113 protein-coding genes and 1 pseudogene (1 of these 114 cut by a window edge) are annotated in these 113206 nt (G+C 60.1%); 67 read left to right on the forward strand and 47 right to left on the reverse strand.

The window, feature by feature from the left end:
- Positions 1–358: 358 nt before the first annotated feature.
- Positions 359–1579, reverse strand: a complete 1221-nt coding sequence (locus BK665_RS20350; protein WP_123408681.1) for a CaiB/BaiF CoA transferase family protein — start codon at positions 1577–1579, stop codon at positions 359–361.
- A 13-nt stretch (positions 1580–1592) separates the two neighbouring features.
- Complete coding sequence (locus tag BK665_RS20355) at positions 1593–2774, reverse strand: acyl-CoA dehydrogenase (protein WP_123408444.1); 1182 nt, start codon at positions 2772–2774, stop codon at positions 1593–1595.
- 157 nt (positions 2775–2931) lie between these two features.
- Between BK665_RS20355 and BK665_RS20360 the strand changes: the two genes are divergently transcribed.
- From BK665_RS20360 to BK665_RS20405, 10 genes are all read left to right on the forward strand, one after another.
- Positions 2932–3831, forward strand: coding sequence for a LysR family transcriptional regulator (locus tag BK665_RS20360; RefSeq protein ID WP_123408445.1), 900 nt, complete (start codon positions 2932–2934; stop codon positions 3829–3831).
- A gap of 435 nt (positions 3832–4266) precedes the next feature.
- Positions 4267–5388, forward strand: a complete 1122-nt coding sequence (locus BK665_RS20365) for a Re/Si-specific NAD(P)(+) transhydrogenase subunit alpha (RefSeq protein ID WP_123408446.1) — start codon at positions 4267–4269, stop codon at positions 5386–5388.
- Positions 5389–5403: 15 nt separating this feature from the next.
- The gene (locus BK665_RS20370) at positions 5404–5727 is read left to right on the forward strand and encodes an NAD(P) transhydrogenase subunit alpha part 2 (RefSeq protein WP_007947884.1); all 324 of its coding nucleotides are present in this window, start codon (positions 5404–5406) and stop codon (positions 5725–5727) included.
- The gene (locus BK665_RS20375; RefSeq protein ID WP_123408447.1) at positions 5727–7163 is read left to right on the forward strand and encodes an NAD(P)(+) transhydrogenase (Re/Si-specific) subunit beta; all 1437 of its coding nucleotides are present in this window, start codon (positions 5727–5729) and stop codon (positions 7161–7163) included. Before BK665_RS20370 ends, BK665_RS20375 begins: the two co-directional genes overlap by 1 nt.
- A gap of 180 nt (positions 7164–7343) precedes the next feature.
- A complete protein-coding gene (gene scpC / locus BK665_RS20380) occupies positions 7344–8837 on the forward strand; it encodes a succinyl-CoA:acetate CoA-transferase ScpC (RefSeq protein ID WP_123408448.1) in 1494 nt (497 codons plus the stop codon).
- A gap of 319 nt (positions 8838–9156) precedes the next feature.
- Positions 9157–9372 carry a DUF1127 domain-containing protein gene (locus BK665_RS20385; protein WP_008018491.1) on the forward strand — a complete coding sequence of 72 codons (216 nt, stop codon included), beginning with the start codon at positions 9157–9159 and terminating at the stop codon, positions 9370–9372.
- 299 nt (positions 9373–9671) lie between these two features.
- A complete protein-coding gene (locus tag BK665_RS20390; protein ID WP_123408449.1) occupies positions 9672–9989 on the forward strand; it encodes a DUF2388 domain-containing protein in 318 nt (105 codons plus the stop codon).
- 107 nt (positions 9990–10096) lie between these two features.
- The gene (locus BK665_RS20395) at positions 10097–10414 is read left to right on the forward strand and encodes a DUF2388 domain-containing protein (RefSeq protein ID WP_123408450.1); all 318 of its coding nucleotides are present in this window, start codon (positions 10097–10099) and stop codon (positions 10412–10414) included.
- Positions 10415–10441: 27 nt separating this feature from the next.
- Positions 10442–10762 carry a DUF2388 domain-containing protein gene (locus BK665_RS20400; protein ID WP_123408451.1) on the forward strand — a complete coding sequence of 107 codons (321 nt, stop codon included), beginning with the start codon at positions 10442–10444 and terminating at the stop codon, positions 10760–10762.
- Complete coding sequence (locus BK665_RS20405; protein WP_123408452.1) at positions 10759–12720, forward strand: DUF7844 domain-containing protein; 1962 nt, start codon at positions 10759–10761, stop codon at positions 12718–12720. Before BK665_RS20400 ends, BK665_RS20405 begins: the two co-directional genes overlap by 4 nt.
- Before the next feature lie 184 nt (positions 12721–12904).
- On the opposite strand, the gene BK665_RS20410 is transcribed toward BK665_RS20405, so the two are convergent.
- The 3 genes from BK665_RS20410 to trpB form a co-directional block, all read right to left on the reverse strand.
- Entirely contained in the window at positions 12905–13375 is a 471-nt protein-coding gene (locus tag BK665_RS20410) for an anti-virulence regulator CigR family protein (RefSeq protein WP_123408453.1), read from the reverse strand.
- Between the two features lie 121 nt (positions 13376–13496).
- On the reverse strand, positions 13497–14309 hold the full coding sequence (trpA, locus tag BK665_RS20415) for a tryptophan synthase subunit alpha (protein ID WP_123408454.1): 813 nt from the start codon (positions 14307–14309) through the stop codon (positions 13497–13499).
- Positions 14309–15529 carry a tryptophan synthase subunit beta gene (gene trpB, locus BK665_RS20420; protein WP_123408455.1) on the reverse strand — a complete coding sequence of 407 codons (1221 nt, stop codon included), beginning with the start codon at positions 15527–15529 and terminating at the stop codon, positions 14309–14311. Before trpB ends, trpA begins: the two co-directional genes overlap by 1 nt.
- A 112-nt stretch (positions 15530–15641) precedes the next feature.
- Here trpB and BK665_RS20425 point away from each other — a divergent pair, with 112 nt between their 5' ends.
- Entirely contained in the window at positions 15642–16535 is an 894-nt protein-coding gene (locus BK665_RS20425; RefSeq protein WP_123408456.1) for a LysR family transcriptional regulator, read from the forward strand.
- Here BK665_RS20425 and BK665_RS20430 read toward each other — a convergent pair.
- Positions 16532–16858 (reverse strand): ElaB/YgaM/YqjD family protein, encoded by a 327-nt coding sequence (locus BK665_RS20430; RefSeq protein WP_123408457.1) that lies wholly within the window; start codon positions 16856–16858, stop codon positions 16532–16534. The genes BK665_RS20425 and BK665_RS20430 overlap by 4 nt on opposite strands.
- Positions 16859–17015: 157 nt before the next feature.
- Here BK665_RS20430 and BK665_RS20435 point away from each other — a divergent pair, with 157 nt between their 5' ends.
- Both BK665_RS20435 and BK665_RS20440 read left to right on the forward strand, forming a co-directional pair.
- Positions 17016–17231 (forward strand): dodecin, encoded by a 216-nt coding sequence (locus BK665_RS20435; protein WP_054047931.1) that lies wholly within the window; start codon positions 17016–17018, stop codon positions 17229–17231.
- Positions 17232–17353: 122 nt separating this feature from the next.
- On the forward strand, positions 17354–17578 hold the full coding sequence (locus tag BK665_RS20440) for a DUF1161 domain-containing protein (protein ID WP_123408458.1): 225 nt from the start codon (positions 17354–17356) through the stop codon (positions 17576–17578).
- A gap of 64 nt (positions 17579–17642) precedes the next feature.
- Here BK665_RS20440 and BK665_RS20445 read toward each other — a convergent pair whose 3' ends face one another.
- The gene (locus BK665_RS20445) at positions 17643–18644 is read right to left on the reverse strand and encodes an LLM class flavin-dependent oxidoreductase (protein WP_123408459.1); all 1002 of its coding nucleotides are present in this window, start codon (positions 18642–18644) and stop codon (positions 17643–17645) included.
- Positions 18645–18884: 240 nt separating this feature from the next.
- Here BK665_RS20445 and BK665_RS20450 point away from each other — a divergent pair, with 240 nt between their 5' ends.
- Both BK665_RS20450 and BK665_RS20455 read left to right on the forward strand, forming a co-directional pair.
- Positions 18885–19316: an OsmC family protein gene (locus BK665_RS20450; RefSeq protein WP_123408460.1), complete on the forward strand. Its 432-nt coding sequence runs from the start codon at positions 18885–18887 to the stop codon at positions 19314–19316.
- 238 nt (positions 19317–19554) lie between these two features.
- Positions 19555–19788, forward strand: coding sequence for a DUF1161 domain-containing protein (locus tag BK665_RS20455; RefSeq protein ID WP_123408461.1), 234 nt, complete (start codon positions 19555–19557; stop codon positions 19786–19788).
- A 6-nt stretch (positions 19789–19794) separates the two neighbouring features.
- Here BK665_RS20455 and BK665_RS20460 read toward each other — a convergent pair whose 3' ends face one another.
- Together BK665_RS20460 and BK665_RS20465 are read right to left on the reverse strand one after the other, a co-directional pair.
- Positions 19795–20217: a PA0061/PA0062 family lipoprotein gene (locus BK665_RS20460; RefSeq protein WP_123408462.1), complete on the reverse strand. Its 423-nt coding sequence runs from the start codon at positions 20215–20217 to the stop codon at positions 19795–19797.
- A 40-nt stretch (positions 20218–20257) separates the two neighbouring features.
- Positions 20258–20680 (reverse strand): PA0061/PA0062 family lipoprotein, encoded by a 423-nt coding sequence (locus BK665_RS20465; RefSeq protein WP_123408463.1) that lies wholly within the window; start codon positions 20678–20680, stop codon positions 20258–20260.
- A 60-nt stretch (positions 20681–20740) separates the two neighbouring features.
- Between BK665_RS20465 and BK665_RS20470 the strand changes: the two genes are divergently transcribed.
- Positions 20741–21832: an aminopeptidase gene (locus BK665_RS20470; protein WP_123408464.1), complete on the forward strand. Its 1092-nt coding sequence runs from the start codon at positions 20741–20743 to the stop codon at positions 21830–21832.
- Between the two features lie 111 nt (positions 21833–21943).
- Here the strand turns inward: BK665_RS20470 and BK665_RS20475 are convergent, their stop codons facing one another.
- From BK665_RS20475 to BK665_RS20485, 3 genes are all read right to left on the reverse strand, one after another.
- On the reverse strand, positions 21944–22402 hold the full coding sequence (locus BK665_RS20475; RefSeq protein ID WP_123408465.1) for an REP-associated tyrosine transposase: 459 nt from the start codon (positions 22400–22402) through the stop codon (positions 21944–21946).
- 185 nt (positions 22403–22587) lie between these two features.
- Complete coding sequence (locus tag BK665_RS20480) at positions 22588–23238, reverse strand: HAD family hydrolase (protein ID WP_123408466.1); 651 nt, start codon at positions 23236–23238, stop codon at positions 22588–22590.
- A 28-nt stretch (positions 23239–23266) separates the two neighbouring features.
- Complete coding sequence (locus BK665_RS20485) at positions 23267–23812, reverse strand: gamma carbonic anhydrase family protein (protein ID WP_123408467.1); 546 nt, start codon at positions 23810–23812, stop codon at positions 23267–23269.
- A gap of 62 nt (positions 23813–23874) precedes the next feature.
- On the opposite strand from BK665_RS20485, the gene prlC reads away from it, so the two are divergent.
- Both prlC and BK665_RS20495 read left to right on the forward strand, forming a co-directional pair.
- Entirely contained in the window at positions 23875–25953 is a 2079-nt protein-coding gene (prlC, locus tag BK665_RS20490) for an oligopeptidase A (protein ID WP_185076594.1), read from the forward strand.
- A complete protein-coding gene (locus tag BK665_RS20495) occupies positions 25950–26237 on the forward strand; it encodes a YheV family putative zinc ribbon protein (RefSeq protein ID WP_123408468.1) in 288 nt (95 codons plus the stop codon). The genes prlC and BK665_RS20495 overlap by 4 nt, the downstream gene beginning before the upstream one ends.
- Positions 26238–26351: 114 nt before the next feature.
- Here the strand turns inward: BK665_RS20495 and BK665_RS20505 are convergent, their stop codons facing one another.
- Positions 26352–26999 carry a phosphatase domain-containing protein gene (locus BK665_RS20505; RefSeq protein WP_123408469.1) on the reverse strand — a complete coding sequence of 216 codons (648 nt, stop codon included), beginning with the start codon at positions 26997–26999 and terminating at the stop codon, positions 26352–26354.
- A 292-nt stretch (positions 27000–27291) separates the two neighbouring features.
- Here BK665_RS20505 and BK665_RS20510 point away from each other — a divergent pair, with 292 nt between their 5' ends.
- From BK665_RS20510 to BK665_RS20535, 6 genes are all read left to right on the forward strand, one after another.
- On the forward strand, positions 27292–28032 hold the full coding sequence (locus BK665_RS20510) for a gluconate 2-dehydrogenase subunit 3 family protein (protein ID WP_123408470.1): 741 nt from the start codon (positions 27292–27294) through the stop codon (positions 28030–28032).
- A 2-nt stretch (positions 28033–28034) separates the two neighbouring features.
- Positions 28035–29819: a GMC family oxidoreductase gene (locus BK665_RS20515; RefSeq protein ID WP_123408471.1), complete on the forward strand. Its 1785-nt coding sequence runs from the start codon at positions 28035–28037 to the stop codon at positions 29817–29819.
- Between the two features lie 12 nt (positions 29820–29831).
- Positions 29832–31136 (forward strand): c-type cytochrome, encoded by a 1305-nt coding sequence (locus tag BK665_RS20520; protein WP_123408472.1) that lies wholly within the window; start codon positions 29832–29834, stop codon positions 31134–31136.
- A gap of 70 nt (positions 31137–31206) precedes the next feature.
- A complete protein-coding gene (locus BK665_RS20525) occupies positions 31207–32265 on the forward strand; it encodes a PA0069 family radical SAM protein (protein WP_123408473.1) in 1059 nt (352 codons plus the stop codon).
- 243 nt (positions 32266–32508) lie between these two features.
- On the forward strand, positions 32509–33240 hold the full coding sequence (locus BK665_RS20530) for a carbonic anhydrase (protein ID WP_123408474.1): 732 nt from the start codon (positions 32509–32511) through the stop codon (positions 33238–33240).
- Between the two features lie 90 nt (positions 33241–33330).
- Positions 33331–34857: a SulP family inorganic anion transporter gene (locus BK665_RS20535; protein WP_123408475.1), complete on the forward strand. Its 1527-nt coding sequence runs from the start codon at positions 33331–33333 to the stop codon at positions 34855–34857.
- Positions 34858–34954: 97 nt separating this feature from the next.
- On the opposite strand, the gene BK665_RS20540 is transcribed toward BK665_RS20535, so the two are convergent.
- On the reverse strand, positions 34955–35605 hold the full coding sequence (locus BK665_RS20540) for a hypothetical protein (protein WP_123408476.1): 651 nt from the start codon (positions 35603–35605) through the stop codon (positions 34955–34957).
- Between the two features lie 372 nt (positions 35606–35977).
- On the opposite strand from BK665_RS20540, the gene coxB reads away from it, so the two are divergent.
- From coxB to BK665_RS20560, 4 genes are all read left to right on the forward strand, one after another.
- A complete protein-coding gene (gene coxB, locus BK665_RS20545; protein ID WP_123408477.1) occupies positions 35978–37105 on the forward strand; it encodes a cytochrome c oxidase subunit II in 1128 nt (375 codons plus the stop codon).
- Between the two features lie 82 nt (positions 37106–37187).
- A complete protein-coding gene (gene ctaD / locus BK665_RS20550; protein WP_123408478.1) occupies positions 37188–38777 on the forward strand; it encodes a cytochrome c oxidase subunit I in 1590 nt (529 codons plus the stop codon).
- Positions 38778–38891: 114 nt separating this feature from the next.
- A complete protein-coding gene (locus tag BK665_RS20555; RefSeq protein WP_123408479.1) occupies positions 38892–39443 on the forward strand; it encodes a cytochrome c oxidase assembly protein in 552 nt (183 codons plus the stop codon).
- Between the two features lie 25 nt (positions 39444–39468).
- On the forward strand, positions 39469–40356 hold the full coding sequence (locus BK665_RS20560; protein WP_123408480.1) for a cytochrome c oxidase subunit 3: 888 nt from the start codon (positions 39469–39471) through the stop codon (positions 40354–40356).
- Positions 40357–40360: 4 nt separating this feature from the next.
- Here BK665_RS20560 and BK665_RS20565 read toward each other — a convergent pair whose 3' ends face one another.
- Positions 40361–40564, reverse strand: coding sequence for a twin transmembrane helix small protein (locus BK665_RS20565; protein WP_027926133.1), 204 nt, complete (start codon positions 40562–40564; stop codon positions 40361–40363).
- Between the two features lie 70 nt (positions 40565–40634).
- Here BK665_RS20565 and BK665_RS20570 point away from each other — a divergent pair, with 70 nt between their 5' ends.
- The 6 genes and pseudogenes from BK665_RS20570 to BK665_RS34925 all read left to right on the forward strand — a co-directional run.
- Complete coding sequence (locus BK665_RS20570; protein ID WP_123408481.1) at positions 40635–41375, forward strand: SURF1 family protein; 741 nt, start codon at positions 40635–40637, stop codon at positions 41373–41375.
- Complete coding sequence (locus BK665_RS20575) at positions 41341–41934, forward strand: PA_0111/PP_0108 family redox-active disulfide protein (protein WP_123408683.1); 594 nt, start codon at positions 41341–41343, stop codon at positions 41932–41934. The genes BK665_RS20570 and BK665_RS20575 overlap by 35 nt, the downstream gene beginning before the upstream one ends.
- A 10-nt stretch (positions 41935–41944) precedes the next feature.
- A complete protein-coding gene (locus BK665_RS20580) occupies positions 41945–43024 on the forward strand; it encodes a COX15/CtaA family protein (RefSeq protein ID WP_123408482.1) in 1080 nt (359 codons plus the stop codon).
- Positions 43012–43911 carry a heme o synthase gene (gene cyoE / locus BK665_RS20585; protein ID WP_123408483.1) on the forward strand — a complete coding sequence of 300 codons (900 nt, stop codon included), beginning with the start codon at positions 43012–43014 and terminating at the stop codon, positions 43909–43911. The genes BK665_RS20580 and cyoE overlap by 13 nt, the downstream gene beginning before the upstream one ends.
- Positions 43908–44543 carry an SCO family protein gene (locus BK665_RS20590; protein WP_123408484.1) on the forward strand — a complete coding sequence of 212 codons (636 nt, stop codon included), beginning with the start codon at positions 43908–43910 and terminating at the stop codon, positions 44541–44543. Before cyoE ends, BK665_RS20590 begins: the two co-directional genes overlap by 4 nt.
- A pseudogene (locus tag BK665_RS34925) lies at positions 44543–44657 on the forward strand (metal ABC transporter ATP-binding protein); the annotation flags it as partial. The gene BK665_RS20590 and the pseudogene BK665_RS34925, both read left to right, overlap by 1 nt.
- A 62-nt stretch (positions 44658–44719) precedes the next feature.
- On the opposite strand, the gene BK665_RS20600 reads toward BK665_RS34925, so the two are convergent.
- The 3 genes from BK665_RS20600 to BK665_RS20610 form a co-directional block, all read right to left on the reverse strand.
- Entirely contained in the window at positions 44720–45490 is a 771-nt protein-coding gene (locus BK665_RS20600) for a MetQ/NlpA family ABC transporter substrate-binding protein (RefSeq protein WP_123408485.1), read from the reverse strand.
- 74 nt (positions 45491–45564) lie between these two features.
- Positions 45565–46260 carry a methionine ABC transporter permease gene (locus BK665_RS20605; RefSeq protein ID WP_123408486.1) on the reverse strand — a complete coding sequence of 232 codons (696 nt, stop codon included), beginning with the start codon at positions 46258–46260 and terminating at the stop codon, positions 45565–45567.
- Positions 46260–47267 carry a methionine ABC transporter ATP-binding protein gene (locus BK665_RS20610; protein ID WP_123408487.1) on the reverse strand — a complete coding sequence of 336 codons (1008 nt, stop codon included), beginning with the start codon at positions 47265–47267 and terminating at the stop codon, positions 46260–46262. The genes BK665_RS20605 and BK665_RS20610 overlap by 1 nt, the downstream gene beginning before the upstream one ends.
- A gap of 264 nt (positions 47268–47531) precedes the next feature.
- On the opposite strand from BK665_RS20610, the gene katE reads away from it, so the two are divergent.
- Positions 47532–49670, forward strand: coding sequence for a catalase HPII (gene katE / locus BK665_RS20615; RefSeq protein ID WP_123408488.1), 2139 nt, complete (start codon positions 47532–47534; stop codon positions 49668–49670).
- A gap of 112 nt (positions 49671–49782) precedes the next feature.
- On the opposite strand, the gene BK665_RS20620 is transcribed toward katE, so the two are convergent.
- Genes BK665_RS20620 through zur form a run of 4 tightly spaced genes read right to left on the reverse strand, consistent with a single transcriptional unit; the run spans position 49783 to position 52585 of the window.
- A complete protein-coding gene (locus BK665_RS20620) occupies positions 49783–50499 on the reverse strand; it encodes a PA5502 family lipoprotein (RefSeq protein ID WP_123408489.1) in 717 nt (238 codons plus the stop codon).
- Positions 50500–50536: 37 nt separating this feature from the next.
- Positions 50537–51325, reverse strand: coding sequence for a zinc ABC transporter permease subunit ZnuB (gene znuB / locus BK665_RS20625; protein ID WP_123408490.1), 789 nt, complete (start codon positions 51323–51325; stop codon positions 50537–50539).
- The gene (gene znuC / locus BK665_RS20630) at positions 51318–52103 is read right to left on the reverse strand and encodes a zinc ABC transporter ATP-binding protein ZnuC (protein WP_123408491.1); all 786 of its coding nucleotides are present in this window, start codon (positions 52101–52103) and stop codon (positions 51318–51320) included. The genes znuB and znuC overlap by 8 nt, the downstream gene beginning before the upstream one ends.
- Positions 52103–52585, reverse strand: coding sequence for a zinc uptake transcriptional repressor Zur (zur, locus tag BK665_RS20635; protein ID WP_123408492.1), 483 nt, complete (start codon positions 52583–52585; stop codon positions 52103–52105). The genes znuC and zur overlap by 1 nt, the downstream gene beginning before the upstream one ends.
- A gap of 66 nt (positions 52586–52651) precedes the next feature.
- On the opposite strand from zur, the gene BK665_RS20640 reads away from it, so the two are divergent.
- Positions 52652–53572, forward strand: coding sequence for a zinc ABC transporter substrate-binding protein (locus BK665_RS20640; RefSeq protein WP_123408684.1), 921 nt, complete (start codon positions 52652–52654; stop codon positions 53570–53572).
- A gap of 124 nt (positions 53573–53696) precedes the next feature.
- Here BK665_RS20640 and BK665_RS20645 read toward each other — a convergent pair whose 3' ends face one another.
- Entirely contained in the window at positions 53697–54647 is a 951-nt protein-coding gene (locus BK665_RS20645; RefSeq protein ID WP_123408493.1) for a homoserine kinase, read from the reverse strand.
- Positions 54648–54707: 60 nt separating this feature from the next.
- Entirely contained in the window at positions 54708–55004 is a 297-nt protein-coding gene (locus BK665_RS20650; RefSeq protein ID WP_123408494.1) for a DUF2782 domain-containing protein, read from the reverse strand.
- Between the two features lie 74 nt (positions 55005–55078).
- On the opposite strand from BK665_RS20650, the gene polA reads away from it, so the two are divergent.
- Positions 55079–57850 (forward strand): DNA polymerase I, encoded by a 2772-nt coding sequence (gene polA / locus BK665_RS20655; protein WP_123408495.1) that lies wholly within the window; start codon positions 55079–55081, stop codon positions 57848–57850.
- 294 nt (positions 57851–58144) lie between these two features.
- Here the strand turns inward: polA and yihA are convergent, their stop codons facing one another.
- A complete protein-coding gene (yihA, locus tag BK665_RS20660) occupies positions 58145–58795 on the reverse strand; it encodes a ribosome biogenesis GTP-binding protein YihA/YsxC (protein WP_123408496.1) in 651 nt (216 codons plus the stop codon).
- A 191-nt stretch (positions 58796–58986) separates the two neighbouring features.
- Here yihA and BK665_RS20665 point away from each other — a divergent pair, with 191 nt between their 5' ends.
- The 7 genes from BK665_RS20665 to BK665_RS20700 all read left to right on the forward strand — a co-directional run bounded on the left by BK665_RS20665 (position 58987) and on the right by BK665_RS20700 (position 66288).
- A complete protein-coding gene (locus BK665_RS20665) occupies positions 58987–59277 on the forward strand; it encodes a c-type cytochrome (RefSeq protein ID WP_123408497.1) in 291 nt (96 codons plus the stop codon).
- A gap of 46 nt (positions 59278–59323) precedes the next feature.
- Positions 59324–59935, forward strand: a complete 612-nt coding sequence (locus BK665_RS20670) for a c-type cytochrome (RefSeq protein WP_123408498.1) — start codon at positions 59324–59326, stop codon at positions 59933–59935.
- Positions 59936–60135: 200 nt separating this feature from the next.
- Entirely contained in the window at positions 60136–60777 is a 642-nt protein-coding gene (locus BK665_RS20680) for a thiol:disulfide interchange protein DsbA/DsbL (protein ID WP_123408500.1), read from the forward strand.
- A 14-nt stretch (positions 60778–60791) separates the two neighbouring features.
- A complete protein-coding gene (locus BK665_RS20685) occupies positions 60792–61670 on the forward strand; it encodes an endonuclease/exonuclease/phosphatase family protein (RefSeq protein WP_123408501.1) in 879 nt (292 codons plus the stop codon).
- Positions 61667–63712: a GGDEF domain-containing protein gene (locus BK665_RS20690; RefSeq protein ID WP_123408502.1), complete on the forward strand. Its 2046-nt coding sequence runs from the start codon at positions 61667–61669 to the stop codon at positions 63710–63712. The genes BK665_RS20685 and BK665_RS20690 overlap by 4 nt, the downstream gene beginning before the upstream one ends.
- 103 nt (positions 63713–63815) lie before the next feature.
- Positions 63816–64598: an N-acetylmuramoyl-L-alanine amidase gene (locus BK665_RS20695; protein ID WP_123408503.1), complete on the forward strand. Its 783-nt coding sequence runs from the start codon at positions 63816–63818 to the stop codon at positions 64596–64598.
- 76 nt (positions 64599–64674) lie between these two features.
- Complete coding sequence (locus tag BK665_RS20700; protein WP_123408504.1) at positions 64675–66288, forward strand: EAL domain-containing protein; 1614 nt, start codon at positions 64675–64677, stop codon at positions 66286–66288.
- A gap of 7 nt (positions 66289–66295) precedes the next feature.
- Here the strand turns inward: BK665_RS20700 and BK665_RS20705 are convergent, their stop codons facing one another.
- Positions 66296–68080: a KinB sensor domain-containing domain gene (locus BK665_RS20705; RefSeq protein ID WP_123408505.1), complete on the reverse strand. Its 1785-nt coding sequence runs from the start codon at positions 68078–68080 to the stop codon at positions 66296–66298.
- 10 nt (positions 68081–68090) lie between these two features.
- Positions 68091–69437 (reverse strand): sigma-54-dependent response regulator transcription factor AlgB, encoded by a 1347-nt coding sequence (gene algB / locus BK665_RS20710; protein ID WP_123408506.1) that lies wholly within the window; start codon positions 69435–69437, stop codon positions 68091–68093.
- A gap of 439 nt (positions 69438–69876) precedes the next feature.
- Here algB and BK665_RS20715 point away from each other — a divergent pair, with 439 nt between their 5' ends.
- From BK665_RS20715 to BK665_RS20740, 5 genes are all read left to right on the forward strand, one after another.
- Positions 69877–70164, forward strand: a complete 288-nt coding sequence (locus tag BK665_RS20715) for a hypothetical protein (RefSeq protein WP_123408507.1) — start codon at positions 69877–69879, stop codon at positions 70162–70164.
- A gap of 81 nt (positions 70165–70245) precedes the next feature.
- Complete coding sequence (locus tag BK665_RS20720; RefSeq protein ID WP_003177151.1) at positions 70246–70410, forward strand: DUF1328 domain-containing protein; 165 nt, start codon at positions 70246–70248, stop codon at positions 70408–70410.
- Positions 70411–70412: 2 nt separating this feature from the next.
- A complete protein-coding gene (locus tag BK665_RS20725; RefSeq protein WP_123408508.1) occupies positions 70413–70877 on the forward strand; it encodes an inhibitor of vertebrate lysozyme family protein in 465 nt (154 codons plus the stop codon).
- A 702-nt stretch (positions 70878–71579) separates the two neighbouring features.
- The gene (gene gltP / locus BK665_RS20735; protein WP_123408509.1) at positions 71580–72911 is read left to right on the forward strand and encodes a glutamate/aspartate:proton symporter GltP; all 1332 of its coding nucleotides are present in this window, start codon (positions 71580–71582) and stop codon (positions 72909–72911) included.
- A gap of 228 nt (positions 72912–73139) precedes the next feature.
- Positions 73140–74369 carry a spore maturation protein gene (locus BK665_RS20740; protein WP_123408510.1) on the forward strand — a complete coding sequence of 410 codons (1230 nt, stop codon included), beginning with the start codon at positions 73140–73142 and terminating at the stop codon, positions 74367–74369.
- A gap of 85 nt (positions 74370–74454) precedes the next feature.
- Here BK665_RS20740 and BK665_RS20745 read toward each other — a convergent pair whose 3' ends face one another.
- The 9 genes from BK665_RS20745 to BK665_RS20790 all read right to left on the reverse strand — a co-directional run bounded on the left by BK665_RS20745 (position 74455) and on the right by BK665_RS20790 (position 84957).
- On the reverse strand, positions 74455–75078 hold the full coding sequence (locus tag BK665_RS20745; RefSeq protein WP_123408511.1) for an ABC-type transport auxiliary lipoprotein family protein: 624 nt from the start codon (positions 75076–75078) through the stop codon (positions 74455–74457).
- Positions 75075–76013: an MlaD family protein gene (locus tag BK665_RS20750; protein WP_123408512.1), complete on the reverse strand. Its 939-nt coding sequence runs from the start codon at positions 76011–76013 to the stop codon at positions 75075–75077. The genes BK665_RS20745 and BK665_RS20750 overlap by 4 nt, the downstream gene beginning before the upstream one ends.
- A 1-nt stretch (position 76014) precedes the next feature.
- Complete coding sequence (locus BK665_RS20755; RefSeq protein ID WP_123408513.1) at positions 76015–76818, reverse strand: ABC transporter ATP-binding protein; 804 nt, start codon at positions 76816–76818, stop codon at positions 76015–76017.
- Complete coding sequence (locus tag BK665_RS20760; RefSeq protein WP_123408514.1) at positions 76815–77963, reverse strand: ABC transporter permease; 1149 nt, start codon at positions 77961–77963, stop codon at positions 76815–76817. The genes BK665_RS20755 and BK665_RS20760 overlap by 4 nt, the downstream gene beginning before the upstream one ends.
- A gap of 54 nt (positions 77964–78017) precedes the next feature.
- The gene (locus tag BK665_RS20765) at positions 78018–79046 is read right to left on the reverse strand and encodes a DUF5924 family protein (protein ID WP_123408515.1); all 1029 of its coding nucleotides are present in this window, start codon (positions 79044–79046) and stop codon (positions 78018–78020) included.
- 245 nt (positions 79047–79291) lie between these two features.
- Positions 79292–80668, reverse strand: a complete 1377-nt coding sequence (locus BK665_RS20770) for a M16 family metallopeptidase (protein ID WP_123408516.1) — start codon at positions 80666–80668, stop codon at positions 79292–79294.
- Between the two features lie 176 nt (positions 80669–80844).
- Positions 80845–82503 (reverse strand): Na/Pi cotransporter family protein, encoded by a 1659-nt coding sequence (locus tag BK665_RS20775; RefSeq protein ID WP_123408517.1) that lies wholly within the window; start codon positions 82501–82503, stop codon positions 80845–80847.
- Between the two features lie 294 nt (positions 82504–82797).
- Positions 82798–83565, reverse strand: a complete 768-nt coding sequence (locus tag BK665_RS20785) for a TerC family protein (protein WP_123408519.1) — start codon at positions 83563–83565, stop codon at positions 82798–82800.
- Positions 83566–83649: 84 nt separating this feature from the next.
- Positions 83650–84957, reverse strand: coding sequence for a CitMHS family transporter (locus BK665_RS20790; protein WP_123408520.1), 1308 nt, complete (start codon positions 84955–84957; stop codon positions 83650–83652).
- Positions 84958–85371: 414 nt separating this feature from the next.
- Between BK665_RS20790 and BK665_RS20795 the strand changes: the two genes are divergently transcribed.
- Genes BK665_RS20795 through BK665_RS20805 form a run of 3 tightly spaced genes read left to right on the forward strand, consistent with a single transcriptional unit; the run spans position 85372 to position 87305 of the window.
- Positions 85372–86385: an AAA family ATPase gene (locus tag BK665_RS20795; RefSeq protein ID WP_123408521.1), complete on the forward strand. Its 1014-nt coding sequence runs from the start codon at positions 85372–85374 to the stop codon at positions 86383–86385.
- On the forward strand, positions 86382–86888 hold the full coding sequence (locus tag BK665_RS20800) for a hypothetical protein (protein ID WP_123408522.1): 507 nt from the start codon (positions 86382–86384) through the stop codon (positions 86886–86888). The genes BK665_RS20795 and BK665_RS20800 overlap by 4 nt, the downstream gene beginning before the upstream one ends.
- Positions 86889–86903: 15 nt before the next feature.
- Entirely contained in the window at positions 86904–87305 is a 402-nt protein-coding gene (locus tag BK665_RS20805) for a GFA family protein (protein WP_123408523.1), read from the forward strand.
- On the opposite strand, the gene BK665_RS20810 is transcribed toward BK665_RS20805, so the two are convergent.
- Complete coding sequence (locus BK665_RS20810; RefSeq protein ID WP_123408524.1) at positions 87306–87632, reverse strand: DOPA 4,5-dioxygenase family protein; 327 nt, start codon at positions 87630–87632, stop codon at positions 87306–87308.
- Positions 87633–87716: 84 nt separating this feature from the next.
- On the opposite strand from BK665_RS20810, the gene BK665_RS20815 reads away from it, so the two are divergent.
- On the forward strand, positions 87717–88382 hold the full coding sequence (locus BK665_RS20815; RefSeq protein ID WP_123408525.1) for an NAD(P)-dependent oxidoreductase: 666 nt from the start codon (positions 87717–87719) through the stop codon (positions 88380–88382).
- 13 nt (positions 88383–88395) lie between these two features.
- On the opposite strand, the gene BK665_RS20820 is transcribed toward BK665_RS20815, so the two are convergent.
- Positions 88396–89346, reverse strand: a complete 951-nt coding sequence (locus BK665_RS20820; protein WP_123408526.1) for a choline sulfate utilization transcriptional regulator — start codon at positions 89344–89346, stop codon at positions 88396–88398.
- A 114-nt stretch (positions 89347–89460) separates the two neighbouring features.
- Between BK665_RS20820 and betC the strand changes: the two genes are divergently transcribed.
- The 3 genes from betC (at position 89461) to BK665_RS20835 (ending at position 93640) form a co-directional block, all read left to right on the forward strand.
- Entirely contained in the window at positions 89461–90969 is a 1509-nt protein-coding gene (gene betC, locus BK665_RS20825; protein ID WP_123408527.1) for a choline-sulfatase, read from the forward strand.
- Between the two features lie 16 nt (positions 90970–90985).
- A complete protein-coding gene (choX, locus tag BK665_RS20830; RefSeq protein WP_123408528.1) occupies positions 90986–91903 on the forward strand; it encodes a choline ABC transporter substrate-binding protein in 918 nt (305 codons plus the stop codon).
- A gap of 168 nt (positions 91904–92071) precedes the next feature.
- On the forward strand, positions 92072–93640 hold the full coding sequence (locus BK665_RS20835; protein WP_123408529.1) for a SulP family inorganic anion transporter: 1569 nt from the start codon (positions 92072–92074) through the stop codon (positions 93638–93640).
- 108 nt (positions 93641–93748) lie between these two features.
- On the opposite strand, the gene aroE is transcribed toward BK665_RS20835, so the two are convergent.
- A complete protein-coding gene (gene aroE / locus BK665_RS20840; protein WP_123408530.1) occupies positions 93749–94570 on the reverse strand; it encodes a shikimate dehydrogenase in 822 nt (273 codons plus the stop codon).
- A gap of 13 nt (positions 94571–94583) precedes the next feature.
- Positions 94584–95498, reverse strand: coding sequence for an oxygen-dependent coproporphyrinogen oxidase (gene hemF / locus BK665_RS20845; RefSeq protein ID WP_123408531.1), 915 nt, complete (start codon positions 95496–95498; stop codon positions 94584–94586).
- Between the two features lie 157 nt (positions 95499–95655).
- On the opposite strand from hemF, the gene BK665_RS20850 reads away from it, so the two are divergent.
- Positions 95656–96633, forward strand: a complete 978-nt coding sequence (locus BK665_RS20850; protein ID WP_123408532.1) for an NADPH:quinone reductase — start codon at positions 95656–95658, stop codon at positions 96631–96633.
- A gap of 118 nt (positions 96634–96751) precedes the next feature.
- Here the strand turns inward: BK665_RS20850 and tsaC are convergent, their stop codons facing one another.
- The 3 genes from tsaC to BK665_RS20870 all read right to left on the reverse strand — a co-directional run bounded on the left by tsaC (position 96752) and on the right by BK665_RS20870 (position 99569).
- Positions 96752–97309: an L-threonylcarbamoyladenylate synthase type 1 TsaC gene (gene tsaC / locus BK665_RS20860; protein WP_123408534.1), complete on the reverse strand. Its 558-nt coding sequence runs from the start codon at positions 97307–97309 to the stop codon at positions 96752–96754.
- Positions 97310–97363: 54 nt separating this feature from the next.
- A complete protein-coding gene (dprA, locus tag BK665_RS20865; RefSeq protein ID WP_123408535.1) occupies positions 97364–98464 on the reverse strand; it encodes a DNA-processing protein DprA in 1101 nt (366 codons plus the stop codon).
- Between the two features lie 79 nt (positions 98465–98543).
- Positions 98544–99569 (reverse strand): LysM peptidoglycan-binding domain-containing protein, encoded by a 1026-nt coding sequence (locus tag BK665_RS20870; RefSeq protein ID WP_123408536.1) that lies wholly within the window; start codon positions 99567–99569, stop codon positions 98544–98546.
- 167 nt (positions 99570–99736) lie between these two features.
- Here BK665_RS20870 and def point away from each other — a divergent pair, with 167 nt between their 5' ends.
- The 5 genes from def (at position 99737) to BK665_RS20895 (ending at position 104453) form a co-directional block, all read left to right on the forward strand.
- Entirely contained in the window at positions 99737–100243 is a 507-nt protein-coding gene (gene def, locus BK665_RS20875) for a peptide deformylase (RefSeq protein ID WP_046056612.1), read from the forward strand.
- A 70-nt stretch (positions 100244–100313) separates the two neighbouring features.
- Complete coding sequence (gene fmt / locus BK665_RS20880) at positions 100314–101273, forward strand: methionyl-tRNA formyltransferase (RefSeq protein WP_123408537.1); 960 nt, start codon at positions 100314–100316, stop codon at positions 101271–101273.
- Entirely contained in the window at positions 101270–102580 is a 1311-nt protein-coding gene (gene rsmB / locus BK665_RS20885; protein ID WP_123408538.1) for a 16S rRNA (cytosine(967)-C(5))-methyltransferase RsmB, read from the forward strand. Before fmt ends, rsmB begins: the two co-directional genes overlap by 4 nt.
- A 24-nt stretch (positions 102581–102604) precedes the next feature.
- Complete coding sequence (gene trkA / locus BK665_RS20890; protein WP_123408539.1) at positions 102605–103978, forward strand: Trk system potassium transporter TrkA; 1374 nt, start codon at positions 102605–102607, stop codon at positions 103976–103978.
- A 160-nt stretch (positions 103979–104138) separates the two neighbouring features.
- On the forward strand, positions 104139–104453 hold the full coding sequence (locus BK665_RS20895; protein ID WP_123408540.1) for a tetratricopeptide repeat protein: 315 nt from the start codon (positions 104139–104141) through the stop codon (positions 104451–104453).
- Here BK665_RS20895 and BK665_RS20900 read toward each other — a convergent pair whose 3' ends face one another.
- From BK665_RS20900 to tag, 3 genes are all read right to left on the reverse strand, one after another.
- On the reverse strand, positions 104454–104693 hold the full coding sequence (locus tag BK665_RS20900) for a PilZ domain-containing protein (RefSeq protein WP_123408541.1): 240 nt from the start codon (positions 104691–104693) through the stop codon (positions 104454–104456).
- Positions 104694–104860: 167 nt separating this feature from the next.
- Positions 104861–105748: a lysophospholipid acyltransferase gene (locus BK665_RS20910; RefSeq protein ID WP_123408543.1), complete on the reverse strand. Its 888-nt coding sequence runs from the start codon at positions 105746–105748 to the stop codon at positions 104861–104863.
- A gap of 40 nt (positions 105749–105788) precedes the next feature.
- Complete coding sequence (gene tag, locus BK665_RS20915; protein WP_123408544.1) at positions 105789–106346, reverse strand: DNA-3-methyladenine glycosylase I; 558 nt, start codon at positions 106344–106346, stop codon at positions 105789–105791.
- Between the two features lie 81 nt (positions 106347–106427).
- Between tag and glyQ the strand changes: the two genes are divergently transcribed.
- The 4 genes from glyQ (at position 106428) to BK665_RS20935 (ending at position 110833) form a co-directional block, all read left to right on the forward strand.
- Positions 106428–107381 carry a glycine--tRNA ligase subunit alpha gene (gene glyQ, locus BK665_RS20920; RefSeq protein ID WP_008155694.1) on the forward strand — a complete coding sequence of 318 codons (954 nt, stop codon included), beginning with the start codon at positions 106428–106430 and terminating at the stop codon, positions 107379–107381.
- Positions 107378–109432: a glycine--tRNA ligase subunit beta gene (glyS, locus tag BK665_RS20925; RefSeq protein ID WP_123408545.1), complete on the forward strand. Its 2055-nt coding sequence runs from the start codon at positions 107378–107380 to the stop codon at positions 109430–109432. Before glyQ ends, glyS begins: the two co-directional genes overlap by 4 nt.
- Positions 109433–109438: 6 nt before the next feature.
- Positions 109439–109972, forward strand: a complete 534-nt coding sequence (gmhB, locus tag BK665_RS20930; protein ID WP_123408546.1) for a D-glycero-beta-D-manno-heptose 1,7-bisphosphate 7-phosphatase — start codon at positions 109439–109441, stop codon at positions 109970–109972.
- Positions 109973–110053: 81 nt separating this feature from the next.
- A complete protein-coding gene (locus BK665_RS20935; RefSeq protein ID WP_123408547.1) occupies positions 110054–110833 on the forward strand; it encodes a lysophospholipid acyltransferase family protein in 780 nt (259 codons plus the stop codon).
- 171 nt (positions 110834–111004) lie between these two features.
- Here the strand turns inward: BK665_RS20935 and BK665_RS20940 are convergent, their stop codons facing one another.
- A complete protein-coding gene (locus tag BK665_RS20940) occupies positions 111005–112537 on the reverse strand; it encodes a sensor histidine kinase (protein WP_123408548.1) in 1533 nt (510 codons plus the stop codon).
- Positions 112538–112713: 176 nt separating this feature from the next.
- On the opposite strand from BK665_RS20940, the gene BK665_RS20945 reads away from it, so the two are divergent.
- On the forward strand, positions 112714–113206 hold the 5' portion of the coding sequence (locus tag BK665_RS20945) for a response regulator transcription factor (RefSeq protein ID WP_123408549.1). Its footprint extends 227 nt past the window's final position; the window shows 493 of its 720 coding nt (coding positions 1–493); its start codon is at positions 112714–112716; the stop codon falls past the right edge of the window.

The following is a 113206-nucleotide window of genomic DNA, read 5'->3' on the forward strand; positions in this document are numbered from 1 at the left end:
ATCTCTCGTTAGCGGGAGGCGAATTCTACAGCGTTACTCGCTGCTGTCAACACCTCTTTTTCACCGCTTTCGATCGAGAAGATCGAATCGTCAATTGAGCCAAACAACACCGCCCAATCAACTCCTTCCTGACTTCGATAACCTGAAGCAACTTGCTGTCGAAATCTGCGTAACTCTTTGTTTACCAAGGAGTTTTCCGTTTCGACTGCGCCGGAAGTGGGGCGAATTATAGACTTCCAGAATCTGCCGTCAACCCCTGATTTGGCTTTTCTATCAATAACTTGCAGAAACCCCGAAAACACCCTGATTGCTTCTATATAGAAAGCGCGAAACGACGCCTTCTATATAGAAGAACGTGTCAGAGCACCCCGGACGCCTTGAAAGCCTCAACCGCAGCAGCATCCAACCCCAATACCCGCTGCAAAACCTCCAGCGTGTGCTCCCCTAACAACGGTGGCGCATTCCGGTACTCCACAGGCGTCTCGGACAAACGAATCGGACTCGCCACCTGAGGCACCATCCCGGCCAGCGCATGCGGCAGCTCTATGGCCAACCCCCGCGCCTGGACCTGCGGATCAGCAAAAACCTGCGCCAAGTCATTGATCGGCCCACACGGCACACCCGCCTGCTCGAGCTGTAGCACCCACTCAGCGGTGGTCTTGAACACCGTCGCCTGGCGGATCAGCGGAATCAGCACCGCCCGATTTGCCACCCTCAATTTGTTGGTGGCAAAGCGCGGATCATCTGCCCACTGCGGCTGACCCGCCACTTCGGCAAACTTGCGGAACTGCCCGTCGTTACCCACGGTAAGGATGAAGTCGCCGTCCGCCGTAGGAAAGTCCTGATAAGGCACGATATTCGGATGAGCATTGCCCAAGCGCTTGGGCGCATTGCCTGTAGTCAGGTAGTTCATCGCCTGGTTAGCCAGGCAAGCCACCTGCACATCGAGCAACGCCATATCAATGTGCTGACCGCCGCCGTCGTGATCCCGATGCGCCAGCGCCGCCAGTATTGCTACGGTCGAATACAGCCCGGTCAAAATGTCTGTCAGGGCGACCCCGACTTTCACCGGCCCCGCACCTTCATCACCTTCGGGCCGGCCGGTCAGGCTCATCAAGCCACCCAACCCTTGGATCATGAAGTCATAACCGGCGCGCTTGGCGTAAGGCCCGGTCTGACCAAACCCCGTAATCGAGCAATAGATCAGATCCGGATTGATCGCTTTAAGCGTTTCATAGTCCAGCCCATAAGCCGCCAGACCACCGACCTTGAAGTTCTCGATCAGGATGTCCGACTTCGCCGCCAGATCACGCACCAGCTTCTGCCCTTCAGGGCGGGTGAAGTCGATGGTCACCGATTGCTTATTGCGATTGGCCGACAGGTAATAAGCAGCCTCGCTGGTGTTTTCGCCATAGGCGTCTTTGAGGAACGGAGGCCCCCAGGCGCGCGTGTCGTCACCATTGCCCGGGCGCTCGACCTTGATCACCTCAGCGCCAAGGTCCGCCAGGATCTGCCCGGACCAAGGCCCGGCCAGCACCCGCGATAAATCCAGTACCCGTAGATGCGAAAGCGCGCCCATGGCCATTCCCCTATTAATAGAACGCCTGGATGCCGGTCTGTGCGCGACCCAGGATCAGCGCATGTACGTCGTGCGTACCTTCGTAGGTGTTCACCACTTCGAGGTTGACCAGGTGGCGCGCGACACCGAACTCGTCGGAAATGCCGTTACCGCCCAGCATGTCCCGAGCCATGCGTGCGATGTCCAGGGACTTGCCGCAGGAGTTGCGCTTCATCATCGAAGTAATCTCGACCGCCGCAGTGCCTTCGTCCTTCATGCGACCCAGGCGCAGGCAACCTTGCAGAGCCATGGTGATTTCGGTCTGCATGTCGGCCAGTTTCTTCTGAATCAACTGAGTCGCAGCCAATGGGCGACCGAACTGCTGACGGTCCAGGGTGTACTGGCGAGCGGTGTGCCAGCAGAACTCGGCGGCGCCGAGTGCGCCCCACGAAATGCCGTAACGAGCGGAGTTGAGGCAGGTAAACGGACCTTTCAGGCCACGGACGTCCGGGAAGATGTTCTCTTCAGGGACAAACACGTTGTCCATGACGATTTCGCCGGTGATGGACGCACGCAGGCCAACCTTGCCGTGAATCGCCGGAGCGCTCAGGCCTTTCCAGCCTTTCTCCAGTACGAAGCCACGGATGTCGCCGGCATCGTCCTTGCCCCAAACCACGAACACATCGGCGATCGGGCTGTTGGTGATCCACATTTTGCTGCCAGTCAGGCTGTAGCCGCCTTCCACTTTGCGTGCACGAGTAATCATCGCGCCCGGGTCGGAACCGTGGTTCGGCTCTGTCAGACCGAAGCAACCGATCCATTCGCCCGAAGCGAGTTTCGGCAGGTACTTCTGCTTTTGCGCTTCAGTACCGAATTCGTTGATCGGCACCATGACCAGCGAGGACTGCACGCTCATCATCGAGCGATAACCGGAGTCGACGCGCTCGACTTCACGGGCGATCAGGCCGTAGCTGACGTAGTTCAGACCGCTGCCACCGTATTGCTCGGGAATGGTCGCGCCCAACAGGCCGACATCACCCATCTCACGGAAGATCGCAATGTCGGTCTTTTCATGACGGAAAGCTTCCAGAACACGTGGCGCGAGCTTCTGCTGAGCAAATTGCTCGGCGGTGTCGCGGATCATGCGTTCTTCTTCGGTGAGCTGTTGATCCAGCAGCAGGGGATCGATCCAGTTGAAGCTAGCTTTACCGCCCATGAGTGTGTCCTCTCGAATCGGGTCAAATAACGTGGATTGATCCTAGGCCTGCCACCCCGTCAGGGCAAACGAGGATTTCGCATACTGTTGTGCTAATTTCTCACTCCGAAGCATCGCGAAAGGTCATTAATGCGATGTATTAGTGAGGTTCACGTACATGCGCAGGAAAATCCCCAGCACGACCGCCCTGATCAGCTTCGAAGCGGCGGCGCGCCACGAGAGCTTTACCAAGGCCGCCCAGGAACTGTCCCTCACTCAAGGTGCGATTTGCCGACAGATCGCCAGCCTGGAGGAGTTCCTCAGCGTCGAACTATTCAGACGATCCCGACGCGGGGTGAAGCTGACCGAAGCCGGACTTTCCTACAGCCGTCGGGTGGCCACGCAACTCGATGCGGTGGAACGGGATACTTTGTCGGTGATGGGCCAGCAAGGCGCCAACGTGATCGAACTGGCGGTGGTGCCGACCTTCGGCACCCAATGGCTGTTGCCACGACTCAAGGATTTCCAGCACAAACACCCGGAGGTGACGGTCAATCTCACCAACCGCACCCGACCGTTCCTGTTTGCCGACACCGAGTTCGATGCCGCGATCTACTTCGGCGATGCGGACTGGTCGGGTACAGAATCCCACAGGCTGATGGGAGAAAATCCGATGCCGGTCTGCAGCCCCGCCCTACTGGGCAAGAAGCTCCATCTGACACCCGCTGAAATCGCGGAACTACCTCTTCTGCAACAAACCACCCGCCCCTACGCCTGGCGGCAGTGGTTCAACTCGCAGCACCTGGATATCCCTCGCGACATGACAGGCCCGCGTTACGAGCTATTCTCCATGCTCGCCCAGGCGGCAATGCATGACATGGGGATCGCGCTGATTCCACCGTTTCTGATTCAACGTGAACTGGCGGAGAAGCGCCTGGTGATTGCCAACCCTCAGGCACTGTCGAGCATCAAGGCGTATTACCTGATGATTCCTGAGCGAAAGGTTGAATCGGCGTCTTTAAGGGCTTTTCGCGACTGGCTGGTAAATCAGGCTCACAGCTACAGCCTAGAAGGATGAAGGCTATCGCTCGTTAGCTGACCCCGTAGTCAGCAAAACGAAAACACTACAGATATAAGTATTTGTCGCATATCCATAGACTGTACCGACAAGCAGTACAAACGTCCCACAAGCGCCTGAAGTCGTGGCCTTGAGCCTCTATTTCGACGCAATGACGGCTCATTCACAACGCCGATGTGGAAATTCTTCAATTTCGACCAGAATCCTTACAAGGCACGGCCTGCAAGGGATTGACCCGGTTAGTTGCGACATTCGGTCACGGGGTGACTTGTAGTTAATTTTCCGTCACCCGTCATAATCCCTTGAAGGGCACAAAGTTCGCCTGCAAAATGCCGCGCCCCGCCCTGATTTGGCGGGATCGTGCTGATCGGCCGCCCCAGCCGCACCATCCGAAGTGCCTGGGTTTACTCAATAAGATCACGCAGGAGATTTGACGTGCACATTGGTGTTCCTCTCGAAACCCAGACGGGTGAAACACGGGTTGCTGCAACCCCGGAAACCATCAAAAAGCTGATCGGCCAGGGTCATAAGGTCACTGTACAAAGCGGCGCCGGCGTCAAAGCCAGCGTTGTCGACAGTGCCTATGAAGCGGCAGGCGCGACCATTGGCAGCGCCAGCGATGCGTTTGGTGCCGAGCTGATTCTCAAGGTGGTCGCCCCCAGCGACAGCGAGCTGGCGCTGATTAAAAGCGGCACCGTTGTGGTGGGCATGCTCAATCCGTTCAGCAATGAAACCATCGCCAAGCTGGCCGAGTGCGGCATTACCGCGTTCGCGCTGGAAGCCGCGCCGCGTACCTCCCGCGCCCAGAGCCTGGATGTGCTGTCCTCCCAGGCGAACATCGCCGGCTATAAAGCCGTGTTGCTGGCCGCTCATTACTATCCGCGCTTCATGCCGATGCTGATGACCGCTGCGGGCACCGTGAAAGCGGCGCGGGTGCTGATTCTCGGCGCTGGCGTGGCGGGCTTACAGGCGATCGCCACGGCGAAACGTCTGGGTGCGGTGATCGAAGCGTCTGATGTACGTCCGGCGGTAAAAGAGCAGATCGAATCCCTCGGCGCCAAATTCGTCGACGTGCCTTACGAGACTGACGAAGAGCGTGAATGCGCCGTCGGTGTCGGCGGCTACGCGCGTCCAATGCCCGCTAGCTGGATGCAGCGTCAGGCCCTGGCCGTGCACGAACGCGCCAAACAAGCCGACATCGTCATCACCACTGCGCTGATCCCGGGCCGCAAGGCGCCGACGCTGTTGAGCGCGGAAACCGTGGCGCAGATGAAGCCAGGCTCGGTAGTTATCGACCTCGCCGCCGCCCAGGGTGGCAACTGCCCGCTGACCGTGGCCGATCAGGTGGTGGTCGAGAATGGCGTAACCATTTGCGGCCCGACCAACCTCGCCGGTGAAGTCGCGGCGGACGCTTCGGCGCTGTACGCCCGCAACCTGCTGGACTTCCTGAAGCTGGTCTTCAACAAGGAAGGCCAGTTCGAAGTGAACCTCGAAGACGACATCGTCGCCGCGTGCCTGATGTGCCGCGACGGCCAAGTCATCCGCAAAAACGCCTAAGCAGGGATTCAGACGATGGAAGAGCTTATCTCCCCCGGTATCTACAACCTGATCATCTTCGTGCTGGCGATTTATGTCGGTTATCACGTGGTCTGGAACGTTACACCTGCACTGCACACGCCATTGATGGCAGTGACCAATGCCATTTCCGCGATCGTCATCGTCGGCGCCATGCTGGCAGCGGCTTTGACCGTCACGCCACTGGGCAAGACCATGGGCACCCTCGCCGTGGCCCTGGCGGCGGTGAACGTGTTTGGTGGCTTCCTGGTCACCCGCAGAATGCTTGAGATGTTCAAGAAAAAAGCCCCGAAAGTCGTAAAAGAAGAGGCGCCCAAGTAATGAGCATGAACCTTGTCACGACGCTCTACTTGATCGCGTCGATCTGCTTCATCCAGGCCCTCAAAGGCCTGTCGCACCCGACCACGTCGCGGCGCGGCAACGTCTACGGCATGCTCGGCATGGCGCTGGCGATCCTCACGACTGTCGGCCTCATCTATAAGCTCGGCGCTGAGCTCGCCACTGCCGGCATCGGCTACGTCATCGTTGGTCTGCTGGTCGGCGGCACTGCCGGTTCGATCATGGCCAAGCGCGTTGAAATGACCAAAATGCCAGAACTGGTCGCCTTCATGCACAGCATGATCGGTATGGCGGCGGTGTTCATTGCCATCGCTGCCGTGGTTGAGCCGCAGTCGCTGGGCATCGTCAAGCAACTGGGGGATTCAATTCCTGCCGGTAACCGCCTGGAGCTGTTCCTCGGCGCTGCCATCGGTGCAATCACCTTTTCCGGTTCGGTGATCGCGTTCGGCAAGCTGTCGGGCAAGTACAAGTTCCGCCTGTTCCAGGGTGCGCCGGTACAGTTCGGCGGTCAGCACAAGCTGAATCTGCTGCTGGGCCTGGCGACACTGGCACTGGGCATCACTTTCATGCTGACCGGCAACCTCAGCGCCTTCGCCCTGATGCTGGCCCTGGCCTTCGTGCTCGGCGTGCTGATCATCATCCCGATCGGCGGCGCGGACATGCCCGTGGTCGTGTCGATGCTCAACAGCTACTCCGGCTGGGCGGCGGCGGGGATTGGCTTCTCGCTGAACAACTCGATGCTGATCATTGCCGGTTCGCTGGTAGGTTCGTCCGGTGCGATCCTCTCCTACATCATGTGCAAGGCGATGAACCGCTCCTTCTTTAATGTGCTGCTCGGCGGTTTCGGCAACACGGCGGACGCAGCTGGCCCGGCGGGTTCGAAAGAAGCACGCCCGGTGAAATCCGGTTCGGCTGACGATGCGACCTTCCTGCTGACCAACGCCGACACCGTGATCATCGTTCCAGGCTACGGCCTGGCGGTAGCACGGGCACAGCACGCGCTCAAAGAATTGACCGAGAAGCTGACCCATCGCGGCGTGACCGTGAAGTACGCGATCCACCCGGTGGCCGGGCGGATGCCTGGCCACATGAACGTACTGCTCGCCGAGGCCGAAGTGCCTTACGACCAGGTGTTCGAGATGGAAGATATCAACTCCGAGTTCGGTCAGGCCGACGTGGTGCTGGTGCTGGGCGCCAACGACGTGGTCAACCCCGCCGCGAAGAACGATCCGAAATCGCCGATTGCCGGCATGCCGATTCTCGAAGCGTTCAAGGCCAAGACCATCATCGTCAACAAGCGCTCGATGGCCAGCGGCTACGCCGGTCTGGACAACGAACTGTTCTACCTCGACAAAACCATGATGGTCTTCGGCGATGCGAAGAAAGTCATCGAAGACATGGTCAAAGCTGTCGAGTAAAACCTGCTCCAGCGCAATACCCAAAACCTCAGCCTTTAGTAGGCTGGGGTTTTTTTATTCCCCGTGAAACCCGACAAAAGGCTCTAAATCAGGGCTCGGCATTCGACCATGGTAGCGGGACGGATTTTTTTCAAATCACTAGACTGCACACCTTGCTTCCGTTGCCCGAGATAACACTCCATGTACCGTGATCGTATTCGCTTGCCTTCGTTGTTGGATAAGGTGATGAGCGCCGCTGACGCTGCTGCTCTGATTGAGGACGGCATGACCGTCGGCATGAGCGGTTTCACCCGCGCCGGTGAAGCCAAAGCCGTACCCCACGCACTGGCCGAACGCGCCAAAATCACTCCGCTGAAAATCACCCTGATGACCGGCGCGAGCCTGGGCAACGACCTCGATAAACAACTGACAGAGGCCGGCGTCCTGTCGCGGCGCATGCCGTTCCAGGTCGACAGCACCTTGCGCAAAGCCATCAATGCCGGCGAAGTCATGTTCATCGACCAGCATTTGTCGGAAACCGTGGAGATGCTGCGCAACCAACAACTCACGCGGCCAGACATCGCAGTGATCGAAGCCGTGGCGATTACCGAACAGGGCCATATCGTGCCGACCACGTCGGTGGGCAACTCAGCCAGTTTCGCGATCTTCGCCAAACACGTGATCGTCGAGATCAACATGGCGCACAACCCGAATCTCGAAGGGTTGCACGACATCTATATCCCGACCTATCGCCCGACCCGCACGCCGATTCCTCTGGTGAAAGTCGACGATCGCATTGGCAGCACGGCCATTCCGATTCCGCCCGAGAAGATCGTCGCGATTGTGATCACCAATCAGTCGGACTCGCCGTCCACCGTGCTGCCGCCGGACGTCGAGACCCAGGCCATCGCTGATCACCTGATCGACTTCTTCAAGCAGGAAGTGGCGGCAGGGCGCATGACTAACAAGCTTGGTCCGCTGCAGGCCGGGATCGGCACCATCGCCAACTCGGTGATGTGTGGCTTGATCGACTCGCCGTTTGAAGACCTGACCATGTATTCGGAGGTGTTGCAGGACTCGACCTTCGACCTGATCGACGCCGGCAAGCTGAGCTTTGCCTCAGGCAGCTCGATCACGTTGTCGGCCCGGCGCAATACCGATGTGTTCGGCAACCTGGAGCATTACAAGGACAAACTGGTGCTGCGGCCCCAGGAAATCTCCAACCATCCGGAAGTGGTGCGGCGCCTGGGCATCATCGGCATCAACACGGCGCTGGAGTTCGACCTGTACGGCAACGTCAACTCCACCCACGTCTGCGGCACGCGGATGATGAATGGCATCGGCGGTTCCGGGGATTTCGCGCGAAATGCGCACCTGTCGATCTTTGTCACCAAGTCGATTGCAAAGGGCGGGGCGATCTCCAGTGTGGTGCCGATGGTCAGCCACGTTGACCATACCGAACATGACGTCGACATTCTGGTGACCGAGATTGGTCTGGCCGACCTGCGTGGTTTGGCGCCGCGGGAGCGAGCGCGGGTGGTGATCGACAACTGTGTGCACCCGGACTATCGCGAAGCCTTGAATGACTACTTCACGGCGGCCTGTGCAATCGGTGGCCACACCCCGCACATCCTGCGCGATGCCCTGAGCTGGCACATCAACCTGGAAGAAACCGGGCGGATGCTCAAGGCCTGATTGATCGAAAATACAGCTGACGCACACACAGTTGCGTCAGTTGGTTCTTGCAACACACTCTACTGTTTAAAACTGTACTGCTGTACTGGTCGTTTCCTACGGTTTTTGCCTACATTTCCGAGTCTCGAGGATGAAAACGCACCGTATCGGTGCTGACAGGTACAGTTGCCTCAATATCGACCAGTACACCCCCTATAAACAGTTAACTGGTCTCTCACAATACAAGTGAACTGTATCTAGGGGGACTGGCCAAACAGGAGGATCATTGGCATCAGTTAAACCACTACCTAATCCCGCCACAAGCGGAAGGATGTCAACCATGGAACGTACACTCAGTTCCGAACTGTTCTTCGAAGATACTGCTGCAAAAACCCAGGCTTCCCTGCCTCTTCGCGTTATCGCTAACCTGATGTTGTGGCAGCGCCGCATTACCAGCCGCCATCAATTGGCTCGTCTGGATTCGCGTCTGCTGGCTGATGCCGGGATTAGCGAAGCACAACGCTACGAAGAGCTGAGCAAGCCGTTCTGGCGCTAAGTTAGCGTCGCTGGCTCTGACCTACAGGGTCCACCGCCAGCAACCCGAATTGAACAACCAAAACCCGTCGTGGGAAACCACGGCGGGTTTTGTCGTTTCAGGGCCTTAAAAGGCATACCAGTACAGTTTTATATTTTATGGAATTGACCGGTACACTGACATTTCATCCATCCGGGCTATTCGATTCCATGCGCGCCGGCCTAATATCCAGCCAGAACGTGGCGAACGCGACATGACCGGCGTCTGATCCAACAGACACTGCGCCACCTCTCAACCGGTTTATCCAAAGGAGCTACCCCATGTCCCGTCTTCGTCTGCTGAGCGCTGCAGCCCTGCTCGCCGTGGCTGCCAATGCCCACGCCACCAGTTTTATCGTGACCACCGACGCCGTCGTTGGCGCGCTCAAATCCAGTTCCGACGCCACCTCCGACGCTTCCTCTTCACTGCGTGATAACAAAATCGTGCGCGCCGCTCGTGATGACGCCGCCAGCTTCGTCGCCAGCAACGGCGATATTCGAGGCGTGAAACTGGAAAGTGCAATCGATGAAATTCACCGTCAGTTGCCGCAGCTAAACGCCACTGACGCGCAAATTGCCCAGGCCATCCTGGCGATCTGAACGTGAGCTGAACGACGGGACACGCCCATCGTGTCCCAATGTTTCGGCGCTGGCTCTAGTCCGGGCATTGCGCTAGCCTTGGGGCTCGTTTCCAGCTATCGAGTCTCATGGGTTTTCTTTCAAATCTGCTATTCATTCCCGCATGCCTGGCGGCCTTTTGGTCGGTTTCGGCCCATGCCTTCGACGCCTTTAATTTGTCTACACAAGGCACTGTAGTCAGTGGCTACGCCACAAGCATGGTGACCTCTGCGCCCTTCGACCATAAACTGCTGATCGCCGCTCAGGATGACGCTGCGGCATTCATTGCCAGTGACGGCCAACTACGAGGAGCGCAACTGGAATCCGCCCTGGTTTACCTGCGCCGGACCCAGCCAAAACTTCATGCCAGCGACCTTGAACTGGCGCAGGCAATTCTCGTCCAATAGTTATCATCGTTCCTTCGGAGTCGTTCCATGCGTAGCCCGCTGATTGCTGCCACCCTTGGCCTGCTGTTGTTGGCCGACGTGGCCCAGGCGCACACCCTGGTTGCCACTAGTAACATGATCATCCGTGCCACCCAGCGCACGCTTGATTTCACATCCGATACCACCACCTCCATTCGCGACTCGAAGATCGTGCGCGACGCCCACGACGATGCGGCCAGTTTCATCGCCACTGACGGCGATATTCGCGGCGCGCACCTGGAAGCGGCACTCAATACCTTGCGTACCCGCGTGCCGGAAGCCCGCGACGCCAGTGATCAGGTTCTCGCCGAAGCCATCCTCGCACTGTGAAGTCGCTCAGTGCCTGGCTGCTGGCCGGGTGGGTGTTGCTGCTTGGCAACACCGCCCAGGCCAGCCTGCAATTACGCCTCAAGACCGACGGTCTGAGCCCCGCGCAAGTGCAGGCCAGCCAGGCGCTGCTCGATGAAGCCATGCAGGCGTTGCCGCCGCGCTTCGTCGAACAACTGGATCGGCGCATCGATGTCGGCTGGACCGACGAAATGCCCGACAACGCCTACGGCCAGGCGTCCCTGGTGTCTGAGCTCGATCTGAATCGCAATCTGCTCGCCAGTCTCACCGACGGCAGCGCCGCCACCAAGAAGACCTACCGCCCCCACGGCACCGTTCGCCGGGAAATGCTCGCTACGGTACTACACGAACTCACCCATATTTATGATCGCTCGCGCCTGTGGCCGGACGCCGAGCGCACGCTGATCCAGCGCTGCAACCGGCGCAACAGCAGCTCCGGCCTGATCGGCATCCCCGATCAATGCCGCGGCCAGACCACACGACGTTTCACCCTCAGTGACGATCCACGCCTGCTGGACCTGGCGGGTTGGCCGCAATACGTGGGCCGACGCGGCGAACGCGAACAGCACAACCGGCAAATCGTCCGCAGCCCGGACATCTACGAGACGACCAATCCCAAGGAGTTCGTGGCGGTCAACATGGAGTACTTCCTCCTCGACCCGAGCTATGCCTGCCGCCGTCCCGCGCTGTACCGCTACTACAAGGAACATTTCGGCTGGGCGCCGCCCACCAAAGACGCCTGCGCCAAAACCTTCGCCTTCCTCAATGCCGGCAACGACTTCGCCAAGACGCCGTTGGGCCAGGTCGATCCGGAACGGGTCTACGCCGTCGATTACCTGCTGGCCGAAGCCAATCAGAACTGGGTCAGCCGCTGGGGCCACAGCATGTTGCGTCTGGTGATCTGCGCGCCGGGCCGGCCACGCGGGCCGGATTGCCGACTGGATCTGGACCAGAGCCTGGTGCTGTCTTATCGCGCATTCGTCGGCGACGTACAGTTGTCGAGCTGGGACGGTTTGGTCGGCAAATACCCGTCGCGCCTGTTTGTCTTGCCCCTGGCCCAGGTGATCGACGAATACACCAAGACCGAACTGCGCAGCCTCGCGTCAGTGCCGTTGAATCTGTCTCGCACCGAAATCGAGGAAGTGGTGGAACACGCCGCCGAGATGCACTGGAGCTACGACGGCAACTACTTCTTCCTGTCCAACAACTGCGCGGTGGAAAGCCTGAAACTGTTGCGCAGCGGCAGCAACAACGCGCAACTGACGGGCCTGGACAGCATCATGCCCAACGGCTTGCTGGAAGTGCTCAAGGGTCGCGGACTGGCGGACACCAGCGTGCTGGACGACCCACGCGAAGCCCTGCGCCTGGGTTATCGCTTCGACTCCTTCCGCGATCGCTACCAAGCGATGTTCGAAGTGTTGAAGAAACGCTTGCCGATCAAGCAGGCCACCGTCGAAGACTGGTTGTCGTTGAGCGCCGAAGAACGGCGCAAGTGGATCGACCAAGCTGATTTACGCACCAGCGCGGCGTTACTGCTGCTGGAGCAGGCCAGTTTCCGTCGGCAGCTACAGTTGGCCCAGGATGAAGTGAAGCAACGCTACCTCGGCGCTCGTGAACTGAAGAACGGCGGCATGGACAAGGCCAACGCGACTTTGAAAGAGATCCTCGCCAACAGCGGCTTCCTCAGCCGCCCGGCCGAATTGCTCGGTTCCGGTGGCTATGGTTTGCCACAGCCGAGCGAGTCGGCACGCCTGGAATCGGAAACCAGCCTGCGCCAGAAACAGCTGCAATCGCTGACCGGGGATCTGGATAAAGAAGTGAGGGCGTTGCTGGAGCCGAGCCGGGCGGCGGAGATTGCCGCCAATGAAGCCAACCTGAAGCAGGTTGGCGAGCATTTGCGGGCGTTGCATAAAGCGGCTGGCGGCTTGGAATTGCCCTGATCGAATCACCGCAGGACTCTGTAGCAGCTGGCGAAGCCTGCGTTCGACTGCGAAGCAGTCGTAAAATCAGACGCTGCGGTACGTCAGACAGACCGAGATGAATGGTTTGCGACTGCTGCGCAGTCGAACGCAGGCTTCGCCAGCTGCTACATAAGCTGTGCTCAGCCTGCTGAGATGGGATCGATCAGTTCAGCACGTTATCCAGAATCTCATAAACAATCCCGGTCCCCACGGCGATCAGCACAATGTCGCCACCGGCACGACGCCACTCATAACCCTGATATTGCGGCAACCGGCCCAAGGCTCGGCCATCCAGGCGTTCGCCGTAATAACCGTGAGGCAATGGCCGACCGCGTTCCAGACGAATGCCTGGAGGCGGCGGTGCACCGCGTACGAAATAACCGTGATTGTCATGAATGGTCTGGCGCACCGGGCCAAAGTCCCGTGGCGGTGGGCCGCCGCGATGGTTGTCCTGCGGGCCACGGTGATCATTGCCACGATTGTCACCGTGATCGTTGCCGTGGTTGTCATATTGGCCCTGCTGCGGGCCGCCGTGGTCGTGATCGTCGCGCTGATCGGCGCTGGCGTGCAGCAACGGGGTCGCACTGAGCATCAGCACGCCCAGGCTGGCAATCAGACGTTTCGGCATTTTCATCGGGGGTTTCCTCACTGCACAAACAGCAAAAAGGGATTCAGAACGATGTCCTGAATCCCTCGGTCTTGCTGATTAGTGTGTGTGGCGAGGTGCTAATTCCTCTGTATCAAGAACTTTACCTTCAGCTGACCCGGGCCTTACGCACGCCCTCGGAAAGCGCGGCACAAAGGCTCAGCACGCCGTCGATTGCCTGGTCTGGTGTCGAAGCATTGGCGATGTGATCGATCAACGCCGAACCCACCACCACACCGTCCGCCAGACGCGCGATAGCCGCTGCCTGCTCCGGTGTACGGATACCGAAACCGATGCTGATCGGCAGGTCGGTGTGGCGACGCAGACGCGCCACCGCTTCCTCGACGTGCTCCAGGGTTGCCGCACCCGCTCCGGTCACACCCGCAACAGACACGTAATAGACGAAACCGGAGCTGCCATTCAGAACGGTTGGCAGACGCACATCATCGGTGGTTGGCGTGGTCAAACGGATGAAGTCCAGGCCCGCAGCCTGAGCCGGGTCGCACAGTTCGCCGTTATGCTCCGGTGGCAGATCCACCACGATCAGACCATCAACCCCGGCTTCTTTGGCGTCGGCGATGAAACGCGGCACGCCATACATGTGAATCGGGTTGAAGTAACCCATCAACACCAGCGGCGTCTCGGTGTTGCCTTCACGGAACTCGCGAACCATTTGCAGGGTTTTCGCCAGGTTCTGTTTGGCGCCCAGGGCGCGGATGTTGGCCAACTGGATCGCCGGGCCGTCGGCCATCGGGTCGGTGAAGGGCATGCCCAGCTCGATCACGTCGGCGCCAGCGCCGGGCAAGCCTTTGAGGATGGCCAACGAGGTGTCATAGCTCGGGTCGCCGGCGGTAACGAAGGTCACCAGGGCGGCGCGATTCTGTTCTTTAAGTTCAGCAAAACGCGTTTGCAGGCGGCTCATCAGTGTTTCTCCTGCTGGGACTGTTCCATATGGTGCATCACGGTTTGCATGTCTTTGTCGCCACGGCCGGACAGGTTGACCACCATCAGGTGATCTTTCGGCAGCTTCGGTGCGCGCTTGAACACTTCGGCCAAGGCATGGGCGCTTTCCAGGGCAGGAATAATCCCTTCCAGGCGGCAGCATTTGTGGAATGCATCGAGGGCTTCGTCGTCAGTCACCGAGGTGTACTGGACGCGGCCGATGTCGTGCAACCAGGCGTGTTCAGGGCCGATGCCCGGATAGTCGAGGCCGGCGGAGATCGAGTGGGCGTCGATGATCTGACCGTCGTCGTCCTGCAACAGGAAGGTCCGGTTGCCGTGTAACACGCCCGGTACGCCGCCGTTCAGGCTGGCCGCGTGTTTGCCGGTTTCGATACCGTAGCCGGCGGCTTCAACGCCGATGATCTCGACGCTCTTGTCATCCAGGAACGGGTGGAACAGGCCCATGGCGTTGGAACCACCGCCGATGCACGCCACCAAGGAGTCCGGCAGGCGGCCTTCCTGGTCTTGCAGTTGCGTACGGGTTTCCTTGCCGATCACAGACTGGAAGTCGCGAACCATGGCGGGATAAGGATGCGGGCCGGCGACAGTGCCGATCAGGTAGAAGGTGCTGTCGACGTTGGTCACCCAGTCACGCAGGGCTTCGTTCATCGCATCCTTCAGGGTGCCGGTGCCGGCCACCACCGGAATCACTTCGGCGCCCAGCAGCTTCATGCGGAAAACGTTGGCTTGCTGGCGTTCGATGTCCGTGGTGCCCATGTAGATCACGCAATCCAGGCCAAAACGCGCGGCCACGGTGGCGGTGGCCACGCCGTGCATGCCGGCGCCGGTCTCGGCGATGATGCGTTTCTTGCCCATGCGCCGCGCCAGCAGGATCTGGCCGATGCAGTTGTTGATCTTGTGCGCGCCGGTGTGGTTCAGCTCTTCGCGCTTGAGGTAAATCTTCGCGCCGCCGCAGAATTCGGTCAGGCGTTCAGCGTAATAAAGTGGACTTGGACGACCAACATAGTCGCGCTGGAAGTAGGCCAATTCTTCTTTGAATGCAGGATCTTCCTTGGCCAATTCGTATTCACGGGCCAGGTCGAGGATCAACGGCATCAGGGTTTCGGCGACGTAACGGCCGCCGAACGAGCCATACAGGCCGTTGGCGTCGGGGCCGTTGCGCAGATTAGTCTGGGTCATGGGTCGCTCCAGTGGGATTCGTGTGATGACAATGACGCTCACTCTACCCCTGACGTCCAAGCCTGAAAACCGATAAGATCGCCGCAACCTGTCAGGAAAACTCACAGATCCCATGAGCCACGACCTCCCCCCGCTGAACGCCCTTCGCGCCTTCGAAGCCACTGCCCGCCTCAACAGCGTCAGTCAGGCTGCCGAACAGCTGCACGTCACCCATGGTGCAGTCAGCCGACAACTCAAGGTGCTTGAAGAACACCTGGGCGTCAGCCTGTTCATCAAGGATGGACGTGGCCTTAAACTCACAGATGCCGGCGTTCGTCTGCGCGATGCCAGCACTGAAGCGTTCGAGCGATTGCGCACCGTGTGCGCCGAACTGACCCAAAGCACCGCCGATGCGCCCTTCGTGCTCGGCTGCTCGGGCAGCTTACTGGCGCGCTGGTTCATTCCGCGCCTCGGGCGCCTGAATGCGGACCTGCCGGACTTACGTCTGCATCTGTCCGCCGGAGAAGGCGATCTCGATCCACGACGTCCGGGGCTGGACGCCTTGCTGGTATTTGCCGAGCCGCCCTGGCCGGCGGACATGCAAGTCTATGAACTCGCCAGCGAACGCATCGGTCCGGTCATGAGCCCACGCTTCGCAGGCTACGAGCGACTGCAACAGGCGCCGGCCAGCGCGCTGCTGACCGAGCCGCTGCTGCACACCACATCCCGCCCTCAGGCTTGGCCGAGCTGGGCACAACAAAGCGGCCTCGACGCCAAGGCGTTGAAGTACGGGCAGGGTTTCGAGCATTTGTATTATTTGCTGGAAGCGGCGGTGGCAGGGCTGGGTGTGGCGATTGCCCCTGAGCCGCTGGTGGCCGAAGACTTGAAGGCCGGTCGCCTGGTTGCGCCGTGGGGTTTTTGCGAAACCCCGGCGCAACTGGCGCTTTGGCTACCCAAGCGCGCCGCGGACGGGCGCGCCCGGCAACTGGCGCAGTGGCTCAAGAACGAGCTGCGCCAAGCGGATTAGTCACCGCGTTTGCACAACAGATACGCCGCGAGCAGGCCGAGTGCGCCGACCGCGACCCCGGCTGTAGTCCAAGGGTGTTCCTGCGCGTAGTCCCGAGTAGCGATCCCGGTTTCGCGGGTTTTCACTTTCACTTCTTCATAGGCATCGCTGAGCAAGTGACGCGAATGCTTCAGCGCGCTTTCAGCATTGGCTTTCAACGCCTTGAGGGTTTTACGCGACTCGTCCGAGGCGTCGTCCTTCAGGCTTTCCAGCGACTTGAGAAGACTCTCGATCTCGGCTTCCATGCTTTGCAATGAGGCTTTACGTAAAGAGGTGTTGGCCATGGTGGCTCTCCTTCATTGGTGATGAGTAGCGTGTGTTGGTTGGGACTTCAGGGGTTTGAGAAAGTGCAGTAAATCTGAACTTTGCTGTGGGAATAGCCGACAGAAGTAATACGAAAAATCACTGCTAGGCTGTATTTCATACCCCAAGGAGAACGCCATGACTGACCATCACACGTACAAGAAAGTCGAGCTGGTCGGCTCGTCCCCTACCAGCATCGAAGATGCAATCAACAACGCGCTGGCCGAAGCCAGCAAAAGCCTCAAGCACCTGGAGTGGTTCGAAGTGACCGAAACCCGCGGGCACATCAAGGACGGCAAGGCTGCGCATTTCCAGGTGACGCTCAAAGTCGGGTTCCGGATTGCCAGCAGCTGAGTTTGAGCTAGTCTTCTGAACTTGCGCGCTGGCCGAGTGCCATAGGGAATGGCAAAGCGCTACATGTGTGCACCTGGCTGAATGCCGGGTGCCCCTATTGATCCGACCAGGGAATGCGACCGATGAAGAAGTTTATTTTGGCGGTAGGTTTGTTGAGCCTTGCAGGAACAGCCTTTGCTGACGGCAAGTCGTGTGAAGAGCTCAAGGCCGAAATCGCAGCGAAAATCGATGCCAAAGGCGTTTCCGGTTATTCGTTGGAAATTGTCGATAAAGGCGCCTCTGCCGACGGCAAAGTCGTTGGTAAGTGTGAGAAAGGCGCCAAGGAAATCGTCTACAAGCGTGGCTGATTTCCTTCAAGAATGAAAAAGCCGACGCAATGGCGTCGGCTTTTTTATGCCCGCAGTTTGAGCGTCAGCCCTTCATCACCTGCGCCAGCAACTCGTAGGAATGCACGCGATCGGCATGTTCATAGAGGTCGCTGGTGAAAATCAGCTCGTCAGCCTGGGTCTGCTCGATCAGCACCTCCAGTTTGGCGCGGATTTTCTGTGGGCTGCCGACCATGGCCAGGCCGAGGAAATCGCCGACCGCTTCTTTCTCATGGGGCAGCCACAGGCCATCCATGGTTTTCACCGGCGGACGTTGCACCAGGCTCTGGCCACGCATCAGCGCCAGGATTCGCTGGTACACCGAGGTCGCCAGGTAATCGGCCTGCTCGTCGGTGTCGGCCGCCACGAGTGGCACGCCGAGCATCACGTAGGGCTTGTCCAACACCGCCGACGGCTTGAAGTGATTACGGTAGACGCGAATCGCTTCGTGCATGAATCGCGGTGCGAAATGCGAGGCGAAGGCGTAGGGCAAACCGCGCTCACCAGCCAGTTGCGCGCTGAACAAGCTCGAACCGAGCAGCCAGACCGGGACATTGGTGCCAGTGCCCGGCATCGCGATGATCCGCTGGTCCGGGGTACGTGGGCCGAGGTAGCGCATCAGTTCGGCAACGTCTTGCGGGAAGTCATCGGCGCTGCCGGAGCGTTCACGACGCAGTGCGCGAGCGGTCATTTGATCGGAACCGGGAGCACGGCCCAGGCCCAGGTCGATACGGCCGGGGTACAGGCTTTCCAGGGTGCCGAACTGTTCAGCGATCACCAGAGGCGCGTGGTTGGGCAGCATCACGCCACCGGAACCGACGCGAATGGTCGAGGTGCCGCCGGCCAGGTAACCCAGCAGAACGGAAGTAGCGGAACTGGCGATGCCGTCCATGTTGTGGTGTTCGGCGACCCAGAAACGGGTGTAGCCAAATTTTTCGACGTGCTGTGCCAGGTCCAGGGAATTGCGCAGCGACTGGGCTGGGCTGCCGTTCTCGCGCACAGGCACCAGGTCGAGGGTCGAGAACTTGATATCGGACAGTCGTTTCATAAACCTGCTTCTCCAATGGGGGCGCAGGTTTTTTCACGAACGAAAACCTGCCGAGTCTAAAAGCGTTTCCTATGCAATGAGGGCATATACCCGAGTTTCAATAGCAGACCTGAATTTGCCTACCAGATAAGCGGTTTGTTCCGACAAGGTGAACTTTGCCAAGTCTTCTATCCTCAGAACCCTTAGCAACCGAAAACCACGAAGGCGCGACATTCCGCGCCGGATCTTGAGGAGGCAGACATGGCTATCACGAAGAAAGCATCGGCTCACTGGGAAGGTGATCTGAAAACCGGCATCGGTTCCATTTCCACGGAAACCGGTGTTCTCAGGGAAGCGCCCTACGGCTTCAAGGCTCGTTTCGAAGGCGGCAAGGGCACCAATCCGGAAGAGTTGATCGGCGCAGCCCACGCGGGCTGTTTCTCCATGGCGTTTTCGATGATCCTCGGCGGTGCAAACCTCACGGCTGAAAGCATCGATACCCAAGCCGAGGTCACCCTGGACCAGGTCGGCGAAGGCTTTGAGATTACAGCGGTGAAACTCATCCTCAAGGCGAAAATCCCCGGGGCGACCCAGGCGCAATTTGAAGAGCTGAGCAACAAGGCCAAAGAAGGCTGCCCGGTTTCCAAAGTGCTGAACGCGAAGATCACTCTGGATGCCACGCTGATCTCCTGATATTTAGGCGCTGATTGAACTGACGCCTTCGCGAGCAAGCCCGCTCCCACATTTTGAAATGCATTCCAAATGTGGGAGCGGGCTTGCTCGCGAAGGCGATCTAACAAACGACCCAACCCCAACGGCTAAACCCGCGCTTTGTGAGCGAAGTCAGAACTCGTTCTGCAAAACTATGGTCGAATAAATGACAGCAGCTCAAACGCATCCACTGGCGTGCTGCCTCAAGGGAGCTTCAACCATGAAACGTTTTGCCTTGGCGATTATCTGTTGCGCACTGGCCACTTCGGCCCTCGCGGCACCCAAATCCTGCGAAGAACTCAAGGCCGAGATCGAGGCCAAGATCCAGGCCAATAACGTCTCGTCCTACACCCTGGAAATCGTCAGCAATGACGAAGTCCACGATCAGAACATGGTCGTCGGCTCGTGCGAAAACGGCAGCAAAAAGATCATCTACCAAAAGAACGATCGTTGATCGGCCTCACATGATGCAATTGACCTCCCGATCCTCCGCCACGATCTCGCGCTTGGCGTTATACAGCCGGGCGCTGGGGGTGAAGGCCAGCGAGCGACCTTCCAGCATGTAGCGCTGGCCGGCCTCGAAATGGTCGTAGCGGATGGTCAGGTAGCAAAGACGCTCGGAGGGATCGATCATCAACCCCGAGCCGCCGCTGAACTCCTCGAAGTCGAAGCGCACTATCAACTCATGGCTGCCGGGGGTGACCTGAAAGAACCGCCCATCGGTCAAGCGCTGGTGATCCAGGCGTTCAGCCATGATCAACTTGCCACCGGGGGTCGGCGTCGACATGTCGACCCAGGCCATTTGTGGATCAACGGCCGGCAACGGGCTCAGGCAACCGGATAAAACACTACTGGCGGTGAGCAACAGCAACAACCTGCGCATGATGAATGTCCCGATGATTGGGTATCCAGCATACCGCCGATCACGTGCGTTGGCAGCCAGCCGGCGTGGCCTGGCCGATCACATTTCGCTGCTGGTCATAGAGCTTGGCCCAGGGCCGGAAACCGATATTCCCCGCTTGCAGTTGATAGCGCTCACCGGCGTTGAAATCCTTGAATTTCACACTCAACTGACAATCGCGCCACAGCGGCTCACTGGCGGGGCCAATGTTGGTGGGATCGACGGCGAACTGGTAGCGAACCTTCAATTCATGGCTGCCGGGTTGTACTTCGAAGAAGCGTTTGTCAGTCGCGGTCTTGTCATCGACTTTCAAAGCCTGCAACGCCGAATCTTCCTGCTTGGAAGCCAGATCGATCCACGCTTGGTTCGGGTCAGGATCGGGCATTCCGAATCCGGCACAACCGGCCAGCGTCAGCAGGCCTCCAGTCAGCATCAACATGCGCATAGCGGAGCTCCAGTGTGGCGGGATAGTCTTGTGGGCAGACTTTCCAGGGATGTTCTTATTGTGATCAGGCCGCGTCCAAGCCTTGGGTTACTTGATCGCGTTTTGCGCGTTTTGTTTCCGGGTGTGTTGTTTTTATTGCTCAACGGTTGCGCCAGCGTCAGCTACTACAGCCAGCTGGCGGGCGGCCAACTGCAATTGCTGCGGTCCCGGGAACCGGTGGCCGAGGTGATTGCCGATCCTCAACGCGATCCGAAACTGCGTGCGCACCTGGCCCAGTCGCAAAAGGCCCGGTTGTTCGCCAGCCAGCAACTGCACCTGCCGGACAATCAGAGTTATCGCCTCTACGCCGACATTGGCCGGCCCTATGTCGTGTGGAATGTGTTCGTCACGCCGGAATTTTCCCTGACCCCGCAAAACCATTGCTTCCCCATCGCCGGGTGCGTGGCCTATCGCGGCTATTACAGCCAGAGCGCGGCCCGGGGCGAGGCGGCATTACAACGGCTGCAAGGCATGGACGTGTCGATCGGCGGGGTCGAGGCCTATTCGACCCTGGGCTGGTTCAACGATCCGATCATCAGCTCAATGATGAATTGGGGCGACGAGCGTCTGGCCACGCTGATCTTTCATGAACTGGCCCATCAGCGCTTTTATGTGAAGGACGACACCGAGTTCAACGAGTCCTTCGCCACCTTTGTCGAACAGGAAGGCACCCGCCAGTGGCGCGCCAGCCGTGGCCTCGCCCCGGACAACGGCAAGTCGATGCAACAGCGTGACCAGCTCACGCAACTGGTTCTCGACACCCGCACACGCCTTGAACGCCTGTACGCCCTGCCCCTGCCCGTCGAGCAAATGCGCCAACGCAAGGCTGCAGAATTCGAACGGCTGCGCAGCGACTATCGAGCGCTGCGCGACAGCCAATGGGCCGGCGACAAGCGTTATGACGCATGGGTCAATGCGCCGATGAACAATGCCAAGCTGCTGCCGTTTGGCTTGTATGACCAGTGGGTGCCGGCGTTTGCGGCGCTGTTCAAGCAGGTGGATGGGGATTGGGTGAGGTTTTATGCCGAGGTTGAGAGGCTGGGTGGATTGCCGGTTGATGAGCGTAAGGCGGCGTTGAAAGTGTTGGCAGGGTTGGAGAATAGCGGCGGCTGATCCGGCCTCTTCGCGGGCAAGCCTCGCTCCTACAGGTTTGCGTCGAGTGGTGATGATGCGTACGGCGCTATTCTGTAGGAGCGAGGCTTGCCCGCGAAGGCGTCTTTGAAATCACAACCAGATCGCATCCCACAACGGATAATCCCCAGCCTTCGAGACCAATCCCGCGCGTATAGGGTTACGAACGATATATCGAGCAACCGCCTGCAAATCTTCTTCCTTGCGAATGGCGCGGTCGTGATACCCATGTTGCCAAACCGGACCTTGGCGTCCGACCGCACGATTAAGCGTCACTGCGATGCGTGATTTGGTCCGAGCCATCAACGTGGGCAGTTGAGTGTTTTGTAACTCGATCAGCCAATGGAAATGGTCCGGCATGACGACCCAGGCTAATGACGTCGCGAACCCTTCTCGCTCTGCCGTTCTAAAGGCGTCGACCACCAAACGCCCACACTTGAAGTCGTTGAACAGCGGCTCTCGATTGAGAACTACGGCCGTCAGTAGATAAATCTGCCCAGATTCCGAATAGCGTCCGTTGCGCAATCGATGGGCATGTTTGAGCTCTGGCAATGATGATCCTCCTTGATCGTGGCCTTGGTTTTAGCCTAGGACGATCAGAAGGGATCGGAGTGAGGACATTAGGTCAGGATGTGTCTGCTGGGACGCCTTCGCGGGCAAGCCTCGCTCCTACAGGTTCGCGTCGAGTGGTGATGATGCGTCTGTAGGAGCGAGGCTTGCCCGCGCAGACGATTTTGCTAACGCTGCAAAAACGCCTGATGCATCTCTTCCAGCGTTTCAAAGTGATAAGCCGGCGCCTCTGCGCTTAGCTCTTCGCGGCTGCCAAAACCGTACCCCACCGCTGCCGCGTCCAGCCCGTTGCTACGGGCGCCGATCAAGTCGTGTTTGCGGTCGCCGATCATCAGGGTGTTGGCCGGGTCGAGGCCTTCTTCGGCGATCAAATGGGCGATCAGTTCGACTTTGTTGGTCCGCGTCCCGTCCAGTTCGCTGCCGTAGATCACTTTGAAGTGCTTGGCGAAGTCGAAGTGCCGGGCGATTTCCCGGGCGAATACCCAGGGTTTGGAGGTGGCGATGTAGAGCTGTCGCCCTTGACCGCTCAGGGTTTCCAGCAGCGGGGTAACGCCATCGAACACGCGGTTCTCGTACAGGCCGGTGACTTTGAAACGCTCGCGGTAGAAATTCACCGCCTCCCAGGCCTTGGCCTCGTCGAACTCATAGAACTGCATGAACGCCTGCAACAGCGGCGGGCCGATGAAGTGTTCGAGCTTGGTCAGGTCGGGCTCATCGATGCCCAGTTTGGCCAGGGCGAACTGGATCGAGCGGGTAATGCCCTCGCGGGGGTCGGTCAGGGTGCCATCGAGGTCGAACAGAACAGTTTGGTAATGCATGAAAAATCCTGGGCAAGAGTGAGACGGTTCAGAGCTGGTCGTAGCCTTCGGCCAGATGCAGGTCCTTGAGCTTCACGTAGTTCGCCGCGCTGTAGGTGAAAAACGCTCGTTCCTTGTCCGTCAGCGGGCGAATCTGTTTCACCGGGCTGCCCACGTACAGGAAACCGCTTTCCAGGCGCTTGCCCGGTGGCACCAGGCTGCCGGCGCCGATGATCACGTCGTCCTCGACCACCGCACCGTCCATGACAATGCTGCCCATGCCGATCAACACCCGACTGCCCACCGAACAACCGTGAAGCATGACTTTATGGGCGACGGTCACGTCATCGCCGATCAAGCATGGAAAGCCATCCGGGTTGAACGGTCCGGCGTGGGTGATGTGCAGCACGCAGCCGTCCTGGACGCTGGTGCGCGCACCGATGCGGATGCGGTGCATGTCGCCGCGGATCACCGTCAGCGGCCAGACGGAGCTGTCATCGCCGATTTCGACGTCGCCGATTACCACCGCCGAGCCGTCGACAAAAGCGCCTTTGCCCAGTAGCGGCGTGTGGTTCAGATACTTGCGAAGGGTCACGATAGGTTCTCTCTCTGTCGCTGATAGCTGCGGTGAGCGTCGATTGTAATTAAGATGGCCGCATGTTTCTTCCAGCCAAGGTGCCAACCGTGAGCGTGAACAACCCTCTTTTGCAGTCCTACGACCTGCCGCCGTTCTCGGCGATCCGCGCCGAGCACGTGCAACCGGCCATTGAACAGATCCTGGCTGACAACCGCGCCGCCATTATCGAGATCCTCAAAACCCAGGCCACACAACCGACCTGGGCCGGCCTGGTGCTGGCGATGGACGAACTCAATGATCGCCTGGGCGCCGCTTGGAGCCCGGTCAGCCACCTGAACGCCGTGTGCAACAGCGCCGAATTGCGTGAAGCCTACGAGTCTTGCCTGCCAGCCCTGAGCGCCTACTCCACCGAGATGGGCCAGAACCGCGAGCTGTTCCAGGCCTTCGAAGCCCTGGCCAACAGCCCGGAAGCCGCCGGTTTCGACGTGGCGCAGAAAACTATCCTGGAACACGCCCTGCGTGACTTCCGTTTGTCGGGTATCGACCTGCCGGAAGCCGAACAGAAGCGTTACGCCGAAGTACAAAGCAAGCTGTCCGAGTTGGGCAGCCGCTTCTCCAATCAATTGCTCGACGCCACCCAGGCCTGGACCAAGCACGTCACCGACGAAGCCGCCCTCGCCGGCCTGACCGATTCGGCCAAGGCGCAAATGGCTGCTGCAGCACAAGCCAAAGGTCTGGAAGGTTTCCTGATTACCCTGGAATTCCCGAGCTACTACGCGGTGATGACCTACGCCCACGACCGTGCCTTGCGCGAAGAAGTCTACGCCGCCTACTGCACCCGTGCGTCGGACCAAGGCCCGAATGCCGGTCAGAACGATAACGGCCCCGTGATGGAAGAAATCCTCGACCTGCGTCAGGAACTGGCCAAGCTGCTGGGTTTCGCCAGTTTCTCGGAGCTGAGTCTGGCGACCAAAATGGCCGAATCCAGCGACCAGGTACTCAGTTTCCTACGGGACCTGGCCAAACGCAGCAAACCATTCGCCGCCCAGGACCTGGAACAGCTCAAGGCCTACGCCGCCGAACAGGGCTGCCCGGACCTGCAAAGCTGGGACAGCGGTTTCTACGGCGAAAAACTCCGTGAACAACGTTACAGCGTTGCCCAGGAAGCCCTGCGCGCCTACTTCCCGATCGACAAAGTGCTGGGCGGCCTGTTCGCCATTGTCCAGCGCCTGTACGGCATCGAGATCGCCGAGCAGAAAGGCTTCGACACCTGGCATCCGGACGTTCGTCTGTTCGAGATCAAGGAAAACGGCCAGCACGTCGGCCGCTTCTTCTTCGACCTCTACGCCCGCGCCAACAAGCGTGGCGGTGCCTGGATGGACGGCGCCCGCGACCGTCGTCGCACCGCTGAAGGCGTGCTGCAAAGCCCGGTGGCCAACCTTGTGTGCAACTTCACCCCGGCCGACAGCGGCAAGCCTGCGCTGCTGACCCACGATGAAGTCACCACCCTGTTCCACGAATTCGGCCATGGCCTGCATCACCTGCTGACCCGCGTCGAGCATGCCGGCGTGTCCGGCATCAACGGCGTGGCGTGGGATGCGGTCGAACTGCCAAGCCAGTTCATGGAAAACTGGTGCTGGGAGCCGGAAGGCCTGGCGCTGATTTCCGGTCACTACGAAACCGGCGAACCGCTGCCCCAAGACCTGCTGGGCAAAATGCTCGCCGCGAAAAACTTCCAGTCCGGCCTGATGATGGTCCGCCAACTGGAGTTCTCGTTGTTCGATTTCGAACTGCACGCCACCCACGGCGACGGCCGCAGCGTGGCACAAGTGCTCGAAGGCGTGCGTGACGAGGTCTCGGTGATGCGTCCGCCAGCCTACAACCGCTTCCCGAACAGCTTCGCCCACATCTTCGCCGGCGGTTACGCGGCGGGTTACTACAGCTATAAGTGGGCGGAAGTGCTGTCCGCTGATGCTTTCTCGAAGTTTGAAGAAGACGGCGTGCTGAATGCCGAAACCGGCCGCGCCTTCCGCGAAGCCATCCTGGCCCGCGGTGGCTCTCAGGAGCCGATGGTGCTGTTCGTCGACTTCCGTGGCCGTGCGCCATCGATTGACGCACTCTTGCGCCACAGCGGCCTGAGTGAGGACGCGGCAGCATGAGCGAGGGGCCTGTGATCACCAAGAAACGCTTTATCGCCGGGGCGGTCTGCCCGGCGTGCAGCGAGCCGGACAAATTGATGATGTGGAACGAAGACGAGGTCCCGCACCGTGAGTGCGTGGCCTGCGGTTATTCCGACACGCTCAATGAACAAGGTTTGTCCGTGCCCAAGGAATTGGGCACGCGGGTCAATGTTTCGGCGCTGAAAGTGCCGGACGCCAAGGTTCAGGCGGTGCAATTCTTCCCGAACCCGAAACTGAAGAAAAAGCCTGACGAGCAACACTGAATGATCCCTTGGGGGAGCGGGCTTGCTCGCGAAGGCGGCGTGTCATTCGGCAGAGATGTTGACTGACACACCGTATTCGCGAGCAAGCCCGCTCCCACAAGGTTTTCGGCTTTCCTACTTCTCGACGTTCGCGGATTTGAACCAGCTCTTCATCGAGCACATGGCGAACGGGCTGGTGCTGCAATCCCCGCTGGCCAGTGCCGTGCGCAATTTGTCGGCATCCGCCTGCATCATGTAGCGAACGCCATCCTTGAAGTGGGTGCTGTCGCCAAAACCGCCCTGGGTCATTTCACTCAGTGCGTCTTCCTTGCTCCAACCCTGCACCACCACCCGGTACATCGCCGCCATCAGGCCGGTGCGATCGGAGCCGTGTTTGCAATGCATCAGCACCGGGCCTTTGGCCTCCGCGTCCTGAATGGCGCGAAGGGCGGCGAGTACCTGCGCGTCATCCACGTGATTGGTGCGGTAAGGCAGTTGGACCAGGTTGATACCCGGCGCGGACAACCAGCGCGAGTCTGATTCAGGCAAGAAGTTGATGACGGTTGCGACCTTGAGTTTTTCCAGCAGCGGCACGACGCCACTGTCCGGCAAAGCGCTGCGGTACAGGGTTGGCGACATTTGATAGAGGTTGTATTTCGCCTCAACCGATTGCGCCCATTCGGCAGGGCGCGGCGATGCGCTGTCGTCGGCCACTGCCAGCGATAGATTGAAAAAGGCAATCAACGACAGACACATCGCTGGGATAAGACGGGTATTGGGCATGCTGGGCGACCGTGCAGGAGGAAGCGGATATGGCTGTCAGCTTCAGCCTTGAGCGGTCAAAGCGCTGTGAGGCCCTTGTCAAAGAATCGTGAATGCAGCGACTTTCGTCGCATAACCCGGTTTTATTTCTGCTGAATCGATTCACCCTGATACTTAGGCTGCTACCATTTGTTACCAAAGTTTGCAGAAGTGCGGCGTTCTCCCTGAATGCCCAGCGTCCGCCTTCCTGCCAAAACGAAAAGCCGTTCGACGAAACGGCTAAAAACCATCAATGCCTGATGAGGTGCACCCCATGTCTGATCAAGATCGAGACAACCCCCGGCGTGAGTTTTTGCGCAAATCCCTGACCTTGATCCCGGTGGTCACCGTCGCCAGTACCGCGCTGGGCAGTTCCGTGCTGCTCGCCGCACCCGAAGCGGCGCCTGCCAGTCCCGGCAAGACGCCCGTCAGCGCCAGCACCTATGAACCCAGCTACTTCACCGCCGAAGAATGGACGTTCATCAAGGCTGCCGTCGCCCAGTTGATCCCGAACGATGCCCAAGGCCCCGGCGCCCTGGAAGCCGGCGTGCCGGAATACATCGATCGCCAGATGAACACCCCGTACGCCGCCGGCGCGTTGTGGTTCATGCAGGGTCCGTTCAATGCCGACGCCCCGGCGGAAATGGGCTGGCAGAGCAAACTCGTACCCAAAGAGATCTATCGCCTGGGCATCGCCGCCACGGACGCTTGGTCGAAAACCTTCAACGGTAAAGTATTTGCTGAGCAAGACAGCGCTACCCGAGACGATTTACTCAAGCAACTCGAGGCCGGAAAACCCGATTTCGCCAGCGTGCCGTCGAAGATTTTCTTCAACCTGCTGCTGCAAAACACCAAGGAAGGGTTCTTCTGCGACCCGATCCACGGCGGCAACAAAGGCATGGTCGGCTGGACCATGATCGGCTTCCCCGGCGCCCGCGCCGATTTCATGGATTGGGTGGAACGCAACGAGCAATACCCCTTCCCGGCAGTTTCGATTCGCGGCGAGAGGGCATAAGCATGGCAACGGTAATGAAGAAGGTCGACGCGGTGATCGTCGGTTTCGGCTGGACCGGCGCGATCATGGCCAAGGAGCTGACAGAAGCCGGCCTGAACGTGCTGGCGCTGGAGCGCGGGCCGATGCAGGACACTTACCCTGACGGCAACTATCCCCAGGTGATCGACGAACTCACCTACAGCGTGCGGAAAAAACTCTTCCAGGACATCTCCAAAGAGACCGTGACCATTCGCCATAGCGTGAATGACATCGCGCTGCCGAACCGCCAGCTCGGCGCGTTCCTGCCCGGCAATGGCGTGGGCGGCGCGGGTCTGCACTGGTCCGGCGTGCACTTTCGGGTCGACCCCATCGAGCTGCGGATGCGCAGCCATTACGAAGAACGCTACGGCAAACACTTCATCCCCAAGGACATGACCATCCAGGACTTCGGCGTCAGCTATGAAGAACTGGAACCGTTTTTCGATTACGCCGAGAAAGTGTTCGGCACCTCGGGCCAGGCCTGGACGGTGAACGGTCAGTTGGTCGGCGAAGGCAAGGGCGGCAACCCTTACGCGCCGGATCGCTCTAACCCTTTCCCGCTGGAATCCCAGAAGAATACGGTTTCCGCACAACTGTTTCAGAAAGCGGCCACGGCCGTAGGTTACAAACCCTACAACCTGCCGTCGGCCAATACCTCTGGCCCGTACACCAACCCCTACGGCGCGCAGATGGGGCCGTGCAACTTCTGCGGTTTTTGCAGTGGTTACGTCTGCTACATGTATTCTAAGGCATCGCCGAACGTGAACATTCTGCCGGCGCTCAAGCCGCTGCCGAATTTCGAACTGCGTGCCAACTCCCACGTGCTGCGGGTCAACCTCGACAGCACCAAGAGCAAAGCCACCGGCGTCACCTACATCGATGGCCAGGGCCGGGAGATCGAGCAACCGGCCGACCTGGTGATCCTCGGTGCCTTCCAGTTCCATAACGTGCGCCTGATGTTGCTTTCGGGCATCGGCAAGCCGTACGACCCGATCAGCGGCGAAGGCGTGGTCGGCAAGAATTTCGCCTACCAGAACATGGCCACGATCAAGGCGTTCTTCGACAAGGACACCCACACCAACAACTTCATCGGTGCCGGCGGCAATGGCGTGGCCATCGATGACTTCAACGCCGACAACTTCGACCACGGACCGCATGGCTTCGTCGGCGGTTCGCCGATGTGGGTCAACCAGGCCGGCAGCCGACCGATTGCCGGGACCTCCAACCCGCCAGGCACCCCGGCCTGGGGCAGTGCCTGGAAACGCGCCACCGCCGATTACTACACCCACCAGGTGTCGATGGACGCCCACGGCGCGCATCAGTCCTACCGTGGCAACTACCTCGATCTCGACCCGGTTTACCGGGATTCCTACGGCTTGCCGCTGCTGCGGATGACCTTCGACTGGCAGGAAAACGACATCAAGATGAACCGCTTCATGGTCGAAAAAATGGGCAAGATCGCCGAAGCCATGGGCCCCAAAGCCATCGCCGTGATCGGCAAGCAGGTCGGTGATCACTTCAACACCGCGGCCTACCAGACCACCCACCTCAACGGTGGCGCGATCATGGGCACCAACCCGAAAACCAGCGCGCTGAACCGTTACTTGCAGAGCTGGGACGTGCACAACGTGTTTGTCCCTGGCGCGTCAGCTTTCCCACAAGGCCTGGGCTACAACCCTACAGGCCTGGTCGCCGCATTGACCTACTGGTCGGCCCGGGCGATCCGCGAGCAGTACCTGAAAAACCCCGGCCCACTGGTTCAGGCTTAAGGAGCGATAACCATGAAAGCACTCGTTATCGCGACCTTCGCCCTGCTCAGCAGCGCCTCGATCAGCGCCGCTGACGTTGATCAAAACCTGATCAAACAAGGCGAATACCTGGCACGGGCCGGCGACTGCGTGGCCTGTCACACCGCCAAGGACGGCAAGCCGTTCGCCGGTGGCCTGCCGATGGAAACGCCGATCGGCACGATCTACTCCACCAACATCACCCCGGACAAAACCGGCCTGGGCGACTACAGCTTCGAAGACTTCGATAAAGCCGTACGCCACGGTGTCGCCAAGAATGGCAGCACGTTGTACCCGGCGATGCCTTATCCGTCCTACGCCAGCGTCACCGAACCGGACATGCAGGCTTTGTACGCCTACTTCATGCACGGCGTGGCGCCGGTGGCCCAGGAAAACAAGGCCAGCGACATTCCCTGGCCGCTGAGCATGCGTTGGCCGCTGATGGGTTGGCGCTGGCTGTTCGCCCCGGCCGTGGCGGATTACCAGGCAGCGCCCGGTGCCGATGCGGTAGTCAGTCGTGGGGCTTATCTGGTGGAAGGCCTCGGACATTGCGGCGCATGCCATACGCCGCGTGCCCTGACCATGCAGGAAAAATCCCTGAATGCCGGCGAAGGCAGCACTTTTCTGTCAGGCAGCGCGCCGCTGGAAGGCTGGATCGCGAAAAGCCTGCGCGGCGACCACAAGGACGGCCTCGGTAGCTGGAGCGAAGAGCAACTGGTGCAATTCCTCAAGACCGGGCGCAGTGACCGCAGCGCGGTATTCGGCGGTATGAGCGATGTGGTCACCCACAGCATGCAATACATGACCGACGCCGACCTCACCGCGATTGCCCGCTACCTCAAATCCCTGCCGGCCAATGATCCCAACGACCAGCCGCACCAGTACGACAAGCAAGTCGCGCAAGCGCTGTGGAAGGGTGACGACAGCCAGCCTGGCGCCTCGGTGTACATCGACAACTGCGCGGCGTGCCACCGTACCGACGGTCATGGCTATACCCGGGTGTTCCCGGCGTTGGCGGGCAATCCGGTGTTGCAGTCGGAGGACCCGACGTCGCTGATTCACATTGTGCTCAAGGGCGGCACCTTGCCGGCCACTCACACCGCGCCGTCGACCTTCACCATGCCGGGTTTCGCCTGGCGTTTATCGGATCAGGAAGTGGCGGACGTAGTCAGTTTCATTCGCGGCAGTTGGGGCAACAAAGGCGCGCCGGTCAAGGCGAGCACCGTGGCTGATTTGCGCAAGGATGATATGAAAACCACTTCGGGCGATGACCTGGGCCAGGTCACCCAGAAGAACTGATCGCCCAGCGGCACTAGCCAGATGAACAACGCCTCGCTACTGTATATAAAACCAGTATCGAGGCGTTTTCATGTCCACTCCTCTTCCGCCACGCGGCCGCGGCACCGCCACCAATCCGCACAACCGCTTCGCGCCGAACCGTTCGGTGGCCGAGGATGACGGTTGGTATCAGGAAGCGCCGGTCACCCAGGGCACCGAGGTGCGCATCGAGACGGCGAAAACCATCATCACCCGCAACAACTCGCCGGATTTGCCCTTCGACCGTTCGATCAATCCCTATCGCGGCTGCGAGCACGGCTGCATTTATTGCTATGCGCGGCCCAGCCACGCTTATTGGGACATGTCGCCGGGGCTGGATTTCGAAACCAAGCTGATCGCCAAGACCAACGCCGCTGATGTGCTGGAAGAACAACTGTCCAAACGCGGCTATCAATGCGCGCCGATCAACCTCGGCTCCAACACCGATCCTTACCAGCCGATCGAGCGCGAACACAAAATCACCCGCCAAACCCTGGAAGTGCTGCTGCGTTACCGTCATCCAGTGACCATCATCACCAAGGGTTCGCTGATCCTGCGCGATCTGGACCTGCTGGTTGAACTCGCCGAACAGCGATTGGTGGCGGTGATGATCAGCCTCACCACCCTGGACGATGAGCTCAAGCGCATCCTCGAACCCCGCGCTGCAGCACCCAAGGCGCGATTGCGGGCGATCCGGGTGATGCGCGAAGCGGGGATTCCGGTGGGAGTTTTGTGCTCGCCGATGATTCCGATGATCAACGACAGCGAACTCGAAAGCCTGCTCACCGAGGCCCAAGCGGCCGGAGCCCAGAGCGCGGCCTATATGATGTTGCGCCTGCCCCTGGAAGTCGCGCCGCTGTTCGAGGAATGGCTGGCCGCCCACTACCCGCAGCGTGCGGCCCATGTGCTGAGCCTGATCCGGCAAAGTCGAGGCGGCGAACTCTACGACAGCCGATTCGGTGCGCGGATGCGCGGCGAAGGACCGTTCGCCGACCTGTTGGCCCAGCGCTTCAGCAAAGCCATCAAGCGTCTGGGGCTCAATCGGCGCGAAGGGTTTGATCTGGATTGCGATGCCTTCTGTCCGCCGGGTCGCCAAATGTCGTTGATTTGAGGACAATTGGCCTAAGGTTGAGTAGGGTAAAAGGCACTGAGCCATTACGCTGGTCACGTTTTTTGTGACCTGGAACACACGTTCTAGAGCGTTTGATTCAGTTTGAGTTAAGTTTCGACGGTTACCTTGTTCATCGAGTGACTGACGGGTCGTGGACTGCGACCTGGACGTTTTTTAAACAGCCACTGGCTTCATACCGGATACAACGGGACACTTTCCCGACTCCGTCAAAGAGGATGAATCATGAGTGACATGGATAAACAGCCGTTGGCTGCGTCGGCGCAAGCGCTCCCCGAGGCGGAATCCGCCGATGCAGCGCTGAAGCATATCGTTGACGGCTTTTTGCATTTTCATCACGAAATCTTTCCGCAGCAGGAAGAGCTCTTCAAGAAACTCGCCACGGCCCAGAATCCCCGGGCGATGTTCATTACCTGCGCCGATTCGCGCATCGTGCCGGAGTTGATTACCCAAAGCTCCCCGGGCGATTTGTTCGTGACCCGTAACGTCGGCAACGTTGTGCCACCTTATGGGCAAATGAACGGCGGCGTTTCCACCGCCATCGAATACGCGGTGCTGGCCCTGGGCGTGCAACACATCATCATTTGCGGGCACTCCGACTGCGGCGCCATGCGCGCAGTGCTCAACCCGCAAAGCCTGGAAAAAATGCCCACGGTCAAAGCCTGGCTGCGGCACGCCGAAGTGGCGAAAACCATGGTCCAGGAAAACTGCAATTGCGCTAACGAAAACGAAAGCATGCACATCCTCACTGAAGAGAATGTGATCGCCCAGTTGCAGCATCTGCGCACACACCCATCGGTGGCCTCGCGCATGGCCAACGGTCATCTGTTTATCCATGGCTGGGTCTACAGCATTGAAACCAGCGAAATCAGAGCTTATGACGCGGACCAGGGTCGATTCCTGCCTCTGGATGGCAGTCATCCGATTCCGGTGGCGACGCCTAAAGCGCGCTTCTAAAACCTCCTAAATCCTCGTGTGGTTTAGCCGAGGCTGCTCGTTAAGCAGCCTGGCTTTTTCACGCCTGAAGAAAACTTCGGGAGAATCCCTATGCGTGCTGCGCAATTGAAAGCTGTTCTGCCACGGGAGCTGCTGGCTTCGGTGGTTGTGTTCCTCGTGGCCCTGCCCTTATGCATGGGCATCGCCATCGCTTCGGGGTTGCCGCCGTCCAAAGGACTGATCACCGGGATTATCGGTGGTCTGGTGGTGGGCTGGATTGCCGGCTCGCCCCTGCAAGTCAGCGGCCCGGCGGCGGGTCTGGCGGTGTTGGTGTTCGAACTGGTGCGCCAGCATGGCATCTCAATGCTCGGGCCGATCCTGCTGCTCGCCGGTTTCCTGCAACTGGTGGCCGGCCGCTTGAAACTGGGTTGCTGGTTTCGGGTGACGGCACCGGCGGTGGTCTACGGCATGCTCGCCGGGATTGGTGTGTTGATCGTGCTGTCGCAAGTGCACGTGATGCTCGACGCGGTGCCCAAACCGTCGGGGCTGGATAACCTCGCAGCGTTCCCGGCCGCCGTGCTCCAGGCCTTGCCGTCGTTGGGCTGGCAGGCCGGTTTGCTCGGGCTGGCAACGATTGCGGTGATGTGGCTGTGGGAAAAATTCCGCCCGCATTCCCTGCGTTTCATTCCCGGCGCACTGCTTGGTGTAGGCCTGGCAACCGTCGCCAGCCTGATGCTCGCCTTGCAGGTCAAACGGGTGGAGGTCCCGGCCAACCTGGCAGAAGCCATCGACTGGCTGAAACCGGCGGATTTGCTCAACCTCGCCGACCCAACCCTGTTGATCGCCGCGTTCGCCGTGGCCTTTATCGCCAGCGCCGAAACCCTGCTCTCGGCCGCCGCCGTGGACCGCATGCACAGTGGTGAGCGTTCGGACTTTGACCGCGAACTGTCGGCGCAAGGCGTGGGCAACATGCTCTGCGGCTTGCTCGGCGCGCTGCCAATGACCGGCGTGATCGTGCGCAGCTCGGCCAACGTCCAGGCCGGCGCCACCACGCGCATGTCGACGATTTTCCATGGCCTGTGGCTGCTGGGGTTCGTGTTGTTGCTGTCCAGCGTGCTGCAAAGCATTCCGGTGGCGAGCCTGGCGGGTGTGTTGGTCTACACCGGCTTCAAACTGGTGGACCTCAAGGCCTTCCGTGGCTTGGGCCGTTATGGCCGGATGCCGATGTTCACCTACGCGGCGACCGCCCTGGCGATCATCTTCACCGACCTGCTGACTGGCGTGCTGATCGGTTTCGGTCTGACCCTGGCCAAACTGGCATGGAAAGCTTCACGGCTGAAAATCAGCCTGATCGATCTGCCCAAGGACGGCGAAATGGAACTGCGCTTGATCGGCGCGGCGACCTTCCTCAAGGTGCCGGCGCTGACCCAAGTGCTTGGGACCATTCCAGCGGGCGCGACGGTGCATGTGCCGCTCAATAACCTGAGCTACATCGACCATTCGTGTCTGGAGTTGCTTGAGGAGTGGGGCCGGGCGAATGCGGCCAAGGGTTCGAAGCTGCTGATTGAGGCGCGGGGGTTGAAGCGTAGATTGGAAGGCAGATTGCGCACCACGACCGGAGTAGGCTCCACCGGGTAACGAATAACCTGTAGGAGCGAGGCTTGCCCGCGAAGGCGTCTTCAAGTACGCCAAAAGCTTCGCGGGCAAGCCTCGCTCCTACAGGGATATGTGTCGCTTAGGCCGCTGGCTGATCCAGCTCCAGGCCCACGCCCAATTGGCGCGACAGGCACGGCCAGCGTTTCCACGCGGCGCCGGTGTCCGGGCTGTTGAGTTTCTCGCGGTAGGCCTCCACCGACTCCAGCGCGAAACTGTCTTCGTTAAGCATCTCGTCCACGGCGTGATGCACCGCCTCATCCAGTTGGTTGGCGAATTCTTCGCCGATCAGTTGGTGGGCAATCAGGTTGGCGACAGTCATGTCCAAGGGGATCAGTGGCTGGCCAAAATGCTTGATGTACAGGTCATTGACCTCTTCGACCAACCGGTGCGCCAGATAGGCTTCATCCAGCAAGCCGTCCAGGCCGACATGCCCGGTCATGATCGCCGGCGGCTGGAGGAAGAACTGTTCGGCGATTTTCAGCACCGGTTTGATCTGTGACTCGATGCCCGCTTCCCGTGCGACATCATTGGCAGCGTCCAGCAGGTCCGGCACTTGCTCTATATAAGCCGCGACAAAACGGGTCATCACGCCCTTGGCGTCGACATCCGGGAGCTGGATGGCGGAATGCAGGTGTGGCAGTTGGGTTTCCAGTTGGCGAGTTAACAGGCCGGTCTCGGCCTCGTGTTGTTGGGCTTTTTGGATCTGCTCGCGCAATGCGGCGGTGTTCATGAAAACTCCAGGAAACAAAGGCTGTGAAATAGGGAAGACATAACTTAGCTGGCGTAGGAAATTTCCTAAGACGCATTTGTCATAATTATTTCATCCTTGATACTTCAAAGTTATATCTATTTTGCCACCACTCGTCCGCATCCTTCTCCATTCGTGCCCTTGAACGCAAGTCCCGGCTGTTTCAGATCATTTACGCCATCACATTGCGAGGTAGCAGTCGCTGTCTATACTCGGGTGGGAATGGAGTTAGCTGATGACGCCCGACTGCACACGCAGCAAGGCCCGGTGATTCAAGTTCGTAGTCTGAAATAGCCGCTCCCTTGCCGTTGGTGAAAGCCGGCGGGATAACAAGAACGATAAGGGGAACCCGCAATGATGCGACATCCACACGTCTGGATGGGCCTCCTGTTGTGGTCAATTTTCAGCCAGGCACAAGCGGCCTGGACTGTGAATATGGCGCCGGGAGCGACTGAAATCAGTCACGCAGTATTCGACCTGCACATGACCATTTTCTGGATCTGTGTAGTCATCGGCATCATCGTCTTCGGCGCCATGTTCTGGTCGATGATGGTCCACCGCCGCTCGACCGGGCAGGTGGCCGCCAAATTTCATGAAAGCACCACCGTCGAAATCCTCTGGACCATCGTGCCCTTCATCATCCTGGTGGCCATGGCGGTTCCCGCTACTGCCACCCTGATCAAGATGTACGACGCCAGTGAGCCGGATATCGATATCCAGATCACCGGCTATCAGTGGAAGTGGCACTACAAATACCTGGGCCAGGACGTCGAGTTCTTCAGCAACCTGGCCACGCCCCAGGATCAGATCCACAACAAGGAAGCCAAGGGCGAGCACTACCTGCTTGAGGTCGACAAGCCATTGGTGCTGCCGATTGGCGCCAAGGTACGTTTCCTGGTGACTTCCGCCGACGTCATCCACTCGTGGTGGGTGCCGGCCTTTGCGGTCAAGCGCGATGCGATTCCCGGGTTCGTCAACGAAGCCTGGACCCGCATCGACAAGCCCGGCATCTACCGTGGCCAGTGCGCCGAATTGTGCGGCAAGGACCACGGCTTCATGCCGATCGTGGTCGAGGTCAAGGAGAAGGCCGATTACGACAAGTGGCTGGCCGAGCGCAAGGCTGAAGCCCTGCAGCTTAAAGAGCTGACCAGCAAGGAATGGACCCTCGACGAGCTGAAAGAGCGCGGCGACAAGATTTATCACACCACCTGCGTGGCCTGTCACCAGGCCGAAGGCCAGGGCCTGCCGCCGATGTTCCCGGCGCTCAAAGGCTCGCCGATTGCCACCGGGCCAAAAGCCGATCACCTGCACCGCGTGTACTTCGGCAAGCCAGGCACCGCGATGGCGGCGTTCGGCAAGCAGCTTTCAGAAGTCGATATCGCAGCGGTCGTGACCTATGAACGTAACGCCTGGGGCAACAACAAAGGCGACATGGTCACGCCTAAAGAAGTGCTGGAGCTGAAACAGGCGGAAAGCAAATGACCCGGTCTATCGCGTACGTAAGGAACCGGTCGGGGCAGCGCGCCCCGGCCTGCCCAGCCCATTCGTTCTCAGGAGAACGGCCATGAGTGCTGTCATCGATGATCATGGTCACGCCACCGACCACGCCCACGGCCCCGCCAAGGGCTTGATGCGTTGGGTGCTGACCACCAACCACAAGGACATCGGCACGCTGTACCTGTGGTTCGCGTTTTCCATGTTCCTGCTCGGTGGCTCGTTCGCCATGGTGATTCGCGCCGAGCTGTTTCAGCCCGGACTGCAAATCGTCGAACCGGCGTTCTTCAACCAGATGACCACCATGCACGGTCTGGTGATGGTGTTCGGTGCGGTGATGCCGGCGTTCGTCGGCCTCGCCAACTGGATGATCCCGTTGATGATCGGCGCGCCGGACATGGCCCTGCCACGGATGAACAACTTCAGCTTCTGGCTGTTGCCGGCGGCGTTCATCCTGCTGGTGTCGACCCTGTTCACCGCCGGTGGCGGACCGAACTTCGGCTGGACCTTCTACGCCCCGCTCTCTACGACTTACGCCCCGGAAAGCGTGACGTTCTTTATCTTTGCCATTCACTTGATGGGCATCAGCTCGATCATGGGCGCGATCAACGTGATCGCCACCATCCTCAACCTGCGCGCCCCCGGCATGACGCTGATGAAAATGCCGCTGTTCGTCTGGACCTGGCTGATCACCGCATTCCTGCTGATCGCGGTGATGCCGGTGCTGGCCGGGTGCGTGACGATGATGCTGATGGACATCCACTTCGGCACCAGCTTCTTCAGTGCCGCCGGTGGCGGTGACCCGGTGCTGTTCCAGCATGTGTTCTGGTTCTTCGGGCATCCCGAGGTGTACATCATGATCCTGCCGGCCTTCGGTGCCGTCAGCTCGATCATCCCGACCTTCTCGCGCAAGCCGCTGTTCGGTTACACCTCGATGGTCTACGCCACGGCGAGCATCGCGTTCCTGTCGTTTATCGTCTGGGCCCACCACATGTTCGTGGTTGGCATTCCGTTGGTGGGTGAGTTGTTCTTCATGTACGCGACGCTGCTGATCGCGGTGCCCACGGGCGTGAAGGTGTTCAACTGGGCGAGCACCATGTGGCAAGGCTCGCTGACCTTCGAAACGCCGATGCTGTTCGCCGTAGCGTTCGTGATCCTGTTCTCCATCGGCGGGTTCTCCGGGCTGATGCTGGCCATCGCCCCGGCGGACTTCCAGTATCAGGACACCTACTTCGTGGTCGCGCACTTCCACTACGTACTGGTGCCAGGGGCGATCTTCGGGATCTTCGCCTCGGCGTACTACTGGCTGCCGAAATGGACCGGCCACATGTACGACGAAACCCTGGGCAAGCTGCACTTCTGGCTGTCGTTCGTGGGCATGAACCTGACCTTCTTCCCGATGCACTTCGTGGGGCTGGCGGGCATGCCGCGACGGATTCCGGACTACAACCTGCAATTCGCCGACTTCAACATGGTGTCGTCGATTGGCGCATTCATGTTCGGCACCACGCAGTTGTTCTTCCTGTTCATCGTAATCAAGACCATCCGCGGCGGCCCGCCAGCACCAGCCAAACCGTGGGAAGGGGCCGAAGGCCTGGAGTGGAGCGTGCCGTCACCGGCGCCGTATCACACCTTCACCACGCCGCCGGAAGTGAAATGACTGTGGGAGCGGGCTTGCTCGCGAAGAACGATAACGCGGTTTGTCTGATGAACCGTGGCGCCTGCTTCGCGAGCAAGCCCGCTCCCACATGGGTTTGTGTGGAGGGCTTGCACCATGGCTGACTCGATTTCGTTGAAAAAACTGGTCACCCGCCTGCTGATGGTGGTGGTCGCCATGTTTGTCTTCGGGTTTGCCCTGGTGCCGATCTACGACGTGATGTGCAAGGCCTTCGGTATCAACGGCAAAACCGCCGGGCAGTACGAGGGCGAGCAGACGGTCGACACGTCGCGGCAAGTGCGCGTGCAGTTTCTGTCGACCAATAACGCCGACATGGTCTGGGAGTTCTATCCCAAGGGCAATGAGCTGACGGCGCATCCGGGGGCGGTGAACGAGATGATTTTCGTCGCCTACAACCCCACCGACCGCCCGATGAGCGCGCAAGCCGTGCCGAGTATCGCCCCCAGTGAAGCGGCGGCGTATTTCCACAAGACCGAATGTTTCTGCTTTACCCAGCAAGTGCTGCAGCCCGGTCAACGGATCGAGATGCCGGTACGTTTCATCGTTGACCGTGACATGCCCAAGGATGTGAAGCACCTGACGCTGTCCTACACGCTGTTCGATATCACCGCCCGACATCCACCGGTAGCTGTAAACACTGGCGGCTGAGCGTGCCCGATAAGGAGAACAATAAATGGCAACTCATGAACACTATTTCGTACCGGCCCAGAGCAAATGGCCGATCATCGCCACGGTCGGCATGTTGGTCACGGTATTCGGCCTGGCGACCTGGTTCAACGACCTGAAAGCGGCGCGCCCGGAATCCCACGGCCCGCTGATCTTTTTCGTCGGAGGGCTGCTGCTGGCGTACATGCTGTTCGGCTGGTTCGGCACGGTGATCAAGGAAAGTCGCCAAGGCTTGTATAGCGCACAGATGGATCGCTCGTTCCGCTGGGGCATGAGCTGGTTCATCTTCTCCGAGGTGATGTTCTTCATCGCTTTCTTCGGTGCACTGTTTTATGTGCGCCACGTCTCGGGGCCGGCGCTGGGGGGTGAAGGCCCGAAAGGCATCGCGCATATGCTGTGGCCGAACTTCCAGTTCACCTGGCCGCTGCTGCACACCCCGGACCCGAAACTGTTCCCGCCGCCCAAGGAAGTCATCAGCCCGTGGGGCCTGCCGCTGATCAACACGATTTTGCTGGTCAGCTCCAGCGTCACCGTGACCATCGCCCACCACGCCTTGAAAAAAGGCCATCGCGGCGCGCTGAAAATCTGGCTGGCGATCACGGTGTTGCTGGGTTGCGGCTTCCTCGCCTTGCAGGCTGAAGAATACATGCACGCCTACCACGAACTGGGGCTGACCCTCGGTTCGGGGATCTACGGCGCGACGTTCTTCATGCTCACCGGGTTCCACGGCGCCCACGTGACCATCGGCACCATCATCCTGTTCGTGATGCTGATGCGGATCATGCGCGGGCACTTCGATAACGAGCACCAGTTCGGTTTCGAAGCGGCGAGTTGGTATTGGCACTTCGTGGACGTGGTGTGGATCGGCTTGTTCGTTTTCGTTTACGTGCTCTGACGCGTTACCAAGGCGCAGTCGAGACCAACTGGCCGCTGTAGAAACCCCAGGCGATCAAGCCGACGGTGGTGGCGGCCAGGGCCACCCGAACACTCAAGGCGATGACCAGGCGATTTGAGCTGCTGTCGTCCTTGACCAGAAAAAACAGGCCGCTGAACAGGCTGACAACCGTGGCAATCAGCATCAGGACGATGGCTGCTTTGAGCATGGTGAGACTCCGGGGGAAAGGCGATGCAGATGAGTATAGCTATCGCGATCACCGACTTTCTGGCGCTGTCATGAAGCGCTTCCGGCCGGGCATCGTACCGACGATTGTAGTCGCGCTGCTGTTGCCGCTGCTGGTGTCACTGGGGTTCTGGCAGTTGAGCCGGGGCGCGGAGAAAAGCGCCCTGCTGCAAACCTACACCGAGCGGCGGGCGGCGGAACCGATGGCCAGCTCCGAGCTGCTGAACACGCAAGATCCAGCCTTCCGCCGGGTGCGCCTGCACGGTGAATTCGATGCCGAACACAGCCTGCTGCTGGACAACCGCCAGCGCGACGGCAAGGTCGGGGTCGAACTGCTGCAACCGTTCCACGATCAAGCGACCGGGCTCTGGTTGCTGGTCAATCGCGGCTGGCTGCCGTGGCCGGAGCGCCGCACGCCTGCGCAATTCAAGACCCCCACCGAAACGTTGAGTATCGACGCCTGGGTCTACGTGTCCCCCGGCGCGACCTTCCAGTTGCACGCCGATCCAAGCACCTCGACCTGGCCGAAACTGATCACCGCCGTCGAACCGGCCAAGCTCTGGGCTTCGCTTGATCGCGAAGGTTTTGCCTACGAATTACGTGAAGAAACCGGCCCCGCGTCCTACCAGGCCGATTGGCCGGTGGTGGCCATGGGGCCGGAAAAACACATCGCTTATGCCGTGCAGTGGTTCGCCATGGCGATCGCCCTGCTCGGCCTTTTTATCTATCTCGGCTGGCACAACGCAAAGGAGAAACACCATGGGAGCGGCCATGAATCCACCCAGCATGTCTGAGGCGAAGACGCCGGCGAATCGGCGCAAGGGTCGTTTGCAGTTGCTGCTGATCGTGCTGGGGGTGGTGGGTCCGATGATCCTCGCCACCGGCATGTACAAACTGAATTTCTGGGTGCCGGATGGCCGCAGTTATCACGGCGAACTGATCGGCAACGGCCAGACCCGCGCCGACCTCGGCGTGCAGGCTCAGGAGGATCGTTGGCAGATGCTGGTTACCGCGCCGAAGGATTGCGCGGTGGATTGTCAGCAATTGGTTTATCTGGCGCGGCAGATCCAGATTGGCCTCGGCCGTGATGCGTCTCGCGCCAGCCATGCACTGGCCGCCGCGCAACCGCTGAGCGCCGACTACGAAGCCAAGCTGACACGCGAGTATCCGCAGCTGCAGCGTTACCCCATGGACCTCACCACGTTCAGCAAGACCACTGGCGACAAAACTGCGCCGCAACTGTGGATCATCGATCCCCACGGCAATCTGGTGCTGCGCTACGACCCGACCGTGAAGGGCAAGGACCTGCTGAACGATCTGCGTCACCTGTTGAAACTGTCGAACATCGGATAAGGGCATCGTCATGGCCAAACCTGGATTTCGCCTCGCGCTGTTTGCCACCCTGCTGGCACTGATTGTGGTGTTGCTCGGCGCCTACACCCGCCTGACCCACGCCGGCCTCGGCTGCCCGGACTGGCCGGGTTGCTACGGCTTTATCAGCGTGCCAAAAAGCGAAGCCCAACTGGCCCATGCCGAACTGCATTTCCCTGACACACCGGTGGTAGCCCATAAGGGCTGGAACGAGATGATCCACCGCTACTTCGCCGGCACCCTGGGGCTGTTGATCTCGGTGCTGGCCGGTCGCGCCTGGGTGCATCGGCGCCATCCCGGGCAACCGGTGAAGTTGCCGCTGTTCCTGCTCGCGGTGGTATTTGCCCAAGCCGCGTTTGGCATGTGGACGGTAACGCTCAAGCTCTGGCCGCAAGTGGTGACCGGGCATTTGCTCGGCGGCTTTGCGACCTTGAGTCTGTTGTTTCTGCTGACGCTGAGACTGTCCGGCGTATTGCCGGCACTGACCGTGCCCAAGCGTTTGCAGTACTGGGCGACCGCAGGTTTGCTGCTGGTGATCCTGCAAATCGCCCTCGGCGGCTGGGTCAGTTCCAACTACGCGGCGGTGGCGTGCATCGACTTCCCAACCTGCCACGGCCAATGGCTGCCCCCGGCGGATTTCGCCAACGGCTTTCACCTGACTCAACACATCGGCCCCAATTACCTCGGCGGGCAACTGGACAGCGATGCCCGCACGGCGATTCACCTGACCCACCGCATCGGCGCGCTGCTGGTGACGCTGGTGCTGCTCGGTCTGGCCTGGCAACTGAAAGTGGTTGGCATGACCCGTCTGGCGGGCCTGGTGCTGATCGCCCTCGGCGCACAAATCACCCTGGGCATCAGCAACGTGCTGTTTCACCTGCCGCTGCCCATCGCCGTCGCCCACAACGCGGGCGGCGCGGCGCTGTTGCTGACCATGGTGCTGGTCAATTATCACGCGCGAACCAGTCTGGTTCGGGTCAAGCAACAAGCGCCTGCGCGCTGGCGCTTCAGCCCGCGTAAACATTCAGCCGGGCCCATAACAATAAAAGGAGAAATGCCATGGCGGTTCTGATTGGCGAACGTCACAGCCAGGCAATCTGGCGCGATTATCTGGAGCTGACCAAGCCGAAAGTGGTGGTGCTGATGCTCATCACATCGTTGGTGGGCATGTTCCTCGCGACCCGCGCCGGGGTGCCGTGGACGGTGCTGGTGTTTGGCAACCTGGGGATCGCCTTGTGTGCCGGGGGTGCGGCGGCGGTCAATCATGTGGTGGATCGGCGGATCGATGCGGTGATGGCGCGCACGCACAAGCGGCCACTGGCGGAAGGCCGGGTGTCGCCGAGGGCGGCGCTGACCTTTGCGCTGGTGCTGGCGGTGCTCGGCCAAGCCGTTTTGCTGGCCTTCACCAACCCGCTGACCGCGTGGCTGACCCTCGCCTCCCTGCTCGGTTACGCCGTGGTCTACACCGGTTTCCTGAAACGGGCGACTCCGCAGAATATCGTCATCGGCGGCCTGGCCGGTGCCGCACCACCGCTGCTCGGTTGGGTCGCGGCCACCGGTCACGTCAGCGCCGAACCGCTGCTGCTGGTGCTGATCATCTTCGCCTGGACCCCGCCACACTTCTGGGCCCTGGCCATTCACCGCAAAGAGGAATACGCCAAGGCCGATATCCCGATGTTGCCGGTGACCCACGGCGAGCACTACACCAAAGTCCACATCCTGCTTTACACCTTCGCGCTGCTGGCGGTCAGCCTGATGCCGTATGTGATCCATATGAGCGGCGTGCTCTACCTGGTTTGTGCTTTGGCGCTGGGCGCGAGGTTTCTGCAATGGGCCGTGGTGCTGTACCGTGGCACTCGGCCGCACGCGGCGATCAACACCTTCAAGTACTCTATCTGGTACTTGTTCCTGCTGTTCATCGCCCTGCTCGTAGACCACTACTTACTGTTGAACCTATGACTCGAACTCAGAAAACCGTCTTCATCCTCGTTGCCCTGATCGCGTTGGTTTTGGGCCTGACCGTGAACAAAGTGCTGTCCGGCAAAGGCCAGGGCGACCCGACGGCCCTGATCGACGCAGGGATCATCCTGTTGCCGCAAAGCCGCAACCTGCCGGACGTGACCATGACCGACGTGGACGGTAAACCGGTGCTGGTCAACGAGCTGAAAGGCAAGTGGAGCCTGCTGTTCTTCGGCTACACCTTCTGCCCGGATATCTGCCCGACCACCCTCGCCCAGTTGCGCCAGATCAAGAGTGAACTGCCGCCAGAGGCCGTGGCCAAGTTGCAGGTCATCCTGGTCAGCGTCGACCCGAACCGCGACACGCCCAAGCAGCTCAAACAGTACCTGGGCTACTTCGACCCGCAGTTCCAGGGTTTAACCGCGTCGAGCGTGGATGACATCCAGAAACTGGCCAACGCAGTAAGTATTCCGTTTATTCCGGCGGACACCAGCAAGCCGAACTACACCGTCGACCACAGCGGCAACCTCGCGGTGATCGGGCCGGACGGCACCCAGCGCGGGTTCATCCGTGCACCGTTGAACAACACCAAACTGGTGGCGCAATTGCCGGTGATGCTCAAGCGCAACTAATTCAGGAGACACCGCCCCCCTGTGGGAGCGGGCTTGCTCGCGAAAGCGCTAGGTCAGCCAACATATAGGCTGAATGACACACCGCATTCGCGAGCAAGCCCGCTCCCACAGGGGTCGGTTTTTCAGTCAAAAAAAGGGGACGCTCATGTCGTCCCCTTTTTCGTTACATCCGCAGATCAGAACGCCGGCAGTACCGCGCCTTTGTACTTCTCGAGAATGAACGCTTTCACTTCCGGGCTGTGCAGCGCGGCAACCAGTTTCTTCATCGCGTCGCTGTCCTTGTCGTCCGGGCGGGCGACCAGGATGTTCACGTATGGCGAGTCGTTGCCTTCGATCACCAGCGCATCCTTGGACGGATCAAGCTTGGCTTCCAGCGCATAGTTGGTGTTGATCAGCGCCAGGTCGACCTGGGTCAGCACGCGGGGAATGGTCGCGGCTTCCAGTTCGCGGAATTTCAGGTCCTTGGAGTTTTCGGTGATGTCCTTGACCGTCGACAGGATGTTATTCGGCTCCTTCAACTTGATCAGGCCAGCCTTCTGCAGCAGCAACAGCGCACGACCGCCGTTGGTGGCGTCGTTCGGGATCACCACGTTGGCGCCGCCAGGCAATTCGTCCAATTTCTTCAACTTGCTGGAGTAAGCGCCCAGGGGTTCGAGGTGCACGCCGGCCACGGCAACGAGGTTGGTGCCCTTGGCCTTGTTGAACTCATCCAGGTACGGCTGGTGCTGGAAGAAGTTGGCGTCCAGGCGCTTTTCGGCGACTTGCACGTTCGGCTGGATGTAATCGGTGAAGACCTTGACCTTCAGGTCCACGCCTTCTTTGGCCAGGGCCGGTTTCACGAACTCCAGAATCTCCGCGTGCGGGACTGGGGAGGCGGCAACGGTCAGTTCGTCCGCCTGGGCGGAAAACGCCGCTACAGCAGCCAATGCGACGAGTAGTTTTTTCATTCAGCTAACTCCTTGTGGGCGCCCGTGTGGCGCCTGCCAGCGAATGGCCGGCTCATGCATTTAATGACAAAAGCTTATTTACGCGAAAAGTGTACGACCAGCCTGTCGCCAACGGTCTGCAACACTTGAACCAGCACCAGCAGCAACACCACCGTGACGATCATCACGTCGGTCTGGAAACGCTGGTAGCCGAAACGGATCGCCAGGTCGCCCAGACCACCGGCGCCGACCACACCGGCCATCGCCGTGTAGGACACCAGTGTAATCGCCGTCACCGTAATCGCCGCGAAGATGCCCGGGCGGGCTTCCGGCAGCAACGCATTGATGATGATCTGGCGGGTCGTCGCGCCCATGGCCTGGGTTGCTTCGATGATGCCGCGATCCACTTCACGCAAAGCGGTTTCCACCAGGCGTCCGAAGAACGGCGTGGCGCCGATCACCAGCGGTGGGATCGCACCGGCGACCCCCAGCGATGTGCCGGTGATCAACACGGTGAACGGAATCATGACGATCAGTAGAATGATGAACGGCAGCGACCGCAGGATGTTCACCACCAGCGACATCAGGCCATAGACCGCGCTGTTTGCCAGCAACTGGCGCGGGCTGCTCAGAAACAGCAGCACCCCCAGCGGCAGGCCGAGCAGAACAGTGAACAGCAACGAACCACCGAGCATCTGCAGGGTGTCGCTGGTGGCCAGGCCGATTTCCGCCCAGTCGATGTTTTTGAAGAATTCTTTGGCCGCTTCGAGATAGGCTTCGTAAGTTTCCATCAGCGCAGCACCTCCATGTGGACGTCAGCCGCGGTGAAGAGGCCGAACGCAGCCTCCATGTCGCCACCGGTGACGGCCAGGGTCAGTTGCCCGTAAGGGACGTCTTTGATGCGGTCGATACGACCGGCGAGGATGCTGTAGTCCACACCGGTTTCCCGGGCGACGGTGCCGAGTAACGGCGCGTAGGTCGCTTCACCCTGGAACGTCAGACGCACGATGCGCCCCGGTACGTGGGAAAAGTCGTCGCGCTGTTCGCTTTCGTCAATCTGCTCGTCTTCCTGCACGAAACGCTTGGTGGTCGGGTGCTTCGGATGAAGGAACACCTCGGCCACCGTGCCTTGCTCGACGATCACTCCGGCGTCCATCACTGCCACTTGGTCGCAGACCCGACGGATCACGTCCATCTCGTGGGTAATCAGAACGATGGTCAGCTTCAGCTCGCGGTTGATCTCGGCCAGCAATTGCAGGACCGACGCAGTGGTCTGCGGATCCAGGGCGCTGGTGGCTTCGTCGCAAAGCAGGATTTTCGGCTTGGTCGCCAGGGCGCGGGCGATGCCGACGCGCTGCTTCTGGCCACCGGACAACTGCGCCGGGTACTTCTTGGCATGGTCGGACAGGCCCACTCGCGCCAGCAATTCGGCCACGCGCTGGTCGATCTCACTGCGAGAGAGTTCACCGGCCAGGGTCAGCGGCAGCGCGACGTTGTCGGCCACGGTCTTGGACGCCAGCAAGTTGAAGTGCTGGAAGATCATCCCGACCTGCTGGCGAAAACGCCGCAGGCTGTTGGCATCCAGTGCGGTGACTTCTTCGCCATCGACGAAGATCTTGCCGCCACTGGAATTCTCCAGGCGATTGATCAGACGCAGCAGGGTACTTTTTCCCGCACCGGAATGACCGATCAGACCGAAGACCTGACCGTTCTCAATCGTCAGACTGGTCGGATGCAGGGCGGGAATATCCTTACCGGCGACGCGGTAAGTCTTATGGACGTTTTGAAACTCGATCACGTAGCGAACCTTGTGGGGCGCGTTGGAATGGGATCAGCGGTTAGCCGGGCGCGCATTTTAGCCTGTCCGTATAGAGGTTATTAGCATTTATTCCGCATTCAACCTTTCATTTGGCAATAACGCGATCAAAGGTCATAAAAAAGGAACGGTCAAAAACCCCATCAGTCACTAATAAGGCAACTCGAAAACACCCCCGGTGCCGTGCCAGGGGAATGCATAAGCGTCCTGGCTAAGGCAGGAATCGCCACGAGGAGTTTACGACTGATGAGTACTAAAAAGCCTGCCGCACCCAAAAGCGCACTGGCCGGGACCGATACCCTGGACCGCGGCAATACAAACGCCAAGCTCGACAGCCTGGAGAAATTTCGCTCCGACGCCACCGAACAGGCCCTGCGCACTAACCAGGGAGTGAAGGTTTCGGATAACCAGAACACCCTGAAGGTCGGCGCCCGCGGGCCGTCGCTGCTGGAAGATTTCATCATGCGTGAAAAAATCACGCATTTTGACCATGAGCGCATCCCGGAGCGCATCGTCCACGCCCGCGGCACCGGCGCCCATGGTTTCTTCCAGACCTACGAGAACCATTCCGCGCTGACAAAGGCGGGATTCCTACAGGACCCAGGGCAGAAAACCCCGGTGTTCGTGCGCTTTTCCACTGTGCAAGGCCCACGCGGGTCAGGCGATACCGTGCGGGACGTACGCGGTTTCGCCGTGAAGTTCTTCACCGACGAAGGCAACTTCGACCTGGTGGGCAACAACATGCCGGTGTTCTTCATCCAGGACGCGATCAAGTTTCCCGACTTCGTGCATGCGGTCAAACCCGAGCCCCACAATGAAATACCTACCGGCGGCTCGGCCCATGACACGTTCTGGGACTTCGTCTCGCTGCAACCCGAATCGGCGCACATGGTCATTTGGGCGATGTCGGACCGGGCGATCCCGAAAAGCCTGCGCAGCATGCAGGGCTTCGGTGTGCACACGTTCCGCCTGGTGAATGCCGAGGGCAAATCGCGCTTCGTCAAATTCCACTGGCGCCCTACCGCCGGCACTTGCTCGCTGGTGTGGGATGAGGCGCAGAAGCTCGCCGGTAAAGACACTGACTACCACCGTCGCGATCTCTGGGAATCCATCGAGATCGGGGACTACCCGGAATGGGAATTGGGCGTACAGGTCATCGAGGAAGAAAACGAGCACAGCTTCGACTTCGACATCCTTGACCCGACCAAGCTGATTCCGGAAGAAATCGTCCCGATCACGCCACTGGGCAAAATGGTGCTGAACCGCAACCCGGATAACTTCTTCGCTGAAACCGAGCAGGTCGCGTTCTGCCCCGGGCATATCGTGCCGGGCATCGATTTCTCCAACGATCCGCTGCTACAAGGCCGGTTGTTTTCCTACACCGATACGCAGATCAGCCGACTCGGCGGGCCGAATTTTCACGAGATCCCGATCAACCGCCCGGTGGCGCCGTTCCATAACGGCCAGCGCGATGCTTTGCACCGCATGACCATCGACAAGGGGCGCGCATCCTACGAACCGAACTCGATTGACGGTGGCTGGCCGAAGGAAACCCCGCCAGCGGCGAAGGATGGCGGCTTCGAGACGTATCCGGAACGCATCGACGCGAACAAGATCCGCCAGCGTAGCGAGTCGTTCGGCGATCACTTCTCCCAGGCGCGGCTGTTTTTTCACAGCATGAGCAAGCACGAGCAGGAACACATCATCTCGGCCTACAGCTTCGAGCTGGGCAAGGTTGATCGGTTGTGGATTCGTGAGCGGCAGGTCAATGAGATCCTGGCCAATATCGATCTGGAACTGGCCAAGCGTGTGGCGCAGAACCTGGGGCTGCCGGCGCCGAAAGCGGGGACCGTGGACGTGCCAAAAACGTCGCTGGACCGCTCGCCGGCCCTGAGCCAGGCCAACTTGCTGCCAGAGAACATCAAGACCCGAAAAGTGGCGATCCTTGCCGCCAACGGCGTCGATGGTGCCGCGATTGATGCGATGAAAAAGGCACTGGCGACAGAGGGGGCTCACGCCAAACTGCTTGGCCCGACGTCTGCTCCGGTGACAACCGCCGATGGCAAATCACTGCCGGTGGATGCATCGATGGAAGGCTTGCCCTCCGTAGCGTTCGACGCGGTGTTCGTGCCCGGTGGCGCGGCGTCGATCAAGGCGTTGAGCACCGATGGCGTGGCGCTGCATTACTTGCTGGAAGCGTACAAACACCTGAAGGCGATCGCGTTGCATGGCGAGGCCAAGCAACTGCTGGATGTGTTGAAACTGGAGGCGGATGCGGGCTTGATCGTTGGCGCGGATGCCAAGTTGTTCAAGGCGTTTTTTGCCGCGATTGGGCAACACCGGGTTTGGGATCGCGAGCCGAAGGCCAAGGCGATTCCGGCTTAGAGAGGTGTTTCGCTAGGGAGGACGCCTTCGCGGGCAAGCCTCGCTCCTACAGGGTTCGTGTGGTGTTCTGAACAACGCGAACCTGTAGGAGCGAGGCTTGCCCGCGAAGCTTTTAGGGCTTACGCGGACTCAACACCATCTGCGCCGGAATGTTGCGCAAAATCTGCTTCTCCAGCTTCAGGTCAAACCCCGAATCCAGCTTCTTCACCCGTTTGGTGAGCAGCGTGGCCAGCCACGGGTAATCCTGGGTGCGCGGTGCCTGGATGCTCACGTCACACTGGTAATTCACCACATCCGTGGCAATCGCATCCAGTTGGCGGCGAAGTTTGCCCATATCGTTGAGGTTCAACGCAACTGTGGTGCTTTCAGCCGTAGGGTCGATCACTTTCGCTTTCGGCCGGGCTTCGGCCGCCATCAGCGCCGCTTCGGCCCGGTCCAGCTCTGCCTTGCGTGCATTGACGATGGCATTGTTCACCCCGCCAGTCAGCGCCGGGGCCTTGGGCATCAACGCCCGGGCACGACTCAGGGCAGTCGCGGCCGCGTTAACGTCACCTTTTTGCAGCACTATCTGGCTGCGGCGCAGATAGGCTTCGGCCAGTTGCCGTTGGTATTGCACAAGCGACGGGTCGTTGGGCGACTCAGCCTGCAAGGCGGCCAGTTGATCTTCGGCGGTGGCCAGCTCGCTGCTGGCCAGGTTTTGTTCCAGTTGTGCGATGGCCGTGGCCCGCGCATCGGGGACCTCGGGGGCCGCCGGTGGCGTGCTTTGGCAAGCGCCCAGCAGCAGGGAAAATGCGGCAAGGAGCAGATAACGGGAGGCGAACGGCTTCATTCCTGCGACTCTCTATTTGCGCAAAAAACGAGCAAGTCTACACCCCTCGACGGGGCAGGACAAAACTCAGCAGAAACAGCGCGGCGGCCGTCACCACAATCGACGGGCCCGCCGGGGTGTCCTTGAACCATGACAACGCGAGCCCGCCACACACCGCGAGCATGCCCAGCAGGCTCGCGCCCACTGCCATCTGCTCCGGCGAGCGGGCGTGACGTTGTGCCGCAGCCGCCGGGATGATCAACAGCGAAGTAATCAGCAACACACCGACGATTTTCATCGCCACGGCGATCACCACGGCGATCAGCAACATCAGGGTCAAACGCAACGCCGCTACCGGCAAACCTTCCACCGTGGCCAATTCTTCGTGCACGGTGATTGCCAGCAGTGGTCGCCACAACGTCACCAGCAACGCCAGTACCGCCGCGCTGCCGCCGAGGATCCAGGCCAGATCGGTCGGGCTGATCGCCAGCAGGTCGCCGAACAGATAGGCCATCAGGTCGATCCGAACTTCGTGCATGAAGCTTAGTACCACCAGACCCAACGAGAGGGTGCTGGGTGCGAGAATTCCCAAAAGAGTGTCGGACGCCAGCGGCTGACGCTGTTGCAAGGTCACCAGCAGCACCGCCAGCAGCAGGCAGCCAACGGTGACTGCAACGGTGGGGCTGACATCCAGCAAGAAGCCCAGGGCCACGCCCAGCAACGCCGCGTGCGAGAGGGTGTCGCCGAAATAGGCCATGCGCCGCCAGACCACGAAAGAACCCAGCGGACCCGCGACCAAGGCCAGGGCCAGACCTGCAAGCAGGGCGTAGAGCAGAAAATCAGCCATGCTTGCAGCTATCTCCGTGAACGTGGGGTTGGGCCGACGGGGCCGCGCTGACCACCGAGCCGTGCAGGTCGTGGGCGTGGTCGTGATGGTGGTGATAAATCGCCAGGCTCTGGGCGTTCTTGCCAAACAGCTCGACGAAGGCCGGATCGCCGCTGACCTGTTCCGGGTGCCCGGAGCAGCAGACGTGGCGATTCAGGCAAACCACCTGGTCGGTGGTGCTCATCACCAGGTGCAAATCGTGGGAAACCATCAACACGCCGCAACCGTGACGGTCCCGCAGGCGCGTGATCAGGCTGTACAGCTCGGCCTGGCCCGCCACATCGACGCCTTGCACCGGTTCGTCGAGCACCAGCAGCTCCGGCTCGCGCAACAACGCACGGGCCAGCAGCACCCGTTGCATTTCGCCACCGGAAACACTTTGCACCGGGCTGTCGATGACCTGCTCGGCGCCGACTTCCTTGAGTGCCGCCAAGGCGCGGGCACGGTCTACACCGGGCACCAGACGCAGAAAGCGCAGCACCGAGAGCGGCAGGGTTGGATCGACGTGAAGTTTTTGCGGCATGTAACCGACGCGCAGCTTCGGTTTGCGCCAGACGCTGCCGCTGTCTGGCTTCAACAGGCCGAGCACGGCGCGTACCAGGGTGGTCTTGCCGGCACCGTTGGGGCCGATCAGGGTGACGATCTGCCCCGGTTCGACGCTCAGATCGATGTTTTCCAGCACGTTTTGCCCGGCAAACGTGACGGCGACCTGTTCAAGACGGATCAGCGCGTTGCTCATCAAGCCCCCTGGCAACCCGAGCAGAGCCCGACCACTTCGACGGTCTGGGCTTCCACCACGAACCCGACATCCTTGGCGCTGATGACAATCGCATCGCTGATGGATTTCTGTTCCAGCTCGATGGCGGCGTGGCATTCGCGGCAAATCAGGAACTGGCCCTGGTGGGCGTGCTCCGGATGATTGCAGCCAACGAAGGCGTTGAGCGAGGAGATGCGGTGTACGAGGCCGTTTTCCAGCAGGAAATCCAGGGCGCGGTACACGGTCGGCGGCGCGGCACGGCGGCCATCCTGCTCGCTGAGCACCGCCAGAATGTCGTAGGCACCCAGCGGTTTATGGCTTTGCCACACCAGTTCCAGCACCCGCCGGCGCAGGGCGGTCAGGCGCAGGCCTTGACGTGCGCACAGGGCATCGGCCTCAGACAATGCGCTGTGAACGCAATGAGAGTGGTCGTGGGGACGGCTGGCAATCGGTGTTTTAGGCATGAGCGGCGACGAGTTTTGTGAGAGACGTTATTATGTTACCCGTTCTCGCCTCTTCGAGTGGTCATCGTGTCCCGACTTTTTTCTATCTTTGTCGCATTTGTCGCAAGTTTCCTGCTGATCGGTTCGGCCCAGGCCGAAGTCAAAGTACTCACCAGCATCAAGCCGCTGCAGCTGATAGCGGCGGCGGTACAGGACGGCGTGGCGATTCCGGAAGTGCTGCTGCCGCCCGGTGCTTCGCCTCATAACTACGCCTTGCGCCCGTCCGACGTACGGAAAGTGCAATCGGTGGATCTGGTGTACTGGATCGGGCCGGACATGGAAGGTTTCCTGCCTCGGGTGTTGAAAGGTCGTACGCTGCCGACCGTGGCCGTGCAGGATCTGCCGGGGATGAAACTGCGTCGCTTCGCCGAAGATAGCCAGTCTCACGCCGAAGATGCCGACGAACATGATCACGATCACCGCCCAGGCACCCTGGACGCGCATTTGTGGCTTTCGCCGATCAATGCCCGGGTGATCGCCACGAAAATGGCCGCCGACCTGAGCGCTGCCGATCCCGACAATGCGCCGCGCTATCAAAGCAACCTCAAGGCCTTCGATGAACGCCTGGATGCTTTGGACCTGCGTTTGAAGGCTCGCTTGGCGGGCGTCTCGGGCAAACCGTACTTCGTGTTCCACGAAGCGTTCGACTACTTCGAAGACGCTTACGGCCTCAAGCACACAGGCGTGTTCAGCGTGGCCGCCGAAGTGCAGCCGGGCGCCCAGCATGTCGCGGCGATGCGCACGCGGTTGCAGGAAGTCGGCAAGACTTGCGTGTTCAGCGAACCGCCATTGCGTCCGCGCCTGGCGGAAACCCTGGTGGCCGGGTTGCCGGTGAAACTGGCGGAACTGGATGCGTTGGGCGGCTACACCCCGGCGACCGCTCAGGGGTATGAGCAGGTGTTGGAGAAGCTGGGGAATGATTTGGCGGGGTGTCTGGAGTCGTTGTAACCCCACAGTACCTGTGGCGAGGGGGCTTGCCCCCGTTGGGCTGCGCAGCAGCCCCTGATTTTTGAAATCGAAATCGCAGGGGAGAGCTTAGCGCTCCAACGGGGGCAAGCCCCCTCGCCACAATTTAGAGGGCAAACGGCAACGATGTACTGACCTTCTGCCGCTGTGCCAAGCGCTGTTGAAACTCCATCGGATCGTGAATCAACACGTCCTGCCCGGCGAACGATTCCGCCGCAATCAACCGCGACAGCCAGAACCGCACACACGCCACTCGCAACATGGTCGGCCACAATTCGGCCTCAGCCGCAGTAAACGGCCGCAGGGTCGCATAAGCACCCAACAACGCCCGGGCTCGCGGTCCGTCGATCACGCCGTGTTCGTCCGAGCACCAGTCATTCAAGGCAATCGCCACGTCGTACAGCATCGGTCCGGAACAGGCGTTGTAGAAGTCGATCAGCCCGGTCAGGTGCGTGCCTTCGAACATCGCGTTATCGCGGAACAGGTCGGCGTGGATATTGGCCCGTGGTAGCGCCAGAATTTTCGTCTTTTGCTGAGTGATTTCGTCCAGCGCCCGTTGCAGCAGCTCGCTTTGTTCGGCGTTCAGGTGCGAGAGCAATTGCGTGCCCTCCTCCTGCATCCAGTCCAGGCCGCGATCAGTCTTGCGCTTGATCATGTTCGCCTGAGTCGCCAGATGCAGGTGACCGAGTAATTCGCCGACCTGGGCGCAATGCTGGGCGTTGGCTTCCTTGATGTGCTTGCCGGCCAGGCGCGGCTGCAACAGCGCCGGTTTGCCGGCCAGTTCACGCAAGGCCACGCCGTCGGTGGTGCGCAGGGCGTAGGGCACCGGCAGGTCAGCCTCGTGCAGCACATCGAGCAGTTCGATGAAGAACGGCATTTCCTGAACCGGACCGCGTTCAACCAGAGTCAGGACAAACTCGCCCTGCTCCATGCTGATAAAGAAATTGGTGTTTTCGCTACCGGCGGCAATCCCCTGGAAATCAAGCAGGCGGCCGAGCCCGTATGGGGCGAGAAAGGTTTCCAGCTCGGGCCGAGCCAGGGGGGTAAACACAGACATGGTTAAAAACTGCTCAGTTCGGGCGCCGCTATTAAAGCGGCGCCGATTAAAGTTAAGAAACTACTTCCAGGTAAAGATTTCCCACGCGGGAATCAGCATATCGGGCTGGTCCGAACGGATGTAATTGGCATCGGTCCCGTCCGCACGCACCAGGAAATACGGTTTCCCAACACTCGGCGTGACCTTGATGGCGTAAGTAAACCCGCCTTTCTTGTATTCCTGAATGACCTTGTCGCCTTCCTTGTGCGTACTGATAGTAACTTCCGGCTCTGCCGACGGCGCGTCATCCGCCGCCATGACGGCCAACGGAACGGATGCAAACAACCCAGCCAGCAACAGGCGATTTAGTGTGCGCATGATAACCTTGTCCCTTTGTCGTCAACGGTCCCGCTATTCTAGCGCCGGACCCGCCGAAAAGGTTGATCGTGCTCATGAGCCAAGCCCCCCTCGTCCTGGTGGACGGTTCTTCTTACCTGTACCGCGCCTTTCACGCGCTGCCACCGCTGACCACCTCCAAAGGCCTGCCGACCGGTGCGGTCAAAGGCGTGTTGAACATGCTCAAGAGTCTGCGCAAGCAGTACCCGGACAGCCCGTTCGCCGTGGTTTTCGACGCCAAGGGTGGGACGTTTCGCGATGACATGTACGCCGAATACAAGGCCAACCGCCCGAGCATGCCCGACGACATGCGCGTGCAGATTGAGCCGCTGCACCAGAGCGTGATCGCCTTGGGCTTCCCATTGCTGTGCGTCGAAGGCGTCGAGGCCGATGACGTGATCGGCACCCTGGCCCGCAGCAGCGCGGCAGCCGACCGCCCGGTGGTGATCTCCACCGGCGACAAAGACATGGCGCAACTGGTCGACGGCCACATTACCTTGGTCAATACCATGACCGGTAGCGCGCTGGACGTGGACGGCGTGAAGGAGAAATTCGGCGTCGCTCCCGAGCAGATCATCGATTATCTGGCGTTGATGGGCGATTCGTCCGACAACATCCCGGGTGTTCCGGGCATCGGTCCGAAGACCGCTTCCGGCCTGCTGGTCGGCGTGAATGGCGGCCTGACCGAGCTCTACGCGCAGCTCGATATCGTGCCGACCCTGCCGATTCGCGGCGCCAAGACCCTGCCGGCCAAGCTCGAAGAGCATAAGGAGATGGCATTCCTCTCCTATAAGCTGGCGACCATCAAGATCGACGTACCCCTGGACATCGGCCTTGATGACCTGCAAATGGGCCAACCGGATCACGACAAACTCGCCGAGCTCTACACCCTGCTGGAGTTCAAGAGCTGGTTTGAAGACAACCAGCGCGACGCCAAGCGTTCCGGCCAGGAAGTGGTTGCGCCAGTCGTTGAAGAAGCGGCCGTCGCAGCTGAACTCAAGTACACAACCATTCTCACCCAGGCGGATTTCGACCTCTGGCTGAAGAAGCTGAACGACGCCAAGCTGTTTGCCTTCGACACCGAAACCACCGGCATCGATGCGCAACAGGCGCAACTGGTGGGTCTATCGTTCGCGGTACAAGCCAATGAAGCGGCCTATATTCCGTTAACCCACTCCTACATGGGTGTACCGGAACAACTGGACCGCGACACCGTGCTACGCGCACTGAAACCGATCCTCGAAGATCCGAGCAAACTGAAGGTCGGCCAGCACGCCAAGTTCGACATGAACATCCTGGCCAACTGCGCCATCGGTGGCGATCAGAGCTGCGGCATCACGGTGCAAGGCATCGCCTTCGACACCATGCTCGAATCCTACGTGCTGGATTCCACCGCGACCCGCCACGACATGGACAGCCTGGCGCTCAAGTACCTGAATCACACCACCACCGGTTTTACCGACATCGCCGGCAAGGGCGCCAAGCAGCTGACGTTTGACCAGATTGCCCTGGAGTTGGCTGGGCCCTACGCCGCCGAAGACGCCGACGTAACCCTGCGCCTGCACCAAACCTTGCAGGCCAAACTCAATGCGATTCCGAGCCTGAGCAAGGTGTTGAGCGAAATCGAAATGCCGCTGGTGCCGGTGCTGGCGCGGATCGAGCGCCAGGGTGCGTTAGTCGATGACAAGCTGCTGGGCGTGCAGAGCGTTGAGTTGGGCAAGAAAATGGTTGAACTGGAACGCGAGGCTTATGCCATCGCCGGCGAAGAGTTCAACCTCGGCTCGCCGAAGCAATTGGGCGCGATCCTGTACGAAAAACTCGGCCTGCCAGTCCTCAGCAAAACCGCCAAGGGCCAGGCCTCGACCGCCGAAGCTGTGCTGGCGGAACTGGCCGACCAGGATTTCCCGCTGCCCAAGGTGCTGATGCAGTACCGCTCGATGAGCAAGCTCAAAAGCACCTACACCGACCGCTTGCCGGAGCAGATCAACCCGCGCACCGGGCGGATCCACACCTCTTACCACCAGGCGGTCGCGGCCACCGGGCGCTTGTCCTCCAGCGATCCAAACCTGCAGAACATCCCGATCCGCACCGCTGAAGGTCGGCGGATTCGCCAGGCCTTCATCGCGCCACCAGGCTACAAACTGCTGGCGGCGGACTACTCGCAGATTGAACTGCGGATCATGGCGCACCTGGCCAAGGACGAAGGTTTGCTGCACGCCTTCCGCAACGATCTGGACGTGCACAAGGCCACGGCGGCGGAAGTCTTCGGCGTTGAACTGGCCGACGTCACCACCGATCAGCGGCGCAGCGCCAAGGCGATCAACTTCGGCCTGATCTATGGCATGAGCGCGTTTGGTCTGGCCAAGCAGATTGGCGTCGACCGCAAGCAATCCCAGGCGTACATCGACCGTTATTTCGCCCGCTATCCCGGCGTTCTTGAGTATATGGAGCGCACTCGCACCCAGGCGGCCGAGCAGGGTTTCGTCGAAACCATCTTTGGCCGTCGACTGTATCTGCCGGAGATCAACGCGAAAAACCCGGCCCTGCGCAAAGGCGCCGAACGCACGGCGATCAACGCGCCGATGCAAGGCACGGCGGCGGACATCATCAAAAAAGCCATGGTGGCGGTGGATAACTGGCTGACGTCCTCGGGCCTGGACGCCAAAGTCATCCTGCAAGTACACGATGAATTAGTGCTCGAGGTGCGTGAGGATCTGGTCGATCAGGTGCGTGAAGAAATTCGCGCACACATGAGCAACGCCGTGACGCTGGACGTGCCACTGTTGGTGGAAGTGGGCGTGGGTAATAACTGGGATGAGGCTCACTGAGCCGTCTAAACCGGGGGTTTCTGCTGCGGTATTGTGCCGCGGCAGAATAGGGTCGAAGGGTGCTTAGTCCGAAAAATGCGCCGTGTTATTCCAAAGGCATTTGAAAATATTCTGAACTAATCTCCCGAATCGCCACTCAGAGTTACTGAATGGCTGGTGAAGCCCTTCGATGCTCCTATGTTGTGTTAAGTGTTGGCAGATATCTGGACCCCGCCCTAGCGGTCCGGAACTTGAACCCCGGAACTTCCCCCTCCCCATACGAAGTCCGGGGTTTTTTTTGCCTGTAGAAAAGTCCTACTCGGCAATCTGGGCAACCTCGGTGCCCTTGTCCGCCAATTCCATCCAGCCTGCCAATACAGTGTAGGCGTCTTCCAGGCCCATGCGTTTTGGCGCCGAGAACAACTGGATGCTGATCGCATCGCCCCAGCCTTTACGGATATCGGCCTGCACTTTGAGCAGGACGTTTTTCGCCGCGCCGTAGGTCAATTTGTCGGCCTTGGTCAGCAAAATGTGCATCGGCATGCCGCTGGCGACCGCCCAATCGAGCATCAGCAAGTCGAAGTCAGTCATCGGATGGCGGATGTCCATCATCAGAATCAGGCCTTTCAAACTCTCGCGACCGCCCAGATAAGCTTCCAGGTGACGTTGCCAGTGCAGCTTCAGCGGGATAGGTACTTTTGCATAACCGTAGCCTGGCAGGTCGACCAGACGCCGATCATCGTCTAGCTTGAAGAAGTTCAACAACTGCGTGCGACCCGGAGTTTTCGAGGTCCGCGCCAGGCTGGCGTGAGTCAGGGTGTTCAGCGCGCTGGATTTACCGGCGTTGGAACGCCCGGCGAAGGCTACTTCAAAGCCTTCGTCGTCCGGACATTGGTCGACTTTGGCAGCGCTGAGCATAAAGGTGGACTGTTGGCACAGGCCGAGGATGGGGTTCTTGAGTTGCATGGGATTTCCGATGTGGGCGGCGCCGGGAATGGACGCGGCAAGCGGTGTCGTTTCCGTTTCAGTAGCGCCAGTATATAATGCCGCAGATTTTGTGTGCGCTTTGTCCCAGCGTAGGATGAAGTTCACGAGAGCGAAAGACCTTGATTGCGCACTAGAACGCAGAACGCTCTCTACCCTGAAAAGGTCGTTTTATGACGAAATGGCTGCTAGCTGCCGGTGTCTTGATGCCGCTTTACAGCGCTCAGGCTACACAGGATCCGGAAGCTGTGTACAACCGTGTTTGTGGTGCCTGTCATTCCGGCCAACTACCCATGGCGCCCGAAAAGGGCGATCAGGAAGCTTGGACGCCGAGGTTGGCGAAAGGTATGGAGACGCTGGTGCAACACGTAACCCAGGGTTTCAAGGCGATGCCGCCGCGTGGTTTGTGCATGGACTGCAGTGCCGAGGATTACCAAGCCATCATCCGCTGGATGAGCGAGTAAACCCGGCCCATAACTCTTTAACCCTTAGCCGTAGTTGGATTAGCTGATGAACAAATTGATCGTGAGTCTGCTGTTGACCGTGGGGATCTCCGGCATTGCCCATGCTGCAGGTGATGCAACAGCTGGCCAGGCGAAAGCCGCAGTCTGTGGCGCCTGTCATGGCCCGGATGGCAATAGCATGGCGCCTAACTTTCCGAAACTGGCAGGTCAGGGCGAGCGTTATCTGAACAAGCAGTTGCACGACATCAAGTCCGGCAAGCGCACGGTACTGGAAATGACCGGCCTGCTGACCAACCTGAGCGATCAGGACCTGGCCGATATCGCCGCCTACTTCGCCAGCCAGAAAGGCAGCGTTGGCGCCGCCGACCCGAAAGTCGTGGCTCGCGGTGAAGCACTGTTCCGTGGTGGCGACCTGGCCAAGGACATGCCGGCCTGTACCGGTTGCCACTCGCCAAATGGCACAGGCAACGCCGCCGCCGGCTTCCCTCACCTGGGTGGCCAGCACGCTCAATACATTGCCAAGCAACTGACCGACTTCCGCAAGGAAGAAGGCGGCCGCACAAACGACGGCGATACCAAAATCATGCAAACCATCGCCAAAAAAATGAGCGATGAAGAAATTGCAGCGGTATCGAGCTACATTCAAGGCCTGCACTAAGGCCGGCGGATCAAGCGTTGCGCGAGGCGTACATCTCCTGCAACGTTAACGCTCTATTAATCTGTCGCAGCAAGTATAAAAAGGGTGGCTTAGGCCGCCCTTTTTTGTGGCCGCTGCCGTTACACTACAGAACTCAAGCCCGCCAGGACCTGTCTGAAAACAGGTCGCGCGAGGCGACCCAATTTGTCCAGGAGTAAAGCATGCGTAATCTGATCATCAGCGCCGCACTCGTCGCTGCCAGCCTGTTCGGCATGACTGCACAAGCCGCTGAAGCACCCGCCGCCCCTTACGTCGAACTGACCAACCCTGTTGCGGTGGCTGTCCCTGGCAAGATCGAAGTCGTGGAGCTGTTCTGGTACGGCTGCCCGCACTGCTACGCATTTGAGCCCGTGATCAATCCATGGGTTGAAAAACTGCCTTCCGACGTCAACTTCGTCCGCATCCCTGCCATGTTCGGCGGCCCTTGGGACGCGCACGGTCAAATGTTCCTGACCCTGGAAGCCATGGGCGTCGAGAGCAAGGTCCATGCTGCGGTGTTTAACGCAATCCAGAAAGAACACAAAAAACTGATCGACAAGAATGACATGGCTGACTTCCTGGCCACCCAAGGCGTAGACAAGGACAAGTTCCTGGCCACGTTCGACTCCTTCGCCATCAAGGGCAAGATCGTCCAGGCCAAAGAGCTGGCGAAGAAGTATGAGATCTCCGGTGTTCCAACCATGATCGTCAACGGCAAATATCGCTTCGACGTGGGTTCCGCCGGCGGTGCCGAGCAAGCCCTGCAACTGGCCGACAAACTGGTCGACAAAGAGCGAGCGGCTAACAAGGCTGCCGCCAACTAAGCGCGGCCCCTGCCATGCGCCGCTGGGGTACTGAACGCGTCGTTGGTCTGCATGAACCGCAGATCAACACGCATCACCTGGAATCGACGGGCCTGCCCGCAGACAGCCGTTTGCGCCTGCTCAGCTTCAATATCCAGGTCGGCATCAGTACCGAGCGCTATCGGCACTACCTGACCCGGGGCTGGCAACACCTTCTGCCTCACACCGGGCGTGCCGACAACCTGCAAAAGATCGGCAACCTGCTGGGCGACTTCGATCTGGTCGCCTTGCAGGAAGCCGATGGCGGCAGCCTGCGATCAGGCTACGTCAACCAAGTCGAACACCTGGCCCAACTGGGCGCCTTCCCCTACTGGTATCAACAACTCAATCGCAATCTCGGTCGCCTCGGCCAGCACAGCAATGGCGTGCTCAGCCGCCTGCGCCCGTGGGCGATTGAGGATCACCCTCTGCCGGGGCCAAAGGGCCGTGGCGCGATCCTGGTGCGCTTCGGCGAAGGTCCGGAGGCGCTGGTGGTCGTGATGATGCACCTGGCCCTCGGCGCCCGTGTGCGTAGCCTGCAACTGGCCTACATCCGCGAATTGATCGGTGGCTACAAACATCAGGTACTGATGGGTGACATGAACACCCACGCCAGCGACTTGCTGCAAAACTCCCCGTTGCGCGACCTCGGCCTGCTGGCGCCGCAACTGGAAGCGACGTTCCCCAGTTGGCGCCCCCAGCGCTGCCTGGACCACATTCTGCTCAGCCCGACCCTGACCCTGGAAAAGGTCGAAGTGCTGGCACAACCGATTTCCGATCACCTGCCGGTCGCGGTAGAGATTCGTTTGCCGGGTTCGCTCACGGCCGATGCATTCCCCGCGTTGAGTCCTGCCCCTCGCGGATCCCATGAATGAGCGACGAAGCACAGCGCTGGAAAGAGAAGTACCTCAAAAGCATCGAACAACAGGAAAAACTCGAACGGCGCTGGGATGCCCGGCTCGACCTGTTGCGTCGCGGGCTCGTGCGCAGCACCCTGGCGGCAGAGGGCACCGACCGCGCCGTTGATCTATGTATGAAGGAAATGCGCGAAGTGGTGCGCACCGATGACATGGACGCCGGCCTCGCCGCATTGCTGCCGCGCCTGGAAAAAGCCGTACTCGACTCCGAGCAGCGCCGCGAAACCCGGGCTGATCAAGTGAGCGCTGCATTGAACGCACTGGTCTCGCAGCTCCAGGCATTGCCACTGCCTCGGGAAGTCAGCCGGCCACTCAAGACCTTCGCCAAGCAACTGGATGGGCGCGTAAGCCAGGCCCGCGAGATTCCATTGCTGCTCAGTGAACTGAGCGGCCTTCAAGGCAAAGCACTGAACCAGTTGGAACACCCTGCAGAACCGGGACGCCCTGGCTTGTTGCAGCGGTTGTTCGGCAGCCGGGAAGCGGAAGAGGCTGCGCCACCGGTCGCCGCCCCCGACGTACCGCCGCCGGTCCAACAAACCGCTGCCGCCCCCGAAGCACCGCAAATAAAGGCCGAAGCCGCGCCAGTCAGCATTGCGCCGCAAACGGTGACAGCCCCGGTTGCGCCGGACTCAATCGTCGTTCCAGAGCCACCAGCGCCACCGCAGACAACACCGGCACCGGAAGTCGTGGCATTTGTCCCACCGGTTCTTGAGCCGCACACAGTACATTCTCAAGCTCAAACCGAGCAGCCGGCCCCTGAACAAGTCCAAGCCATCGCGCCAGTTCAACCCGCCATAAACCCGGACGAGCTGACCCCGGCGATCCACCCGCAAATACCGGTATTGCTCGACACCCTGCCCTTGCCTTCCGTCATGGCCGAGGCGCTGGCCGCCATCGACCCGGAACAACCTGAGCAAGATATCCTCTACGCCCTGCCGGACTCACCTGAGCCGTCCTACAGCTTCGTGGCCACGCACATCGAACAGACGCTGCTGGGGCTGCTCGACGACCTGACCCTGCCGGAACGCCATCGCCCGCAAGCCGAGGCGATGCGTGAACGTCTTCAGAATGGCTTGAACTGGTACGAACTGCTGCCGATCCTCGACGATCTGGCGACATTGATGCTGGCGATCACCGACAGCGGCCAACATGAATTCGAAGCGTATTTGCAGCAGCTCAATGAGCGCCTCGAGTCTTTTCAAAGCAATCTGCAAGCCGCCAGCGCTGGCCATGCGGACAACCGCTCGGCCGCACGGGAGATGGACACGCAGATTCGTGAGCAGGTAGACGGCCTGCAAACCAGCATGCAAGACGCCGCCAACCTGGAAGACCTCAAGCACGTCCTGGAAAACCATCTCGAAGGCCTGCTCGGCACGATGGACCAGCACCAGAAGCAGCGCGACGAGCGCGAGCAAGAAGTCGCCGCACGCTTGCAAAGCCTGGCTGAACGGGTTGCGCACATGGAGCAGGAAGCCCTGGGCTACCGCGAACACCTGGAAGAACAGCGGCAGAAAGCCCTGATCGACCCGTTGACCGGCCTGCCCAACCGTGCGGCGTGGAGCGAACGGCTCGAACACGAAATCGGCCAATGGAAGCAGCACGGCAACACCTTGATGCTGGCTATGCTCGATCTCGACCATTTCAAACGCATCAATGATAACTACGGCCACCTGGCGGGGGACAAAGTGCTGAAAATCATCGCCAGCGTGCTGCGCAAACGCCTGCGTGGTTCGGACTTCATTGCCCGTTTCGGCGGTGAAGAGTTCGTGTTGTTGATGCCGGCGACGGTGCCGGCCGCGGCGGCAAAACTGCTGGAAACCCTGCGTGCGTCGATTGAAGCCTGCCCGTTTCACTTCAAGGGCGAGCGAGTGACGGTGACTATTTCCATGGGATTGGCGGCGTTCAAGTCGGGCGAACACAGCGATATGGTGCTTAAAAGAGCCGATCAGGCGTTATACCGGGCGAAAAACGCCGGACGCAACCGAGTGGAAATCGACTAACGGCCAATTGTTCCATTTTGTTTAAAGCGGCGCTTTTGCCTTCTTCGCCCAAGGCATTACGTTACACTGTTGCATTATCGTCTTCCGTGTAACGTCTTCTGCCATGAAATTTCTTACCCTCATTGCCTCGCTTCTGCTGCTGGCCGGTTGTGCCAGCGGTCCGCGCTTCGACACCAGCCACCCTTCCACCAACTTCGACAGCCGCGTGCAATTCGTGGTGCTGCATTACACCAATGCCTCCCTGGAACGTTCGCTGCAGTTACTGACCCACGGCGAAGTCAGCGCTCATTACCTGATCGGCGACGACAAAAACGCGACCATCTACAAACTGGTGGATGAAAACCTTCGCGCCTGGCACGCCGGGGAAAGCGAATGGCAGGGTCGCACATGGCTGAACTCAAGCTCCATCGGCATCGAGATCGTCAACCCGGGCTTCAGCGAGACCCCTACCGGCGGGCGCCTGTGGTATCCGTACAGCGAAGCCCAGGTGCAGGCCCTGATCGTCCTGCTCAAGGACATCAGCAAGCGCAATGGCATCAGCCCACGACACATCATCGGCCATAGCGACATCGCCCCGCTGCGCAAGCTCGATCCAGGCCCGCTGTTCCCGTGGAAACGCCTGGCCGCCGAAGGCTTGGGTATTTGGCCCAACGAACAGGCAGTTGCGCGTCGGCAAGTACAATTCGAGGTCGAGTTGCCGAGCATCGGTTGGTTCCAGGAAGAGCTGGCGCGCCTGGGCTATGCGACGCCGCAAACCGGGGAACTCGACGTGGCAACGCGGCATGTGCTGGCAGCCTTCCAGATGCATTACCGCCCTTCCCGCTTCGACGGCGTGCCGGATGCGCAAACCGCGGCCATGCTGCTGTTACTTAATCAGACAAAATAATGACGCCCGCCCGACGGTCAGCGCGTTTTCTCAATCAGCAGCTATAACTCATTGGTAATCCTTCGGATGTTCCCAAATGGCTGCTACTCGAGAGAGGTTGCGAAGTTGGTTCTATCGCCCCTGGTTTTTGGCGATGATGGCTGCTGTCTTCAGCGCAACGCTGCTGATGGCCGGCAGTCTGTTCATGGCGATGCATCAAGTCGAGCAGAATGAAAGCCTGGAAATGAATGCCCAAGGCGAGCGCTTTCTCGCACGCCTGGAGCAGATGTTCGGGCAGTTACGCGAAAGCCTCGATGATCTGGAAGCCCAACCGCTGCGAAGATGCGACGAGGAAATGATCGCGACCTTGCAGCAAATCAGCTTCAGTTATCGCTTCGTGTACGAAGCCGCCTACATGGACGGCACCCGGATTTGCTCCAACCGCCCCCGCCAGGAAGGGGTGTCGATGATTCGGCCGTCGGACATCAAAGGCCCCATTTACAGTTATTGGCTGAACACCACCACCGAACCCGATGAAAACCGCGCCGCGCTGATGCTCAGTCGTGGCAATTTCCGGGTAGCGACTTCTCGCGGGCATTTGACCGACATGGTCGACCTCTCCCCTGGCAGCAGCCTTCTCGTGGTGCTCGACCACGGCAAGCGGGCGATCCCGGTACTTGGCGTCGAGCAGACCTGGCCGCCCACGGAACCCTGGCCGCCGAAAAGTCTTGATGCCCTGCAGGTGACTCAGACTCGCCTGATTTACCGCATGCCCACCAATAATCCGGAATATCAGTTGGTACTGATCACTCCGCGCACCGCCATGCATGTGCCGGCGGTCTGGTGGTGGCTGCTGCCAGCGAGCCTGGCGCTGGGAGTTATCGTCGGCTTCCTGGTGTTTCTGCTGGTGCGTCAGCGTCAGTCGCTGGACGCCGAACTGCAAGGCGCCATACGCCGAGGCGAGTTGCAGGTGCTGTATCAACCGATCTTCGACCTCGACAGTCGTAATTGCGTCGGTGCCGAAGCCCTTTTGCGCTGGCGCAGGCCGGACGGCACGCTGACCAGCCCCGACCTGTTTATCCCCATGGCGGAAAACACTGGCCAGATCCGCCAGATGACCGACTTCGTGTTGCAGCGGCTGCTGGAGCAACTGGGGCAACTGCTGCGGGCCAATCCTCAGTTGTACATCTCGGTCAACCTGGCGGCCTGCGATGTGATGGTGCCGCGTATTGGCCCCGTGATGGCGCGGCTGCTGACCCTGCACCGGGTCGCGGCCAAACAAATTGCCTTCGAGGTGACCGAGCGCGGCTTGATCGACGTGGTGGTGGCTCGGGAAAACCTGCAAGCGTTGCGCGATGTCGGGCATCAGGTGCTGATCGACGACTTCGGCACCGGCTATTGCAGCCTGGCCTACCTGCAAACCCTGCCGGTGGATTGCCTGAAGATCGACAAGGCGTTTATCGACGCCCTGGGCCATGACGCCGCCAGCAGCGGCGTAGCCCCGCACATCATCCACATGGCCCAGGCCCTGCAACTCAAGGTGATTGCCGAAGGCATCGAACATGAAGCCCAAGCGGCGTTCCTCAGTAGCGAGGGTGTGAAGTTCGGTCAGGGCTGGTTGTTCGCCCATGCGCTGAGCGCGGTGCAATTCATTGAACTGATCACCCGAGGTCGCCGATTGAAGGGCCGACGCCTGGATGATGAAGCGTAATAACGGTTTACACCGCCAGCGCCATATAGAACTGAGTCCCCTGCCCCGGCCGCGAATAAACCCCCATCCGCCCGCCGTGCAGTTGCACGATTTCCTTGCACAACGCCAACCCGAGCCCGGCGCCACCCTTCTTGCGACCGACCTGCACGAACGGCTCGAAAATCCGCCCTTGCTGGCCGTAGGCAATGCCTTCGCCATTGTCTTCGACGCTGATGATCACCCGCTCGCCATGGCGCCGGGCCTGCAAGCGGATTTGCCCCTTCTCGGCGGTATGGCGCAAGGCGTTGTCGATCAGGTTGTCGAGCACGCGATCCAGTTGCGCCTGGTCAGCCTGCAAGCGCGGCAGCGGCCCCTGCACTTCCACCAACAGCTCGATGCCACGCTCGGCGGCCGCCGCCGCGAAGCGCCCCTGTGCCTGCTCCAGCAAATCTTCTATGGAGCACGGCCCCAGGGTGAGTTTCTGCAAGCCATTTTGGTAGCGGGAGAAATTCAGCAGGTCGTTGATCAGTTGCATCAAGCGCTGCATTTCTTCGTTCACGGTATCGAGCAAGTCCGCTTCGCGGGAATCCGGTGGAAATTTCGCCCGCTCGCGAAACAGGCCGAACGCCATGTGCATCCCGGTGACCGGCGTGCGCAGTTCATGGGAGGCACGCAGTACGAACTCGCTGCGCACCCGTTCGAATGCGCGCTGTTCGGTGACATCATGCAACACCATCACCGCGCCAAGGATATGCCCTTGGGTATGGCTCACCGGGGTCAGGCTGTAGGTCAGCAGCCGCGACTCGCCATCGACTTCAATTGCCAGGTCTTCCGGCGCCCGCTCCAGGGTGCCACCGCGCAAGACCAATTGCAGTTGTTCATCCAGTTCGGGGCGTTCGAGCGCGGAGCCCAATCCTTGGCCGAGACGGTCGGTGTCCCAACCCAATTGTCGTTGCGCCACCGGGTTAAGGTGTTCCAGGTAGCCTTCGCGGTCGATCATCAGCAAGCCGTCGTCGATGCTGTCGAGCACCGCCTGCAAGCGCTGCTGGCCGGCGAGCAACTCGTCGACATTGGTTGCCTGATGCTCACGCAGGGCCTCGGCCATGATCCCGAAGCGCTTGGTCAACTGGTTCATTTCCACCGCCGAGGAGATCGGCAGGGTCACTTCGAAGTTGCCTTGGCCAATGTTGTCGGCCGCTTGGGCCAGCGCCTCGATCGGTGCGCCGAAACGCCGGGCAATTGCATGGGCCGTGACGAAACCGATGATCAACACCGCCAACCCCACCAGCCCCAGCAGACCGGCGATCAGCAACGCCCGATCCCGGGCCTTGCGCTGGGTCTCGTTGATGTTGTCCAGCGCACGCTTGTGTTCGGCGATCAAGCCGTTGCGCAACGCGTTGAATTTCTCCGTCAGTACTTCATTGCCACTCAACACATGGGTCGGATCGCGGGCCTCGCTCAAAGCCTGAAGAAAACTCAGGTAATCCGCTTTGGCTTCACTGAAACCGTACTGAGAGCCATCCACTTCATGGGCAATGCCTTCATCGAGCAATTGGAAGTAATGCTGCTTGGAGGCCTCGAATGCCGCTGGATCAGGTTTCTCGCTGAGCATGATGATCAGCTGATCGCCCAGGGTCTGGCGCAGTTTCAGGCCTAAATCCAGGGTGACGAAGTTATTGCGGACCAGCGCCTCCTGATTGCCGGCCATCTGCATCACGCTGACCAGCCCGAGCAATAGCCCGAGCAACGCGACGGTGATGAGTGCGGAGATACTGAGAAACAGCCGGGTCCGCAACTTCATCGCCAGTTTCATCGGATGATGCTCACAGGTTGTACTGCTTGCGTTTGCGGTACAGGGTCGAAGCATCAATGCCCAGGGTCTTGGCTGCCTGATCGAGGGTGCCGGCGGTGGCCAGCACCGCGCCGATGTGGGCCTTTTCCAGTTCATCCAGGCTCAACGCGGCGCCAACCCGAGGCGAGTTGTTGGCCGGTTGTTCGGCCATGCCCAAGTGGCTGATCTCCACACGTTCCTGCGGGCAGATAATGCTCGCCCGCTCCACCACGTTGCGTAGCTCACGAATGTTGCCTGGCCATCGATAGCTGAGCAGCGCTTCCCGGGCCTCATCACTGAAGCCCCGGGCCGGACGCGCATATTCCTTGACGAAACGCGCCAGGAAACGGTCTGCCAACGTCAGGATGTCTTCGCTACGTTCGCGCAACGGTGGCAAGTGCAGGGTGATGACGTTTAGGCGATAGAGCAGGTCTTCGCGGAAACGACCGTCGCGGACCATGTCTTCAAGATTGAGGTTGGTGGCCGCGAGAATCCGCACATCGGCGCGTCGGGTGACCGGATCGCCAACACGCTCATATTCCTTGTCCTGGATAAAGCGCAGCAACTTGGGTTGCAACGTCAACGGAAAATCGCCGATCTCGTCGAGAAACAGCGTACCGCCATCGGCCTGATTGACTCGACCCAGGGTACTTTCACTGGCGCCGGTAAACGCACCACGGCTGTGACCGAACAGTTCGCTTTCCATGAGTTCGGCGGTCAAGGACGGGCAGTTGATGGTGACGCAGGATTTTTTCTCGCGCTTGCTCCAGCCGTGAATCGCCCGGGCCAGTTCACCTTTACCGGTCCCGGACTCGCCGAGGATCAGGATATTCGCATCGGTGCCAGCCACTTGCCGGGCGGTTTCCAGTACAACTTTCATCGCCGGGCTGTGGGAGTCCAGGCCATCCTTGGTTTTACGTACTTCACCTTCCAGGGCCTCCAGGCGCGCCGAGAGCTGGCGCACTTCCAGTTGCTTGGCGGTGGCCAGGCGCAATTGATCGGGGCTGCACGGCTTGACCAAATAATCGGCGGCGCCGGCCTGGATCGCATCGACAGCGGTATCCACGGCGGAATGGGCGGTGACGATCACCACGCGCATCCATGGTGCCTGGATGCGCATCTGCGCCAGCACATCTAGGCCATTGTCCTCGCCCAGGCGCAAATCCAGGAAGCACAGGTCGAACACCTGACGCTGCAACAGCGCATCGGCCTGGGCGGCACTGTTGGCGGTGGCAACGGTATAGCCTTCGTCTTCGAGGCAATAACGGAAGGTACGAAGGATGGCGGACTCATCGTCTACCAGCAGAATGCGGCCTTGATGCTCAGTGGCTGATTCCATTTTCCTACGCTCCTTTCTGAATGATTTTGGTTAGGCCCGAGAAAATCGGGCAAGTTGCATGGTTGATTCTGATCCATTCCAGCCCCGGCAGTGTAGCTATCTGCTGCCTTACTCATTAATAGCCTGATTTCGTTGGTTTTTTATAGAAAAACAAACTTTTCGGCGATTGCCTACGTGAACGTCCGACATCCGAGCCCTCCTCGCAATTCAAAAAATTTGAAAGTTCCTTCGGATCTTTCGTGCATTACGCACGACCCTCACGACCGCATCGTGCAGGATGCGTGCGAAACGATTTTCATCATATTTATAACTTGTTGATTTTATTGATATTTTTTCAAACAAAAAGCTGGCATGCAGGCTGCAATAGTCTTGTTAACGCAAGGCATTCACGGAATGAACGCCTTCAACAAGATGACCACCCAGGTGGAGGAGCTACAGGATGAATCGCCAACGTGCCGCCCAATTGCGAATCTCGCCACTGCATATCCAGCAGGGCCTGTTCGCGATGCTCGCCCTCACGATCACATTGATCGGCGGCCAGCAGTTCGCCCGTTGGGAACTGAGCCAGCAGCCAGAGGCGCCACGCCTGTCGATTCAACACGCCACCCAGACCCACTTCAGTGCCGTCAGCAGCAACCTGGCTGACAGCGCCCCGATGCGCATGATGGACGTCGACCAGGCCCAGCCTGTGGATCAGATGCCCCATCAGGAACGTTGGGTGTTCTAAAGAATGAACTTGGCGCGATGGTTGCGCCGGGAAAAGCACCACCCGCATCACCTCTAAATTAGAAGCGTAAGGAGAATCACCATGTTGAGTTGGGCAATCACATTCCTGATCATTGCCATCATCGCCGCCGTACTGGGCTTCGGTGGTATCGCGGGCACCGCCACGGGTATCGCCAAGATTCTCTTCGTCGTGTTCCTGGTGATGTTCATTGCATCGTTCTTCTTCGGCCGTCGCGGTCGAGGCTGACTATGAGCGTTTTGTTCAAGACACTGGCAGCCGCCCTGCTTCTGGGCGGCAGTGCCATGGCTATGGCGGCCAATGATGGCCAGGCGCGGGCCAACGAGTTGCTGACATCGGACCCGCAGTACCGCGAAACCTGGTCAAAAGTGGTCAAGAAGGAAGAGCGTTTGCCGGAATGGGTGATGAACCTGAGCGGCACCTCCGAGCAAATGACGGCTGTGACTGAAGATGGCGATAAGTATTTGGTCGGGCCGGTGTGCGAAACAGAGCAGACGTGCAAGAACCAACGCCTGATCGTCGCCTTCAGCTTCGACAAGAAGGATGCCTACGCGATGCTGGTTGAAGTGCCTGCGGGTCTGCCCGCCGACAAGTCACCCACGCGCCATGCCGATTACCGTTTCCTCGGGAAGCCGGATAAGGGCATGCAGGACCTGTTGATGGAACAACTGAAAAAAGATCCGAACTGGTACTGAGTTTGAAACAAGAAAGGAGCAGCCTTGCTTCTTTCCAATGCGCCACCCGAGGAAGGCAGGCGCATGACCAAGGGGTCGGGACGTTCTGACTGTTTCAGGGTCGGAGTGACCTACGGGCACATGGAGTGCTTGCGCAAGGGCCGGGTCAGGTGTGTAAAAGCTGCGACGCAGGTTCGCCGGCCCCAGGTGGCTCGACGGACTTGCGCAGGCTTTCAACGTGCAAAACGTTGATCTAGAGCACTTCGCTCAATCCCTCCTGCTGCATATTCCCCGCAAATCCGTTTCGCGGTGTTTCTTCGCGACCGTATATCGAGAAACCTGCAACTTTCGTCCGACAACTATTCGCCGCTAAACGTAGGATTTTTCCCAAGTTTTAGTCGGAATCACCCTGTTTAAAAAACAACCAACCTACGCTGAAATGGCCGGTTCACGGCACTTATGCCTGCCGAAATGTCGTATTCGAACCGGTTGGGACGCCAGTTTCATTTGAAAAAGCTCATGCCGATTCGGCATAGGGTAGGCGTTTACGGCATTAGACGTCGCTTCCTTGCATCGGAATAGTTGCGCCTTTTTTCGCCTGCCGAAGAGCCGTGCTTACGCGCTTGCGGGCACTTTATACGGGGGCAGATGCACAGACTTTTCCGCCAATGAGCGTTCCAGTTCGCGCATCTGCCCGAGTCAAACTGAAGTAAGGGTAATGATATGAAGAAGGCAAAGCTTAGCCTCGCCTGGCAGATCCTGATCGGTCTGGTATTGGGGATAGCAATCGGTGCGCTGCTCAACCATTTCAGTGCCGAAAAAGCCTGGTGGATCAGCAACGTCCTGCAACCTGCGGGCGATATCTTTATCCGTCTGATCAAAATGATCGTGATCCCGATCGTGATCTCCTCGCTGGTGGTAGGTATCGCTGGCGTCGGTGACGCGAAGAAGCTCGGGCGCATCGGCCTCAAAACCATCCTTTACTTCGAAGTCGTTACCACCATCGCCATTCTGGTCGGTCTGGTGCTGGCGAACGTGGTTCATCCAGGCACCGGCATCGACATGAGCACCCTGGGTACGGTGGATATTTCCAAGTACCAGGCCACCGCCGCCGAGGTTCAGCATGAACACGCGTTCATCGAAACCATCCTTAACCTGATCCCGTCGAACATCTTCGCGGCCATGGCCCGCGGCGAGATGCTGCCGATCATCTTCTTCTCCGTGTTGTTCGGTCTCGGTCTGTCGAGCCTGCAATCGGACCTGCGCGAGCCGCTGGTGAAGATGTTCCAGGGCGTGTCCGAGAGCATGTTCAAAGTCACCCACATGATCATGAACTACGCGCCAATCGGCGTGTTCGCCCTGATCGCGGTGACCGTGGCCAACTTCGGTTTCGCCTCCTTGCTGCCACTGGCCAAACTGGTGGTGCTGGTTTACTTCGCCATCGCTTTCTTCGCCTTCGTGGTGCTGGGCCTGATCGCCAAGCTGTTCGGCTTCTCGGTGATCAAGCTGATGCGCATCTTCAAGGATGAGCTGGTGCTGGCTTACTCCACCGCCAGTTCCGAAACCGTGCTGCCGCGCGTGATCGAGAAGATGGAAGCCTACGGCGCGCCGAAAGCCATTTGCAGCTTCGTGGTGCCGACCGGTTACTCGTTCAACCTCGACGGTTCGACCCTGTACCAGAGCATCGCGGCGATCTTCATTGCCCAGCTCTACGGCATCGACCTGTCGATCAGCCAGCAATTGCTGCTGGTGCTGACCCTGATGGTCACCTCCAAAGGCATCGCCGGCGTACCGGGCGTGTCGTTCGTGGTGCTGCTGGCCACCCTGGGCAGCGTCGGCATTCCGCTGGAAGGCCTGGCGTTCATTGCCGGTGTCGACCGCATCATGGACATGGCGCGTACCGCGTTGAACGTGATCGGTAATGCCCTGGCCGTGCTGGTTATCTCGCGCTGGGAAGGCATGTACGACGACGCCAAGGGCGAGCGCTACTGGAACTCCCTGCCGCACTGGCGCAGCAAGGAAAAACTGCCGGCGGGTGAAATCTCCAAGAGCTGATTACACCCCCCTGTAGGAGCGAGGCTTGCCCGCGAAGAGGCCGGTACATTCAACATCTGTGTTGACTGACACACCGCCTTCGCGGGCAAGCCTCGCTCCTACAGGACGGGGTAGGGCGCACATGATGTGAACGGCCCGACCGCCTTAAACAAACCCCGGAGAAATCCGGGGTTTGTCGTTTCTGGCGACCCCGCTATCATTCGCCGCATTCTTCGGGGGATTTAACTGATGCTCAATGGCCTGTGGCTTGGCTTTTTCATCGTGGCAGCCGTGTCGGCGCTGGCGCAGTGGCTGATCGGCGGCAATGCCGGGATCTTCGCGGCGATGGTGGAAAGTATCTTCGCCATGGCCAAGTTGTCGGTGGAGGTCATGGTCCTGCTGTTCGGCACCCTGACCCTGTGGCTGGGCTTCCTGCGCATCGCCGAAAAGGCCGGGATCGTCGATTGGCTGGCCAAGGCGCTGGGCCCGCTGTTCCTGCGCCTGATGCCGGAAGTGCCGCCCGGTCACCCGGCCATCGGCCTGATCACCCTCAACTTCGCCGCCAACGGCCTGGGCCTGGACAACGCCGCCACGCCCATCGGCCTCAAGGCCATGAAGGCACTGCAAGAACTCAACCCCAGCGCCACCGTGGCGAGCAACGCACAGATTCTGTTCCTGGTGCTCAACGCTTCGTCCCTGACCCTGCTGCCGGTGACGATCTTCATGTACCGCGCCCAGCAAGGCGCGCCGGACCCGACCCTGGTGTTCCTGCCGATCCTGCTCGCCACCAGCTGCTCGACCATCGTCGGCCTGTTGTCCGTGGCGTTCATGCAACGCCTGCGCCTGTGGGACCCGGTGGTGCTTGCGTATCTGATTCCCGGCGCCCTGGCACTGGGTGGCTTCATGGCGCTGCTGGCGACGCTCTCAGCCACCGCGCTGGCCGGGCTGTCCTCGATCCTCGGCAACCTGACGCTGTTCGGCCTGATCATGCTGTTCCTGATCATTGGCGCGTTGCGCAAAGTTAAAGTCTACGAAGCATTTGTCGAAGGCGCGAAGGAAGGCTTCGACGTCGCCAAGAACCTGCTGCCGTACCTGGTGGCGATGCTCTGTGCGGTGGGCGTATTGCGCGCATCCGGCGCGCTGGACTTCGGTCTGGACGGAATTCGGCACCTGGTGGAGTGGGCCGGTTGGGACACGCGCTTCGTTGATGCGTTGCCGACGGCGATGGTCAAACCGTTCTCCGGCAGCGCCGCCCGGGCGATGCTGATCGAAACCATGAAGACCTCCGGGGTCGACAGCTTCCCGGCACTGGTGGCGGCGACGATCCAGGGCAGTACTGAAACTACGTTCTATGTACTGGCGGTGTACTTCGGTGCCGTGGGCATTCAGCGCGCGCGGCATGCGGTGGGGTGTGCGTTGCTGGCGGAACTGGCCGGGGTGCTGGGTGCGATTGGGGTTTGTTATTGGTTCTTTGGGTGAATCAAAAGATCGCAGCCTTCGGCAGCTCCTACGGGCGAACACAAATCCCATGTAGGAGCTGCCGAAGGCTGCGATCTTGGCCATTTCAAGGTTTGACCGGAGCCACTTTCTGCCCTTGCTCAACCGCCCAACTCACCACCTGCGCCGTCAACTGATCACTGGCCTGCCCAAACCCCACAACCACCGACGGCACTTTCACATCGCTCAACGGCTGGCGCACTTCAAAACGATGGCTGGCGAGGATTCGCTGGTCATAACCGCGCACCAGCAACGCATCCAGGCGCACTACCACGCTGGCGTTCGGGCCTTGGTACTCGGTCTGGAACGCTTGCAGGTTGCCGACGAGCTCCAGATCCGCCTGGAAGTTGCTGTCATCGGTGCTCAACAACGCCACCCGCCCATCGCGCTGAAACCCATCCAGCAGTCGATTACGCAGCAGCACCGGCGCCGGATCGCTCCAGCGTGAAGCCTTGTAGCTGCTGATCAAATCCCCTTGGGGGATCACGGCGATTTTCGGGCTGTTCAACGCTTCGCTGGCCTGGGGTTTGGCCAGGCGCAGCGACCAGTGTTGCGGCGCGCCATGGCTGGCCGATGCAGCGCTCTGAGCCGAAGGCAAGCGATACACATCGGACGGTTCGGCCTTGGGCAAAATCGAGCAGGCGCTGACCAGGGCAAAACCGGCGAGGAGGGCGAGGTGAGTCAGCTTCATGGCGTGAATTCCTTGTTCTTGTCGCTGCCCAGCAGGTAACCGCTGGGGTTGGCTTCCAGGCGCTGGGAAATGGCCCGCAGCGAACTCAGGGTATCGCGCAGCTCACGCACCGCCGGGGCCAGGCCATTGAGGCCCTGCATGCCACTGTTGAGGGAATCCTGGTTGGTGGTCAGCAGTTTGTCGATGGTCGCGGTGGTTTGCTCCAGCGACTTCATGGCCTGCCCGGCGCTGCCGAACATTTGCTTGCCCTGATCGTTGAGCAAGCCGTTGGCGTTGCGCATCAGCGCGGTGGTTTGCTCAAGGGTGGCGCTGGCCTGTTTACCGATCGACGCCAGTTGTTGCATGGCCTGGCGAATATCGCCCCGTTGTTCGGCAATGGTGCCGGTGGTTTGCTCCAGATGCTCAAGGGTGTTGCTGATGCGCTCGATGTTTTCCGTGGAGAACATCAGGTTGGCGTTATGCATCAGGGTGCTCACCCCGGCCATCAAGTCGTTGCTGTCATTCAGCAGCCGGGCGATAGGCGAGGGCGCGGCGATGATCGTCGGCAACTCACCGTCCTTGCCGCGCAGCTTGGGACTTTGCGGCGTGCCGCCACTGAGCTGGATGATCGACGTGCCGGTGATCCCGGTCAGCGCCAGTTTGGCCTCGGTGTCTTCCTTGATCGGCGTTTCGCCGCCGAGGCGAATCCGCGCCAGCACCCGGCGCGGGTCTTTCGGGTCCAGGCGCAGGGACACCACGTCACCGACCTTGATCCCGCTGTACTGCACGGCGCTGCCCTTGGACAAACCACTGACCGCCTCGTTGAAGACGATTTCGTAATCCTTGAACTCGGTATCGACGCTGGACTTGGCCAGCCACAAGCCGAAGAGCAGGGCGCCCGCCACCACAATCACGGTGAACAGGCCGATCAATACATGATGGGCTCGGGTTTCCATGTCAGACCTCGTTGAGCTGTTGAGCGGCAGTCAGCGCCGCGCGGCCGCGTGGGCCATGGAAGTATTCGTGAATCCACGGGTCGTTGGTTTCCGACACCTTGTCGATGGCGTCCGCCACCAGCACTTTCTTCTGCGCCAGCACCGCCACCCGGTCGGTGATGGTGTAGAGCGTATCGAGGTCGTGGGTCACCAGGAACACGCTCAGCCCCAGGGCATCGCGCAGGGTCAGGATCAACTGATCGAAAGCCGCGGCGCCAATCGGGTCGAGGCCGGCGGTGGGTTCGTCGAGAAACAGGATGTCCGGGTCCAGCGCCAGCGCCCGGGCCAGCGCCGCACGTTTGATCATGCCGCCGGACAGGGACGCCGGATACTTGTCCGCCGCTGACAGCGGCAACCCGGCCAACGCCAGTTTCACCGCTGCCAGGTGTTCGGCGTCGGCGCGGCTGAGGCCGGCATGCTCGATCAGGGGCAGGGCGACGTTCTCAGTCACGGTCAGCGAGGAAAACAGCGCGCCTTTCTGGAACAGCACACCGAAACGCCGTTCGACCATCGAGCGCTCATGCTCGGAAAGGGTCGGCAGATTCTTGCCGAAGACTTTCACCACGCCTTCGCTGGGCTGGCGCAAGCCAACGATGCTGCGCAGCAACACCGACTTGCCGCTGCCGGAGCCACCGACCACCGCGAGGATCTCGCCCTTGTACAAATCCAGGTCGAGGTTCTCGTGCACGCTCTGGCTGCCAAAGCGATTGCACAGCCCACGGACTTCGATCACCGCCTCGGAAGGCGCTCGCGGTTGTCGACTCACCAGCCTATCTCCATGAAAAACAACGCGGCCACGGCATCGAGCACGATCACCACAAAAATCGACTGGACCACGCTGGACGTGGTGTGGGCGCCGACGGATTCGGCGCTGCCGCTGACCTTGAAGCCCTCAAGGCAACCGATGGCCGCGATGAGAAAGGCGAAGATCGGCGCTTTGACGATCCCCACCAGAAAATGCTGAACGCCAATGTCGGTTTGCAGCAACGAGAGGAACATCGCGGGCGAAATCCCCAGCGACACCGCGCACACCACGCCGCCCCCCACAATCCCGGAAATCATCGCCACAAAGGTCAGCATCGGCAGCGCCACCAACAGCGCCAACACCCGTGGGACCACCAGCAATTCCATGGGATCGAGGCCAAGGGTGCGAATCGCGTCGATTTCTTCGTTGGCCTTCATCGAGCCGATCTGTGCGGTGAAAGCACTGGCGGTGCGCCCGGCCATCAGGATCGCGGTCAGCAATACGCCGAACTCGCGCAGGAACGAGAACGCCACCAGGTCCACGGTGAAAATACTCGCGCCGAAGCTGGCCAGCACCGTCGCCCCGAGAAACGCCACCACCGCGCCGACCAGGAAGGTCAGCAGGGCAACGATGGGCGCGGCATCGAGCCCGGTCTGTTCGATGTGCGCGACCATCGGCGTGATGCGCCAGCGCTTGGGGCGGAACAGTCCGCGGGCGATGGTTTCGAGGATCAGGCCGACAAAGCCGAGCAGTTGCAGGGTGTCTTGCCAGACCGTATCGACGGCGCGACCGATGCGGGTCAGCAGTTGAATGCCGGTGCTGATTTCCGGCTCCTTGAGCGGGACGCAGAAATCGGTCAGCGAGCAGTAGACGGTTTGCAGCAACGCGCGGTCGGCGTTGGAGAGGGTGCATTGGGGGTGTTCGGCGGAGCGGCCCAGGCGTTCGGAGCCCAGCAGTTCCACCAGCAGCGAGGCGCCGGCAGTGTCGAGGGCGCCGAGGCCGTTGAGGTCGATGTGGGTGCTGTCGTCGTACTGGCCCCGCAGCTTGTCGCCCAGGCGCTTGAGGTCAGCGTAATGGGCGAGCGTCCAGTCACCCGTGACCCGCAATTGTGCGGGGGTGTTGGAGGTGTCCAGTTGGGCACTGCCGGGCAATGTGCTGCTGGTCATAAGCTCCGTGCTTGTTCGGTTGTTACGCAGATCTACGTAATAGCACGAACCGGATTACTTTTCTTTGGTCGGTGTGCTGTCCTTGACCTCGAAGCGCAACACGCCGATCACCTGGCCATCCTCGGTCAACACCCGGACTTGCCATTTGCCCACCGGGTTGCCGGGGAAATTCTGCTTGTGGGTCCAGGCCCGGTAGCCTTCCTTGCGCCCGCCGTGGATGTCCAGCGGGATGCGGTCGACCTCGTTGCCGTTGAATTGCCACACGTGATAAATCCGCTCATCCAGGCCACGCGGCGCATTGATCGCGGTGTAGGCATAGAGCCCACCGCCACGTATCTGCTCGGCGCTGACTTCATCCAGGCTCTCGCCGGGGGTGCGGTCCTGCATCTGCGTGCTGATGGCGACGTCGGTCATCCACAACGTTGCCGGCGGCACCCACGAACGCAGCACCCAGCCGAGCGCGCCGATGCCGAGCGTGATGCTCAGGATCGCCAAGGCGTTGCGCACGGTGCGGATCGGGAAGATCGACGCCAGGCTCGGGAACGACAACAGCATGGCGATACCCAGGGCCAGTTTGAAGCTCTGGGAGGTGGTCAGGTGCAGGATGACGGGCAGGGCGGTGAGCAGGGCGGCGAACAGCGTCAGGGTGTGCAACGCCAGGAACGCCCAGCGCCGTGGGGCCAGCCATTTGTAGTAGAGCGGGTCGGTGATGGAAATCAGCGCCGCGATGCTCAGCAAGCCGGTGAAGAACAGTTGGCCGCTGTTCCACGTCGTGGTGATGAAGAAGAACGGCAGGACGAAAAACAGGCTTTCCTGGTGGATCATCTGCGTGGCGTAGCGCAGCAACGGTTGGGGGATTTCCCGTTTGAAGACGCGGGTGAATAGCTGCGTGAGGCTGTTTTCCAGCATCAGCCACACCCAACTGACCAGCATGATGGTAGTGATCCACGTCGCCAGGCCTTGTTGGCGATCCACCAGCATGAAGCTGCCCACGCCAGAGATAAAACCGCCGAGCGCAATGACCCCTGGATAGCGCTTCATCAATTCAAGGCCGCGCTGGACGATAAGGGGAAGGGTAGGCATTCGGCGGTTCACACTAGTGATAGGAAAAAACCTCGACAGGGTAACGCCGAGGAGCTTTTGTGGCGATCACATTCAGGCAACCACAAAACCAGAGTGAATGATGACCTGTGGCGAGGGAGCTTGCTCCCGCTGGGGTGCGAAGCGCCCCCAAAACCATTCACTGCATTTCTTCAGGTAAATCTTGCTGGCCGGGTCTACGACTGCTGCGCAGCCGAGCGGGAGCAAGCTCCCTCGCCACAGGGTAGTCAGTGTTTGCGATGCAAGCGCCAGCCCAGCACACCCAAAACCAGCAACCCAAACACCGCACCTAACGCCCATAACAACTGATCATCACTGATCAACGGCTTCTCGATCCGCAGATACCCCGGCTGCAGCAGCAACTCGCGCATCGCTTTGTTCGCTTCTTCCAGGGTTACGCCTTGCAGTTCCTTGGCCGGGTCGGTGAAGCGGCCGTCCTCGTAGTCGCCGAGGGCGCTCCAGTAGTAATCGGCGAGGGCGCTGTTGCCCTGCACGGCCCAGGACTGGCGGGCGATGGCGGCTTGTTTGAGGCGGTCGAAGGTCTCGGCATCGAGGCCGTTCTTCAGCAATTCGGCCTTCATGTCCTCCAGCACTTGCTCGGCTTCGCCGACGTTCTCGCGCTCAAGGTCGGCGTTCAGGCTCATGAAACCGACGCTGCCGAATAACTCGCGCTCGGCCCACGGGCCATAGGACAAGCCATGGGCCAGGCGCATCTGGCGATAGAGCGCCCAATCCAGGTAATCCTTGAGCAGGTCAAAGGTTTGATCGGGGATGTCTTCCAGCACAGGTTCCGGCACCAGCCAGTGCAACTTTGCGCCGCCACCGACAAAACCATGAATCAGGCTGCGCTCATGGGCGGCGCTGGCCTTGATGTCCGGCAGGGGCAAATGCTCGGACGGATCCACCGCTTCCAGCGCACCCCAGGCCCGTTCCAGATAGGCCGGCAGCAGTTTGTCGAGGTCGCCGACCACGATCAGGGTCATGTTGTTGGGGGCGTACCAGGCCTTGCGCACCTTATCCAGTTGCTTGCGGGTCAGGTTATCGACTTCGGCGCGCTCGGGGCATTTGAGGCCCAATTCCACGGCCAGTTGATTACTGGCGGTGTGGCCCAGGTCCTGGCGGTCCATCCAGCGTTGAAGGTGCGAGTAGTGACCGCCGTCTTCACGCTCGACCACTTGCTTGGCGGCGTTGATCGCGTTGTCGTCGAATTGGGTCTGGGTCAGCAGCGCCAGCAGCAGGTCGAGGACCTTGCGCTGGTTTTTCGCCGGGGCTTCGATGACGAACGTGGTGTCGGCGTTGCTGGTGAAGGCGTTCCATTCACCGCCCAGAGCCTGCATCCGCTCTTCCAGGCCACCCTCGCCGCTGGCGTCAATACCGCTGAACAGCAGGTGTTCGAGCAGATGCGGCAACTCCTTTTCGTCGCAGTTGAAGTCATCGATGCCAACCCCGACCACCAGCCGAATCGCCACATGCCCACGGTCATTGCCGGGCTTGAGCAGCAATTGCAGGCCGTTGGGCAGCGCATAGCCTTCGACCTGGAAACGGTCCAGGGCGAACGACGGGAATGAACCGAGCAACAGACAGGCGAACAACAGGCAACGCATAACGAGCTTCCATACGGCTGATTGGAGATCCGTGTCGTCAGTCAGGCCGTCTTCGCGAGCAAGCCCGCTCCCACACTAGATTTGCGGCGTTCACAAAACCAGTGTGGGAGCGGGCTTGCTCGCGAATGGCCTGAATGGCTGAACCACTGTTACTGACTGACCACACTGCCAGACGTTCAAGGCGAATGTGTGATGTCAGCCAAATCGTCCGCCGCCAGTGCACCGGTGTCGGACGTTTCCAATACCGCATAGGCGCTGCTGCAAAACAGCGAATTCAGACGTTTCATGTCGGCAATCAGCTCCAGGTGCAACGAACTGGTTTCGATACTTTGCACGATCTTACGTTGCAACCGGCTGACATGGGCATGGGCCAAGCGGCGTTCCTGTGCGCGAAAGCGACGTTTCTCGCGCAGTAACTGGCGGGCGCTTTCCGGGTCGCTGCTGAGAAACACCGACAGACCCAGGCGCAGGTTGGAAATCAACTGACTGTGCAGCCCCGACAGCTCCTCCAGGCCCACCTCGGAGAACGACCGACGCTGCGACGTCTTCTGCTGCTGGACTTTGCGCAACATGCGTTCGATCAAATCGCTGGCGAGTTTGAGGTTGATCGCCAGTTCGATGATTTCCGCCCAGCGCCGACTGTCCTGATCGCTGAGGTCTTCCCGGGGCATCTGCGCCAGGTAGAGCTTGATCGCGCTGTAGAGCGCTTCGACGTCATCGGTGTGGCGGCGCATTTCCTGGGTAACGGCAGTCTGTTTGCCGTGCAAAACGTCGAGCATGGCTTCGAGCATGTTGTCGATCAGGTCGCCCATGCGCAGGGTTTCCCGGGCGGCGTTGGCCAGCGCCAGGCTTGGGGTGACCAGCGCGGTGGCGTCCAGATGCCGGGGCTTGGCCATGCCGTTGAGCTCCGGGCGCTCCGGCAACAGCCAGGCGCAGAGCCTGGCCATGGGGCCGACGCTGGGCAACAGAATCAGGCAGCGCGCCGTGTTGTAGAGCAGGTGGAAGCCGATGACCATTTCCTGCGGGCTGAAATCGAGGCTGTCGATCCAGTGCACCAGCGGGTCGAGCACCGGGATGATCAGCAGCAGGCCGATCAGCTTGTACAACAGGCTGCCCAGCGCCACTTGGCGACCGGCGGCGTTCTGCATGCTGGTACTGAGGAAGGCCAGCACGCCACTGCCGATGTTGGCGCCGATGACCAGGCCAATCGCCACCGGCAGGCTGATCACGCCGGCACCGGCCAGGGTCGCGGTCAGCAGGACGGCGGCCAGGCTGGAGTAGGAAATCATCGCGAACAACGCGCCAACCAGAGCATCGAGCAGGATGTCGCCGGTCAGGGAAGCGAAAATCACCTTCACTCCTTGGGCCTGGGTGATCGGTGCGGCGGATTCGACGATCAGTTGCAGCGCCAGGATGATCAACCCCAGGCCGATGCTGACCCGGCCCATCTGCCCGACACGCGTCTGTTTGCGCGACAGGAAGAAAATCACCCCGAGGAAAATCAGCAGCGGCGACAGCCACGACAGGTCAAACGTCAGCACCCGGGCCATCAACGCCGTACCGACGTCGGCCCCGAGCATGGTGGCCAGGGCCGGGGTCAACGCCATCAGGCCCTGACCGACGAACGAGGTAACGAGCATCGCGGTGGCGTTACTGCTCTGGACCATGGCGGTCACGACGATGCCGGCGACGAACGCCAGGCCCCGCTTGGACATGTTCTGGCCAATCACATGGCGCAGGTTGGACCCGTAGACCCGCAGGATGCCGGTTCGGACGATGTGCGTGCCCCAGATCAGCAAGGTCACGGCGGAAAGCAAATTGAGCAGGGTCAGCATGCTGGGCCCCCTGTGGTGGTAGCGTCCCAAAGGGACAAGTTGACGGTGCCGCGCGACGTTCTACGTTCTGTACTTAAGCTGTAGTTGGCTAACGGTCTGGGCGCCAGCATCGCATAGCTAAAGAAGTGATTGAAACAAAACTGTCATAAAAACAGCTTGATGCAATCGCACAAACCAATGTGGGAGCGGGCTTGCTCGCGAAAGCGTCGTATCAGTCGATGATGATGTCGACTGACACTCCGTCTTCGCGAGCAAGCCCGCTCCCACAAGGTTTGCAGCGCTACAGCATTCGGTTTATTGGCCCGGGATGTCCTTGCGCAGTTTCACCGGGTCCTGCTGTTTCTTCTTTTTCGCGATCGCGGTGCGCATCTTGATGTTGATCGCTTCCACCGCCAGCGAGAACGCCATGGCGAAGTAGACGTAGCCTTTTGGCACGTGTACGTCGAAGGATTCGGCAATCAGCACCGTACCGACGATCAGCAGGAACGACAGCGCCAGCATTTTCAGCGACGGGTGCTTGTCGATGAATTCGCTGATGGTGCCCGAAGCCCACATCATCACCAGCACGGCCACGATAATCGCCGCGACCATGACGGGTACGTGGGACACCATGCCGACCGCAGTGATCACCGAGTCCAGCGAGAACACGATGTCGATGATTGCGATCTGGATGATCGTGTAAAGGAAGTTGCCGCCCTTGCCACCCGGTTCCTCGCTGGTTTCGTCTTCGCCTTCCAGCGCGTGGTACATCTCTTGCGAGCTCTTCCACAGCAGGAACAGACCACCGAAGAACAGGATCAGGTCTCGCCCGGAAATGCCCTGGCCGAACACTTCGAACAGGTCGGCGGTGAGGCGCATGACCCAGGTGATCGACAGCAGCAACAGGATCCGCGTGACCATGGCCAGGGCCAGGCCGAATATCCGGGTCCGCTGTTGCATGTGCTTGGGCATGCGGCTGACCAGGATCGAAATCATGATGATGTTATCGATGCCCAGGACGATCTCCAGGGCGGTCAGGGTGAAGAAGGCAACCCAGATTTCAGGGTTGGTCAGCCATTCCATGTGTATTCCTTTGAGCGAGTGTTAAACCACGAAGGGCCCGGGCTTCAAACCGCAAGCCTGGACCCGTCGTGGTGAGTCTTGGGCTTATAGAGTGCTGAATACCGGAAAGATCCCCATCAGCAATGCAGCAACCAGTATGCACATGCACACCAGCACGGCCCATTTCAGGGTGAAGCGCTGGTGGTCACCGAATTCAATGCCAGCCAGGGCCACCAACAGGTACGTCGATGGGACCAGCGGGCTCAGCAAGTGGACGGGCTGGCCGACGATCGAGGCACGTGCCATTTCCACTGCGGTTATACCGTAGTGACTGGCGGCTTCGGCAAGTACCGGTAACACGCCGTAATAAAATGCATCGTTCGACATGAAGAAGGTAAACGGCATGCTCACCAGCGCCGTGATCACCGCCAGGTACGGGCCGAGGAATTCCGGAATCACCGCCAGCAGGCTTTTCGACATGGCATCGACCATGCCGGTGCCCGACAGGATACCGGTGAAGATACCCGCGGCAAAGATCAGACCGACCACCGCCAGCACGCTACCGGCGTGGGCCGCAACGCGATCCTTCTGCTGTTGCAGGCAAGGATAGTTGACGATCATCGCGATGCTGAACGCCACCATGAACAGCACCGGCAGCGGCAACAGGCCGGCGATCAGAGTGCACATCAGGGCGATGGTCAGTGCGCCGTTGAACCAGATCAGTTTCGGACGACGGGCATCCGGGAACTGCGAAACGCTGATTTCGCTGTGATCCACTTCGTCGCCCGCCAGGTGCAATTCACCCAGACGCGCACGCTCACGCTTACCGTAGAAGTAGGCAATCGCCAGGATCGCCACTACGCCAGCCAGCATCGCCGGGATCATCGGTACGAAAATGTCGGACGGGTCCACATGCAACGCACTCGCCGCACGAGCGGTCGGGCCGCCCCACGGCGTCATGTTCATCACGCCACCGGCGAGGATGATCAGGCCGGCCATGATCCGCGGGCTCATGCCGATGCGGCTGTAGAGCGGCAGCATGGCGGCCACGCAGATCATATAAGTGGTCGCGCCGTCACCATCGAGGGAAACAACGAGCGCCAATACGGCGGTGCCGACCGAAACTTTCAACGGGTCACCCTTGACCAGTTTGAGGATCTTGCGCACGGCCGGGTCAAACAGGCCGGAGTCGATCATCAGGGCGAAGTACAGAATGGCGAACATCAGCATCACGCCGGTCGGCGCAAGCTTGGTGATGCCTTCGAGCATCATCGGGCCGATCTTCGGCGCAAAACCGCCGAACAAGGCGAAGATGATCGGAATAATGATCAGGGCGATCAGCGCGGACAGGCGCTTGGTCATGATCAGGAACATGAACGTGATGACCATGGCAAAGCCAAGGAAAGTCAGCATGGGAATACTCCAGGCGTAGCGCGGCTAGGGAATGAGCGAACCGGGTAGGGTCAGCGCAGAACGGGAAGCACGAGGCGCACGGGGGGAGTTGCAGCGAAGGGGCGGGTAGCAAAGGACATCAGAATCACCATTGTTGTTGTTAATTGGGCCGTGCGAGCGATAAAACACAGGCATTGGCCAACCGGTCTGTTGCCGGCAGTGGGGGCGATCCTAATGGGGAAAGCTTTCATCAAGCTTTCGCCGGTGAAAGGTCAGACGAGAGGCTAGGGCTCTTTCATACAAACGGGATGCCTAGGAGGGATGAGCGTCGTAGGACCCTTCTGTAGTTTTCGAAGGGCTCCGTTCCCCGCTGTATGGAAGGGAATCCCAGTGCTAGGCTTGCGCCACTGCAAAGCTTGAGAGGAGCCCCAACCAATGCTCAACAGCGTTGATTTAGACAATTTCGGTCCATTACAGAAGATCCGCTGGAGCAAACTCTCAAACTTGAATTTGATCATCGGAGCGAATAGCAGCGGCAAGACGTTTTTGTTGAAGGCGCTTTATTGCACGATGCGCACGCTTGAAGAGTATCAGCGCGGAAATGAACAGAGATCCGCTGCGGAAATACTGACTGACAAGCTTTACTGGACGTTTCAGGCTGACAAAATCGGCGATCTGGTAACAAAAAGCGCAGATAGCCCGCTAGCGTGCAAAGTCAACGTGGACTCGCGCGAATTTCGTTATGGTTTCGGAAAGGACACGACCAAGAACATTGGCTCCCTGGAAAACCACGTTCCTCCACGAAGCAGCAATTCGATATTTCTTCCTCCCAAAGAAGTGCTCTCGCTGCAGCACATCATTTTGAAAAGCCGTGACATCGATAAAGACTTCGGCTTCGACGACACCTATTACGATCTGGCGAAAGCCTTGCGTCTGTTGCCTACAAAAGGAAAGAACCACGCTCATTTTGCAAAGGCTCGGCAGAACCTGGAAGAGATGTTCGGCGGCAAGATGGAGTTCGATAGCAGCACGAGCCGGTGGCAGTTCAAAAAGGGCAATCAAAAGTTCCAGATTGGCTCTACGGCTGAGGGCATCAAGAAAATTGCCATTCTCGATACCTTGTTGGGTAATCGATATTTGACGAAAGACTCCATGGTGTTCATAGACGAACCGGAATCTGCCTTGCATCCCGTCGCGATCACCAAACTGATCGACATCATTGTGTCCCTTGCTGACAGTGGTATTCAGTTCTTCATTGCCAGCCATTCGTACTTTGTGATCAAGGCGCTGTATATCGCGGCGCAAAAACAGAACATGTCAATTCCTGTCCTGTCATCTGTTAATGGCGAGTGGGTAAGTGACGACTTACTCAAAGGTATGCCGGACAATCCCATCGTTGATGAGTCCATTCGCCTCTACGAAGAGGAAGTGGAGTTGACGCTGGGATGAGTATTTCAATCGAAGAATCTGGGATGGTTTTCGGGCCTTTCGCCGAGGATAAGGTTTTCCGGATTGAAACAAGCCCTCTCTTCACCCATTTGGGAAAAGGGTTAAAAGTGTCAGAGTTTGTTCTACTGCGAGACGCTCCAGGTCGACCTCAGGCAGCCTGGTTCATAGAGGCAAAATCCAGCGCTCCCCAAGAGCATAGGATCTACGTTGAAGAGATTCGGCAGAAATTCACAAATTCGGTTCAATTGACCTTCGCAGCTTGCCTTAAGCGTCACCCCGATGCCGAAGAACATCTACCCAGTGAATTCCGAAATCTGGATCTGGAAAGCTGTAACGTTAAGTGTTTGCTGGTGATTCGTAACTTCCGCAAAGAGTGGATAGGTCCGCTACAAGATACTTTGAGCAAGGAAATGAGATCTCTGGTGAAAACCATGGGGTTTAGCCCCACGTCGATTACGGTCATTAACGATGAGAAAGCGCGTGAGCTGAATCTGATTACCTGACGAGGTCAATCCATCATGAGCTCTTTGCATACCGGCGGCTGCCATTGCGGACATCTGCGCTATCAATTCAGCGGGCCATTGCAGGATATCGCCCACTGCCATTGTTCGATTTGCCGGCGAGTCAGCGGTGGGATCGTGACCACCTGGATCACCGTGCCCGCTTCGACGTTTAAATGGTTGGCGGCAGAACCGGCGCAGTACGCCTCTTCCGAAAGCTGTGTGCGATATTTCTGTCCGACCTGTGGGGCGCAGATTGCCCTGATCACGCAGCTCAGCCCCGAAAGCATCGACCTGACCATCGCCACTTTCGACCATCCTGAAAATGCCCCGGCGGATCGGCACATCTGGACCGACAGCCGCTTGCCCTGGCTGCATCTGGACGAACATTTGCCAGGCGAAGCCGAAGAAAAAATCTGATCAGAAAATAGACAGGTTGAGTGGCCGGATCGCGCCCATCCACACCGCATGCTCGGTGTGGTCGAGCAGGTCATCGCCGGTGTCCGGGTGCAGGAACACCACCAGCCCCTTGCGGTTGAGCACCAGCCACGGCAGCACCTCGCCAATGAGCTCGGGGCCGAAAGCCAGTTGGCAGCTCCAGTCCGGGTGCGGACCGACCGGGCGTTCGTGCACGCGGCCCATCTTCAGCCCAAATAGCTGCGCCGCTTGCTCACACAAGGCCCGCGCCTGAGAAAGGGTGCTGGCGTCGAAATAAACGTGGGCGTGGTAGCCGGTGATCTGCTGCATCTGAACCTCGCGAAAAAACCCGGTAGAACCCTCACCGTTTCCTACAGGTCACACGCCATATAGGTAGAAACAAGGAACCCAGCCATGAAAAATGCCGAAACCCCGGTGGTGAAAGTGGTGCTCTATGGTGCCATGAGTAGCCTGGGCAGTGCGCTGATGGCTGAAATGCTGCGGCGCCAGCATGAAGTGATCGCGATTCTCGATGACCTGACGGCGCTGGCGCCGCGTCCCGGTTTGCGCACCAAGAATGGCGATCTGTTCGACGCTGAACGGGTCAAGCAAAGCGTAGCCGGGTGTTCGGCAGTGATCTGTCTGCTGGACGCACCGGGCCTGCCGATCAACAGCGAACATGTGGAAAAAACCATCGTGCCCGGACCGGTCGAGCAGGTGCTGGCGGTGGATGCGCTGATTGACGGCATGCAAGCCGCCGGCATTGGCCGGTTGTTCGTGGTGGGGGACTTTGCCAAACTCGATGAGGCGGAAGTCGAGGACGACCTTCAGCATCATGCCGCTGAAGAAATCCTCGAAGCCCTGCAAAGCAGCGGCCTGCACTGGACATTGGTGGATGCGCCGCGCGGGGCTGCCGGGCTGACCATCGAGCATTTCAGCCAGGTCAGCAGCAGCCTGGAGCCGGGGTTGGGCGAAGCGCTTGAGCGATTGAATCGGGTGGCCGTCGGTATTGCCGATGAGCTGCGGTTGAATCTGCACCTCGGGGAGCATGTGAGTTTTGTGGCGGCTTCCGGACCGTAAAGATTCCAGCCTTTCACACCGCAATCGACGGTAACGGCAAACCGTTCAACGACTGCGCACTGCTGGCCTGCTCCGCCATCAACCAATCCACAAACTGTTTAATCAACACCCCACGGCGTTTGCGCTGGGGCAACACCACGTAATAACCCAACCGGGAAATAATCGTGTCGGCAATCGGCCGGCACAACAAACCCTGGGCCAGCAAGTTATCCACAAGGTGCCGCCAACCGATGGCCACGCCCTGGCCGCCGATCGCCGCCTGGATCAACAAGGTGTAATTGTCGAAGCGCAGCTGCCCCGGTGCCGGTGCGGACGTTAACCCCAGCTCACGGAATACGCCGCTCCAGTCGAACCAGTTGGCGCTGTTTTCACCGCGCAGGTGCAGCAGCGGCAAATCCAGCAGCGACTGGATCGGCAAGGGCAGGGTGCGCTCTTTCAACAACAGTGGACTGCACACCGGAAACACTTCCTCGCTAAACAGCCAGTGACTTTCGCCTTGTTTAAAGCGCCCATCGCCAAACAGGATCGCCACGTCGATATCCGTGCGCAGCATGTTGTGATTGCGTTCGCTGGTGACCAGGCTGACGTCGACCTGGGGATTGGCTTCGTGAAAGCGATGCAAGCGCGGCATCAGCCAATAGGCGGCGAAGGCGAAATCGGTGGCCACTTGCAGCACTTCGTGGGATTGCTGGGCGCTGATCGCGCTCAATCCTGCGTCGATATTCTGCAAACCGAGCTGAACCTGCTCGAAAAGGATCATCCCGGTTTCAGTCAGCTCAATGCCGCGATAGATCCGATCGAACAGCCTCGTGCCGAGTTGTTCTTCCAACCGCTTGATCTGCTGACTGATCGCCGGTTGCGTGGTCCCCAGTTCAACCGCAGCGGCGGTAAAGCTGTGCTGGCGGGCTGCGGACTCAAAGGCACGCAGCAGGTCCAGGGACAAATCACCGAGGGCGTCATACATAAGCTGTGCTTATCCTAGTCATTGCCTGGCATGGGCTTTACCACAAAGAGCATGGCCTACATGCTCGGTCGCAGCACTCTCGCATAAATATTCACTATGGAATGCCGCGATCACATGAAGCGCAAGAATATTCTTTTCATCATGGCCGATCAGATGGCCGCGCCAATGTTGCCGTTCTACGGTCCTTCGCCCATCAAACTCCCGAATCTCAGCCGCCTCGCCGCCGAAGGCGTGGTGTTCGACGCCGCGTATTGCAACAGCCCGTTGTGCGCGCCGTCGCGGTTTACCCTGGTCAGCGGTCAGTTGCCGAGCAAGATCGGCGCCTACGACAACGCGGCCGATTTCCCCGCCGACGTACCGACTTATGCCCACTACCTGCGCCGCCTCGGCTACCGCACCGCGCTGTCGGGCAAGATGCATTTCTGCGGCCCGGATCAGCTCCACGGCTATGAAGAACGCCTGACCAGTGACATCTACCCGGCCGACTACGGCTGGTCGGTGAACTGGGACGAACCGGACGTGCGCCCGACCTGGTATCACAACATGTCATCGGTCCTGCAAGCCGGGCCGTGCGTGCGCACCAATCAGCTGGATTTCGATGAAGAGGTGGTGTTCAAGGCCCAGCAGTACTTGTTCGATCACATCCGTGAGGATGGTGATCAGCCGTTCTGCCTGACCGTTTCGATGACTCACCCACACGACCCGTACACCATTCCCAAGGCGTTTTGGGATATGTACGACGACGCCGATATCCCGTTGCCTACAACGCCGGCCCAAGCCGAACTCGATCCGCACTCCCAGCGTTTGCTCAAGGTCTACGACCTGTGGGACAAGCCGCTGCCTGTGGATAAGATTCGCGATGCGCGCCGGGCGTACTTCGGTGCGTGCAGCTATATCGACAGTAACGTCGGCAAACTTCTACAAACACTCGAAGAAACCGGTCTGATCGACGACACCATCATCGTGTTCTCCGGCGACCATGGCGACATGCTCGGCGAGCGTGGCCTCTGGTACAAAATGCATTGGTTCGAAATGGCCGCCCGCGTGCCGCTGTTGATCAGTTCGCCGGGGCAATTCGGCGCGGGCCGGGTCAGCGCGGCGGTGTCCACGGCGGATCTGTTGCCGACCTTCGTCGAACTGGCGGGCGGAACGTTGGAAGCCAATCTGCCGCTGGACGGCCGTTCGCTGGTTTCGCACCTGCAAGGGCAGGGCGGTCACGACGAGGTGTTCGGCGAATACATGGCCGAAGGCACCATCAGCCCGTTGATGATGATCCGGCGCGGCGCCTACAAATTCATCTACAGCGAAGACGACCCGTGTCTACTCTTCGACGTACACAACGACCCGCGTGAACAGGAAGAACTCAGCCAGTCCCATCGGCCATTGTTCGATGAATTTCTCGCCGAAGCCCGGGCCAAGTGGAATATTCCGGCGATCCATCAACAGGTGCTCGACAGCCAACGACGCCGGCGTTTTGTTGCCGACGCCCTGACCATCGGCAAGCTGAAGAGCTGGGATCACCAGCCGCTGGTGGACGCCAGTCAGCAGTACATGCGCAACCACATCGACCTCGATGACCTGGAGCGCAAAGCACGTTATCCACAACCCTGCCAAAACCAATAATGTGAAGGGGAAGTCCATGCAAAGGTTATCCACAGTACTGACGGTCGGGCTTTTGGCCCTGGGCAGTGCATCGGTTTACGCCGATCAATGCGAGACGGTGAAAATGGCCGATCCGGGTTGGAGCGACATCGCCGCGACCAACGCTATTACCGGTTTTCTGTTGGACGGCATGGGCTACAAGGCCAAGGTCGACACCCTCGCGGTGCCGATTACCTTTGGCGGCTTGAAGGACGGCCAGGTTGATGTGTTTTTGGGTAACTGGATGCCGGCGCAGCAGGGCTTCTACGACAAGTTCATCGCCACTGGGGACGTGACCCAACTGGCGAAAAACCTCGACGGCACCGAGTTCACCTTGGCCGTGCCGGATTACGTGTGGGATGCGGGTGTGCATAACTTTGCCGACCTGAACAAATACGCCGACAAGTTCGACAAGAAGATCTACGGCATCGGCTCCGGCGCCCCGGCGAACATCTCGCTGCAGGACATCATCAAGAAGAACGACTTCGAACTGGGCCAGTGGAAACTGATCGAGTCCAGCGAGCAGGCAATGCTGGCTGAAGTGTCCCGCGCAGTGAAGAAACAGAAGTTCGTGACCTTCCTCGGCTGGACCCCGCACCCGATGAACGTGCAGCTGAAAATGCATTACCTCAAGGGCGGCGAGAAGTACTTCGGCGACACCGGCGCGGTTTATACACTGACCCGCAAAGGTTATGCACAGGCCTGCCCGAACGTTGGCAAGCTGCTGACCAACCTGAGTTTCACCCAGGAAATGGAGAACAGCATCATGGCCGAAGTGGTGAACAAGAAGGTCAGCAATGCCGAAGCGGTGAAGGCGTGGATCAAAGCCAACCCGGCGGTGCTGGATAAATGGCTGGATGGCGTGAAAACCGTGGATGGCAAGGATGCGTTGGGCGCGGTAAAAGCCAAGCTTTAACTTTACCGCTGATCGTTCCCACGCTCCGCGTGGGAATGCCGCCATGGACGCTCCGCGTCCGCTTCGAGAAGTGACGCGGAGCGTCACGGGATGCATTCCCACGCAGAGCGTGGGAACGATCGGCGTCTGTCCTGCTACCCTTGCGCAAAATCCCACCCGAGAGGACCCATGGCCTTCCCCAGCCGCCATTCACTCTTCCCGTTTCTCAGTTGGCTGCCCAGGCAGACCCGCGCCAGCGTCGGGCGTGACCTGATCGTCGGCCTCAGCGGCGCGATTCTCGCGTTGCCGCAATCCATTGCCTACGCACTGATCGCCGGTCTCCCACCGGAATACGGCCTGTACGCTGCAATCATCCCGGTGTTGATCGCCTGCCTGTGGGGATCGTCGTGGCATTTGATCTGCGGTCCTACGGCGGCCATTTCCATTGTTCTGTACGCCAGCGTCAGTCCTTTGGCCGTGCCCGCGTCACAGGACTACATCACGCTGATCCTGCTTCTTACACTGCTGGCCGGCATTTTCCAGTGGTTGCTGGGCATGCTGCGCTTCGGCGCGCTGGTGAATTTCGTCTCGCACTCGGTGGTACTGGGGTTCACCCTCGGGGCGGCAGTGGTGATCGCCATCGGCCAGATGCCCAACCTGCTGGGGATGGACCTGCCCAACCAGGCCACGGCGCTCAACAGCCTGATGACCTTGCTCACTCACCTCGGGGCTGTGGATAAACCGTCGCTGGTGCTGGGCCTGGCCACGGTGGTGGTCGGCATTGTCCTGAAACTGTTGCTGCCGCGCTGGCCGACGCTGTTGATCGCCCTGGTGCTGAGCGGTTTGCTGGTATGGCTTTGGCCCGCAATGTTTGGCCATGTGAAATTGGTCAGCGCGTTTTTCGGACGGCTGCCGCCCTTCAGCGCCGTGCCGCTCGACCTGGAGTTGATGCTGCGTTTACTGCCGAGCGCGGTTGCCGTGGGCATGCTCGGGCTGGTGACGAGCCTGTCGATTGCTCGCTCCCTGTCGGCCCGTTCCCAGCAATTGCTCGACGCCAATCAGGAAGTCCGGGCCCAGGGTTTATCCAATATCGTCGGTGCGTTTTTTTCCGGGTCGTTGTCCGCCGGTTCCTTCACCCGCTCGGGCCTGAGCTACGACGCGGGCGCCTGCTCGCCGCTGGCCGGGGTGTTTTCGGCGCTGTGGGTGGCGTTGTTCGCAATCTTCGGCGCCGGGTTGATCGCGCACATTCCGATCCCCGCGATGGCCGGCAGCATTCTGTTGATCGCCTGGGGATTGGTTGACCATCGCGGCATTCGCGCCTTGCTGCGGGTCAGCCGCGCCGAGTTCGTGGTCATGGCCCTGACCTGCGTCGCCACGCTGCTGCTGGAATTGCAGACCGCGATCTACGCCGGGGTGTTGGCGTCGCTGTTCTTCTACCTCAAACGCACCTCGCAACCGCGGGTGCAGCACTGGCGCGACGGCGATGAAGACATCCTGCGGGTCGGCGGCTCGATCTTTTTCGGCGCCAGCCATTATCTGCAAGTGCGCCTGCAACGGATGCATGGTGCGCGGGTGGTGATCGAGGCGCAGCAGATCAACTTCATAGACTATTCGGGGGTGGAGATGCTGCACCAGGAAGCGCGGCGGTTGCTGCGTCAGGATCGTAGCCTGACGTTGCGCGGGGCGCGGCCGCCGGTGGTGGAGGAATTGCGCAAGCTCGAAGGGGCCGAGAAATGCCCGATCCGATTCGAGGATTGAACTACCACCACAACCCTGTAGGAGCGAGGCTTGCCCGCGAAGGCGTCCTCAGGTACGCCAAAAGCTTCGCGGGCAAGCCTCGCTCCTACAGGTTTATGCGGTACAGGGTTACGCGGCGAGCTGCCGGCGCAGTTCGGCCAACACCGGCGCCGTATCCGGTCGCACCCCACGCCACAGGAAGAAGGCCTCCGCCGCCTGCTCGGCCAGCATCCCCAAGCCATCCATCGCCACCACAGCGCCCTGTTCGCTGGCCCAACGGCAGAATGAGGTCGGTTCCTTGCCGTACATCATGTCGTAGCACAACGTCCTGCCCGGCTCGATCAAACTTCCGGCAATCGGCGGTACATCGCCTGACAGACTGGCGGAGGTGGCGTTGATGATCAGGTCCACCGGCTCCTGCAACCAGTCGAAACCACTGGCGGACACCGGCCCCAGGTCGGCAAACAATTGCGCCAGCAACTCGGCTTTTTCCACGGTGCGGTTGGCGATGATCAGCGATGCCGGTTGCTCGGCCAGCAACGGCTCCAATGCGCCGCGCACTGCGCCGCCGGCACCCAGCAGCAGGATGCGTTTGCCCTTGAGGCTGAAACCGGCGTTGACCGTCAGGTCCCGCACCAGCCCGGCGCCGTCGGTGTTGTCGCCCAACAACGTGCCGTCAGCCAGTTTGCTCAAGGTGTTCACCGCACCGGCTCGCTGGGCGCGCTTGGTCAGGCTGTCGGCCAGGCGAAAGGCGTCTTCCTTGAACGGCACCGTGACATTTGCCCCACGTCCCTCCAGGAAAAATGCCCGGGCAAAGTCGGAAAAATCCTCGAGGGGCGCCAGGGAAGTGCTGTAGTCCAGTTGTTCACCGGTCTGCTCGGCAAACAAGCGATGGATCAACGGCGACTTGCTGTGGCCAATCGGGTTACCGAATACGACATAACGATCCATCAGGATTCCTCGTTCAGGCCTGGGCCAACCAATCGCGATCTTGCAGGAAATACTCGGTCAGGCGCGCTTCTTCGCTGCCCGGTTCGGCCTTCCAGTCGTAACCCCAGCGCACTTGCGGCGGCAGGGACATCAGGATCGACTCGGTACGACCGCCCGATTGCAGACCGAACAGCGTGCCACGGTCGTAGACCAGGTTGAACTCGACGTAACGGCCACGGCGGAATTCCTGGAACTCCCGCTGTTTTTCCGTGAATGCATCGTTCTTGCGACGCTGCACGATCGGCAGATAGGCGTCGATAAACGCATCACCGATGGCGCGTATGAACGCGAAACTGGTGTCGAAATCCCACTCGTTCAAGTCATCGAAAAACAGGCCGCCGATGCCCCGTGGCTCGTGGCGATGCTTGATGTGGAAATAGGTGTCGCACCAGGCCTTGTAGCGCGGGTAGACGTCCGCCCCGAACGGCGCGCAGGCCTGTTCGGCGATGCGGTGCCAGTGCACGCAGTCTTCTTCATTGCCGTAGTAAGGGGTCAGGTCGAAGCCGCCGCCAAACCACCAGACCGGCTCTTCGCCTTCTTTTTCGGCGATGAAAAAGCGCACGTTGGCGTGGGACGTCGGCACATGGGGGTTGTGCGGGTGAATCACCAGGGACACGCCCAGTGCTTCGAAGCCGCGCCCGGCCAATTCTGGCCGATGGGCACTGGCGGACGGTGGGAGACCGCTGCCGAAGACGTGGGAAAAGTTGACGCCGCCCTTTTCGATCACCGCGCCGTTTTCGATCACCCGGGTACGACCGCCACCGCCGGCCGGGCGGGTCCAGGCGTCTTCGACGAAGCGCGTGCCACCGTCCTCGGTTTCCAGGGCGGCGCAAATGCGGTCTTGCAGGTCGAGCAGGTAGGCTTTTACGGCCTCGGTGCGGGTCGTCATGTCATCACCTTGAATCGGGCAAAGCTACGCGGCGCACGAATGGCCGGTGGCAAATTGCTGCGTAGGATAACACCGCACCTTGCTCCACCGCAGTTGACGAAGATCATGGTTAGGAGTCCGATAGGGGGCTTCGTAATGCGACCTAAGGAGAGTTCTGATGGCAAAGCGTATTCAATTCCGCGCCCATGGCGGCCCCGAAGTGCTCGAGTATGTCGATTACCAGCCCGCAGAGCCTGGCCCGCAGCAAGTGCGCGTTACCAACAAGGCGATCGGCCTGAATTTCATCGACACGTACTACCGCAGCGGCCTCTATCCGCTGCCAGCGTTGCCGTCCGGCCTGGGTTCGGAAGGTGCGGGCATCGTTGAAGCCGTGGGCAGCGAAGTCACCCGGTTCAAGGTGGGCGATCGCGTGGCGTATGGCAGTGGACCGCTGGGTGCGTACAGCGAAGTCCATGTGCTACCGGAAGCCAATCTGGTGAGCCTGCCGGACGCCATCAGCTTCGAACAGGCTGCCGGGGTGATGCTCAAGGGCCTCACCGTGCAGTACCTGTTGCGTCAGACGTATGAACTCAAGGGCGGCGAAACCATTCTGTTCCACGCAGCGGCCGGCGGTGTCGGTTCCCTGGCCTGCCAATGGGCCAAGGCCCTGGGGGTGAAGCTGATCGGCACCGTCAGCTCGCCGGAGAAAGCTGCGCTGGCCAAGGCCAACGGCGCCTGGGCGACCATCGATTACAGCCACGAAGATGTCGCGAAACGAGTGCTGGAATTGACTGACGGGAAAAAAGTCCCGGTGGTGTATGACGGCGTGGGCAAGGACACTTGGCTGACGTCCCTCGATAGCGTGCAACCGCGTGGCCTGGTGGTGAGTTTCGGCAATGCGTCAGGCGCAGTGGAGGGGGTGAACCTGGGAATTCTGTCAGCGAAGGGTTCGTTGTACGTGACTCGGCCGACCCTGGCGACTTACGCCAACAATGCCGAGAACCTGCAACGCATGGCGGATGAGCTGTTTGAGATGATCATCAGCGGCAAGGTGAAGGTGGAGATCAGCCAGAAGTATCCGTTGGCTGAAGCGGCGAAGGCGCAGACCGAATTGTCGGCGCGGCGGACCACCGGCTCGACTGTTTTGTTGCCTTAAGATTTTGATCGTTCCCACGCTCCGCGTGGGAATGCAGCCAGGGACGCTCCGCGTCCCAAGAGCGGACGCGGAGCGTCCGGTGAGGCATTCCCACGCGGAGCGTGGGAACGATCATGCGTTAGCCCTGGCGCACCACATGCCCGGTCGCCAGATCCCGAATCACACTCGGGTTCTTGCGCCCCCCCAGATTCCCGCCCAGGATCAAATCAAGCTGCCCACGGAAATACTGCTCGACCCGCAGTCGCGAACGCGCCGCTGGCCGGCCCTGAGGGTTGGCAGAGGTGGAGACCAAGGGCCCGACCAACGCACACAAATCCCGCACCAAAGGATGATCGCTGACCCGCAGCGCCACCGTTTCATGCACCCCGGTAATCCACCGCGGCAACTGGTTCTGGTGTGGCACCAGCCAGGTGTTCGGCCCCGGCCAGGTACTGGCCATGCGGTCCATCCACAGCTCGGGAAAGTCTTCGAACAGGAAGTCGAACTGGCGAATGTTATCGGCCACCAGGATCAACCCCTTACCCACCGACCGACCTTTGATCATCAAAAGACGATCCACCGCCTCTTCGTCCCACGGGTCACAACCCAGGCCCCAGACGGCTTCGGTTGGATAGGCAATCACCGCCCCTGCGCGAACGGCTTGCGCGGCTTGTTGCACCCGCCAACTGTTGACCATGAAAAACTCTCCGGAATAAGGCTCTGCGCAGTTTACCGATCTTCCTTATAAAACCTAGCTCACCCGCGCAAACCAGCGTCCGCTTTCGCACACCGCCCGGCCCTCCATTTCCAGCTCCGTCAACGCCGCCAGCACTTTGGGCAAGGCCCAGCCGCTGCTTTGCGCCAATGCCTCGCTGGTGTGGGGCGCGGCGTGAAGCAACATCAACAACGGATGGGTCGCCTGCGGGGTTTGCGTGGATAACGGCAATTGTTGCCAGCCGCGCAGGGCTTCGAGGATGTGGTCGATGGTTTCCACCAGCATCGCGCCGTCGCGAATCAACTGATGGCAGCCCTTGGCGCCGGGGTGGTGGATCGATCCTGGAATTGCGTACACCTCACGCCCCTGTTCCGCCGCAAGCCTGGCGGTGATCAACGAACCACTGGCGACACTGGCCTCGACCACCAGCACGCCGAGGGATAAACCGCTGATGATCCGGTTGCGTCGGGGGAAGTTGCTGGCACTCGGGCCGGCGTCCAGCGGGAACTCGGAAAGTACCGCGCTGCCCGAGGCAATCATGGCGTCTGCCAGGCGTCGGTTGCGCTGTGGATAAAACTTTTCAAGTCCCGTGCCAAGCACCCCTACCGTTTGCCCGCCAACGTCCAAAGCGGCCTGGTGCGCGGCGGCGTCGATGCCCAGGGCCAAGCCGCTGGTAATGACGAATCCGGCACCGGCCAGACTGCGGGAAAAGGCGGCGGCGGTGTCCATGCCCGGCCTCGACGCACGCCGACTGCCGACCATCGCCAGTTGCGGTTTTTCCAGAATGCCCGGATCCCCGGCGACAAATAACAGCGGCGGCGCATCGCTGATTTCCGCCAGCAACGCCGGGTACTCAGGCTGGTCCCACATCAGCAAATGCTGGCCCGCACGCTCTAGCCAGGCCAATGCGTGGTGGGCGCCATCGCGCACTTCACTGCAGCGCCGAGCCTCGGCACTGGCCGCCGGCAAGCCCAGCGCCCGCCAGGCACTGGCCGGCGCGCTGATGGCTTTTGACGCCGAGCCGAAGGCTTCGAGCAGTTTTTTAAATCGTGCCGGGCCGAGTTCGGGCAGGCGATGCAGGCGTAGACGAGCTTCCAGTTCCGCAGGGGAAACAGGGGTAAAAGCAGCGAGCGACATGGATCATCCTTGATCGTTATGAGCCCCGTTCAAACGGGAATAAGCTGTGGATAACTCTGTTGGTAACTTGTGGAGCTTGCTAAGGATTTCGCACCTTATCCATCACCGCCAGGGATCGCGATGCGTTGAGGACCAATCCGTAACTAAGTTTGTCGTAAGTGCGGAAAACCATCAGCAACCCGGCGCGCTCATCGGGAATTTTCAGCGGTTGGCCGGTGACTCGGTCGCGCACGGTTTCGCCGGTCTTCATCACCACCAGCACGTTGCCTTCGGCCAGGCCATCCCGTTGCCCCTTGTTCAGCGTGACCACGTCCATCGCGCCAATCTGTGTGACCCCGCGTGGCACATCGATGATCAGGCCGTTGATGTCGGTTTTCGGCGCGCTGGGCATGAACGTCGAATTGATCGCCCGTTCTTCGCCGCTGAACAAGCGGTCGCCGAGGCGCACTTCCTGAGTCGTGCGTTGCAGCGCGAGGGTGGCGACATCGCCTTCGGTCGCGACAATCTCGCCGCCACCAATGTCATCGGCGTTGATCCCCAGGAACTCCTTGCTCTGGGGATCGGTGTAGACCTTGCCTTGGCGGAAGATGCCGTACACCGGCTGGTTCGGGTCGAAATGCCCACGGGCGAAGATGCGGTCACCGGTGCCGCTGAGGACGCGTTCGGCATCACCGGCGACGATGTACGGCGCCTTGTCGAAGTCCTCGACCTTGTCGACGATGCGGTTGCTCAGCAAAAAACTGTTGATCGATTGCAGCGGGATGCTCGGGATCGCATCGGCCACCGGGCTGCTGCGGACCCGTGGCGAAAGCTTGATGGTGCCCCGGGATTCGCCGCGATTGAGAGTCAGGCGTGGCTGGCCGTTGACGTAGGTCAGCGTCAGCAAGTCGCCGGGATAGATGAGATTGGGGTTCTGGATTTGCGGATTGACCTGCCACAGTTCGGGCCATTTCCACGGCTCACGCAGGAATTTGCCGGAGATGTCCCAAAGTGTGTCGCCCCTTACCACTGTGTATTGCTGCGGAAAACCATCCTTGAGCTGCACTTGCCCGTGCGCCAAACCGGCCGAGGCCAGAAGGAGCAAGGCGAGTAGTGATTTCCTCATGCGGTGAATCCCTTTATTATGTGCGTTCGCGTAAAACGCCAGAGCCCCCGTGGCTCGCTCCTGGCTCTTGTCAGAGAAAGGAGCTACGTTTTACAACGGTAGCCTGCATCTTCGGACCCGCCAGGCCATCGACCCGACTTTACCTCACATGTGCAGCAATTAAGCTTATGGCCATTTTAGACATCCTCGAATTTCCCGACTCGCGCCTGCGCACTATCGCCAAACCGGTGGCCGTAGTGGACGACGAAGTGCGTCAGTTGGTCGATGATATGTTTGAAACAATGTATGAAGCGCCAGGCATCGGCCTCGCCGCGACCCAGGTCAACGTGCACAAACGTATCGTCGTGATGGACCTCTCCGAAGACCGCAGCGAACCCCGGGTGTTCATCAACCCCGAGTTCGAAACCCTGACCGACGAAATGGAGCAATACCAGGAAGGCTGCCTGTCTGTTCCGGGCTTCTACGAAAACGTCGATCGGCCGCAAAAGGTCAAGATCAAGGCCCTGGACCGCGACGGCCAGCCTTACGAACTGATCGCCGAAGGCCTGCTCGCCGTGTGCATCCAGCATGAATGCGACCACCTCAACGGCAAGTTGTTCGTTGATTACCTGTCCAATCTCAAACGCGACCGAATCAAGAAGAAACTGGAAAAGCTCCATCGCCAGAACGCTTGATGCCCTCCTTTCAAAGGCTTGCTGCGGCAAGCCTTTTTCTTTTGCGACTGCTTTGTAATAGAGAGTTTCCATGACTGAGCCACTGCGCATCGTCTTTGCCGGCACCCCGGAATTCGCCGCTGAACACCTCAAGGCCCTGCTCGCCAGCCCTTACGAGATCGTCGCGGTCTACACCCAACCGGACCGTCCGGCGGGCCGTGGGCAAAAACTGATGCCGAGCCCGGTCAAGCAACTGGCTCTGGAAAACAACATCCCGGTGCTGCAACCGCCAACCCTGCGCAACGAAGACGCCCAGGCTGAACTGGCCGCGCTGAAACCCGACTTGCTGGTGGTGGTCGCCTACGGCCTGATCCTGCCGCAAGTGGTGCTGGATATTCCGCGCCTGGGTTGCATCAACAGCCACGCCTCGTTGCTGCCGCGCTGGCGCGGTGCGGCGCCGATCCAGCGCGCCGTCGAAGCGGGCGATGCCGAAAGCGGCGTGACCGTGATGCGCATGGAACTGGGCCTGGACACCGGGCCGATGCTGCTGAAAGTCACCACACCGATCACCGGCGAAGACACCGGCGGCAGTCTCCACGACCGTTTGGCGGAAATGGGCCCGCCCGCCGTGGTTCAAGCGATTGCCGGTCTCGCTGCCGGCACGCTGGAAGGCGAAGTGCAGGACGACAGCCTCGCTACCTACGCGCATAAATTGAACAAAGACGAAGCCCGCATCGACTGGAGCCGTCCGGCAGTTGAGCTGGAACGCCTGGTCCGCGCCTTCAACCCATGGCCGATCACCCACAGCACCTTGAGCGGCGAAGCGTTGAAAGTGCTGGCCGCAAGCCTCGCCGAAGGGCAGGGCAATCCAGGGGAAATCCTCAGCGCCAGCAAGGACGGTTTGATCGTCGCCTGCGGTGAAAAGGCCCTGTGCCTGACCCGTCTGCAATTGCCCGGCGGCAAGGCGCTGAACTTCAGCGACTTGTTCAACAGCCGCCGTGAGAAATTCGCCGTCGGCACCGTGCTCGGCCAAGTGGCGGACGCTCAATGAACCCGCGTCTGGCCGCCGCCAAGGCACTTGCCGCTGTCCTGAACGGAAAAGCTTCGCTCAACAGCTCCCTGCCGACGCAAATGGACAAGGTCGAAGACCGTGATCGCGGCTTCACCCAGGACCTGGCGTTCGGCACCGCACGCTGGCAGCCGCGTTTGTCGGCGCTGGCGGCCAAGTTGTTGCAGAAGCCGTTCAAAGCTGCGGATGCCGATGTCGAGGCGTTGTTGCTGGTCGGCCTCTATCAACTGCTCTACACCCGCGTCCCGGCCCACGCCGCCATCGGCGAAACCGTCGGTTGCGCCGACAAGTTGAAAAAGCCCTGGGCCAAGGCCTTGCTCAACGCCGTACTGCGCCGCGCCCAACGGGAAAGCGAAGCGCTGCTGGCCGAGTTGGAACACGACCCGGTGGTGCGCACCGCCCACCCGCGCTGGCTGCAAAAATCCCTGAAAGCGTTCTGGCCTGAACAGTGGGAAGCCATTTGCGAAGCGAACAACGCGCATCCGCCGATGATTCTGCGGGTCAACCGTCGCCATCAGACCCGCGATGCGTACCTCGGCTTGCTGAGTGACGCGGGCATCGCCGCCACACCATGTGTGTACAGCCGCGACGGCATCATTCTCGACGCCGCCGCCGACGTACGCAGTCTGCCGGGCTTCGCCGAAGGCTGGATCAGCGTGCAGGACGAAGCCGCGCAATTGGCCGCCGACTTGCTCGATCTGGCGCCAGGCCAACGGGTGCTCGACGCCTGCTGCGCCCCCGGTGGCAAGACCTGCCACATCCTCGAAGCCGAGCCTGCATTGGCCGGCGTGGTGGCGGTGGACCTGGAAGCCAAGCGTCTGGTGCGGGTGCGGGAAAACCTCGCACGTCTGGGCCTGAGCGCCGAACTGATCGCCGCCGACGGCCGCGACACCGCGACCTGGTGGGACGGCAAGCCGTTCCAGCGCATTCTGCTGGACGCGCCGTGCTCGGCCACTGGCGTGATCCGTCGTCACCCGGACATCAAGTTGACTCGCCAGCCAGACGACATCTCCGCGCTCGCCGTGCTGCAGGGCGAGTTGCTCGACGCCATGTGGATAACCCTGGAAGTGGGCGGGATTCTGCTTTACGCCACCTGCTCGACGCTGCCGACCGAGAACACCGAAGTCATCGAAGCCTTTCTCGCCCGCACGCCGGGTGCCCGTGAGCTGGACCTCGCCACCACGGCCGGGATCAAGCAGCCCCATGGTCGCCAATTGCTGGCCCAGCAGGGCGGCCACGACGGGTTCTACTACGCCAAGCTGATCAAGATTGCCGCCGCGCGCGGTTAACCGGATTTTCAAGGGAGTGACTGGATGAAAATCATCATCCTTGGCGCAGGGCAGGTCGGCGGTTCGCTGGCGGAACACTTGGCCAGCGAAGCCAACGACATCACCGTGGTCGACACCGATGCCGAACGCCTGCGCGACCTCGGCGACCGTCTCGACATTCGCACCGTGCAAGGCCGCGCGTCGTTCCCGACGGTGCTGCGTCAGGCCGGCGCCGACGATGCGGACATGCTGGTGGCGGTGACCAACAGCGACGAGACCAACATGGTCGCTTGCCAGGTCGCCCACACCCTGTTCCACACCCCGACCAAAATCGCCCGGGTTCGCGAAGCCGCGTATCTGACCCGGGGCGGGCTGTTCAACAACGACGCGATCCCGGTGGACGTGCTGATCAGCCCGGAGCAAGTGGTCACCAATTACATCAAGCGCCTGATCGAACACCCCGGCGCCTTGCAGGTGATCGACTTCGCCGAAGGCAAAGCCCAACTGGTGGCGGTGAAGGCTTACTACGGCGGGCCGTTGGTGGGTCAGCAACTGCGCCAGTTGCGCGAGCACATGCCGAACGTCGAAACCCGCGTCGCGGCGATTTTTCGCCGGGACCGGCCGATCCTGCCCCAGGGCGATACGGTGATCGAGGCCGACGACGAGGTGTTTTTCATCGCCGCCAAGGCGAATATTCGCGCGGTGATGAGCGAAATGCGCCGTCTCGATGAAACCTACAAGCGCATCGTCATTGCTGGCGGCGGGCAGATCGGCGAGCGACTTGCCGAGGCCATCGAAAGCCGTTACCAGGTAAAGATCATCGAGATGAACCCGGCGCGCTGCCGCTACCTCTCGGACACCCTCGACAGCACCGTGGTGTTGCAGGGCAGCGCTTCGGACCGCGACTTGCTGCTGGAAGAGAACATCGCCGACGCCGATATCTTCCTGGCTCTGACCAACGATGACGAAGCCAACATCATGTCCTCGCTGCTGGCCAAACGGCTGGGCGCGAAGAAGGTGATGACGATCATCAACAATCCGGCTTACGTTGATTTGATCCAGGGCGGCGACATCGACATCGCCATCAGCCCGCAACTGGCGACCATCGGCACCTTACTCGCCCACGTGCGCCGGGGCGATATCGTCAGCGTGCACTCACTGCGCCGGGGCGCGGCGGAGGCCATCGAGGCGATTGCCCACGGTGATGCGAAGTCGAGCAAGGTGATTGGCAAGGCCATCGAGAACATCGGCTTACCGCCGGGCACCACGATTGGCGCGATCATTCGAGATGAAGAAGTGATCATTGCCCATGACGATACGGTGATCAAAACCGGCGACCACGTAATTCTGTTCCTTGTGGATAAGAAGCACATTCGGGATGTGGAGAAGCTGTTTCACGTCGGGTTGAGCTTCTTCTGATCCGGCATTTGCGGTGGCGGGGCGGGCCTCTTCGCGAGCAAGCCCGCTCCCACATTGGTTGTGTGTACACCACTTATTAACTGTGGGAGCGGGCTTGCTCGCGAAGGCGGCCTCACTCAACCAGATCAACCCCTGACACACCTCAACAAGGAATCCACCCATGCTCGAATCCCTGGAAAAAATGCTCGCCAAGGGTGTGGATAACTCATTGCTGCGCTTCGGCCTGGGCAAGGGTTATCTGGATCTTGGGGAAAACGCCAAGGCTGCGGAGCATTTTCAGCGTTGCGTCGAGTTCGATCCGAAATATTCAGCGGCGTGGAAGTTGTTAGGCAAAGCGCATCTGGCGCTGGCGGACCATGGGGCCGCACGCCAGGCCTGGGAGCAAGGCCTAGAAGCCGCCCGCGCCCATGGCGATAAGCAGGCGGAGAAGGAAATGACGGTGTTCCTGAAGAAGCTTGATCGCCAGGCTCACTGATCAGAGATAACGCAGGCCAATCCCTTCAGCGTCCACCAGCACCACTTCCATGCGCACCCGCGGCGCGCCTGTGGGTAAGTCCTGGACCTGACCATAAACCACCGCGCCCTTGGGCAACGCCGCCAGGGTCGGGTGCTTGACGTAGACGCCCGTGGTCGAAAGATTGCGGGTCTGGCCCAGGCATTCGCCAAAGCTGTCGTGGCTGATCTTGATACGAAATGATTTGCGGTGTTCGGACATCTTCTGCGCCCTTATATGAACGGCTGTGGATAAACGACCCCTTGTAGGAGCGAGGCTTGCCCGCGAAGAGGCCATCAAATTCAACATTGATGTTGAATGGAAGGTCGCCTTCGCGGGCAAGCCTCGCTCCTACAGGACGGGGTTATCCACAGATCGTGCCATTAACGTCAATACCAGCGCTCTTCGCCCGGTGGACGCTTCTTGAAGCGTTTCATGCTCCACATGTACTGGCTCGGATACGCCCCCACGTAGCGCTCAACCACTTTGCTCATGGCGGCGCAGGATGTCTCGGTATCGGTGCTGTACATGGCTTCCGGCGCGGCTTCGAGGATCACTTTGTAGCCTGAACCGTCCGGCAGGCGCAGGGCATGCAGGAACACGCCGACCGCTTTGCCGCCGGCGAGCATGTTCGGCACAAACTTGCTGGTCAGCGCCTGGGTGGCGAAGAACGGCACGAAGATGCCGGCGGATTCGGCCGGTTCCGGGTCAGCGGGGATGCCCACTGCACCACCTTTGCGCACTTCCTTGATCACACTGAGGATGCCTTCCTTGGTGGAAGCGGCCACGCGGTTGCCCAGTTGTACCCGCTGCTTGCGCAGCAAATCATCCACAGCCTTCAATTTCGGCGGACGATAGAAAATGATCGGTTTGCACTGGCTGCAATAGAAGTGATTCAACACTTCCCAATTGCCGAGGTGGCTGGTGATGCCGACCACGCCTTTGCCGGACGCGAGCGCATCCTTCAACACGTCGAGGCCTTCGACTTCGCGCACCAGGTCGATGGAGCGCTGGGCCGGCCAGATCCAGGCGCAGGCGCTTTCGGTCAGGGACTTGCCGATGTCTTTCAGGCTCTGGCCCACCAGACGTTCGCGCTCGGCCGGGTCCATCTCCGGGAAGCACTTGGCCAGGTTGATCCGCACCACGTCGCGGGAACGGTTGGGGGTTTTCCACATCATCCAGCCGATGGCCGCGCCGACTGCCTGCACGGCCCGCCACGGAAGCAGGGCAAACAGCCGCAGAGCGCCTACCAGCAAGGCGCCTTTAAACTTATCCACAGGTCACTCCTGATCTTGTGCTGTGTACGAGGCGGCCATTCTAACCGCCGTTCGCCAGCGTCGCGTAGCGGTCGCAATCCTGGGTGTGGTCCATGACCATGCCCGAGGCCTGCATCAGCGCGTAACAGATGGTCGGGCCGACGAACGTGAAACCGGCCTTTTTCAGGCCTTTGCTCATCTCCACGGCGACCGGTGTCACGGCCGGGACCTGGCTGCGATCCTTGAAATGATTGATCACCGGTTTATCGCCAACAAACGACCAGAGAAACGCCACCGGGTCCTCCAGGGCCAGCCAGGCCTGGGCGTTGCGTCGTGCGGCGTTGAGTTTGAGGCGGTTGCGGATGATGCCGGGATCGAGCATCAATTCATCGATTTCCGCGTCGCTCATTTGCGCCACGCGCTGTACGTCGAAGCCGAACAGCACCTCACGATATCGCTCACGTTTGCGCAACACGGTGATCCAGGAGAGGCCGGCCTGGAACCCTTCGAGCAAAAGCAACTCGAACAATCCCTGCGCATCGCGTAGCGGCGTGCCCCACTCCTGATCGTGATAAGCCATGTACAGCGGATCTTCGGAACACCAAAAGCAGCGTGGCATAAGGCTCCAGGGGGCGTGCGCAGCAACGAATCGGGTATACTCCCGCTCTTTAAATCGCAGCCCAAGAAACAGGTGAATTTCGTGAGCCAGCCTACGCCAGCCGTGCGTACCTTCCAAGACTTGATCCTCGCCCTCCAGCAATACTGGGCCGAGCAAGGTTGCGTAGTACTTCAGCCCTACGATATGGAAGTAGGCGCCGGCACTTTCCACACAGCCACGTTTCTGCGCGCCATCGGCCCGGAAACCTGGAACGCCGCTTATGTGCAGCCCAGTCGTCGCCCGACTGACGGCCGCTACGGCGAAAACCCGAACCGTCTGCAGCACTACTATCAGTTCCAGGTAGTCCTGAAGCCGAACCCGGACAACTTCCAGGAACTGTACCTGGGCTCTCTCAAGCACGTCGGCCTGGACCCGTTGGTCCACGACATTCGCTTCGTCGAAGACAACTGGGAATCGCCAACCCTGGGCGCCTGGGGCCTGGGCTGGGAAGTCTGGCTCAACGGCATGGAAGTGACGCAGTTCACGTACTTCCAGCAAGCGGGCGGCATCGAGTGCTACCCGGTGACCGGCGAGATTACTTACGGTCTTGAGCGTCTGGCCATGTACCTGCAAGGCGTGGACTCGGTCTACGACCTGGTGTGGGCTGACGGCCCGATGGGCAAAGTGACCTACGGCGACGTGTTCCACCAGAACGAAGTCGAGCAATCGACCTACAACTTCGAACACGCCAACGTCGAGAAGCTGTTCGAACTGTTCGACTTCTACGAAAGCGAAGCCAAGCGCCTGATCGAACTCGACCAGCCGCTGCCATTGCCGAGCTACGAAATGGTGTTGAAGGCGTCCCATACCTTCAACCTGCTGGATGCACGCCGGGCAATCTCGGTGACTGCGCGTCAGCAATACATTCTGCGTGTACGCACCCTGGCGCGTTCCGTTGCGCAAGCCTACCTGCTGGCTCGCGCCAAGCTGGGCTTCCCGATGGCGACCCCGGACCTGCGTGATGAAGTGTTGGCTAAGCTGGAGGCTGCACAATGAGTGCTCTGGATTTCCTGGTTGAATTGGGCACCGAAGAACTACCACCCAAAGCCCTGAACACCCTGGCCGATGCGTTCCTGGCCGGTATCGACAAGGGCCTGCAAGCCGCTGGCCTGAACTACGAAGCCAAAACCGTCTACGCCGCGCCCCGTCGTCTGGCTGTGCTGATCACCGCGCTGGCTACCCAGCAACCGGATCGCAGCATCAACCTCGACGGCCCGCCACGTCAGGCCGCGTTCGATGCCGACGGCAACCCGACTCAAGCAGCACTGGGCTTCGCCAAGAAGTGCGGCGTCGACCTGAGCGAAATCGATCAGAGCGGTCCAAAACTGCGTTACAGCCAGAGCATCGCCGGCAAACCGACCGCGAGCCTGCTGCCGACCATCGTCGAAGATTCCCTGAACGACCTGCCGATCCCGAAGCGCATGCGCTGGGGTGCTCGCAAGGAAGAATTCGTGCGTCCGACCCAATGGCTGGTGATGCTGCTCGGTGATCAGGTCATCGACTGCACGATCCTCGCCCAGAAGGCTGGCCGCGACTCCCGTGGTCACCGCTTCCACCACCCGCAAAGCGTACGCATCACCGCGCCGGCCAACTATTTGGCTGACCTGCGTGGCGCCTACGTGCTGGCCGATGCCAACGAGCGTCGCGCACTGATCAGCAAGCGCACCGAAGAACTGGCGACGATGCAGGAAGGCACGGCGATCGTACCTCCGGCCTTGCTCGACGAAGTGACCGCGTTGGTTGAATGGCCGGTGCCGCTGGTGTGCTCGTTCGAGGAACGTTTCCTCGACGTGCCGCAAGAAGCCCTGATCACCACCATGCAGGACAATCAGAAGTACTTCTGCCTGCTGGATGCCGACGGCAAGTTGCTGCCACGCTTCATTACTGTGGCCAACATCGAAAGCAAAGACCCGCAGCAGATCATCGCCGGTAACGAGAAAGTGGTTCGCCCACGCCTGACCGACGCCGAGTTTTTCTTCAAGCAAGACAAGAAGCAGAAACTCGAAGACTTCAACCTGCGCCTGCAAAACGTGGTGTTCCAGGAAAAACTCGGCAGCGTCTACGACAAGGCCGAGCGCGTTTCCAAACTCGCCGCGTACATCGCGCAACGCATTGGCGGCAACGCAGCCTGGGCTTCCCGTGCCGGTCTGCTGTCCAAGTGCGACCTGTCGACCGAGATGGTCGGTGAGTTCCCGGAGATGCAAGGTGTCGCCGGTTACTACTACGCCCTCAACGACGGCGAGCCGGAAGAAGTCGCCCTGGCGCTGAACGAGCAGTACATGCCGCGCGGTGCCGGCGCTGAACTGCCGACTACCCTGACCGGTGCGGCCGTGGCCATCGCCGACAAGCTCGACACCCTGGTTGGCATCTTCGGCATCGGTATGCTGCCTACCGGCAGCAAAGATCCGTATGCCCTGCGTCGTGCTGCACTCGGCGTGTTGCGCATCCTGATCGACAAGAAGCTCGACCTCGACCTGAACGACGCCGTGGCTTTCGCCGTGGCCGCGTTCGGCACCAAGATCAAGGCTGCCGGCCTGAACGAGTCGGTGCTGGAGTTCATCTTCGACCGTCTGCGTGCCCGTTACGAAGACGAAGGTGTGGACGTCGCGACGTACCTGTCGGTGCGTGCCCTGAAGCCGGGTTCGGCGCTGGATTTCGATCAGCGTGTGCAAGCAGTCCAGGCTTTCCGAAAATTGCCGGAAGCCGCCGCACTGGCCGCAGTGAACAAGCGTGTTTCGAACCTGCTGAGCAAAGCCGAAGGCTCGATTCCATCGGTCGTTGAAGCCAAGTACTTCGACAATGCCAACGAGTTCTCCCTGTACTCGGCGATCCAGCAGGCTGACCAGGCTGTCCAGCCGATGGCCGCTGCCCGTCAGTACAGCGAATCGCTGGCGCGTTTGGCTGCGTTGCGCGAGCCAGTGGATGCGTTCTTCGAAGCGGTGATGGTCAATGCGGATGACGCCAATGTGCGCGCCAACCGTTATGCCCTGTTGTCGCGCTTGCGTGGGCTGTTCCTCGGCGTTGCCGATATTTCGCTGCTGGGGTAAGACTGTTTGAAACTGCTGATTCTCGATCGGGACGGAGTGATCAACTATGACTCCGACGCTTATATCAAGTCGGTGGAGGAGTGGATTCCGCTCCCCGGTTCGATCGAAGCCATCGCGCAGTTGAGCAAGGCCGGCTGGACGGTGGCGGTCGCTACCAACCAGTCGGGCATCGCTCGCGGCTACTACGACATCGCCACCCTCGACGCCATGCACGAGCGCTTGCGTTCGCTAGTGGCGGAGCAGGGCGGTGAAGTCGGCCTGATCGTCTACTGCCCCCACGGGCCGGACGATGGCTGCGATTGCCGCAAGCCAAAACCCGGGATGTTGAAAACCATCGCCGCGCATTACAACGTGTCGCTGACTGATCTATGGTTTGTCGGCGATACCCTTGGTGACCTGGAAGCCGCAAAAGCCGTCGATTCTCAGCCAGTTTTAGTAAAGACCGGGAAAGGCGAAAAGACTCTGGGCAAGACCCTACCGGCGGGCACCTTGATTTTTGACGATCTGGCGGCGATTGCCGCAGAACTTATCCACAATTAGAGCGTTTCGAGATTCCTGACCAAGGATTGATCGGGATTGCGCTTTATATAGACGGGCAGAGCCCGCACGGTAAACGTCACCATGTCGATATTGCAGGCCATCAGAACCTTCCTCTTTTACCTGCTGCTGGGCACCAGCTCTTTGCTTTGGTGCAGCCTGAGCTTTTTTATCGCGCCTTTTCTGCCGTTCAAGGCGCGCTATCGCTTTATCAATGTGTACTGGTGCCGCTGCGCCTTGTGGCTGAGCAAAGTATTTCTGGGCATCACCTACGAAATCAAAGGCGCCGAGAACGTGCCTGACCGGCCCTGCGTGATTCAGTCGAACCACCAGAGCACCTGGGAGACGTTCTTTCTCTCGGCTTATTTCGAGCCGTTGAGCCAGGTCCTCAAGCGTTCCCTGCTCTTTGTGCCGTTCTTCGGCTGGGCCATGGCGATGCTGCGACCGATCGCCATCGACCGCGATAACCCGAAAGCCGCGCTCAAGCATGTGGCGAAAAAAGGCGATGAGCTACTGAAGGATGGCGTCTGGGTGCTGATCTTCCCGGAAGGCACCCGCGTTCCCTACGGCACTGTCGGAAAGTTCTCACGCGGTGGCAGCGCTTTGGCAGTCAACGCCGAACTTCCAGTACTGCCGATTGCACACAATGCCGGCAAGTTCTGGCCGAAAACCGGTTGGGCAAAGAAGCAGGGCGTGATCACCGTGATCATCGGCGAACCGATGTACGCCGAAGGCACTGGGCCGCGCGCCATTGCGGCATTGAACGACCGGGTCCAGGCCTGGAACGAGCAGATGCAGCGAGACATGGGTTCGTTGCCACCAGCACCTCAGGCGCCGGTCGAAACGGATCAAGTGGCTGTCTGAGATTCTGTGGATAACCTGTGTACCGTTTTGTTGAAAAACGGCGTATTTAGTTCATAGCCTCATGATTTACATACATATTTCCTAAGCTCATAAAATTCCGAAAAAGGTGCATAAGTTTTTTTCGGACGTAAAAAAACCGGCTGATATAGCCGGTTTTTTTATGCCCGCGATTTATTCATCCAGCATAGGAAAATGCAGGCTGAAACAGGTGCCTTTGCCGACCTCGCTTTGGCATTCGATCCGACCACCGTGGTGGTCCACAACGGCTTTAACCATCGACAAACCCAACCCCACGCCATCGACGCCTTGCGCCGAGGCAAAGCGCCGGTACTGACTGAACAGCTCGGGCAATTCATCGGCGGCGATGCCTTTGCCCTGATCGATCAGTTCACATTTCAGCCAACCGTCACTGCATTTGACGTGCAAGCGGATGCGGGTGCCGGCATTGCTGTACTTGATGGCGTTTTCCAACAGATTGAACAATGCCCGGGTCAGCAGCCCCTGATCGGCCATGATCATGCTTTCCTGAGCATCGTCCTCCAGGTGATGAATCAGCTCGATCTGTTTCAACTGCGCGATGCTCAGGGCCTGATCAAATACATCCAGCACCAGCATGGCGAACAGACTGGGCTGAAATTCGTACGCCTCTGACTCCGCCCGGGCCAATTGCACGAAACCGTCGGTGAGGTCCAAGGCCCTGCGCACCTGGCGCTCGATTTGATCGAATAGCTGCGTGTCGCCGCCGACCTGCTGTCGATGCACGTCGAGCAGGGCAAGGATCGCCGAATGCGGCGCGCGCAGATCATGGGACAAAAACCGCAATAGCACGCCGCGCTGTTCCTCGGCATCGCGCTCGACACTCAGGTCGGTCAGGCTCAGCAGCCAGCCAATCGGCGTTTCTCCGTCCACCGGCAACAGTGCTGCGCGTTCCAGACGCAAGCTGCGGCCCTTGATGTCCCTGAACTCCAACAAGGTCAAGTTCGATAAAGGCGGGCGCGAGCCATCGAGCAGCTCCGGATAACCCAGTCGCGCCAGTTGTTCGAGCACGTCGTCACCCACCAGTTCGGCGCCGAACACGTCCCGGGCGTTGCGGTTGCCGAGCAAGATCCGCCCTTGGGGATCGCTGATCAAGGTAGCCACCGGCAGATATTCCAGACCATCGGCTATAAAACGCCGGGTATCGCGGGTGCGGCTCATGGCTTGTTCCAGGGCCATGATTTGCCTCTGCAATGGATCGCCGGTGGGAAACTGCACGCGGCGGCGTTCCGGGAACACTTTCGGTTCGTTGTCCAGGCGCGCCAGCTCCCAACCGAAATAGGTCAGCACCACACTCAAGCGTCGCCAGTTCCAGATCAGGTAACCGAACAGCATGCCCATCAGGCTCGCCGCCGGGGACCACCACCAATGCAATTCGGCCAGGCCGGCGCCGATCAACAGTGCGCAGCTCATGCCGCCCAATGTCAGCCAGAGCGCAAGACGCGGACGAAGCAGCATCAAGCCAAGTACGCAGGCGACCAGACTGACCGACAACAACGCCCCGACTGCACCCGAACCTTCAAGCTCGCCGGATTGGGCGCTGTAGGAAAGCAGGGCCGTCAGCGGCAGCAGGACCAGACTTATCCACAACCATTCCCTGACCAGTTGCCGAAACAGGCGCTGGACCTGAGTGGGCTCGCGACTTTCGCGGCGGCGCTGATTCGTCATGGGAAAGAGTGATAGAAGAGGAGGGTGGGAATTAGGTTCATGAGTCACTGGTCTGATTGGCATGTTGAACCTGAAGAATCATAGCGGACGACGACCAACGGGGCGCCGCTTACTTTCACTCCCCAGGCCGAGCCGGTATCGTCTACCGCCCATCCGCCATCATGGAATTCCCGTAAATGCGTATCGCGATACTGGACGATGAACCCGCCGAACTGCGCCGGGTGGAGCAAACCCTGCGGCAAATGGCCGAACCGGGCGAACAGCCCTGGGCATTGCACAGCTTCGAGCGTGGGGAAGACCTGTTGCGACAGCTGCGCCGGGAAACTTTCGACTTGCTGATCCTCGACTGGCAACTGCCCGACCTCAGCGGCCTTTCGCTGCTGCGCTGGACCCGCGAACACATGGACGCCCCACCGGCCGCCATCATGCTCACCAGCCGCGACGCCGAGAGCGACATCGTCCAGGCACTCAACGCCGGGGCCGACGACTACGTCAGCAAACCGTTCCGTCCCAACGAATTGAAAGCCCGGGTTGGCGCCGTCTTGCGCAGGCATAGCCAGCAACGGGCAACGGTTGCCGACGTCTTAAGTTTCAATGACCTGGTATTCGACGACGCCGAGCTCACCGTCACCCGCGCCGGCACGCCTATCGCCATGACTGAACGGGAAT

It is taken from the genome of Pseudomonas frederiksbergensis (genome assembly GCF_003732665.1).
In the GTDB taxonomy this organism is placed as follows: Bacteria; Pseudomonadota; Gammaproteobacteria; order Pseudomonadales; family Pseudomonadaceae; genus Aquipseudomonas; species Aquipseudomonas frederiksbergensis_G.

What these genes read in the sequence shown, in the direction of transcription:
- BK665_RS20350 (WP_123408681.1), bottom strand. Translation starts at nt 1,579, where the DNA reads ATGGGCGCGCTTTCGCATCTACGGGTACTGGATTTATCGCGGGTGCTG.
- BK665_RS20355 (WP_123408444.1), bottom strand. Translation starts at nt 2,774, where the DNA reads ATGGGCGGTAAAGCTAGCTTCAACTGGATCGATCCCCTGCTGCTGGAT.
- BK665_RS20360 (WP_123408445.1), top strand. Translation starts at nt 2,932, where the DNA reads ATGCGCAGGAAAATCCCCAGCACGACCGCCCTGATCAGCTTCGAAGCG.
- BK665_RS20370 (WP_007947884.1), top strand. Translation starts at nt 5,404, where the DNA reads ATGGAAGAGCTTATCTCCCCCGGTATCTACAACCTGATCATCTTCGTG.
- BK665_RS20375 (WP_123408447.1), top strand. Translation starts at nt 5,727, where the DNA reads ATGAGCATGAACCTTGTCACGACGCTCTACTTGATCGCGTCGATCTGC.
- scpC (WP_123408448.1), top strand. Translation starts at nt 7,344, where the DNA reads ATGTACCGTGATCGTATTCGCTTGCCTTCGTTGTTGGATAAGGTGATG.
- BK665_RS20385 (WP_008018491.1), top strand. Translation starts at nt 9,157, where the DNA reads ATGGAACGTACACTCAGTTCCGAACTGTTCTTCGAAGATACTGCTGCA.
- BK665_RS20390 (WP_123408449.1), top strand. Translation starts at nt 9,672, where the DNA reads ATGTCCCGTCTTCGTCTGCTGAGCGCTGCAGCCCTGCTCGCCGTGGCT.
- BK665_RS20395 (WP_123408450.1), top strand. Translation starts at nt 10,097, where the DNA reads ATGGGTTTTCTTTCAAATCTGCTATTCATTCCCGCATGCCTGGCGGCC.
- BK665_RS20400 (WP_123408451.1), top strand. Translation starts at nt 10,442, where the DNA reads ATGCGTAGCCCGCTGATTGCTGCCACCCTTGGCCTGCTGTTGTTGGCC.
- BK665_RS20410 (WP_123408453.1), bottom strand. Translation starts at nt 13,375, where the DNA reads ATGAAAATGCCGAAACGTCTGATTGCCAGCCTGGGCGTGCTGATGCTC.
- trpA (WP_123408454.1), bottom strand. Translation starts at nt 14,309, where the DNA reads ATGAGCCGCCTGCAAACGCGTTTTGCTGAACTTAAAGAACAGAATCGC.
- trpB (WP_123408455.1), bottom strand. Translation starts at nt 15,529, where the DNA reads ATGACCCAGACTAATCTGCGCAACGGCCCCGACGCCAACGGCCTGTAT.
- BK665_RS20425 (WP_123408456.1), top strand. Translation starts at nt 15,642, where the DNA reads ATGAGCCACGACCTCCCCCCGCTGAACGCCCTTCGCGCCTTCGAAGCC.
- BK665_RS20430 (WP_123408457.1), bottom strand. Translation starts at nt 16,858, where the DNA reads ATGGCCAACACCTCTTTACGTAAAGCCTCATTGCAAAGCATGGAAGCC.
- BK665_RS20435 (WP_054047931.1), top strand. Translation starts at nt 17,016, where the DNA reads ATGACTGACCATCACACGTACAAGAAAGTCGAGCTGGTCGGCTCGTCC.
- BK665_RS20440 (WP_123408458.1), top strand. Translation starts at nt 17,354, where the DNA reads ATGAAGAAGTTTATTTTGGCGGTAGGTTTGTTGAGCCTTGCAGGAACA.
- BK665_RS20445 (WP_123408459.1), bottom strand. Translation starts at nt 18,644, where the DNA reads ATGAAACGACTGTCCGATATCAAGTTCTCGACCCTCGACCTGGTGCCT.
- BK665_RS20450 (WP_123408460.1), top strand. Translation starts at nt 18,885, where the DNA reads ATGGCTATCACGAAGAAAGCATCGGCTCACTGGGAAGGTGATCTGAAA.
- BK665_RS20455 (WP_123408461.1), top strand. Translation starts at nt 19,555, where the DNA reads ATGAAACGTTTTGCCTTGGCGATTATCTGTTGCGCACTGGCCACTTCG.
- BK665_RS20460 (WP_123408462.1), bottom strand. Translation starts at nt 20,217, where the DNA reads ATGCGCAGGTTGTTGCTGTTGCTCACCGCCAGTAGTGTTTTATCCGGT.
- BK665_RS20465 (WP_123408463.1), bottom strand. Translation starts at nt 20,680, where the DNA reads ATGCGCATGTTGATGCTGACTGGAGGCCTGCTGACGCTGGCCGGTTGT.
- BK665_RS20480 (WP_123408466.1), bottom strand. Translation starts at nt 23,238, where the DNA reads ATGCATTACCAAACTGTTCTGTTCGACCTCGATGGCACCCTGACCGAC.
- prlC (WP_185076594.1), top strand. Translation starts at nt 23,875, where the DNA reads ATGTTTCTTCCAGCCAAGGTGCCAACCGTGAGCGTGAACAACCCTCTT.
- BK665_RS20495 (WP_123408468.1), top strand. Translation starts at nt 25,950, where the DNA reads ATGAGCGAGGGGCCTGTGATCACCAAGAAACGCTTTATCGCCGGGGCG.
- BK665_RS20505 (WP_123408469.1), bottom strand. Translation starts at nt 26,999, where the DNA reads ATGCCCAATACCCGTCTTATCCCAGCGATGTGTCTGTCGTTGATTGCC.
- BK665_RS20510 (WP_123408470.1), top strand. Translation starts at nt 27,292, where the DNA reads ATGTCTGATCAAGATCGAGACAACCCCCGGCGTGAGTTTTTGCGCAAA.
- BK665_RS20515 (WP_123408471.1), top strand. Translation starts at nt 28,035, where the DNA reads ATGGCAACGGTAATGAAGAAGGTCGACGCGGTGATCGTCGGTTTCGGC.
- BK665_RS20520 (WP_123408472.1), top strand. Translation starts at nt 29,832, where the DNA reads ATGAAAGCACTCGTTATCGCGACCTTCGCCCTGCTCAGCAGCGCCTCG.
- BK665_RS20525 (WP_123408473.1), top strand. Translation starts at nt 31,207, where the DNA reads ATGTCCACTCCTCTTCCGCCACGCGGCCGCGGCACCGCCACCAATCCG.
- BK665_RS20530 (WP_123408474.1), top strand. Translation starts at nt 32,509, where the DNA reads ATGAGTGACATGGATAAACAGCCGTTGGCTGCGTCGGCGCAAGCGCTC.
- BK665_RS20535 (WP_123408475.1), top strand. Translation starts at nt 33,331, where the DNA reads ATGCGTGCTGCGCAATTGAAAGCTGTTCTGCCACGGGAGCTGCTGGCT.
- BK665_RS20540 (WP_123408476.1), bottom strand. Translation starts at nt 35,605, where the DNA reads ATGAACACCGCCGCATTGCGCGAGCAGATCCAAAAAGCCCAACAACAC.
- coxB (WP_123408477.1), top strand. Translation starts at nt 35,978, where the DNA reads ATGATGCGACATCCACACGTCTGGATGGGCCTCCTGTTGTGGTCAATT.
- ctaD (WP_123408478.1), top strand. Translation starts at nt 37,188, where the DNA reads ATGAGTGCTGTCATCGATGATCATGGTCACGCCACCGACCACGCCCAC.
- BK665_RS20555 (WP_123408479.1), top strand. Translation starts at nt 38,892, where the DNA reads ATGGCTGACTCGATTTCGTTGAAAAAACTGGTCACCCGCCTGCTGATG.
- BK665_RS20560 (WP_123408480.1), top strand. Translation starts at nt 39,469, where the DNA reads ATGGCAACTCATGAACACTATTTCGTACCGGCCCAGAGCAAATGGCCG.
- BK665_RS20565 (WP_027926133.1), bottom strand. Translation starts at nt 40,564, where the DNA reads ATGCTCAAAGCAGCCATCGTCCTGATGCTGATTGCCACGGTTGTCAGC.
- BK665_RS20570 (WP_123408481.1), top strand. Translation starts at nt 40,635, where the DNA reads ATGAAGCGCTTCCGGCCGGGCATCGTACCGACGATTGTAGTCGCGCTG.
- BK665_RS20575 (WP_123408683.1), top strand. Translation starts at nt 41,341, where the DNA reads ATGGGAGCGGCCATGAATCCACCCAGCATGTCTGAGGCGAAGACGCCG.
- BK665_RS20580 (WP_123408482.1), top strand. Translation starts at nt 41,945, where the DNA reads ATGGCCAAACCTGGATTTCGCCTCGCGCTGTTTGCCACCCTGCTGGCA.
- cyoE (WP_123408483.1), top strand. Translation starts at nt 43,012, where the DNA reads ATGGCGGTTCTGATTGGCGAACGTCACAGCCAGGCAATCTGGCGCGAT.
- BK665_RS20590 (WP_123408484.1), top strand. Translation starts at nt 43,908, where the DNA reads ATGACTCGAACTCAGAAAACCGTCTTCATCCTCGTTGCCCTGATCGCG.
- BK665_RS20600 (WP_123408485.1), bottom strand. Translation starts at nt 45,490, where the DNA reads ATGAAAAAACTACTCGTCGCATTGGCTGCTGTAGCGGCGTTTTCCGCC.
- BK665_RS20605 (WP_123408486.1), bottom strand. Translation starts at nt 46,260, where the DNA reads ATGGAAACTTACGAAGCCTATCTCGAAGCGGCCAAAGAATTCTTCAAA.
- katE (WP_123408488.1), top strand. Translation starts at nt 47,532, where the DNA reads ATGAGTACTAAAAAGCCTGCCGCACCCAAAAGCGCACTGGCCGGGACC.
- BK665_RS20620 (WP_123408489.1), bottom strand. Translation starts at nt 50,499, where the DNA reads ATGAAGCCGTTCGCCTCCCGTTATCTGCTCCTTGCCGCATTTTCCCTG.
- znuB (WP_123408490.1), bottom strand. Translation starts at nt 51,325, where the DNA reads ATGGCTGATTTTCTGCTCTACGCCCTGCTTGCAGGTCTGGCCCTGGCC.
- znuC (WP_123408491.1), bottom strand. Translation starts at nt 52,103, where the DNA reads ATGAGCAACGCGCTGATCCGTCTTGAACAGGTCGCCGTCACGTTTGCC.
- zur (WP_123408492.1), bottom strand. Translation starts at nt 52,585, where the DNA reads ATGCCTAAAACACCGATTGCCAGCCGTCCCCACGACCACTCTCATTGC.
- BK665_RS20645 (WP_123408493.1), bottom strand. Translation starts at nt 54,647, where the DNA reads ATGTCTGTGTTTACCCCCCTGGCTCGGCCCGAGCTGGAAACCTTTCTC.
- BK665_RS20650 (WP_123408494.1), bottom strand. Translation starts at nt 55,004, where the DNA reads ATGCGCACACTAAATCGCCTGTTGCTGGCTGGGTTGTTTGCATCCGTT.
- polA (WP_123408495.1), top strand. Translation starts at nt 55,079, where the DNA reads ATGAGCCAAGCCCCCCTCGTCCTGGTGGACGGTTCTTCTTACCTGTAC.
- yihA (WP_123408496.1), bottom strand. Translation starts at nt 58,795, where the DNA reads ATGCAACTCAAGAACCCCATCCTCGGCCTGTGCCAACAGTCCACCTTT.
- BK665_RS20665 (WP_123408497.1), top strand. Translation starts at nt 58,987, where the DNA reads ATGACGAAATGGCTGCTAGCTGCCGGTGTCTTGATGCCGCTTTACAGC.
- BK665_RS20670 (WP_123408498.1), top strand. Translation starts at nt 59,324, where the DNA reads ATGAACAAATTGATCGTGAGTCTGCTGTTGACCGTGGGGATCTCCGGC.
- BK665_RS20680 (WP_123408500.1), top strand. Translation starts at nt 60,136, where the DNA reads ATGCGTAATCTGATCATCAGCGCCGCACTCGTCGCTGCCAGCCTGTTC.
- BK665_RS20685 (WP_123408501.1), top strand. Translation starts at nt 60,792, where the DNA reads ATGCGCCGCTGGGGTACTGAACGCGTCGTTGGTCTGCATGAACCGCAG.
- BK665_RS20690 (WP_123408502.1), top strand. Translation starts at nt 61,667, where the DNA reads ATGAGCGACGAAGCACAGCGCTGGAAAGAGAAGTACCTCAAAAGCATC.
- BK665_RS20695 (WP_123408503.1), top strand. Translation starts at nt 63,816, where the DNA reads ATGAAATTTCTTACCCTCATTGCCTCGCTTCTGCTGCTGGCCGGTTGT.
- BK665_RS20700 (WP_123408504.1), top strand. Translation starts at nt 64,675, where the DNA reads ATGGCTGCTACTCGAGAGAGGTTGCGAAGTTGGTTCTATCGCCCCTGG.
- BK665_RS20705 (WP_123408505.1), bottom strand. Translation starts at nt 68,080, where the DNA reads ATGAAACTGGCGATGAAGTTGCGGACCCGGCTGTTTCTCAGTATCTCC.
- algB (WP_123408506.1), bottom strand. Translation starts at nt 69,437, where the DNA reads ATGGAATCAGCCACTGAGCATCAAGGCCGCATTCTGCTGGTAGACGAT.
- BK665_RS20715 (WP_123408507.1), top strand. Translation starts at nt 69,877, where the DNA reads ATGAATCGCCAACGTGCCGCCCAATTGCGAATCTCGCCACTGCATATC.
- BK665_RS20720 (WP_003177151.1), top strand. Translation starts at nt 70,246, where the DNA reads ATGTTGAGTTGGGCAATCACATTCCTGATCATTGCCATCATCGCCGCC.
- BK665_RS20725 (WP_123408508.1), top strand. Translation starts at nt 70,413, where the DNA reads ATGAGCGTTTTGTTCAAGACACTGGCAGCCGCCCTGCTTCTGGGCGGC.
- gltP (WP_123408509.1), top strand. Translation starts at nt 71,580, where the DNA reads ATGAAGAAGGCAAAGCTTAGCCTCGCCTGGCAGATCCTGATCGGTCTG.
- BK665_RS20740 (WP_123408510.1), top strand. Translation starts at nt 73,140, where the DNA reads ATGCTCAATGGCCTGTGGCTTGGCTTTTTCATCGTGGCAGCCGTGTCG.
- BK665_RS20745 (WP_123408511.1), bottom strand. Translation starts at nt 75,078, where the DNA reads ATGAAGCTGACTCACCTCGCCCTCCTCGCCGGTTTTGCCCTGGTCAGC.
- BK665_RS20750 (WP_123408512.1), bottom strand. Translation starts at nt 76,013, where the DNA reads ATGGAAACCCGAGCCCATCATGTATTGATCGGCCTGTTCACCGTGATT.
- BK665_RS20760 (WP_123408514.1), bottom strand. Translation starts at nt 77,963, where the DNA reads ATGACCAGCAGCACATTGCCCGGCAGTGCCCAACTGGACACCTCCAAC.
- BK665_RS20765 (WP_123408515.1), bottom strand. Translation starts at nt 79,046, where the DNA reads ATGCCTACCCTTCCCCTTATCGTCCAGCGCGGCCTTGAATTGATGAAG.
- BK665_RS20770 (WP_123408516.1), bottom strand. Translation starts at nt 80,668, where the DNA reads ATGCGTTGCCTGTTGTTCGCCTGTCTGTTGCTCGGTTCATTCCCGTCG.
- BK665_RS20775 (WP_123408517.1), bottom strand. Translation starts at nt 82,503, where the DNA reads ATGCTGACCCTGCTCAATTTGCTTTCCGCCGTGACCTTGCTGATCTGG.
- BK665_RS20785 (WP_123408519.1), bottom strand. Translation starts at nt 83,565, where the DNA reads ATGGAATGGCTGACCAACCCTGAAATCTGGGTTGCCTTCTTCACCCTG.
- BK665_RS20790 (WP_123408520.1), bottom strand. Translation starts at nt 84,957, where the DNA reads ATGCTGACTTTCCTTGGCTTTGCCATGGTCATCACGTTCATGTTCCTG.
- BK665_RS20795 (WP_123408521.1), top strand. Translation starts at nt 85,372, where the DNA reads ATGCTCAACAGCGTTGATTTAGACAATTTCGGTCCATTACAGAAGATC.
- BK665_RS20800 (WP_123408522.1), top strand. Translation starts at nt 86,382, where the DNA reads ATGAGTATTTCAATCGAAGAATCTGGGATGGTTTTCGGGCCTTTCGCC.
- BK665_RS20805 (WP_123408523.1), top strand. Translation starts at nt 86,904, where the DNA reads ATGAGCTCTTTGCATACCGGCGGCTGCCATTGCGGACATCTGCGCTAT.
- BK665_RS20810 (WP_123408524.1), bottom strand. Translation starts at nt 87,632, where the DNA reads ATGCAGCAGATCACCGGCTACCACGCCCACGTTTATTTCGACGCCAGC.
- BK665_RS20815 (WP_123408525.1), top strand. Translation starts at nt 87,717, where the DNA reads ATGAAAAATGCCGAAACCCCGGTGGTGAAAGTGGTGCTCTATGGTGCC.
- BK665_RS20820 (WP_123408526.1), bottom strand. Translation starts at nt 89,346, where the DNA reads ATGTATGACGCCCTCGGTGATTTGTCCCTGGACCTGCTGCGTGCCTTT.
- betC (WP_123408527.1), top strand. Translation starts at nt 89,461, where the DNA reads ATGAAGCGCAAGAATATTCTTTTCATCATGGCCGATCAGATGGCCGCG.
- choX (WP_123408528.1), top strand. Translation starts at nt 90,986, where the DNA reads ATGCAAAGGTTATCCACAGTACTGACGGTCGGGCTTTTGGCCCTGGGC.
- BK665_RS20835 (WP_123408529.1), top strand. Translation starts at nt 92,072, where the DNA reads ATGGCCTTCCCCAGCCGCCATTCACTCTTCCCGTTTCTCAGTTGGCTG.
- aroE (WP_123408530.1), bottom strand. Translation starts at nt 94,570, where the DNA reads ATGGATCGTTATGTCGTATTCGGTAACCCGATTGGCCACAGCAAGTCG.
- hemF (WP_123408531.1), bottom strand. Translation starts at nt 95,498, where the DNA reads ATGACGACCCGCACCGAGGCCGTAAAAGCCTACCTGCTCGACCTGCAA.
- BK665_RS20850 (WP_123408532.1), top strand. Translation starts at nt 95,656, where the DNA reads ATGGCAAAGCGTATTCAATTCCGCGCCCATGGCGGCCCCGAAGTGCTC.
- tsaC (WP_123408534.1), bottom strand. Translation starts at nt 97,309, where the DNA reads ATGGTCAACAGTTGGCGGGTGCAACAAGCCGCGCAAGCCGTTCGCGCA.
- dprA (WP_123408535.1), bottom strand. Translation starts at nt 98,464, where the DNA reads ATGTCGCTCGCTGCTTTTACCCCTGTTTCCCCTGCGGAACTGGAAGCT.
- BK665_RS20870 (WP_123408536.1), bottom strand. Translation starts at nt 99,569, where the DNA reads ATGAGGAAATCACTACTCGCCTTGCTCCTTCTGGCCTCGGCCGGTTTG.
- def (WP_046056612.1), top strand. Translation starts at nt 99,737, where the DNA reads ATGGCCATTTTAGACATCCTCGAATTTCCCGACTCGCGCCTGCGCACT.
- fmt (WP_123408537.1), top strand. Translation starts at nt 100,314, where the DNA reads ATGACTGAGCCACTGCGCATCGTCTTTGCCGGCACCCCGGAATTCGCC.
- rsmB (WP_123408538.1), top strand. Translation starts at nt 101,270, where the DNA reads ATGAACCCGCGTCTGGCCGCCGCCAAGGCACTTGCCGCTGTCCTGAAC.
- trkA (WP_123408539.1), top strand. Translation starts at nt 102,605, where the DNA reads ATGAAAATCATCATCCTTGGCGCAGGGCAGGTCGGCGGTTCGCTGGCG.
- BK665_RS20895 (WP_123408540.1), top strand. Translation starts at nt 104,139, where the DNA reads ATGCTCGAATCCCTGGAAAAAATGCTCGCCAAGGGTGTGGATAACTCA.
- BK665_RS20900 (WP_123408541.1), bottom strand. Translation starts at nt 104,693, where the DNA reads ATGTCCGAACACCGCAAATCATTTCGTATCAAGATCAGCCACGACAGC.
- tag (WP_123408544.1), bottom strand. Translation starts at nt 106,346, where the DNA reads ATGCCACGCTGCTTTTGGTGTTCCGAAGATCCGCTGTACATGGCTTAT.
- glyS (WP_123408545.1), top strand. Translation starts at nt 107,378, where the DNA reads ATGAGTGCTCTGGATTTCCTGGTTGAATTGGGCACCGAAGAACTACCA.
- BK665_RS20935 (WP_123408547.1), top strand. Translation starts at nt 110,054, where the DNA reads ATGTCGATATTGCAGGCCATCAGAACCTTCCTCTTTTACCTGCTGCTG.
- BK665_RS20940 (WP_123408548.1), bottom strand. Translation starts at nt 112,537, where the DNA reads ATGACGAATCAGCGCCGCCGCGAAAGTCGCGAGCCCACTCAGGTCCAG.